Source organism: Micrococcus sp. KT16, from assembly GCF_003315015.1.
In the GTDB taxonomy this organism is placed as follows: Bacteria; Actinomycetota; Actinomycetes; order Actinomycetales; family Micrococcaceae; genus Micrococcus; species Micrococcus luteus.
In genome coordinates this window covers 1-105,093 of the sequence record NZ_QNRG01000009.1, presented here as the reverse complement: position 1 = coordinate 105,093, position 105,093 = coordinate 1, and the positions used below count along the sequence as shown (strand labels likewise).

Annotated in this window: 94 protein-coding genes, 1 tRNA gene and 4 pseudogenes; 53 read left to right on the top strand and 46 right to left on the bottom strand. The window is 73.1% G+C overall.

Translation table 11 applies throughout. From position 1 onward, the window contains the following. Positions 1-179, bottom strand: a pseudogene (locus DE149_RS08640) (IS256 family transposase); the annotation flags it as partial. Between the two features lie 71 nt (positions 180-250). On the opposite strand from DE149_RS08640, the pseudogene DE149_RS08635 reads away from it, so the two are divergent. After that, positions 251-595: pseudogene (locus tag DE149_RS08635) on the top strand (very short patch repair endonuclease); the annotation flags it as partial. Between the two features lie 90 nt (positions 596-685). Here DE149_RS08635 and DE149_RS08630 read toward each other — a convergent pair. The 4 genes from DE149_RS08630 to purB all read right to left on the bottom strand — a co-directional run bounded on the left by DE149_RS08630 (position 686) and on the right by purB (position 5,759). Next, complete coding sequence (locus tag DE149_RS08630; RefSeq protein WP_113914362.1) at positions 686-2,242, bottom strand: DUF1846 domain-containing protein; 1,557 nt, start codon at positions 2,240-2,242, stop codon at positions 686-688. 66 nt (positions 2,243-2,308) lie between these two features. Further along, a complete protein-coding gene (locus DE149_RS08625) occupies positions 2,309-3,322 on the bottom strand; it encodes a trimeric intracellular cation channel family protein (protein WP_113914361.1) in 1,014 nt (337 codons plus the stop codon). Positions 3,323-3,394: 72 nt separating this feature from the next. Then, positions 3,395-4,294 carry a trimeric intracellular cation channel family protein gene (locus DE149_RS08620; protein ID WP_113914360.1) on the bottom strand — a complete coding sequence of 300 codons (900 nt, stop codon included), beginning with the start codon at positions 4,292-4,294 and terminating at the stop codon, positions 3,395-3,397. Between the two features lie 31 nt (positions 4,295-4,325). Further along, positions 4,326-5,759 (bottom strand): adenylosuccinate lyase, encoded by a 1,434-nt coding sequence (gene purB, locus DE149_RS08615; RefSeq protein WP_070708497.1) that lies wholly within the window; start codon positions 5,757-5,759, stop codon positions 4,326-4,328. 196 nt (positions 5,760-5,955) lie between these two features. Between purB and DE149_RS08610 the strand changes: the two genes are divergently transcribed. Continuing rightward, entirely contained in the window at positions 5,956-7,536 is a 1,581-nt protein-coding gene (locus DE149_RS08610; RefSeq protein WP_073116975.1) for an AMP-binding protein, read from the top strand. A 1-nt stretch (position 7,537) separates the two neighbouring features. On the opposite strand, the gene DE149_RS08605 is transcribed toward DE149_RS08610, so the two are convergent. After that, on the bottom strand, positions 7,538-11,128 hold the full coding sequence (locus DE149_RS08605; protein WP_113914359.1) for a TM0106 family RecB-like putative nuclease: 3,591 nt from the start codon (positions 11,126-11,128) through the stop codon (positions 7,538-7,540). Between the two features lie 216 nt (positions 11,129-11,344). On the opposite strand from DE149_RS08605, the gene DE149_RS08600 reads away from it, so the two are divergent. From DE149_RS08600 to DE149_RS08590, 3 genes are all read left to right on the top strand, one after another. Then, entirely contained in the window at positions 11,345-11,761 is a 417-nt protein-coding gene (locus DE149_RS08600) for a PaaI family thioesterase (RefSeq protein WP_020624995.1), read from the top strand. 71 nt (positions 11,762-11,832) lie between these two features. After that, a complete protein-coding gene (locus tag DE149_RS08595) occupies positions 11,833-13,182 on the top strand; it encodes a phenylacetate--CoA ligase family protein (protein ID WP_113914358.1) in 1,350 nt (449 codons plus the stop codon). A gap of 92 nt (positions 13,183-13,274) precedes the next feature. Further along, a complete protein-coding gene (locus DE149_RS08590) occupies positions 13,275-13,886 on the top strand; it encodes a TetR/AcrR family transcriptional regulator (protein ID WP_049146484.1) in 612 nt (203 codons plus the stop codon). Positions 13,887-13,899: 13 nt separating this feature from the next. On the opposite strand, the gene DE149_RS08585 is transcribed toward DE149_RS08590, so the two are convergent. From DE149_RS08585 to paaZ, 3 genes are all read right to left on the bottom strand, one after another. Beyond that, the gene (locus tag DE149_RS08585) at positions 13,900-14,832 is read right to left on the bottom strand and encodes a hypothetical protein (protein WP_113914357.1); all 933 of its coding nucleotides are present in this window, start codon (positions 14,830-14,832) and stop codon (positions 13,900-13,902) included. A 114-nt stretch (positions 14,833-14,946) separates the two neighbouring features. Continuing rightward, the gene (locus tag DE149_RS08580) at positions 14,947-15,879 is read right to left on the bottom strand and encodes a 3-hydroxyacyl-CoA dehydrogenase (RefSeq protein ID WP_113914356.1); all 933 of its coding nucleotides are present in this window, start codon (positions 15,877-15,879) and stop codon (positions 14,947-14,949) included. Between the two features lie 138 nt (positions 15,880-16,017). Further along, positions 16,018-18,138, bottom strand: a complete 2,121-nt coding sequence (paaZ, locus tag DE149_RS08575; protein ID WP_036313917.1) for a phenylacetic acid degradation bifunctional protein PaaZ — start codon at positions 18,136-18,138, stop codon at positions 16,018-16,020. 277 nt (positions 18,139-18,415) lie between these two features. Between paaZ and DE149_RS08570 the strand changes: the two genes are divergently transcribed. Then, positions 18,416-19,408: a DUF559 domain-containing protein gene (locus tag DE149_RS08570; protein ID WP_113914355.1), complete on the top strand. Its 993-nt coding sequence runs from the start codon at positions 18,416-18,418 to the stop codon at positions 19,406-19,408. A gap of 183 nt (positions 19,409-19,591) precedes the next feature. Continuing rightward, positions 19,592-20,029, top strand: a complete 438-nt coding sequence (gene panD, locus DE149_RS08565; protein WP_010080090.1) for an aspartate 1-decarboxylase — start codon at positions 19,592-19,594, stop codon at positions 20,027-20,029. 22 nt (positions 20,030-20,051) lie between these two features. Here panD and DE149_RS08560 read toward each other — a convergent pair whose 3' ends face one another. The 12 genes from DE149_RS08560 to paaA all read right to left on the bottom strand — a co-directional run bounded on the left by DE149_RS08560 (position 20,052) and on the right by paaA (position 30,388). Then, positions 20,052-20,546: an SRPBCC family protein gene (locus DE149_RS08560; RefSeq protein ID WP_113914354.1), complete on the bottom strand. Its 495-nt coding sequence runs from the start codon at positions 20,544-20,546 to the stop codon at positions 20,052-20,054. Then, positions 20,546-20,929, bottom strand: coding sequence for an MmcQ/YjbR family DNA-binding protein (locus tag DE149_RS08555; RefSeq protein WP_113914353.1), 384 nt, complete (start codon positions 20,927-20,929; stop codon positions 20,546-20,548). The genes DE149_RS08560 and DE149_RS08555 overlap by 1 nt, the downstream gene beginning before the upstream one ends. A gap of 33 nt (positions 20,930-20,962) precedes the next feature. Further along, positions 20,963-21,850, bottom strand: a complete 888-nt coding sequence (locus DE149_RS08550; RefSeq protein ID WP_113914352.1) for a 3-hydroxyacyl-CoA dehydrogenase family protein — start codon at positions 21,848-21,850, stop codon at positions 20,963-20,965. An 8-nt stretch (positions 21,851-21,858) separates the two neighbouring features. Further along, positions 21,859-22,644: an enoyl-CoA hydratase/isomerase family protein gene (locus DE149_RS08545; protein WP_036383430.1), complete on the bottom strand. Its 786-nt coding sequence runs from the start codon at positions 22,642-22,644 to the stop codon at positions 21,859-21,861. Between the two features lie 4 nt (positions 22,645-22,648). Continuing rightward, complete coding sequence (locus DE149_RS08540) at positions 22,649-23,866, bottom strand: thiolase family protein (RefSeq protein WP_113914351.1); 1,218 nt, start codon at positions 23,864-23,866, stop codon at positions 22,649-22,651. A 296-nt stretch (positions 23,867-24,162) separates the two neighbouring features. After that, on the bottom strand, positions 24,163-25,521 hold the full coding sequence (locus tag DE149_RS08535) for an MFS transporter (protein ID WP_113914350.1): 1,359 nt from the start codon (positions 25,519-25,521) through the stop codon (positions 24,163-24,165). Between the two features lie 231 nt (positions 25,522-25,752). Then, on the bottom strand, positions 25,753-26,538 hold the full coding sequence (locus DE149_RS08530) for an enoyl-CoA hydratase/isomerase family protein (protein WP_049146507.1): 786 nt from the start codon (positions 26,536-26,538) through the stop codon (positions 25,753-25,755). Between the two features lie 31 nt (positions 26,539-26,569). Next, positions 26,570-27,739, bottom strand: a complete 1,170-nt coding sequence (paaE, locus tag DE149_RS08525) for a 1,2-phenylacetyl-CoA epoxidase subunit PaaE (RefSeq protein WP_063188646.1) — start codon at positions 27,737-27,739, stop codon at positions 26,570-26,572. Then, positions 27,739-28,248: a 1,2-phenylacetyl-CoA epoxidase subunit PaaD gene (gene paaD / locus DE149_RS08520; RefSeq protein WP_063188645.1), complete on the bottom strand. Its 510-nt coding sequence runs from the start codon at positions 28,246-28,248 to the stop codon at positions 27,739-27,741. The genes paaE and paaD overlap by 1 nt, the downstream gene beginning before the upstream one ends. Continuing rightward, complete coding sequence (gene paaC / locus DE149_RS08515; RefSeq protein ID WP_063188644.1) at positions 28,245-29,078, bottom strand: 1,2-phenylacetyl-CoA epoxidase subunit PaaC; 834 nt, start codon at positions 29,076-29,078, stop codon at positions 28,245-28,247. The genes paaD and paaC overlap by 4 nt, the downstream gene beginning before the upstream one ends. Next, the gene (gene paaB / locus DE149_RS08510; protein WP_002857863.1) at positions 29,075-29,377 is read right to left on the bottom strand and encodes a 1,2-phenylacetyl-CoA epoxidase subunit PaaB; all 303 of its coding nucleotides are present in this window, start codon (positions 29,375-29,377) and stop codon (positions 29,075-29,077) included. Before paaB ends, paaC begins: the two co-directional genes overlap by 4 nt. A 3-nt stretch (positions 29,378-29,380) precedes the next feature. After that, the gene (gene paaA, locus DE149_RS08505) at positions 29,381-30,388 is read right to left on the bottom strand and encodes a 1,2-phenylacetyl-CoA epoxidase subunit PaaA (protein WP_063188643.1); all 1,008 of its coding nucleotides are present in this window, start codon (positions 30,386-30,388) and stop codon (positions 29,381-29,383) included. 259 nt (positions 30,389-30,647) lie between these two features. On the opposite strand from paaA, the gene DE149_RS08500 reads away from it, so the two are divergent. Both DE149_RS08500 and DE149_RS08495 read left to right on the top strand, forming a co-directional pair. Continuing rightward, complete coding sequence (locus tag DE149_RS08500; protein ID WP_063188640.1) at positions 30,648-31,085, top strand: hypothetical protein; 438 nt, start codon at positions 30,648-30,650, stop codon at positions 31,083-31,085. Then, positions 31,082-32,614 carry a hypothetical protein gene (locus DE149_RS08495; protein ID WP_063188638.1) on the top strand — a complete coding sequence of 511 codons (1,533 nt, stop codon included), beginning with the start codon at positions 31,082-31,084 and terminating at the stop codon, positions 32,612-32,614. The genes DE149_RS08500 and DE149_RS08495 overlap by 4 nt, the downstream gene beginning before the upstream one ends. A gap of 34 nt (positions 32,615-32,648) precedes the next feature. Here the strand turns inward: DE149_RS08495 and DE149_RS08490 are convergent, their stop codons facing one another. After that, on the bottom strand, positions 32,649-34,562 hold the full coding sequence (locus DE149_RS08490) for an FAD-binding monooxygenase (protein ID WP_049146520.1): 1,914 nt from the start codon (positions 34,560-34,562) through the stop codon (positions 32,649-32,651). 198 nt (positions 34,563-34,760) lie between these two features. Here DE149_RS08490 and DE149_RS08485 point away from each other — a divergent pair, with 198 nt between their 5' ends. From DE149_RS08485 to pcaC, 18 genes and pseudogenes are all read left to right on the top strand, one after another. After that, the gene (locus tag DE149_RS08485; RefSeq protein ID WP_063188636.1) at positions 34,761-35,489 is read left to right on the top strand and encodes an IclR family transcriptional regulator; all 729 of its coding nucleotides are present in this window, start codon (positions 34,761-34,763) and stop codon (positions 35,487-35,489) included. A gap of 56 nt (positions 35,490-35,545) precedes the next feature. Then, positions 35,546-36,676 (top strand): histidinol-phosphate transaminase, encoded by a 1,131-nt coding sequence (locus DE149_RS08480; protein WP_170747826.1) that lies wholly within the window; start codon positions 35,546-35,548, stop codon positions 36,674-36,676. A 22-nt stretch (positions 36,677-36,698) separates the two neighbouring features. Continuing rightward, on the top strand, positions 36,699-37,535 hold the full coding sequence (locus DE149_RS08475) for an IclR family transcriptional regulator (protein ID WP_113914349.1): 837 nt from the start codon (positions 36,699-36,701) through the stop codon (positions 37,533-37,535). Further along, on the top strand, positions 37,516-38,313 hold the full coding sequence (locus tag DE149_RS08470) for an IclR family transcriptional regulator (protein ID WP_113914348.1): 798 nt from the start codon (positions 37,516-37,518) through the stop codon (positions 38,311-38,313). The genes DE149_RS08475 and DE149_RS08470 overlap by 20 nt, the downstream gene beginning before the upstream one ends. Before the next feature lie 145 nt (positions 38,314-38,458). Continuing rightward, on the top strand, positions 38,459-39,700 hold the full coding sequence (locus DE149_RS08465) for a cytochrome P450 (protein WP_113914347.1): 1,242 nt from the start codon (positions 38,459-38,461) through the stop codon (positions 39,698-39,700). A 47-nt stretch (positions 39,701-39,747) separates the two neighbouring features. Continuing rightward, entirely contained in the window at positions 39,748-40,848 is a 1,101-nt protein-coding gene (locus DE149_RS08460; protein ID WP_113914346.1) for a PEP/pyruvate-binding domain-containing protein, read from the top strand. 42 nt (positions 40,849-40,890) lie between these two features. Next, entirely contained in the window at positions 40,891-42,732 is a 1,842-nt protein-coding gene (locus DE149_RS08455) for a PEP-utilizing enzyme (RefSeq protein WP_113914345.1), read from the top strand. Then, complete coding sequence (locus tag DE149_RS08450) at positions 42,729-43,484, top strand: SDR family NAD(P)-dependent oxidoreductase (protein WP_113914344.1); 756 nt, start codon at positions 42,729-42,731, stop codon at positions 43,482-43,484. Before DE149_RS08455 ends, DE149_RS08450 begins: the two co-directional genes overlap by 4 nt. Before the next feature lie 62 nt (positions 43,485-43,546). After that, positions 43,547-43,867: a 2Fe-2S iron-sulfur cluster-binding protein gene (locus DE149_RS08445; protein WP_113914343.1), complete on the top strand. Its 321-nt coding sequence runs from the start codon at positions 43,547-43,549 to the stop codon at positions 43,865-43,867. Between the two features lie 7 nt (positions 43,868-43,874). Further along, a complete protein-coding gene (locus DE149_RS08440; protein ID WP_113914342.1) occupies positions 43,875-45,191 on the top strand; it encodes an NAD(P)/FAD-dependent oxidoreductase in 1,317 nt (438 codons plus the stop codon). Next, entirely contained in the window at positions 45,188-45,976 is a 789-nt protein-coding gene (locus DE149_RS08435) for an HD domain-containing protein (RefSeq protein WP_113914341.1), read from the top strand. The genes DE149_RS08440 and DE149_RS08435 overlap by 4 nt, the downstream gene beginning before the upstream one ends. Further along, positions 45,973-47,505, top strand: a complete 1,533-nt coding sequence (locus DE149_RS08430) for an aldehyde dehydrogenase (RefSeq protein ID WP_113914340.1) — start codon at positions 45,973-45,975, stop codon at positions 47,503-47,505. The genes DE149_RS08435 and DE149_RS08430 overlap by 4 nt, the downstream gene beginning before the upstream one ends. A 154-nt stretch (positions 47,506-47,659) precedes the next feature. After that, positions 47,660-48,865 carry a 4-hydroxybenzoate 3-monooxygenase gene (locus tag DE149_RS08425; RefSeq protein ID WP_255421446.1) on the top strand — a complete coding sequence of 402 codons (1,206 nt, stop codon included), beginning with the start codon at positions 47,660-47,662 and terminating at the stop codon, positions 48,863-48,865. Positions 48,866-48,910: 45 nt separating this feature from the next. Further along, positions 48,911-49,720: a protocatechuate 3,4-dioxygenase subunit beta gene (gene pcaH / locus DE149_RS08420; RefSeq protein ID WP_199489699.1), complete on the top strand. Its 810-nt coding sequence runs from the start codon at positions 48,911-48,913 to the stop codon at positions 49,718-49,720. Beyond that, positions 49,720-50,367 carry a protocatechuate 3,4-dioxygenase subunit alpha gene (gene pcaG / locus DE149_RS08415; protein WP_113914339.1) on the top strand — a complete coding sequence of 216 codons (648 nt, stop codon included), beginning with the start codon at positions 49,720-49,722 and terminating at the stop codon, positions 50,365-50,367. Before pcaH ends, pcaG begins: the two co-directional genes overlap by 1 nt. After that, positions 50,367-51,797: a lyase family protein gene (locus tag DE149_RS08410; protein WP_113914338.1), complete on the top strand. Its 1,431-nt coding sequence runs from the start codon at positions 50,367-50,369 to the stop codon at positions 51,795-51,797. Before pcaG ends, DE149_RS08410 begins: the two co-directional genes overlap by 1 nt. Positions 51,798-51,902: 105 nt before the next feature. Continuing rightward, positions 51,903-52,664: pseudogene (locus tag DE149_RS11860) on the top strand (alpha/beta fold hydrolase); the annotation flags it as partial. Between the two features lie 69 nt (positions 52,665-52,733). Next, entirely contained in the window at positions 52,734-53,144 is a 411-nt protein-coding gene (pcaC, locus tag DE149_RS11855; protein ID WP_233490731.1) for a 4-carboxymuconolactone decarboxylase, read from the top strand. 10 nt (positions 53,145-53,154) lie between these two features. Here the strand turns inward: pcaC and DE149_RS08400 are convergent, their stop codons facing one another. Together DE149_RS08400 and DE149_RS08395 are read right to left on the bottom strand one after the other, a co-directional pair. Next, positions 53,155-53,676 carry an HPP family protein gene (locus DE149_RS08400; RefSeq protein ID WP_113914336.1) on the bottom strand — a complete coding sequence of 174 codons (522 nt, stop codon included), beginning with the start codon at positions 53,674-53,676 and terminating at the stop codon, positions 53,155-53,157. Between the two features lie 117 nt (positions 53,677-53,793). Beyond that, positions 53,794-54,624: an IclR family transcriptional regulator C-terminal domain-containing protein gene (locus DE149_RS08395; RefSeq protein ID WP_113914335.1), complete on the bottom strand. Its 831-nt coding sequence runs from the start codon at positions 54,622-54,624 to the stop codon at positions 53,794-53,796. A gap of 89 nt (positions 54,625-54,713) precedes the next feature. On the opposite strand from DE149_RS08395, the gene DE149_RS08390 reads away from it, so the two are divergent. The 6 genes from DE149_RS08390 (at position 54,714) to DE149_RS08365 (ending at position 60,839) form a co-directional block, all read left to right on the top strand. Next, complete coding sequence (locus DE149_RS08390) at positions 54,714-55,991, top strand: thiolase family protein (RefSeq protein ID WP_113914334.1); 1,278 nt, start codon at positions 54,714-54,716, stop codon at positions 55,989-55,991. A gap of 47 nt (positions 55,992-56,038) precedes the next feature. Continuing rightward, on the top strand, positions 56,039-56,803 hold the full coding sequence (locus DE149_RS08385; RefSeq protein WP_020624469.1) for a 3-oxoacid CoA-transferase subunit A: 765 nt from the start codon (positions 56,039-56,041) through the stop codon (positions 56,801-56,803). A gap of 8 nt (positions 56,804-56,811) precedes the next feature. Continuing rightward, positions 56,812-57,477 (top strand): 3-oxoacid CoA-transferase subunit B, encoded by a 666-nt coding sequence (locus DE149_RS08380; RefSeq protein WP_020624468.1) that lies wholly within the window; start codon positions 56,812-56,814, stop codon positions 57,475-57,477. A gap of 436 nt (positions 57,478-57,913) precedes the next feature. Next, positions 57,914-58,876, top strand: coding sequence for a hypothetical protein (locus DE149_RS08375; RefSeq protein ID WP_036313578.1), 963 nt, complete (start codon positions 57,914-57,916; stop codon positions 58,874-58,876). A gap of 65 nt (positions 58,877-58,941) precedes the next feature. Beyond that, the gene (locus DE149_RS08370) at positions 58,942-60,162 is read left to right on the top strand and encodes a hypothetical protein (protein WP_147084471.1); all 1,221 of its coding nucleotides are present in this window, start codon (positions 58,942-58,944) and stop codon (positions 60,160-60,162) included. Beyond that, complete coding sequence (locus tag DE149_RS08365; RefSeq protein WP_036383612.1) at positions 60,159-60,839, top strand: ABC transporter ATP-binding protein; 681 nt, start codon at positions 60,159-60,161, stop codon at positions 60,837-60,839. Before DE149_RS08370 ends, DE149_RS08365 begins: the two co-directional genes overlap by 4 nt. Positions 60,840-60,990: 151 nt before the next feature. On the opposite strand, the gene DE149_RS08360 is transcribed toward DE149_RS08365, so the two are convergent. After that, the gene (locus DE149_RS08360) at positions 60,991-63,054 is read right to left on the bottom strand and encodes a LysM peptidoglycan-binding domain-containing protein (RefSeq protein ID WP_113914332.1); all 2,064 of its coding nucleotides are present in this window, start codon (positions 63,052-63,054) and stop codon (positions 60,991-60,993) included. A gap of 321 nt (positions 63,055-63,375) precedes the next feature. Between DE149_RS08360 and DE149_RS08355 the strand changes: the two genes are divergently transcribed. Further along, positions 63,376-63,705 carry a bifunctional 3-phenylpropionate/cinnamic acid dioxygenase ferredoxin subunit gene (locus tag DE149_RS08355; RefSeq protein ID WP_002857882.1) on the top strand — a complete coding sequence of 110 codons (330 nt, stop codon included), beginning with the start codon at positions 63,376-63,378 and terminating at the stop codon, positions 63,703-63,705. Then, the gene (locus DE149_RS08350; RefSeq protein ID WP_113914331.1) at positions 63,702-64,991 is read left to right on the top strand and encodes an NAD(P)/FAD-dependent oxidoreductase; all 1,290 of its coding nucleotides are present in this window, start codon (positions 63,702-63,704) and stop codon (positions 64,989-64,991) included. The genes DE149_RS08355 and DE149_RS08350 overlap by 4 nt, the downstream gene beginning before the upstream one ends. Before the next feature lie 61 nt (positions 64,992-65,052). On the opposite strand, the gene DE149_RS08345 is transcribed toward DE149_RS08350, so the two are convergent. The 10 genes from DE149_RS08345 to DE149_RS08300 all read right to left on the bottom strand — a co-directional run bounded on the left by DE149_RS08345 (position 65,053) and on the right by DE149_RS08300 (position 77,530). After that, positions 65,053-66,549, bottom strand: a complete 1,497-nt coding sequence (locus tag DE149_RS08345) for a YdiU family protein (protein WP_036313565.1) — start codon at positions 66,547-66,549, stop codon at positions 65,053-65,055. A gap of 172 nt (positions 66,550-66,721) precedes the next feature. Continuing rightward, positions 66,722-67,672 (bottom strand): hypothetical protein, encoded by a 951-nt coding sequence (locus tag DE149_RS08340; protein ID WP_036313563.1) that lies wholly within the window; start codon positions 67,670-67,672, stop codon positions 66,722-66,724. A 209-nt stretch (positions 67,673-67,881) separates the two neighbouring features. Continuing rightward, the gene (locus tag DE149_RS08335) at positions 67,882-68,742 is read right to left on the bottom strand and encodes an HpcH/HpaI aldolase/citrate lyase family protein (RefSeq protein WP_069941119.1); all 861 of its coding nucleotides are present in this window, start codon (positions 68,740-68,742) and stop codon (positions 67,882-67,884) included. Positions 68,743-68,873: 131 nt separating this feature from the next. Continuing rightward, positions 68,874-69,659 carry a 2-keto-4-pentenoate hydratase gene (locus tag DE149_RS08330; RefSeq protein WP_044658782.1) on the bottom strand — a complete coding sequence of 262 codons (786 nt, stop codon included), beginning with the start codon at positions 69,657-69,659 and terminating at the stop codon, positions 68,874-68,876. 394 nt (positions 69,660-70,053) lie between these two features. Then, on the bottom strand, positions 70,054-71,220 hold the full coding sequence (gene hpaD / locus DE149_RS08325; RefSeq protein WP_113914330.1) for a 3,4-dihydroxyphenylacetate 2,3-dioxygenase: 1,167 nt from the start codon (positions 71,218-71,220) through the stop codon (positions 70,054-70,056). 263 nt (positions 71,221-71,483) lie between these two features. Further along, complete coding sequence (hpaE, locus tag DE149_RS08320) at positions 71,484-73,028, bottom strand: 5-carboxymethyl-2-hydroxymuconate semialdehyde dehydrogenase (protein WP_113914329.1); 1,545 nt, start codon at positions 73,026-73,028, stop codon at positions 71,484-71,486. 83 nt (positions 73,029-73,111) lie between these two features. Continuing rightward, a complete protein-coding gene (locus DE149_RS08315; protein ID WP_061866848.1) occupies positions 73,112-73,813 on the bottom strand; it encodes a GntR family transcriptional regulator in 702 nt (233 codons plus the stop codon). Between the two features lie 2 nt (positions 73,814-73,815). Continuing rightward, positions 73,816-75,414 carry a fumarylacetoacetate hydrolase family protein gene (locus DE149_RS08310; protein ID WP_041102617.1) on the bottom strand — a complete coding sequence of 533 codons (1,599 nt, stop codon included), beginning with the start codon at positions 75,412-75,414 and terminating at the stop codon, positions 73,816-73,818. Positions 75,415-75,508: 94 nt separating this feature from the next. After that, on the bottom strand, positions 75,509-76,723 hold the full coding sequence (locus DE149_RS08305; RefSeq protein WP_113914328.1) for a PLP-dependent aminotransferase family protein: 1,215 nt from the start codon (positions 76,721-76,723) through the stop codon (positions 75,509-75,511). 72 nt (positions 76,724-76,795) lie between these two features. Then, positions 76,796-77,530, bottom strand: a complete 735-nt coding sequence (locus tag DE149_RS08300) for a GerMN domain-containing protein (protein WP_113914327.1) — start codon at positions 77,528-77,530, stop codon at positions 76,796-76,798. A gap of 158 nt (positions 77,531-77,688) precedes the next feature. Between DE149_RS08300 and DE149_RS08295 the strand changes: the two genes are divergently transcribed. The 4 genes from DE149_RS08295 (at position 77,689) to pdxT (ending at position 80,760) form a co-directional block, all read left to right on the top strand. Continuing rightward, complete coding sequence (locus DE149_RS08295) at positions 77,689-78,534, top strand: CoA ester lyase (RefSeq protein ID WP_113914326.1); 846 nt, start codon at positions 77,689-77,691, stop codon at positions 78,532-78,534. 51 nt (positions 78,535-78,585) lie between these two features. Then, positions 78,586-79,071, top strand: a complete 486-nt coding sequence (locus tag DE149_RS08290) for a DedA family protein (RefSeq protein ID WP_041102620.1) — start codon at positions 78,586-78,588, stop codon at positions 79,069-79,071. Between the two features lie 115 nt (positions 79,072-79,186). Continuing rightward, entirely contained in the window at positions 79,187-80,131 is a 945-nt protein-coding gene (gene pdxS / locus DE149_RS08285; protein WP_036313496.1) for a pyridoxal 5'-phosphate synthase lyase subunit PdxS, read from the top strand. Further along, positions 80,128-80,760 (top strand): pyridoxal 5'-phosphate synthase glutaminase subunit PdxT, encoded by a 633-nt coding sequence (gene pdxT, locus DE149_RS08280; RefSeq protein ID WP_170721351.1) that lies wholly within the window; start codon positions 80,128-80,130, stop codon positions 80,758-80,760. Before pdxS ends, pdxT begins: the two co-directional genes overlap by 4 nt. 36 nt (positions 80,761-80,796) lie before the next feature. On the opposite strand, the gene ald is transcribed toward pdxT, so the two are convergent. Then, on the bottom strand, positions 80,797-81,939 hold the full coding sequence (ald, locus tag DE149_RS08275; protein ID WP_113914325.1) for an alanine dehydrogenase: 1,143 nt from the start codon (positions 81,937-81,939) through the stop codon (positions 80,797-80,799). Between the two features lie 105 nt (positions 81,940-82,044). Between ald and DE149_RS08270 the strand changes: the two genes are divergently transcribed. Then, entirely contained in the window at positions 82,045-82,542 is a 498-nt protein-coding gene (locus DE149_RS08270; RefSeq protein ID WP_036339666.1) for a DUF456 domain-containing protein, read from the top strand. Positions 82,543-82,597: 55 nt separating this feature from the next. On the opposite strand, the gene DE149_RS08265 is transcribed toward DE149_RS08270, so the two are convergent. Together DE149_RS08265 and DE149_RS08260 are read right to left on the bottom strand one after the other, a co-directional pair. Next, positions 82,598-83,326, bottom strand: a complete 729-nt coding sequence (locus tag DE149_RS08265) for a FadR/GntR family transcriptional regulator (RefSeq protein ID WP_036313468.1) — start codon at positions 83,324-83,326, stop codon at positions 82,598-82,600. A 79-nt stretch (positions 83,327-83,405) separates the two neighbouring features. Beyond that, positions 83,406-85,067, bottom strand: a complete 1,662-nt coding sequence (locus tag DE149_RS08260; RefSeq protein ID WP_063188601.1) for an L-lactate permease — start codon at positions 85,065-85,067, stop codon at positions 83,406-83,408. A 201-nt stretch (positions 85,068-85,268) separates the two neighbouring features. On the opposite strand from DE149_RS08260, the gene DE149_RS08255 reads away from it, so the two are divergent. Genes DE149_RS08255 through DE149_RS08245 form a run of 3 tightly spaced genes read left to right on the top strand, consistent with a single transcriptional unit; the run spans position 85,269 to position 88,461 of the window. After that, entirely contained in the window at positions 85,269-86,132 is an 864-nt protein-coding gene (locus tag DE149_RS08255; RefSeq protein WP_036313467.1) for a (Fe-S)-binding protein, read from the top strand. Continuing rightward, complete coding sequence (locus tag DE149_RS08250; RefSeq protein ID WP_113914324.1) at positions 86,129-87,769, top strand: lactate utilization protein B; 1,641 nt, start codon at positions 86,129-86,131, stop codon at positions 87,767-87,769. Before DE149_RS08255 ends, DE149_RS08250 begins: the two co-directional genes overlap by 4 nt. Beyond that, positions 87,766-88,461 (top strand): LUD domain-containing protein, encoded by a 696-nt coding sequence (locus tag DE149_RS08245; protein ID WP_044658796.1) that lies wholly within the window; start codon positions 87,766-87,768, stop codon positions 88,459-88,461. The genes DE149_RS08250 and DE149_RS08245 overlap by 4 nt, the downstream gene beginning before the upstream one ends. Before the next feature lie 32 nt (positions 88,462-88,493). Here the strand turns inward: DE149_RS08245 and DE149_RS08240 are convergent, their stop codons facing one another. From DE149_RS08240 to DE149_RS08235, 3 genes are read right to left on the bottom strand one after another with little or no spacing between them, the layout of a single operon-like run. Beyond that, the gene (locus tag DE149_RS08240) at positions 88,494-88,703 is read right to left on the bottom strand and encodes a hypothetical protein (RefSeq protein WP_100058739.1); all 210 of its coding nucleotides are present in this window, start codon (positions 88,701-88,703) and stop codon (positions 88,494-88,496) included. Positions 88,704-88,724: 21 nt separating this feature from the next. Further along, positions 88,725-88,853, bottom strand: coding sequence for a putative transporter small subunit (locus DE149_RS11850; RefSeq protein WP_036339645.1), 129 nt, complete (start codon positions 88,851-88,853; stop codon positions 88,725-88,727). 34 nt (positions 88,854-88,887) lie between these two features. Beyond that, entirely contained in the window at positions 88,888-90,585 is a 1,698-nt protein-coding gene (locus DE149_RS08235) for a sodium:solute symporter family protein (RefSeq protein ID WP_113914323.1), read from the bottom strand. Positions 90,586-90,936: 351 nt separating this feature from the next. Between DE149_RS08235 and DE149_RS08230 the strand changes: the two genes are divergently transcribed. From DE149_RS08230 to DE149_RS08215, 4 genes are all read left to right on the top strand, one after another. Next, a complete protein-coding gene (locus tag DE149_RS08230; RefSeq protein WP_036313457.1) occupies positions 90,937-91,347 on the top strand; it encodes a VanZ family protein in 411 nt (136 codons plus the stop codon). Between the two features lie 34 nt (positions 91,348-91,381). Next, positions 91,382-91,454, top strand: a tRNA-Ala gene (locus DE149_RS08225). Between the two features lie 246 nt (positions 91,455-91,700). Further along, positions 91,701-92,828 (top strand): glycosyltransferase, encoded by a 1,128-nt coding sequence (locus DE149_RS08220; RefSeq protein ID WP_113914322.1) that lies wholly within the window; start codon positions 91,701-91,703, stop codon positions 92,826-92,828. Continuing rightward, positions 92,828-93,919, top strand: a complete 1,092-nt coding sequence (locus DE149_RS08215; RefSeq protein WP_113914321.1) for a glycosyl transferase — start codon at positions 92,828-92,830, stop codon at positions 93,917-93,919. The genes DE149_RS08220 and DE149_RS08215 overlap by 1 nt, the downstream gene beginning before the upstream one ends. Before the next feature lie 35 nt (positions 93,920-93,954). On the opposite strand, the gene DE149_RS08210 is transcribed toward DE149_RS08215, so the two are convergent. Next, a complete protein-coding gene (locus DE149_RS08210) occupies positions 93,955-95,949 on the bottom strand; it encodes a glycosyltransferase (protein ID WP_113914320.1) in 1,995 nt (664 codons plus the stop codon). 165 nt (positions 95,950-96,114) lie between these two features. Between DE149_RS08210 and DE149_RS08205 the strand changes: the two genes are divergently transcribed. The 4 genes from DE149_RS08205 (at position 96,115) to DE149_RS08190 (ending at position 101,028) form a co-directional block, all read left to right on the top strand. Then, positions 96,115-97,227, top strand: coding sequence for a hypothetical protein (locus tag DE149_RS08205; protein ID WP_113914319.1), 1,113 nt, complete (start codon positions 96,115-96,117; stop codon positions 97,225-97,227). Beyond that, positions 97,224-98,603: a glycosyltransferase gene (locus tag DE149_RS08200; protein ID WP_231866248.1), complete on the top strand. Its 1,380-nt coding sequence runs from the start codon at positions 97,224-97,226 to the stop codon at positions 98,601-98,603. Before DE149_RS08205 ends, DE149_RS08200 begins: the two co-directional genes overlap by 4 nt. A gap of 178 nt (positions 98,604-98,781) precedes the next feature. Beyond that, positions 98,782-99,735, top strand: coding sequence for a WcbI family polysaccharide biosynthesis putative acetyltransferase (locus DE149_RS08195; protein ID WP_113914318.1), 954 nt, complete (start codon positions 98,782-98,784; stop codon positions 99,733-99,735). A 111-nt stretch (positions 99,736-99,846) separates the two neighbouring features. Continuing rightward, positions 99,847-101,028 (top strand): NAD(P)/FAD-dependent oxidoreductase, encoded by a 1,182-nt coding sequence (locus DE149_RS08190; RefSeq protein ID WP_113914317.1) that lies wholly within the window; start codon positions 99,847-99,849, stop codon positions 101,026-101,028. Positions 101,029-101,198: 170 nt separating this feature from the next. Here the strand turns inward: DE149_RS08190 and DE149_RS08185 are convergent, their stop codons facing one another. Next, entirely contained in the window at positions 101,199-101,960 is a 762-nt protein-coding gene (locus tag DE149_RS08185; protein ID WP_113914316.1) for an OBAP family protein, read from the bottom strand. A gap of 336 nt (positions 101,961-102,296) precedes the next feature. Between DE149_RS08185 and DE149_RS08180 the strand changes: the two genes are divergently transcribed. After that, positions 102,297-102,572, top strand: coding sequence for a DUF1540 domain-containing protein (locus tag DE149_RS08180; protein ID WP_113914315.1), 276 nt, complete (start codon positions 102,297-102,299; stop codon positions 102,570-102,572). A 9-nt stretch (positions 102,573-102,581) separates the two neighbouring features. Here the strand turns inward: DE149_RS08180 and DE149_RS08175 are convergent, their stop codons facing one another. Then, positions 102,582-103,409, bottom strand: a complete 828-nt coding sequence (locus DE149_RS08175) for a hypothetical protein (RefSeq protein WP_113914314.1) — start codon at positions 103,407-103,409, stop codon at positions 102,582-102,584. Positions 103,410-103,569: 160 nt separating this feature from the next. Between DE149_RS08175 and DE149_RS08170 the strand changes: the two genes are divergently transcribed. Then, positions 103,570-104,427, top strand: a complete 858-nt coding sequence (locus DE149_RS08170; protein ID WP_041102639.1) for a transporter substrate-binding domain-containing protein — start codon at positions 103,570-103,572, stop codon at positions 104,425-104,427. A gap of 90 nt (positions 104,428-104,517) precedes the next feature. Here DE149_RS08170 and DE149_RS08165 read toward each other — a convergent pair whose 3' ends face one another. Further along, complete coding sequence (locus tag DE149_RS08165) at positions 104,518-104,745, bottom strand: helix-turn-helix domain-containing protein (protein ID WP_223247472.1); 228 nt, start codon at positions 104,743-104,745, stop codon at positions 104,518-104,520. 224 nt (positions 104,746-104,969) lie between these two features. Continuing rightward, a pseudogene (locus tag DE149_RS08160) lies at positions 104,970-105,093 on the bottom strand (IS3 family transposase); the annotation flags it as partial.

Here is a 105,093-nt window from a genome sequence, read left to right as displayed (position 1 = left end):
GCCTGCAGGCCCCGCTCGAGCGCGGCCTTGACCAGCGCGGGCACGAACCCGCCGTCACCGGTGAGCTCGACGCCGCCCGCGTCGATCTGCGCGAACAGGGCATCAAGCTGCCCTGAGGCTTTCAGCTGCTCGACCAGGTCCTGGCCCGAGGGCTCGCCTGGGTTCTTCTCGTCGATCATGGTCATGATTCTTACCGTTCCTCTCGGTACGGCTTACACAGACCATCTGACACGCCCCCGTTCGCCGTCTCCTCCATGCCGCCGGCCTCCGCTACCGGGTGAACGCGAAGCCGGAGAAGGACCTCCGCCGCACGGTGGACATCCTGTTCCGTCCCGCGCGCGTCGCCGTCCTCATCGACGGCTGCTACTGGCACGGGTGTCCCCAGCACTACATCGCGCCGAAGGCCAACGGCGGCTACTGGTCGGACAAGGTCGCCACGAACCGGGCCCGGGACCTGGAGACCACGCGCATCCTGACGGAGCGCGGCTGGCTCGTCCTCCGCTTCTGGGAGCACGAGGACCCGGCCGTCGTCGCGGAGCGAGTTGTCGCCGTCGTCAACGAACGGAGGCCCCGGCGAACCACCGGGGCCTCCTGAGCGGGCCGTGGCCCGCTCCCACTTCTCGAACGAAAACGCCCAGGGGTCGCCCGTTTCGTCAACGAAAGCGACCGCCCGAACCGCCCCGCCTCACCGCTTCCGGTACAGCCCCTTCTTCTGGAACTTCGGCTCGCTCGTCACGAGCATCCCCAGGGACCGGAAGATGCCCTCGTCCACGGAGCCGAGGATCGTCGTCGTGTGCACGTCGCAGCCCTCGAGGCTCGCCAGCTGCTCGACGGCCGCCTTCGCGTTCTCGTCGGTCGCCGCGGACACGGACAGCGCGATCAGCACCTCGTCCGTGTGCAGCCGCGGGTTCTTGGAGCCCAGGTGCACGGTCTTGAGCGTCTGGATCGGCTCGATCGAGGCAGGGGAGAGCAGGTGCACGTCGTCCTCGATGCCGGCCAGCACCTTGAGGGCGTTGAGCAGCATGGCCGCCGAGCAGCCCAGCAGCTCCGAGGTCTTGCCGGTCACCAGGGTGCCGTCCGCCAGCTGCACGGCCGCGCCGGGCTCGCCGGTGCGCTCGGCCACCAGCTGCGCGGCACCCACCACGGGGCGGTCCTCTGAGCTCAGGCCCAGCTTGGACATCACCAGGGCCACGCGCTCGGACTCGGTGTCGTCCGCGCCCTCCAGGGCCTCGTTGACCTGAGCCTTGTAGTAGCGCCGGATGATCTCCTGCTTCGCGGCCTCCTGGCACACCTCGTCGTCCACGATCGCCGCGCCGGCCATGTTCACGCCCATGTCCGTGGGGGACTTGTACGGGGTGGTGCCCGTGACCTTCTCCAGCAGCGCGGACAGCAGCGGGAACACCTCGACGTCGCGGTTGTAGCTCGTCACCCGCTCGCCGTACTCGGCCAGGTGGAACGGGTCGATCAGGTTGATGTCGTCCAGGTCCACGGTGGCGGCCTCGTAGGCGGCGTTCACCGGGTGCTCGAGCGGCAGGTTCCAGATGGGGAACGTCTCGAACTTCGCGTAGCCGGCCGGGATGCCCCGCTGCCGATCGTTGTACACCTGGCTCAGGCACGTCGCCAGCTTGCCGGAGCCCGGGCCGGGGGCCGTCACGACGACGAGGTCCCGCGTGGTCTCGGACCACTCGTTGGCGCCGAAGCCCTGCTCCGAGACGATCGTGGACATGGCGTGGGGGTAGCCGGGGATCACGCGGTGGCGGGCCACCTTCAGGCCGAGCCGCTCGAGCTTCTCGAGGAACGCCAGCGCGCGGTGGTTGGCGTCCTCCAGCTGCGTGACCACCACGTGCTCCACCAGGAACCCGCGCTCCCGGAACACGTCCACGAGGCGCAGGACGTCGTCCTCGTACGTGATGCCCAGGTCCGCGCGGACCTTGTTCCGCTCGAGGTCCTTGGCGTTGAAGCACACCAGGATCTCGGTCTCGTCCTTGATGCGGTCGAGCATCGCGATCTTGTTGTCCGGGGTGAAGCCGGGCAGGACGCGGGAGGCGTGCAGGTCGTCGAAGAGCTTGCCGCCCATCTCCAGGTACAGCTTCCCGCCGATCTGGCGGCGGCGTTCCTGGATGTGCTGGGACTGGAGTTCGATGTACTTCGCGCGGTCGAACCCGACGCGGTGGAGGGGGCCGGAGGCCGCGGCCTCCGTGGTGGTGCTGGCGGGGCGGGCGGTCTCATGCGTGCCGGTCATGGACTCTCAGCATAGACCTGTCCGCGGGGCGCGTGGCCCCGGCCCGGCGTCGGGCCCCCGCATCCCTCAGTCCCTCGGGTCCTCCGGGTCGTCCGCGATCCAGTCGTGCTCGGGGTCGTCGAAGCTGCGCGTGCGCCCGGTGCGCAGGTCGGTGACGTCCATGACGCCGGTGCCGCGGTCCAGGCGCACCTGCTGGTGTGAGGCGGGGTCGACGACGGTGATCGTCTGGGTCTGCGGGTCGTAGTCGTCCACCCGCACCTGGTCCTCGTACTCCTGCCGCGGTCCGTAGGACCCGTCCGCGTCGTCGTCGGGGAAGGCGGGGGCGCCGGGGGGGCGCAGCCGGCGCTCGAGGGTGCGCTCCACCCGGCGCGCGGCCGCCTCCTGCGCCTGCGTGGCCAGGCGCCGCAGACGTTCGAGGGACTCCTTGTCCTGGGAGATCTCCGCGCCGAAGAACCGCCACTGGTAGCGGTAGGCGATCATCCGCACCGCGAAGATCAGGAACGCGATGAGGAAGCCCGTGAACGCGTTGAGCGCGCCGTTCATCGCCACCACGGTCGCCAGCACCGCGCCCAGGAACGTGGGGAGCACGTAGACGCCGCGGGGGTCGAAGATGGAGGGCACCTCGTTGGCGACGATGTCCCGCAGCACGCCGCCGCCCAGCGCCGTGACCATCGCGATCACCACCGTGGACACCGGGTGCACGCCCATCGAGTGCGCCAGCAGGACGCCGGACACCGTGAACAGGGCGAGCCCGGCGGCGTCGAACAGGGTGATGGTCAGGTTCAGCCGATTCGGGTGGATCAGCTTGACGTACACGAGCAGGGAGACGAGCACCGGCGGGGCCAGGTAGACCGGGTTCTCCAGGGACGCGGGCAGACCGCGGTCCAGCAGGATGTCCCGGGTGAAGCCGCCGCCCAGCCCGGCCAGCAGGGACAGCGCCAGCGAGCCCACCAGGTCGAACTGCTTGCGGGCCGCCAGCAGCGCCCCCGAGGTGGCGAAGAAGAAGATCCCGATCAGGTCCAGGGTCGTGAGCAGCCACGGGACGTCGGTGAGGGTGGCGAAGAACTGCTGCACGTCCACGGCGGCTCCTTCCGTCGGGTCCGGGGGGTCACCGGCCATTGTCCCGGGCGGCCCGCGCGGTGGCTCGTTTGTTCACCCGGGTGTCCACGGGGATGTGCCGTCCTCGCCTGCCCTGGGCGTCTCCTCGTTCGCCGGGGGACCGTCCTCGCCGGGGTCGGCGGGCGGCCCGTCCCTGCCCTTGCGGTCGCGGATGTCCGGCACGGGCGGCTCGTCATGGGGATCCAGGCGCTGGCGCTGGGTCTCTCCCGAGATTTCGGCCCCCGGGGCGAGCCACTCCCTGCGCAGCGACACCACGCGCAGCACGAGCACGAGCACCATCACCGCCGCCGAGGTCAGCGGGCCGAGGAGCTCCGCCTGGCCGAGGGCCGCCGTCGTGCCCGCGCCGAGGATGGCCGGCAGCGCGTACCAGCCGCGCCCGCCGAACACGGCGGGCGGTTCCCCGGCGACGACGTCGCGCAGGATGCCGCCGCCGACGGCGGTCACCAGGCCCAGCACCGCGGCGGCGACCGGGCTCAGGCCGGCCAGCAGGGCGATGCGCGTGCCCACCACGCAGTACACGGCCAGGCCGACGGCGTCGAAGGCCATGACGGCGTGGTGGCCGCGCTCGCCGTCGAAGATCCGGAGGAACACCGCCAGCGACGCGACCGCCGGCAGGATCAGGTACCAGGGGTTGTCGAAGGCCGCGGGCACGTCCCGTCCGACCACGAGGTCACGGACGACGCCGCCGCCCGTGCCCACCATGAGGGCCAGCAGCAGGGAGCCGACGATGTCGTAGCCCTTGCGCACGGCGAGCACCGCGCCCGAGATCGCGAAGAAGAACACGCCCACGAGATCCACGGCGGTGATCGCCGCGGTGATCGCGTCGGCGAGCTCGCCGTGCGCGTCGATCGGCTCGGGCACGTCCCGTTCGAGTTCGGCGGGGTCCTTGGGGGCGGCGGACAGCAGCCACACGGGGAGAAGTGGAAGCAGCACCCGCCCATCGTCCCCCGTCAGGCGGCCCGGGTCAGTCCTGCGCGGGGCCGAACTCCTTGGCCAGCTCCGCCGCCACGCCGGTGTACCCGGCCGGGGTCAGCTCCAGCAGGCGCGCCTGGGCCGCCTCCGACAGGCCGAGGCCCTGCACGAACTCGCGCATGCGCGCCCCGTCCACGCGGTGGCCGCGGGTCAGCTCCTTGAGGCGCTCGTAGGGGTTGTCCATGCCCTCGACGCCGGCGATCGCCTCGGCACGCATCACGGTCTGGACGGCCTCGCCGAGCACCTCCCAGTTCGTGTCGAGGTCCTCCGCCAGTACGGGCGCGGCGACCTGGAGCTGGCCCATGCCCTTGGTGACGTTGGTCAGGGCGAGCACCGAGTGGCCGAGGGCCACGCCGATGTTGCGCTGCGACGTCGAGTCCGTGAGGTCGCGCTGCCAACGGGACTCCACGAGGGTGGCGCCCAGCGAGTCGAGCAGGGCGCAGGAGAGCTCGAGGTTGGCCTCGGCGTTCTCGAAGCGGATCGGGTTCACCTTGTGCGGCATGGTGGAGGAGCCGGTCGCACCGGCCACGGGGATCTGCGCGAAGTAGCCGATGGAGATGTAGCTCCACACGTCCACGCAGAAGCCGTGGAGGATCCGGTTGAAGCGCGCGACGTCGGCGTACAGCTCCGCCTGCCAGTCGTGGGACTCGATCTGGGTGGTCAGCGGGTTCCAGGTGAGGCCGAGGTGCTCCACGAAGGACCGGGACAGGGCCGGCCAGTCCGCGTCCGGGGCGGCGGCGAGGTGGGCGGCGTAGGTGCCGGTGGCGCCGTTGATCTTGCCCAGGTACTCCTGGCCGGCGATGCGCCGGGTCTGGCGGGTCAGACGGTGCACGAACACGGCCATCTCCTTGCCCAGCGTGGTGGGCGTGGCCGGCTGGCCGTGCGTGCGGGAGAGCATGGGGGTCTCGGCGGCCTCGGCGGCCATCGCGGAGACGGTGGCCACGGCGGCGCGGGCGGCCGGCAGCCAGACCTGCTCGACGGCGTCGCGCACGCCCACCGCGTAGGCGAGGTTGTTGATGTCCTCGGAGGTGCACGCGAAGTGCACGAGCGGCTTCAGCCGGCCCAGACCCAGCCCCTCGAGGCGGTCGGCGATGAAGTACTCGACGGCCTTCACGTCGTGCACCGTGACCTTCTCGGTGGCCGCCAGCTCGGCCACGGACTCCGCGTCGAAGTCCGTGACGATCGCCCGCAGGCCCGCCTGCTGCTCGGCCGTGAGCGGCTCGAGACCCGGCAGCACACGGTGCTCGGCCAGGTGGATGAACCACTCGACCTCCACGTGGATGCGGTTGCGGTTCAGCGCCGCCTCGGACAGGTGCTCCACAAGCGGCTCCACCGCCGCACGGTAGCGGCCGTCCAGGGGGCCGAGGGCGATGCCGGCCTCGGCGAGGGAACGGCGGTGGGCGGTGGACGCGGGCTGTGAGGTCATGGCCCCCATTCTGGCAGGCGCCGCGGACGCCCGACGAAGGCGACGACCGGGTCCGTCCTCGACCGCGACGGGGTGGCGAGTGCAACATCGAGTGCAACATGCGGACGCGCCCGGTGGCCCGGGGCGCGGTGGACCTACCGTGGCTGACGTCGCCGTCGCCCGGCGTCGGCATGCCGAGAGGGATGAGGAGACCGAGATGACGGAACGGACCGGGCAGGCCCACGAGGCCGGGACGATCGACCGGCTGATGGCCGGGTGGGTCGCCGACGTCGAGACCCCGGACGCCTGCGCCGCCCACCTGCTCTGCGACCGCTGGCCGGCCGACGCGGTGGCGTTCCGGTTCGTGGCGGAGGACATGTCCGCCGTCGACCTCACCTTCGGCGAGCTGGCCGACCGCTCGCGCCGCCTCGCCACCGGCCTCGCCGCCCGCGGCGTCACGCGCGGCGACCGGGTCCCCGTGATGATGTCCAAACGGGAGGAGCTCGTCATCACGCTGCTGGCCCTGTGGCGGCTCGGCGCTGTGCACGTGCCGCTGTTCACCGCGTTCGCCGCGGGCGCCGCCCGGATGCGCATCGAGGGCGCGGCGGCGCGGCTTGTCGTCGCCGAACCCCGTCAGGCCGAGAAGCTCACGGACATCCCCGGCATCGAGATCATCCGCACCGGCCCGGAGTGGGACGCGCTCGCGGACTCCGCGCCGCTGGGCGAGGACGTCGCCGTCGGCGGGGACGGGCCGATCGCCCTGCTGTTCACCTCCGGCACCACCGGCCGCCCCAAGGGGGTGCCCGTGCCGCTGCGCGCGGCCGCCGCGTTCGCCGTCTACCTCACGTGCGCGGTGGACCTGCGCCCCGAGGACCTGTTCTGGAACGCGGCCGACCACGGCTGGGCGTACGGGCTGTACTACGGGATCGTCGGCACGCTGGTGCTCGGGGCGACCTCGGTGCAGTACCGCGGCGCCTTCTCCCCGGCGACCATGGTCGAGGTGATCCGCTCGCAGGGCATCACGAACCTCGCCGGCGCCCCCACGATGTTCCGCGCGCTGGCCAAGGCCGGGGAGGTCACCGAGGACGCCCCGCTGCGGCTGCGGCGCGTGTCCACGGCGGGGGAGCCGCTGCCGCCGTCCGTGCTCGAGTGGGGCCGGACGGCCCTCGGCACGGAGATCCGCGACCACTACGGCCAGACCGAGCTGGGCATGGTCATCTGCACCCTCGCGCACCCCGAGCTGGCCGCGCCGCCCCGCCCGGGTTCGATGGGTGTGCCCCTGCCGGGGATCGCCGCCGAGATCCGGGACGGGCAGATCGCGATCGACGCGGCCTCGCCCCTGTTCTGGTTCCCCGGCTACCTCGGGGAGCCGGAGAAGACCGCGGAGCGTTTCACCCCGGACGGGCGCTGGTACCTGACCGGGGACACCGCCCGGCAGGACGACGACGGCTGGTTCTTCTTCTCCTCCCGGGACGACGACGTGATCCTCGCCGCCGGGTACCGGATCGGCCCGTTCGACGTGGAGTCCGTGCTCATCGACCACCCGCGGGTGCAGGAGGTCGCCGTCGTCGGCCTGCCGGACCCGGAGGGGGTGCGCGGCGAGGAGGTCGTGGCGTTCGTGGTGCCCGCCGGGGCCGTCGCGGACCCGGACGCCCTGGCGGCCGAGCTGCAGGCCAAGGTCCGCGACGAGTACTCCAAGCACGCCTACCCGCGCCGGGTGCACTTCGTGGACCGGCTGCCCAAGACCCCCTCCGGCAAGCTGCAGCGGTTCCTGCTGCGCCAGGGCGCCGCCGGCTGACTCAACGGTGCACGAGCCGCAGGAACGCGCCGATCATCGGCAGGTCCTCGGGGCTGGTGGGCAGCGCGTCCGCGAGGGCGGGGGAGTGGACGAGGTAGGCGGCCCACTGTCCGCGCGAGATCGACACGTTGAGCCGGTTCCGGTTCAGGAGGAAGTCCAGCCCGCGCGGCACCTCCTGCGGTGAGGACGCCGCCATCGTCAGGATCGCGACGGCGGCCTCCCGGCCCTGGAACTTGTCCACGGTGCCGACGGTGGTGCCCTCGAGACCGGCGGCGTCGAGCGTCTCCCGGACCGTGGCGACCTGCGCGTTGTACGGGGCCACCACGATCACGTCGGACGGCTCGAGCGGTCGGCCGGGATCGTCCGGGCCGGTGGACCAGGTGCGGCCGAGCAGTGACCGGATGATCTCGACGACGGCCGCGGCCTCCTCCGGCGAGGAGACCGCGTTGCCCGTGTGGGAGACCGGCCACGGGTGCAGTCCGGGCTCCACGCCGTCGAGCCGGCGGGCGTCCGTGACCTCCTCCCGCGCGCCGAGCCGGCCGGCGTAGGAGAGCTCGGAGACCGCGCGGGTGAGCGCCGAGTGCATGCGCCACGAGGTGTCCAGGAAGAAGCCGCGCTCGGCGCGGAGCACGGGGGCGCCCTCCGCGATCCAGGTCAGGGCCGCGTCGCCGATGGGCTGGGGGTGCTCGCCCCTGCTGACCTGGGGGAGCTGCTGCGGGTCACCCAGCAGCAGCACCGTCTCGGCCAGGGCGCTCGCGCCCAGGAGGTGCGCGAGGGAGAGCTGCCCTGCCTCGTCCACCACCAGGAGGTCGACCGGCTGGGCCGCGGCGTTCGCGAAGGTCCACGCGGTGCCGCCCAGGACCCGGCCCGGTGCCAGGAAGGCATGGACCTCCGATGAGCCCAGGGACGTCCAGCGGTGCGGTCCGTCCGGGTCCTTGGGCTCCTTGCCCACGCGGTCGGGGTCCACACCGACCCCGATCAGCTGGTCGAGGAAGTTCTCCACCACCGCGTGGGACTGGGCGGTGACGCCGACCGTCCAGCCCCGGTCCAGGAGTTCCTTCACCGCGCGGCTGCCCACGTACGTCTTGCCGGTGCCGGGAGGGCCCTGCACGGCCACGTAGGAGCCGCGTGCGGACTCGACCGCCTCGACCAGGCCCCCGACGCCGTCCCGCCGGCCGTCTCGTACGTCCGCCCCGATCGCGGCGAGGGTCCGGCCCGTGGTGCGCGGGGCACGGCGCGCCAGGATGTCGAACACCGCTCCGTCCGGCAGTCGGCCGCGGCGGGCGGCCTCGGCGGCCTGCTCCCGGATGCGTTCGAGGAGGCCACCGGGCCGGACGTAGTTGAGGTGGAAGACCGCCATGGGCACCTCCGCGTGCGGTTCCGGCTCGTACTTGGTGCTGAGGCGCTGCAGCAGGCTGACTCGGAACCGGCCCGGTGCGATCTCCTCCACCTCGGTCACGTCCACGGGCGATCGGCTCTGCCAGCGGACGGCGTTGGGGGCCAGCTCCGCCCAGCGCGGCGGCTGCTCGTACAGGGCGTTGAGCTTGAACCTCTCCTGGCTGTTCCGACGCGGCCGGACCTCGGTGCCCGGCTCGAGGCGCCCGGTCACGGTCAGCGTCCGGGCGGGGTTGCTCCGCGGGGTGGGACGTTCCCACGCACTCACCGACTCGACGGTGTCGAACACCAGGTTCGCGCGCGGCTCCTGCCACTCGTCCGGGGCGGACACGGCCCGATCGAACATGGCCCACCACAGCGGCTTGTTCTCCCTGGCGAAGTAGCCCAGGCCCGCGGCCAGCAGGGCGATACCGCGCCGCCCGCCGTCGAGCTCCGCCTCCGGGGCCCGCGTCCCGCCCGCCTCGTCCCTCTCGGCGCCCGCCAGCGCCTGAAGCGAGGCGGCGAGGGCCGCGTCCTGCTCCTGGAGCGACGGCGCGGCCTCGACCAGCGGTTCGTTCCCGGTCGCGGCGTCGTCGACGGGACGGTCCGCGACGGCGGCCTCCTCGGGCTCGACCTGCGCCCGCAGCCAGTCCCGCAGCCGCGCCGTGGAGACGCAGTCGTACCGGTTGTAGTCCTCGATGTCGGCGCGGATCGCCTTCGCGACCTCGGTGTCCCCGGCCTCCATCGCGGCGACGTACCGGTGGTATTCGGTGACGCTGTCCGCCGCCGTCGTGACGCCGTCCTCCGCCCGGTGCTCCGCCCCCATGTAGAGGGGCTCCAGCTTCTTGATGGAGTAGCTCGGCACACCGGCCCGCAGGGCGGCGCGGACCGTGGAGTAGAGGTCCACGAACAGCCCCGCGCGCAGCCAGTCGTCCAGCTCGCGCTCGCCCACGCCGTGCCGCACGGTCAGGCGTTTCAGCGCGGTGACCTCGTACGCGGCGTAGTGGTAGATCCGCATCCCCGGGTGGGTCGCGCGTCGGGCCTCCACGAACGCCACGAACTGCTCGAGCGCCGCCCGCTCGGCGGCACGGGTGTCCGCCCACAGACCCGTGAACCGGAAGTCGGCCGAGGCGGTGCGCGCGGTGTCCCCGCCCGGCGCCTCGACCCAGCCCCACAGGTACTCGAGACCCTCCATGCTCCCGTCCGCGGAGACCCACAGCGGGTCCCCCTCGAAGTCGAAGAAGACGTCTCCGGCGTCCGGCGCCGGCAGCCCCGTCACGGCGCGCGGGTCCACGATCCGATGCGGCGGCAGCCCGTCCGCCCCGGCCGGCTCCAGCTGGATCGCCGCCTGTTCCCGCAGCGCCTCCCACGTGCGGCGGGCCATGCCCTCCGGCGGTGCGACGGACACCGCGAGCTGCTCGATGGTCGTGATGCCGGCCTCGCGCAGCCGGGTGCGCTGCAACCGCGTGGCCCCCGCCGTGAGCAGCACGTCCCGGTGCTCGGCGACGGCCTCCTCGCACGCCTCGCATGCGCCGCAGACGCTCAGGCGGTCGTCGCCCCAGCGAGTGGGCTCCCCGGCGGCCACGTGATCCTGCAGCAGCGCCTCCAGCCGGGCGCGCTGGTGCCGGTACACCGGGATCACCTCGTCCAGGTCCGCGACGTGCCGGGAACCGTCCCCGAGCCACAGGCTGCCCTGCCGCGCCCGCGGCACGCCCATGCCGTCCAGCAGGTCCGCGTACGCGGCGATCTGCAGCAGCGCCGTCACCCGCGCATGCCGGGCCAGCTTCGTGTCCACCACCTCGTACGCGCCCTCGGGGTGCTCCTCGTCCGTGCGGAGCACGAGGAAGTCGGCCAGGCCGCCGAACGCGCCGTCGTGCAGCATCCCCTGGAACACGACGGCGGGACGCGCGGCCAACGCCGCCGCGGTGCGCTCGCGGGCGGCCCGCACGCCCTCGGGCGTGTAGCGCTCCGGGCGGGCGAGCCGGACCACCTGGTCCGCGCCGTGCTCCGCCTCGAGGCGCGCGAGCACGCGGGACTCGTGCTCGTCCCCGAGGCGGGAGACCCGCTCGAGGAACGCGTCCGCCACGCCGATCCGCGGGGCACGCCCGAGCTTGGGATCCACCGTCCCGCGCAGCCACCCATAGGTACACGTGGCGGCGGCGGTGATGTCCGAGGGGCTGAGCATGAAGGAGGCGCGGTCCGGCGCGAAGGTCACCATGCGGTCACCCTAGACAGGCGCCGCGGACACGATAGGCGGGGGCCGCGCACAGGTCCCCCGGTGTGCCCCGCTCCCACGGCATGACGGCGGGGGCGGCGAGCGTCACACACCGGACCGGACTTGACGTGAGTCACATCCAGGGAGTTACCTAATGATCGTTCAGTAATTCTCTGCGCCGCCGCGCCGGCGCGCCCGTGCCGGCAGGGAGGCCCGCCCATGACCGAGACCGCCCACCACCCCATGCTCGCGGAGGACCGCGTGGCACGGTGGCTCGGCGTCACCCTCGAGGCCGCCGAGAAGGACCACGCGCGCATCCGGATGACGCTCACCGAGGACCAGCACAATGGCTTCGGCCTGGCCCACGGCGGCGCCGTCTTCGCGTTCGCGGACACGTGCTTCGCGCTGACCTGCAACGACCCCGCCTCGGACGGCTCCACCCTCACCGTGGCCTCCGGCGTGGACGTCAACTTCCTCGCGGCCACCCGCGCCGGGCAGACCCTCGTCGCGGAGGGCCGCCTGGTCGCCGCCGCCGGCCGCTCGGCCGTCTACGACATCACCGTCACCACCGACGACGGCACCCCGGTGGCCGCCTTCCGCGGCCGCTCCCGCACCATCCCCGCCCCCGGACGCTGACCGACGGGCGCACCCGCCGGTGCGCCGCCGTCGTCGACCGCCGCCCGACCCCGCATCCCCAGGAGAACGCCATGCTCGAGGCCTCGATCCCCAACCCGTACACGCCGGCACCCCTGCCCGCCCCCGCCGACCGCGGGGCCCCGGACCCCGAGGAGACGATGAGCCGGGACCAGATCGAGGCGCTTCAGTTCGAACGCCTCCGCTGGACCCTGCACCACGCCTACGAGAACGTGCCCGCGTACCGCGAGCACTTCGACACGCACGGCGTCCACCCCTCGGACTTCAGGGAGCTCGGGGACCTCGCCAAGTTCCCGTACACGGACAAGGAGTTCCTGCGGAAGAACTACCCGTTCGGCGCGTTCGCCGCCACGGGCCCCGAGCTGCGTCGCATCCACGCCTCCTCCGGCACCACCGGCCAGCCCACCGTGGTCGGCTACACCGATGACGACCTGGCCACGTGGGCCACCCTCGTCGCCCGCTGCTTCCGCGCCGGCGGCATCCGCCCCGGTGACCGCGTGCACAACGCGTACGGCTACGGCCTGTTCACCGGCGGCCTCGGCGCCCACTACGGCGCCGAGCGCATCGGCGCGGCCGTGATCCCGATGTCCGGCGGGCAGACGGAGAAGCAGGTGCAGCTGATCACCGACTTCCAACCGCGCGCCATCCTCTCCACGCCCACCTACCTGCTGACCATCGCGGACGGCTTCAAGAAGCTCGGGCTGGACCCCCGCGAGTCCTCCCTCGAGGTCGCGATCCTCGGCGCGGAGCCGTGGACCGAGGAGATGCGCCGCGAGATCGAGCAGACCTTCGACCTCGACGCCCTGGACATCTACGGCCTCTCCGAGGTCATGGGCCCGGGCGTGGCCGGCGAGTCCGCGGCCACCAAGGACGGCTCCCACATCTGGGAGGACCACTTCCGCCCCGAGATCATCGACCCGCTCACGGACGAGGTCCTCGAGACCGGCCGCCACGGCGAGCTCGTCTTCACCTCGCTCACCAAGCAGGCGCTGCCGATCATCCGGTACCGCACCCACGACCTCACCCGCCTGCTGCCGGGCACCACACACCCGGGCCACCGCCGCATGGGACGCATCACCGGCCGCTCGGACGACATGATCATCCTGCGCGGCGTGAACCTGTTCCCGTCGCAGATCGAGGAGCTGGCCCTCAAGGAGCCGGCCCTGTCGCCGCACTTCACCCTCGAGATCACCCGTCCGGACCGCATGGACCAGATGGCCGTGAACATCGAGCGCCGCGATCATGCGACCCTCGAGGAGGCCCAGGCCTGCGCCGCGCACCTGCGCATGGAGATCAAGACGAAGATCGGCTCCTCGTGCATGATCAACGTGGTGGAGCCGGAGTCCCTGGCCCGCTCCTCCGGCAAGCTCAAGCGGATCTACGACCTGCGCGACCAGGCCTGATCCCGTCCCCGCGGCCGATCCCGACGCCGGGGTGCCCGGTAGAGTGGACCGGTGCGCCGTCGTCGGCGTCCGCCCGCCCCCGAAGGAGCCCCGTGCCCCAGAGCAGCCCCACCCCGCGCCGCGGCCGGCCCGGCTATGACCGGCAGACGCTGCTGGCCGAGTGCGTCGAGCTCTTCAACCGGCACGGCTACGAGGCGACGTCCATGGGCATGCTCGCCACCCACCTGGGCATCTCCAAGTCCGCGATCTACCACCACGTGGAGTCCAAGGAGGCGATCCTCGACCACGCGGTGACGGAGGCGCTCGACGCCCTCGAGGCGTGCCTGGACGATGTGGTGGCCAGCGGGTCCGACGCCGGCGCGCAGGTCGAGGCGGCCATCCGCGGCACGCTCGGGGTGCTGGCGGAGAAGCAGCCCGAGGTGACCCTGCTGCTGCGCCTGCGCGGGAACTCGGCGGTCGAGGTGGCCGCCGTCGAGCGTCGTCGTGAGATCACCCGGCGCTTCGGGGACCTGCTCGAGGCCGCCCAGGCCGCGGGTGCGGTGCGCTCCGACGTGACCCCGCGCAACCTCGCCCGCCTCGCGCTCGGCATGATCAACTCGATCGTCGACTGGTACCGGCCGGATCGCGGCGTCCCCGGCCAGCAGGGACCGGGCCAGATGATCGACGCCGTCACGGGCGTGGTGCTCGGGGGTCTGCGGGGCTGAGGGGCCTCTGTCCTCAGCCCTCGCCGTCGAGCGCGGCGAGCACGTCGGTCACGATCGAGGCCGCACGGTCCTCGGCGTCCGCGGGCACCCCGCCGTCCGCGTCGGCCTGGGCCACGGCCACGGTGCGGGCGCCGTCCTGCACGGCCGTCAGGTGGGAGTAGACGGACCCCCCGGGGGCCGGGAGCGCCGTGTACGCGGTGCCGCCCTCGTGCTCGGTCCGCGTCACGCTCTCCACGTCGAGCCCGGCCAGGTCCACCCCGGTGCAGGCCTGCGCCGCCGCTCGGGCGTCCTCCAGGGCGGCGCGGGCGGCCTCCTCCGTGGGGTACACTGTGACGCGCACGCCGAGCGGAGTGACCTCGGCGTCGGGGGACGCCGTGAAGGAGGGCGCCGGCGTCGTGGTGGGCCCGCCGCCGGTGGTGGCGGCCGTCTCCGGCTGGGCCGTGAGCCCCAGGTCCGCCGCCCCGGCCTCGGCGTCCCGCTCCAGGGCGGAGCGTGTGGCGTCCAGGCAGGCCTGCTGTTCCGCGCTGCGGGTGGGCGCCGGGCTCGCGCCGGCGTCGACCGTCTGCTCCAGGCCGTCGGCCCGCTGGCGCAGCTCCGTCTGCCGCTCCAGCGGCGAGGCGGCGCTCAGCCCCACCTCGGACCCCGGCCCCGCGGCCCGCTGCACGGCGGCCTGCACCGCCAGGGTCCGCTGCCCACCCAGCGCGGCGGGCATCTCGAGGGACAGGCTGCCCGAGGCGGAGGTGCCGGCCGTGCTCTCCGCCGCGCCCGTGCTCTCCGTGGAGCTGCTGGCCGCGGGCGACGTGGGGGCGGACGAGGCCGCCGTCGTCGTGGACGATGCCGACGAGGGGGCGGGGGAGGAGGGCTCTGCGCCGCCGCCCGCGCACCCGGCGAGGGCGAGCGCGCCCACGGCGAGGACGCCGAACAGGGGGAGTCGGGAGGTCGTCATGGCCCGACTCTACGTGCGCTGTGACGGATGCCACAAGGAAGTGGCGGGGCATGCGTGGGGGCCGCCCGATGCGTGGTGCGCATCGGACGGCCCCTGATCCGTCAGCGGGGGAGGTCAGCCGAGCGGGGTGTCCTTGTCGCCCAGGTTCCAGTCCTCCACCGGGCCGAGGTTCTCCCCGTCCGTCCCGTAGCGGTAGAAGCCCTGGCCGTCGGCCACACCGCTGTGGCCCTCGGCGATGCTCTTCTCGAGCAGCTCAGCGAAGCCGCGCTGCCAGTCGGCGCCCGTGTTGCGGGAGACGTTGGCGGCCACGTGGAAGCCCACGATGTCATAGGTCTGGAACGGGCCGCGCTCGTTGCCGGTGGCCACGCGCCAGGTGCGGTCGATGTCCGCCGGGTTGCCCACTCCGTGCATGTACAGCTTGGAGCCGGCCTGCAGCCACGGGATGAGCAGGGAGTTGAGGAAGTAGCCCGGGATCTCCTTGCGCACGTGCACGGGGACCATGCCGGTCTCCTCGGCGAACTGCAGGGCTCCCGCGACGGCCTCCGGCGAGGTGGCGGCGGTGCCCATGACCTCGGCGGTGTTCTGCGCCCAGATGCGGTTGGCGTAGTGCAGGGCCAGGAAGCGCTCCGGATGGCCGCTGGCGTCGGCGAAGTCCGAGGGCAGCAGGGAGGAGGTGTTCGTGGCGAACAGGGTCGTGGCGGGGGCGAGCTCGCCCACCTGGGCCCACACCTTGCGCTTGAGCTCCAGGTTCTCCGGGACGGCCTCGATCACGATGTCCGCATCCGCCAGGGCCTCGCCGAGGTCCGAGGTCGGCGTGATGCGGGCGATGGCCTCGTCGAAGCGCTGCGGGTCGTAGCCCTCCCCGAGGTCTGCTTCGTAGCCCTGGCGGATCCACGCCCAGCGGCGCTCGATCCCCTCGAGGGCGGCGGGGACGGCGTCGTAGGCCATCACCTTCTTGCCGTGGTACGCCGCCTGCATGATGATCTGCGAACCCAGCACGCCGGTGCCCAGCACGGCGACCTGCTCGAAACGGGTGAACTCGGACATGTGTGTCGACCTTCTTCTCTCGCGGTCCGAATGGGACGTACAGGTGAACGCCCCGGGCACGCTCCTTGTTCCCGGGGACGACGACGGGCCGCCCGGCGCGCAGCGGGCGCACGGGACGGCCCGTCGAAGCAGGGGGGCTCAGCCCTGGGAGGTCTCGGACGGGGCCATCGGCCAGGTCTTGGCCACGAGCGTCAGCACGTCGTACTGGGCGCAGAGCTCGTCCTTCTGGTTGTGGATCCGGCAGTCCCAGGCCACCTCGCCGTACTCGTCGCTCACGCGCGGGGTGATGCGCTTGGCCGTCAGGGTCACGCGGATGGCGTCGTCGTAGGTCACCGGCGTGATGAAGCGCAGGTTCTCCAGGCCGTAGTTGGCCAGCACCGGGCCCGGATCCGGGGCCACGAACAGCCCCGCGGCCCACGAGACCAGCAGGTAGCCGTGGGCGACGCGGCGCGGGAAGAACGGGTTGGCCATGGCGGCCTCCTCGTCCGTGTGGGCGTAGAACCTGTCCCCGGTCTCCTCCGCGAAGGCGGTGATGTCCTCCAGGGTGATGGTGCGCAGGCCGGAGGCGAACTGGTCGCCCACCGTCAGCTCGGCCAGGGACTTGTAGAACGGGTGCACGGCCGTGCCGGCCTCCACGTCCTCGCGGGTCACCGTGTGGGCCGCGGCGCCCTGATGCCACACGCCGGTGATGGCCGTGAGCATGTCCGGGGAGCCCTGGATCGCCGTGCGCTGCATGTAGTGCTTCACGGCGCGGACCCCGCCGAGCTCCTCGCCGCCGCCGGCGCGGCCGGGGCCGCCGTGGATCAGCACCGGCACGGGGGCGCCATGGCCCGTGGTGGTCGCGGCGGTCTGGCGGTTCAGGACGTGCACGCGGCCGTGGTGGGCGCCGATCCCGGCGGCGAACGCGCGGGCGGTCTCACCGTCGTTCGTGGCGACCGTGGCCACGAGCGACCCCGAGCCCAGGGCGGCCAGGGCCACGGCGTCGGCCACGTCCGTGTAGCCGATCACCGAGGTGACCGGACCGAACGCCTCGACGCTGTGCACCTCGGGGGTGCGTGCGTCCTCGAAGGTGAGCACCGTGGGGGCGAAGAACGCGCCGGACTCGGCGTCGGCGTCACCGGTCGAGCCCTCGGGGCCGCCGAGGCGGACCTGACCGCCGGCGTCGACCAGGCGCTGCACCGCGCCGCGGACCTCGCCCTGCTGGTCCTTCGAGGCCAGGGCGCCCATGGTGGTGCCCTCGACGCGCGGGTCGCCCAGGACGACCTTCGCGGCCAGGCGCTCGGTGAGGGCGGCGGTCACGGCCTCGACCCGATCCTGCGGGACGATCACCCGGCGGATGGCGGTGCACTTCTGTCCGGCCTTGACCGTCATCTCCTGGAAGACGACCTTCACGAACGCCTCGAACTCGGGGGACTCCGGGTCCGCGTCCGGGCCGAGGATGGCGGCGTTGAGGGAGTCGGTCTCCGCGGTGAAGCGGACGCCGCCCTCCTGCACGTTCGGGTGCTTCTTCAGCGTGGCCGCGGTGGCGGCGGAGCCGGTGAACGCGACGTGGTCGCGGTAGTCCAGGTGGTCCAGCAGGTCGCGGGCGGAGCCGGAGATCAGCTGGATCGAGCCCTCGGGCAGCACGCCGGACTCGAGCATCAGCTCGACGCACTTCTGCGTGACGTAGCCGGTGGGGGTGGCCGGCTTGACCACGGTGGGCACGCCGGCGACGAAGGCCGGGGCGAACTTCTCGAGCATGCCCCACACGGGGAAGTTGAACGCGTTGATCTGCACGGCCACGCCCGGGATGCGCTGGTAGATGTGCTCGCCGATGAAGGAGCCGTCGCGGGAGAGGGGCTCCACGTCGCCGTCGATGATCACGGTGGAGTTCGGTAGCTCGCGGCGGCCCTTGCCGGAGAACGTGAAGAGGGTGCCGATGCCGCCGTCGACGTCGAAGGCGTGGTCGCGCTGCGTGGCGCCGGTGGCGAAGGAGACGTCGTAGAGCTCCTGGACGCGGGAGTTCAGAAAGAGCGCGAGCTCCTTGAGCTTGAGGGCGCGCTCGTGGATGGTCAGCTCGCCCAGGGCCTGCTGGCCGACGGTGCGGGCGTGCTCGATGGCGGCGGCCGTGTCGAGGCCGTCGGTGGAGACGCCGGTCAGGCGCGCGCCGGTGTTCGCGTCCGTCACGTCGGTGACCTTGGACGGGTGCGACGGCGTCCACCAGCTGCCGGCGACGTAGCTGGGGAGGATCTCCGGGAGGGAGGGGGCGGTGACGGTCACGGGGTCTCCTGGTGTCGGGGGCGCGGACGAGTCCCGACCGATCGGTCGGTTATTGCTCCTCACCCTAGCCGAGACGTGGATCACGCGGGAGGGGGAGCCGGGCCGGTGACGCCGTCGTCGTGGAGAGGGCTTCGCCGCGCAAGCCGTGGCGCCCGGGCCCGCAGACACGCCGCTACCGCCAGGACGTAGCGGCGTGTCTGCGGGCCTCGGCGGGGCGTCGTCCACAGATCCCGGCGGACGACGACGGCGGCCCGCCCGGATCGGGCACGCTCGGCCCATGCCCCGCTCGCCCGCGCCCCTGCCTCCGATGCGCTGCGGACTGGACGGCCTCCTCCGCGCTCCGACCGTGTTCTCGACCCCGGCCGCGCGCGAGACGGGGGTGAGCGCGGCCCGGCTGCGGCGCGGGGACGTGGTCTCCCTCGGCTGGGGGCTCTGGGGCCTGCGCGGCATCGAACCGGACCCCATGGACCATCTGCGGGCACTGCAGGATCTGCACCCCGAGGGCGTGTTCAGCCACGTCACGGCCGCCAGGGTGCTCGGCCTGTGGCTGACCGGGCCGCTCGCCGCCGACCGGTCCGTGCACGTCGCGACCCCGCGCGGCCACGGCACCGCGTCGAGCCGGGCCGGGGTCCGCTCACACCGCCTCCGCGCCGACGCACCGGTGCGGATCGTGGACGGGGTGCGCGTGACCGCACCGGGGTGGATCTTCGTGGACCTCGCCGCGCAGGCCGGGCCGCTCGACCATCTCGTCGCGCTGGGGGACAGCATGGTGCGGACCGCCCCGACGGAGGCCCGCCGCCGTCGGCTGCCTCCCGGGGTGACGGACGTGGCCGAGCTGCGCGCCGCCGTCGAGGAACGCGGACGGGTGCGCGGGATCCGCGCGGCCCGGGAGGCGCTGGAGCTCGTCCGCCCCGGAGCCGACTCGCCGCAGGAGAGCCGACTGCGGGCGCGGCTCGTCCTGGACGGCGTCCCCGAGCCCGCAGTGAACCCGTGCATCCGCCTCGCCACGGGACAGCGGCTCCGCGTGGATCTGGTGTGGGCGGAGGCCAAGGTGGCGGTCGAGTACGACGGCGATCAGCACCGCACGGATCGCCGGCAGTGGCGTGAGGACCGCGAGCGGGACGCGGCCCTGCGCGCGGAGGGGTGGGAGGTGATCCGGGTGACCGCCGACGTGTTCCGGCCAGGGCACTGGGAGCTGTTCGTGCGGCAGCTGCGGGGCCTGGTGGCTGCGCGGACCCCGCCGGGCCGAGTGCCGCCGTCGTGGATCTGACCCGCCCAGGCCTGCAGACACGCCGCTACCGCCAGGGCGTAGCGGCGTGTCTGCGGGCCTCGACGAGAGGGGCGGGAGCCTCGGGCCGGCGTCGGCCCCTGCCCCTCGTCTCCGGACCGGCGTAGAATCGAGCACCGGTCCTCTCGGACCCGACCCACCCCCTCATCCGGAGAGTTCTGCCGCATGCTGCGCACCATGTTCCACGCCAAGATCCACCGGGCCACCGTGACCCAGGCGGACCTGCACTACGTGGGCTCCGTGACCGTGGACCAGGACCTGCTGGACGCCGCGGACATCCTCCCCGGCGAGCTCGTGTCCATCGTGGACGTCACCAACGGCGCGCGACTGGAGACCTACACCATCGCGGGCGAGCGGGGCTCCGGCGTGCTCGGCATCAACGGCGCCGCCGCCCACCTGGTGCATCCGGGGGACATCGTCATCCTCATCGCCTACGGGCAGATGGACGACGACGAGGCCCGCCACTTCCAGCCCAAGGTCGTCCACGTGGACGCGGACAACAGGATCGTGGAGCTCGGCATCGACCCCGCCGACGGCCTCCTCGACGGCCTCTCCCGCCCGCCGCTGTCCCGCGAGTGGAACGAGGCGCAGGCCGAGCTCTGAGCCGGCCTGGGGCGCCGGGCCGTCATGGACGAGCCCTTCGAGCGGGATCAGCGGTCGGCACGGCCTTCGCCCCGAGCGCTCGACGCGCGGAGCGCATCGCGGCCGCGTGGCTGAGGCCCATCGCGGTGCGGGCGCCCGGCACGTGGGACACAGCGCGCATCCACGGCGAGGTCAGCACCACCTCCTGCTCCCACGCCACGACGCAGCGCGGCGCGTGTCCGGCCGGGGCGCCGTCGTCGTGGACGGTGACCCGTACGGTGCCCGTCAGGTCCCCGCTCAGACGGGCGACCAGAAGGCCGCGGGTGCGGTCGTCGATGAGGCGCTCCATCGTCAGGCGCACCGGCACGAACCCGCGCAGCCGGACGGCGGCGCGGTCGGGACCCAGGCGACGGGCGCGCGGGACGGCCGGCCACCAGCGTGGGTAGCCGGACGGGTCGGCGAGCAGGGCCAGCGCGGACCGGGCGTCCGCGGGGACCGCCCAGCGGTGGGTGAAGCGGAAGGGGCGGTCGACCGACATCAGGCCTGGCCGAATGTCTCGGGGTCCACGGGGCGCCGGGTGCGGGGGAGCTTCGCGACGACCAGCAGGTACGACTCCGTGACGAGGTCCCGGACGAGCTGCTCGTCGAGGTCCGGGTGCGCGGCCAGGCTGAGCCAGTGCCGCTTGTCCATGTGATAGCCGGGCGTGATCGCCGCGGGCAGGGCCGCGCGCAGCTGGGCGCCGTCCTCCGGGCGGGCCTTGACGTTCACGAGGCGGCGCCCGTCGTGGTCGATGAACACCACGAACAGCTTCCCCTGCACCTTCACGACCTCGGTGTCCGGGCCGAAGGGGTGCGACGCGGCGCTGCCCGGCAGCTCGAGGGCGCGGTCGCGGGCGACGCGCAGCAGCGTGGGCTCGTCCATGCCCGTCACGTTAGCCGCGCCGGCCCCGGGGGCTCAGCGGTAGTCGAAGAAGCCCTTGCCGGACTTCCGGCCGAGCTCGCCGCGGGCCACCATGTCTCGCATGAGCTGCGGCGGGGCGAAGCGCTCACCCAGCTGGGACTCGAGGTACTCCGCGATGCCCAGGCGCACGTCCAGGCCCACGATGTCGGTCAGGGCCAGCGGGCCGACCGGGAACTTGTAGCCGAGCACCATGGCGGCGTCGATGTCCTCGGGGGAGGCCACGCCCTCCTCGACCATGCGGATGGCCTCGAGCGCGATCGCCACGCCCAGGCGCGACGAGGCGAAGCCCGGGGCGTTCTTGACGACGACGGGGGTCTTGCCGAGCCCGCGGACCCACTCGGTGGACAGGGCCTGGAGCTCCGCACCGGTCTGCTCGCCGATCACGACCTCCACGAGCTTCGAGGCGGGCACCGGGTTGAAGTAGTGCAGGCCGCAGAAGCGCTCGGGACGCTGCAGGTGCGAGGCGATCTCGTCGATGGACAGGGAGGAGGTGTTGCTGGCCAGCCAGGCGTCCTCGCGCAGGTGGGCCTCGACGTCGGTGAGCGCCTCGATCTTCACCTGCATGTCCTCGAACACGGCCTCGACCACGAGGTCGCAGCGGGCGAAGTCGGCGCGGTCCACGGAGACGGTCAGGCGCTGCGCCCACTCGTCCAGGTCGCCGTCGATCTTGCCGCGCTCGAGGGAGGCGGCCAGGTCGGCCTCGATGCGCCCCTTGGCGGCCTCGGCCGACTGCGGGTCGCGCTCGACGACGACCACCTCGGACGAGCCGGAGACGAGGAACGCGTGGGCGATGCCGCCACCCATCCGGCCGCCGCCGAGGACGCCGACGACGGCGGGCACGGAGGACGGCGCGGTATCAGGGGTGTGCTGCTGATCGGTCATGTCAGTCCTCACTTCTTCTTGCGGTCCAGGAACGCCTGCATGCGCTCGAACTTGGCCTCGGACTCGAACAGGATGGCCTGCGCGATCTCGTCCACGTGGGGGTGGGCCTCGCGAGGGAGGTGGAAGACGCGCTTGGACAGCCGCACCGCCAGCGGGTCCTGCTGCGCGATGCGGTCGGCGAGGGCGTCGGCGGCGTCGAGGAGGGCGTCCGGCTCGTGCAGCTCGGTGACGAGCTTGAGCTCGAGGGCCTCCTGCGCGTCCAGGATCCGTCCGGCGAGCAGCAGCTCGAGGGCCACCGGCTCACCCACCAGCTCCTTGAGCCGCCACTGGGCGCCCGCAGCGGCGGTGATCCCCAGGCTCGTCTCGGGCTGGCCCATCTTCAGCGCCGGGGTGGCGATGCGGAAGTCGGCCGCGTAGGCCAGTTCCGCGCCGCCGCCCAGGGCGAAGCCGTCGATCGCCGCGATCACGGGCATGGGCAGCCGGTGGATGCGGTCGAAGACCTGCGAGTTCACGCCGCGCAGGGCGTCGTCGCGGCGGCGCTCGCGCAGCTGTCCGATGTCCGCGCCGGAGGCGAAGATGCCGGAGAACGTCCCCGGCTCGCGCGTCGACTCCACCTGCGTGCCCGAGATGATCAGGATCTTCGGCTCGCGTTCGAGGTGGGCGCAGAGCTCGTGGAACTCGTCGACCATGGTCTGGTCGATCGCGTTGCGCACGCCCGGGCGGTCCATGCGCGCGTGGACGCGGTCCTCACGCTCCTCGACGCGCAGTGCCGTGAAGTGGCTGAAGTCGTCCATGCGCTCAGACCTTCTCGACGAGCATCGCGGAGCCCTGGCCCACGCCCACGCACATCGTGGCCAGGCCCCTGTCCGCGCCCTCGCGCTCCATCCGACCGAGCAGCGTGACCACGAGGCGCGAGCCCGAGGAGCCGAGCGGATGGCCCAGGGCGATCGCGCCGCCGTCGGCGTTGACGGTCTCCGGGTCCAGGCCGAGGCGCCGCATCGAGGCCAGGGACTGGGTGGCGAAGGCCTCGTTGAGCTCGACGGCGCCCAGATCCGCCACGGACCAGCCGGAGCGCTCGAGGGCCTTCTCGGTGGCCGGGACGGGGCCCAGACCCATGATCTCGGGGGCCAGGCCCGCCGAGGTGGACTCCACGACGCGGGCCCGCGGGGTCAGGCCGTACTTCTGCGCGGCCCGCTCGGAGACGACGAGGATCGCCGAGGCGCCGTCGTTGAGGGAGGAGGAGTTGCCGGCGGTGACCACGCCGTCCTTCTTGATGATCGGGCGCAGGCTGGCGAGCACCTCGGGGGTGGAGCCGGGGCGGGGGCCCTCGTCCGTGTCCACGACCGTCTCGGCGCCCTTGCGGCCCGTGACGACGACGGGCACGATCTCGTCCGCGAAGCGGCCGGCCCCGATGGCGGCCAGCGCACGCTCATGCGAGCGGGCGGCGAAGGCGTCGGCGTCCTCGCGGGTGATGCCGTCCACCTCGCCGACCTCCTCGGCGGTCTCCGGCATGGAGAAGGTGAACTTCTCCCCGAACTCGCCGTCCGCGAAGCGCGGGTTCACGAAGCGCCAGCCGATCGCGGTGTCGAAGGCCGCGCCGGGCTTGGCGAACGCCGTCGTCGGCTTCTCCATCACCCAGGGGGCGCGGGACATCGACTCCACGCCGCCGGCCACGACGACGTCGGCCATCCCGGAGCGCACCATCGCGGTGGCGATGCCGATCGCGGACATGCCGGACGCGCAGAGGCGGTTCACGGTGATGCCCGGGACGGTGTCCGGGAAGCCGGCCAGCAGCCAGGCCATGCGGGCGACGTTGCGGTTCTCCTCGCCGGCGCCGTTGGCGTTGCCGAGGATGACCTCATCCACGACCGACGGGTCGATGCCGGCGTCCTCGATCACGGCCTTGACGGTCAGGGCGGCGAGGTCGTCGGGGCGGACGGAGGAGAGGGCGCCGGCGTACTTGCCGACGGGCGTGCGGCGACCGCCGACGAGCAGGGCCTGGGACTGTGCGGACATGGAGACTCCTTGAGTGACCGACAACGGGGCGGGCGCGGGCGCGGCGAATTACCGACCGTGCGTTCAGGTTCAGTATCCCGGGCCGGTGTGACGGGGGTCAACTGCGGGGCGGGTGTGACGGGACAGGGACGAGCCCGCGCGGAGGCCCGCAGACGCGCCGTTACGTCCCCGAGGTAGCGGCGTGTCTGCGGGCCTCGGCGCCGGTCCGGTCGCCCACGACGACGGCGCGCCCTTCCGGAGGAGGACGCGCCGTCGTCGTGGGGTGGAGACGGGCGAAACCCGTCAGGCGGCCCGGATCAGGCCGGCACCACCGGATTCGAGCGCGTGGCGACGACCTGCTCGTCGTGCAGCTCGCGGTCCTGGATGCCCTTGGGGACGAACAGGACGGCGATGAGCGAGACCGCGGAGATCACGATGATGTACCAGGCCACGTTCTCCCAGCCGGTCTTCACGAGCTGGTCGGCGAGCAGCGGGGCGAAGGCGCCGCCGATGATGGTGCCGAGCGCGTAGCCGATGGAGACGCCGGAGAAGCGGACGCGGGCCGGGAACATCTCGGCGTACATCGCCGACTGCGGACCGTAGGACGGACCCAGGCCGAGCGTCAGGACGAACAGGCCCAGCGAGAACAGCGGCAGAGACGCGGTGTTCAGCAGCCCGAACAGCGGGAAGGCCCAGACGATCAGGAACCCGTAGCCGAGGACGAAGGTCAGCTTGCGGCCGATCTTGTCCGAGACCCAGCCGCCGAGCAGGGTGAAGATGAACCAGCCGACGCCGCCGACGAGGCTCGCGATGAGCACCTCGGAGGAGGTCATGCCCAGACCCTTCGGACCGCCGTACTTCGAGAACCACGCGATGAGCAGGTAGCCGACGCCGTTGTTCGCGGCGAAGATCACGGCGGCGAGGATGACCTCCTTGGTGTGGTGCCGGAAGAGCTCGCCCAGCGGGGCGGACTCGTCCGCCTTGAGCTGCTGCATCTCCTTGAAGACCGGGGACTCCTCGACGGCCTTGCGGATCAGGTAGCCGACGAGGATCAGCACCACGGAGATCAGGAACGGGATGCGCCAGCCCCAGGTGAGGAACTGCTCCTCGGACATGGTGGAGCGCACGATGAACAGCACGCCGGTGGCCAGGATCATGCCCAGTGGCACGCCGATCTGCGGGGCGGAGCCGAACAGGCCGCGCTTGCCGTGGGGGGCGTGCTCCACGGACAGCAGCGCCGCGCCGCCCCACTCGCCGCCCGCGGACAGGCCCTGCAGCAGGCGCAGCGCGACGAGCAGGATCGGGGCCCACACACCGATCTGGGCGTAGGTGGGCAGCAGGCCGATGAGGGTGGTGGCCAGGCCCATGCCGATCAGCGTGAGGGACAGGACGAACTTGCGGCCGAAGCGGTCACCGAGATGGCCGGCGACGATCGCGCCAAGCGGGCGGATGAGGAAGGAGATGCCGAGGGTGGCCCACGCGGCGATCTGGGAGCCGCTCTCACCCATCGGCTGGAAGAAGAGGGCGGCGAAGACGAGCGCGGTGGCCTGGGCGAAGATGAAGAAGTCGTACCACTCGATGGTGGTGCCGACGACGGTGCCGGCGATGACCTTGCGCTCCTCGCGGCGATCGCGCGCGGGGGCGGGCGCCGCGGGGGATGCGACGGTGTGGCTCATGGATGCTCCTGGGATGCGGGGCGGCGGCCGCCCGTGAGGCGGCGGCAGGACGGTGTGGTTCCCGACCGATCGGTCGGGAAGTGACACCCGTCACCGTATACGATCCCCTGTGACTCACGCCACGATCCGGGCTGATGACGGGAATGTGACGCGGCCGGGCCGGGACGACGACGGCGCCGCGCCCCTCGCGCGAAGGGTGCGGCGCCGTCGCCGGTGGCGGGGTGCGGCGGCTCAGCCGCGGCCGGTGAACTCCGGCTTCCGCTTCTCCTGGAAGGCCTGGAAGCCCTCGGCGTAGTCGGCGGTGCCGCAGAGCTCGCCCTGGGCGATGTTCTCCGCGTCGAGGGACTCCCACAGGCCCACGCGGTGGTCACGGACCTGGGCCACGAGCTCCTTCGACGCGCGGAACGCGAGGGTCGCGCCGGAGGCCACCTGGGCGACCTTCGCGCGGGTGAACTCGAGCAGCTCGTCCGCGGGCAGGGCCCGGGAGAACAGCCCGGCCTGGACGGCCTCGGCGCCCGAGAGGAGCTCGGCCGTGTAGATCAGGTCCAGGGTGCGGTGCGCGCCCAGGCGCTCGGTGAACAGCCAGTGGCCGCCCGAGTCCAGGGTGGCCCCGAGGTTCGCGAACGGCGAGCCGATCTTCGCGTCCTCGGCCACGTACACCACGTCCGTGGCGATCGCGAGGCCCAGGCCCACGCCCAGGCAGGCGCCCTGCACCGCGGCGAAGGTGGGGACCGGGATCTCGGACATGGCCCGCAGCACCGGGGTGACCCTGTCCCGCAGGTAGGCGGTGGCGTCGTCCTCGGCCGGGACCACGGCGGAGATGTCGCGGCCCGCGCAGAAGCCGCGGCCCTCGCCGCGCAGCAGCACGGCCCGGACCTCACCGGACTCGACGCCGGCGGCGGCCCGCTCGTAGGCGGCCTGGAGTTCGGCCAGCGCGGCCTCGTCCAGGGCGTTCATCCTCTGGGGGGCGTCCAGCACGATCTCGGCGACGCCGTTCTCGACGGTGATCTCGATCATCGGGGGCTCCTTCGGTCTCGTGGGCGGGCGCTCAGGCGTCGAAGTCGAGCGTGATCGAGTCGGAGGTCGGGCGGGTCTGGCACGTGAGCACGTAGCCGTTCTCCACCTCGTCCTTCTCGAGCGCGTAGTTCTCGTCCATCTCGTACGCGCCGTCGACGACCTTGGCGCGGCAGGTGCCGCACACGCCGCCGGCGCACGCGAAGGGCACGTCCGAGCGGACGCGCAGCGCGGCGTTGAGGACCGTCTCGTGGGCGGACTTGGGGGACTCGACCTTGGCGGTGAGGCCGTCGAGGTTGAACTCGATGGTCACGTTGTCGCCCTGCGGGTCCACCTCCACCACGCGACCGGAGTGGCCCTGCGGGTTCTCCGGGCGGCCGGTGGTGAACAGCTCGAAGCGCACGTCGTCCTCGGACACGCCGCGGGCGGCGAGCGTCTCACGCGTGAGCTGCACGAGCTCGAACGGGCCGCAGAGGAACCACTCGTCGGTGCCCTCCACGTCGATCACGCGGTCCAGGAGGGTGGTGAGCTTGTCCTCGTCGATGCGGCCGGAGAGCAGCGGGGACACGCGCTGCTCGCGGGAGAGCACGTGGTGCACCGTGAACCGGGCCGGGTACTTGTCCTTGAGGTCGCCGATCTCCTCGGCGAACATCACGTCCATGGCGGAGCGGTTCGCGTAGACCAGGTCGAAGCGCGAGGTCTCGGAGGCCGCGAGCACGGCCTTGGCGATCGCCATGATCGGGGTGATGCCCGAGCCGGCCGCGAACGCCACCAGGTGCGTGTCCCTCTTCTCCGCGACCTTCTCCGCCGCCACCTTCTGCGCGTCGTTGAGGGAGGTGACGTGCGTGCGGGACGTGAACGCGCCCTGCGGGTTCATCACGTCGATCCTCTCGCCGACCTCGAGGCTCTCGTTGGCCCACGTGGAGAACTTGCCGCCGATGTCCTTCTTCACGGCCACACGGATCTCGCCGCGCCTCGGGACGGCGCAGATCGAGTAGGACCGGCGCACCTCGGCGCCGTCGAGCTCCTTGCGCAGGGCCACGTACTGGCCCGGCACGTAGTCGTAGTCGTCGGCGAGCTCCTCGGGCACCGCGAAGGTGACCTCCACGGAGTCCTCGGTCAGGCGACGCAGCTCGGACACCTCGAGGGTGTTGAACGTGGCGCGGCGCTTGCCGGTGGTGGGGGCGTCGGTGGTCTCGGTCATCAGTGCACCTTGAAGTAGTCGAAGGGCTCGAGGCACTCCCGGCAGGTGTAGAGGGCCTTGCAGGAGGTGGAGCCGAAGCGGGTGATCTCGCGGGTGTTCAGGGAGTGGCAGCGCGGGCACTTCACGGCCATGCCGATCATGACCGGGCCGTCCGTGGTGCGCGCGACGGGCGGGGCGATGCCGTACTCGTTGAGCTTGGCCTTGCCCTCGTCCGTCATCCAGTCCGTGGTCCACGCCGGCTGGAGCACCAGGCGCACCTCGGCATCGGGGAACCCGGCGCGCCCGAGCGCGCGGGTGACGTCCGTGGTGATGGTGTCCATGGCGGGGCAGCCGGAATAGGTGGGCGTGATGACGACGACGGCCCTCTCGCCCTCGGCCCGTGCCTCCCGGAGGATCCCCAGGTCCGCGATGGACAGCACGGGGATCTCCGGGTCGTGCACGGTGGAGGCCGCATCCCAGACCCGCGCGTCGGCGGGATCGGCGGGGCGCAGCTCGCTGGCGGTGGTCACCAGGTCGCTCCCGGGTGACGGCGCGCCAGGGACTGCATCTCCGCGAGGATGTACCCGCGGTACTCACTCATGGCGCCGGAGCGGTCGCCGCCGCGGGCGGTGCCCGTCGTCGGCACGGTCAGGCCGGCCTCCTCGATGGCCGCGCGGATGCGGGTCATCGTCGGCTCCTCGAGCGAGGACGGCAGCACGGCGACGCCCTGCTCGGCGAGGGCGCGGACGACGTCGTCGTCGTGGAAGAGCTCGGCCACGTAGGGCCACAGCTCGTCCAGGCCGCGCTGCATGCGGCGCTTCGACTCCTCGGTGCCCAGGCCCAGGCGCTGCAGCCACAGGGCGGCGTGGTCCTGGTGGTACAGGACCTCCTTGAGGGCCTTGTCCGCGATGGCGGCGAGCGTGGGGTCCGTGGACTCGCGCAGGCGGGTGTACAGCTCGTACGAGTAGAACGAGTAGTACAGCTGGCGGGCGATCGTCTTGGCGAAGTCGCCGTTCTCGGCCTCCACGAGGCGGACGGAGCGGAACTCCTCCTCGTCGCGGAAGTACGCGAGCTCGTCCTCGGTCCTGCCCCACGCCGTGCCGGCGTAGGAGAGGAGGAAGCGGGCGTGGCCCACGAGGTCCAGGGCGATGTTGCCCAGGGCGATGTCCTCCTCGAGCTCCGGGGCGCGCGAGATCCACCAGGACAGGCGCTGGCCGAGCATCAGGGCGTCGTCACCGAGGGCGAGGGCGTAGCGGGCGACGTCGTCGCTCGCCTTCTGCTCGCCGGCCGCGATCTCCTCGGCGGTGATGGCCACGCCGGCGGAGTGCCTCGTGGCGGAGTCGTTGGTCGCGAAGCTCACAGGTGCGGCACCCCCTCGGACTGCTGGTAGTAGGTGGCGTGACGGTAGGACTTGCCCTGCGGGGACTCGAAGAAGCCGCCCTTGGAGTCCGGGTCGGAGGCCGCGATGGCCTCGGCCGGGACGACCCACACGGAGGTGCCCTCGTTGCGGCGGGTGTACAGGTCACGCGCGTTGCGCAGCGCCAGGGTGGCGTCCGGGGCGTGCAGGGAGCCGGCGTGCACGTGGGAGAGGCCGCGGTTGGCGCGGACGAAGACCTCCCACAGGGGCCAGGCGTGGGAGGCGGCGGTGGTCTCGCTCATGGGTCAGGCTCCGATCAGGTGGGTCTCGGCCGGCGCGTTCTGCTCGGCCTGGCGGCGGGCGTAGGCGGCGGCGGCCTCGCGGACCCAGGCGCCGTCCTCGTGGGCCTGGATGCGGCGGGCCATGCGCTGGGTGTTCATGGGGCCGTCGCCCTTGATCACGGACATGAACTCGTCCCAGTCCAGCTCGCCGAAGTCGTAGTGGCCGCGCTCCTCGTTCCACTTCAGGTCCGGGTCCGGCAGGGTGAGGCCGAGGGCCTCGGCCTGCGGGACGATCATGTCCACGAAGCGCTGGCGCAGGTCGTCGTTGGAGAAGCGCTTGACCTTCCAGGCCATGGACTGGCGGGAGTTGGGGGAGTCCTCGTCCGGCGGGCCGAACATCTGCAGGGCCGGGCCGTAGAAGCGGTCCACGGCGTCCTGGGCCATCTGCTTCTGCTCCGGGGTGCCGTGCGAGAGCTCGTAGAGGATCTCCCAGCCCTGGCGCTGGTGGAACGACTCCTCCTTGCAGATGCGCACCATCGCGCGGCCGTACGGGCCGTAGGAGGCGCGGCACAGCGGCACCTGGTTGCAGATCGCGGCGCCGTCGACGAGCCAGCCGATCGCGCCCATGTCCGCCCAGGTGCGGGCCGGGTAGTTGAAGATCGAGGAGTACTTCGCGCGGCCGGAGAGCAGCTGCTCGTTCAGCTCGTCCCGCGGGGTGCCGAGGGTCTCGGCGGCGGAGTACAGGTACAGGCCGTGGCCGGCCTCGTCCTGGACCTTGGCCATCAGGATCGCCTTGCGCTTCAGGGAGGGGGCGCGGGTGATCCAGTTGGCCTCCGGCTGCATGCCGATGATCTCGGAGTGCGCGTGCTGGGAGACCTGGCGGGTCAGGGACCTGCGGTACGCCTCGGGCATCCAGTCGCGGGGCTCGATGCGTGAGTCCTCCGCGATCAGGCGATCGAAGTTCTCCTGGCCGGCCGCATCCTCGGGGGACGGGACGGAGGCCAGGTGCTGGGGGGAGCTGGTCTGCGTCATGGGGATCACCTCACGCTGAGTGCGGGCTGGTTCCGTGGTCAGGGCGCACCGGGGCGCATTGAATTACTGACCGCTCGTTCAGAATAGGCCAGGGTGTGACCTCGGTCAACACGCCGAAGCCGGCGCGACCCGGGTGCGACGCGGCCGCCGGGACGGTGCGAGAGGGTTGGCTCCTGCACAGGCGTCCCGACGGCGTCCCCCATCCCCGGATCGCCCCTCGCCGCAGTCGCGGGGCCCGGGCCCTCCCTACGGTGGCCGCATGTCACCCCTCATCGGACCTCAGCAGATCGCCACGGCCCTGCGGGCCGTCGGACTCGACGACGACGCCGCCCGCCTGGTCGCGTGGGCCGACCCCGCCCGGCGCGAGCGGGAGGCCGCCGAGCAGGCCCTCGCCGACCTCGCCGTGGCCCAGACGCAGCTGCGCACGGCGCTGGGCGGGCTGGTCAGCGCCGCCACGGACGTGCGCTCGGCGCTGCACACGGCATGGCGCGGCGAGGCCGCCGGCGCCTATGGGGAGGCCGTGCGGCGGGCGGCGACCCTGGCGGCGGAGCTCGAACGGGAGGCCGGGGAGTGGCTCGCCCTGCGGGCCACCGCCGAGCGGGACGCCGAGGACGCACGCCGAGACGCCGAGGCCCGGCAGCGGGCGGCCGAGGAGACGGCGCTGGCCGTCCTGCGCTCGTTGGCGGTGGCGGCGTGACCGGCGGGCGGGGTGCCGGCCCGGGGGCGGTGGCCTTCAGCACGCACGGCGGACCGGGCTCGATCTACGCGGAGGCCGAGGAGATGCGCGTCGTGGCCGGGCGGCACGAGCACGCCGCCGACGAGGCGGCCGGAGCCTCGTGGCAGGTCGACGCGGCCGCCTTCGGGCTGGGCCGGTCGGCCACGTGGCTCGCCTCCGCCGCCCTGCTGCAGGACCGACTGGCGGAGGCGGTCGGTCGGGTGCGGAACCTGTCGGAGCAGTGCGCCGAGCTGCACCGTGACCTGCTCTCCGCGGCGGCCCGCTACGAGGAGGCCGAGCGCGCGGCGGCCGGCATCATGGCCGCCGAGGACGCCTCCCTGGGGGAACTGCCGGCGCTGCTCTGGCGGGACGGCCATGACGGCCTCACCACCCGCGAGGCGGAGCGGCTCGTGCAGGACGTCGTCCAGGCGGTGCCCGAGGCCATCGTGGCCGCCATGCTCGCGGCCGCCGGGTTCCCCTTGCTCGCGGCCCTGGCACGGATCGACGTGAAGATGCTGACGAGGGCGCAGAAGCGCGTGCTGAAGCGGCCCGTCTCCTCCGCCGCGAAGAAGGGGACGGATGCCGCGTCGGACCTCACCGAGGCGCTGCGGGTCTCCCCGGACGAGGCATGGACCGTGACGGCGGACGCCCTGACCCTCGCCGGCGCGGCGCCCCGGGGCGCGGTGACCCCGCACGGGGCGCCGCAGGACCGGCCGACGGCGCCCGCCCTGCTGGACGGCTCGGCCACGGGGCTGGCCTCTCTCATCCCGCGCGCGGAGGGGGACGGAGACCTCACGGTCACGGAGGTGGTGCGAGAGAACGGGAGTCGGGCCTGGGTGGTGGGCCTGCCGGGCACCCGCGGCGGCCTGATCCCGGATCCCGAGTCGACCGACCCGTGGGACGCCGGCGGACTGTTGGACGCCCTCGGCTCCGAGTCCGAGGTCACGGCCCCGGCGGTGCGGGCGGCGCTCGAGGCGGCCGGCGTCCCGCACGGCGCACCGCTCGTCCTGGCCGGCTACTCCCAGGGCGGGGTGCACGCCGTCAACCTGGCCGGTCGTGAGGACTTCACGTCCGTGTATCCGGTGGCCGGCGTCATGACGATCGCGGCGCCGTCGGGCAACGCGGTGGAGACCGGGCGGACCGCGGTGCTGGAGTTCTCCTCGGACGGGGACCTGGCCGTCGCCGCGGACGGGGCGCCCACCCCCGTCTCGTCGCGCCGGGCCGAGGTGGTCTTCCACCCGGCCGGCCACGGGTGGGATGCGCCCGGGGGCGGCTTTCGGACCGCCTCTCCGCTGGCGGCCGAGGACGACCTGGGCGCCGCCCACGACTTCGACGCCCAGGTGGACCTGATCCGGCAGTTCGAGGCCGCCGAGCCCGCGTCCCGGGCGGAGGTCGCCGGGCTCTCCGCCGCGTTCGCCGGGCTGACCGCCGGCACCGTGGCCTCGAGCCGGGCGGTGCGCCTGCGCCGCACGCCGCCCGAGCGGGGCCACCTGCCCCCGGGATTCCGGTGAGCGCACCGGCGTCGGGGCGCCCGCCGCCGCCCGTTCAGTTCGCGTCGAGCAGCACGCCCGCGAAGAACGCGTTCAGGCGGTCGACCTCGTCCAGACCGAAGACGCCGGAGACGTACTGGTCCGGGCGGACCACGACGACGGCGCCGTCACGGCTGATGCCGCGGGCCTCGAAGATGTCCTCGCCGTGCTTGGGCTGACACGTGGCGAAGATGTTGTTCAGGTCGTGCAGGCCGAGGGAGCCGGTGGTCGGCCGGAAGATCGACGGCACGTCCGGGTGGGCGAACTCGGTCTGCTTCTGCTGGTACACGACCTTGATGTCGAAGCGGGCGTCCTCCGGCCCGTCCGACGGGGTGTGGCGGTTGCGGAAGGACCGCGGGTCCTCCTCGATCGCCTTCGCCCACGCCGCGACCTTCGAATCCTCGGCGCGCGGGGAGGCGGCGTCGGCGAACACGTAGACGCGCCAGCGGCCGTCCGCGCGGTGCAGGTGGCCCAGGTGCTTGACGTTGGTGTCGCACGAGCGCTCCACCAGCGCCGACTTGAAGCGCTTGCCGATGGGGTAGCCCTGCGCCAGCGCCTGGCCGGTGGCGTCCGTGGTGAGGAGGGAGGGCCGGTACTGCGTCATGAAGCCGGCCGGGAACTCGGCGGTCTTCGTGTAGAACTCGGCCACCTCGTTCGGGTCGCCCAGCTCGGAGGTGGGCTTGGCCATGAGCGTCGACCACTCCTTGTCGAAGTCGATCAGGTTCTTGGCGATCTCCTTGCGCTCCTCCGAGTAGGTCGGCACGAGCTCGACCGGGGCCATCCCGGAGAGCACCTGGCCCAGCTTCCAGCCGAGGTTCCAGCCGTCCTGCATGGACACGTTCATGCCCTGGCCGGCCTTCGCGGAGTGGGTGTGACAGGCGTCGCCGAGCAGGAACACGTTGGGGTGGGCCACGCGCTCGCGGTTGTCGAAGCCCGAGGTGAGACGGTGGCCCACCTCGTACACCGAATGCCAGGCGACCTCCTTCACGTCCAGCGTGTAGGGGCGCAGGATCTGCTGGGCCCGGCGGATGATCTCCTCGAGCGGGGTCTGGCGCACCTGGTGGTTGTCGTCCGCCGGGACCTCGCCGAGGTCCACATACATGCGGAACAGGTGGCCGCCCTCGCGGGGGATCAGGAGGATCGAGCCGCTGGACGAGTGGATCGCGCACTTGGTGCGGATGTCCGGGAAGTCCGTGTCGGCCAGCGCGTCCATGACGCCCCACGCGTGGTTCGCGGCGTCGCCGGTCAGGGTGTGGCCGATCGCCTTGCGGACGCGGGAGCCCGCGCCGTCCGCGCCCACCACGTACTTGGCGCGCACCTGGCGGGTTGGTCCCGAGGCGGGGTCCTCGAGGGCGTTGCCCTGGGCGTCCACGGTGCGGCGCAGGGTCACGAGCACGGGGTGCTCGCCGTCGTTCGTGTCCTCGAGGGTCTCGAACGCCCAGCCGTAGTCCGGCCGCGCGCGGGTGGGGGAGTTCTTCATGTACTCGGCGAACCAGTCCAGGATGCGGGCCTGGTTCACGATCAGGTGCGGGAACTCGGAGACGCCCTCCGGGTCGTCCTCGGCCAGCGAGGTGCGCACGATCGTGTCCGCGTCATCCTCGGCCGGGTTCCAGAACGCCATGGAGGTCAGGTCGAAGGCCTCGTCGATGATCTCGCTCGCGAAGCCGAAGGCCTGGAAGGTCTCCACGGAGCGTGCCTGGATGCCGTCCGCCTGGCCGATCTCGAGGCGGTGGGGGCGGCGCTCGATGATGCGGGTGTGGACGTCCGGGAACATCGCGAGCTGGGCGGCGGCGATCATGCCGGCCGGGCCCGAGCCGACGATCAGCACGTCCATCTCGTCCGGCAGCTCGGCGGGGCGGTCCAGGCCGATGCCGGCCGCCACCTGGACGCGCGGGTTCGTGGAGACGTAGCCGTGGTGGTGGAAGAGCATGAGGGTCCTTTCGCTGCGGGGGATGTCGCTGCGCGGCGCGCGTGCCACCCGACGGCGTGTTCTCTCAGAGAACACGGTGTTCCCCCTGGGAACACATGTGTGCCAGACTGTACGCGGACGTGACCGGGTTCACAACCGGCGCGCGGGTCGAACACGCCCCGGGCGCGTCACGTCCGGCACGCGAGGCGAGGAGCACGGATGGCGGAGCACGACGGCGGCCCGGTCCGGGAGGGCGCGCCCTCCCAGACGCTCTCCCGCGCGCTCACCCTGCTCGAGACCGTCGTGGAGGCGCCCGAGCCGCCCACCATCGCCGACCTCGCCGACGGCCTGGGCGTCCATCGCTCGGTCGCCTACCGTGTGCTGCGCACCTTCGAGACCCACGGCCTGCTGCGCCGCGACGGCCTCGGCCGCGTCCACGCCGCCCCCGGCCTGGCCGTCCTCGCCCGCCGGGTGGAGCAGGATCTACGCGCGGCGGCCATGCCGCACCTGACCGCCGTCTCCACCGACCTGGGCATGACCGCGTTCCTGGTGGTGTGGGACGGGGCCCACTGCCTCACCCTGGCCACGGCCGAGCCGCCGAGCGGCAACCTCGTCACGCAGCGGCCGGGGACCCGGCACCCCCTCGGGGTCGGTGCGCCGGGGATGGCGATCGCCGTCGCCCTGACCGGACAGGAGTGGGCGCGGCTGCCCGGCGAGGCCCCGCCCGAGCGACCCGAGCTCGACGACGTGCGGGAGCGCGGCTGGGCCGTCAGCTCCGACGAGGTCATCACCGGCGTCTCCTCGGTGGCCGTGCCGCTGCGGGTCCCGGGCCAGCTGCCCGCCGCCCTCGCCGTGGTCTACGCGACGCGGCCGGAGGACCCGGCGCGCCTCGGGGACCGGCTCGGTGAGGCGGCCCGGGCCGTCGCCGTCGCCTTCGGCGCAGCCTGAGCCCGGGTCCCGTGGTGCCGCTCACGGCGTCCGCAGCCCGCATTACCCTGGTGGCCATGACTGATGACGCACAGCAGACGCCCGCCGTGGTCGCGCCCCACAAGAAGGTCGGCATGCTGCCGCCGTACGCCGCCGGCAAGCCGCCGGTCGCCGTCCCGGGCCTGCACCCCTACAAGCTCTCCTCGAACGAGAACCCCTACGCGCCCGTGCCCGGCGTGATCGACCGGGTGCGTCAGGTCGTGACCGGCCCGGAGGGCGCGCCCAGCACCCTCTGCCGCTACCCGGACACCCTCTCCACCGGCCTGCGCCAGGCCCTGGCCGCGCACCTGGACGTCCCGGCGGACGACGTCGTGACCGGTGCCGGCTCCCTCGGCGCCCTGGCCCAGGTCATCACCGCCTTCGCCGGCCACGGCGAGGCCGGGGAGGGCGACGAGGTGATCTTCGCGTGGCGCTCCTTCGAGGCCTACCCGATCGTGGTCCGCACCGCCGGTGCCGTGGACGTGCAGGTGCCGCTCACCGCGGACCACCGCCACGACCTGCCGGCCATGCTGGAGGCGATCACGGAGCGGACCCGCGTGATCCTGCTCTGCACCCCCAACAACCCGACCGGCCCCGTGCTCACGACCGCCGAGGTCGAGGACTTCCTGGCGCGCGTGCCCGCGCACATCCTCGTGGTCGTCGACGAGGCGTACGTGGAGTTCGTCCGCGACGAGGACGCGGTCAAGGGTCTGGAGATGTACCGCAAGCACGCGAACGTCGTCGTGCTGCGCACCTTCTCGAAGGCGCACGGCCTGGCCAACCTGCGCGTGGGCTACTCGGTCTCGCAGCCGGAGATCACCAAGGCCCTGCGCACCGTGGCCACCCCGTTCGCGGTGTCCACGGTGGCCGAGGAGGCCGCGATCGCCTCGCTCGAGCACCTGGACGAGGTCCTCGAGCGCGTGCAGGTCGTCGTCGACGAGCGCGAGCGCGTCGCCGCCGCCCTGGCCGAGGCTGGCTGGGACCTGCCCTCCTCGCAGGCCAACTTCGTGTGGCTGCCGCTCGGCGAGCGCACGCAGGCCTTCGCCGAGGCCGCCCAGGCCCGGGCCCTGTCCGTCCGGGCGTTCGCGGACGAGGGTGTGCGCGTGAGCATCGGCGAGAAGGAGGCCAACGACCGCTTCCTCGAGGTCGCGCGCGACTTCCTGACGTGAGCGGGCCGGCGCGAGCGGCACGTTGGACCGGCTGATCCGGGTCCGCTTCGCGTTCGACGCGGAGCGTCCGGTGTTGACCGTGGCGGCCCTGGCCCGGCGCACCGAGCTGCCCCTGGCCACCGCCTATCGGTGGGTGGACCGGCTGGTGCGCGCCGAGCTGCTGCAGAAGGACGAGGACGGCGTGGTCCGGCCCGGCCTGCGGCTGTGGGAGATGGCCTCCCGGAGCGCGCCGAGCATGTCCCTGGCCCGGACGGCCATGCCGTTCCTCTTGGACGTCCAGGCCGTGCTGCACCAGCACACCCAGCTCGCGGTGCTCGACGCCGAAGGCGTCCTCGTCCTCGAGCGCCTCTCCGCGCGGGAGGCCGTGGCGAATCAGGCGACGGTGGCCGGACGCCTGCCGCCGTTCAGCACCTCGCTCGGGCTCGTGCTCCTCGCCTTCGCCCCGCCGGGGGAGGCGGAGCGCTTCGTCGAGCGGCATCGCGCGCAGCTCGGCGCCCCTGTGCGGGTGCTCCGGCCCGACGGCGGCGGCGCGCGTCCGGCGTCCGCACACCCGGCCGTCGTCGCCCCGACGGAGGCCGAGCTGCGCGCCCTGCTGGCCGACGTCCGCCGCGAGGGCCACGCCGCCGTGGACGGGGCGATCGACGCGGAGGCGCGCGGAATCGCCGTCCCCGTCCGCGGCCCGCTGGGCCACGCGGTGGCGGCCCTTGGCGTCGTGGTGCCGCGCTCGGCCACGAGCACCCTGGGCGTGCCCGCGCTGCTCATGACGGCGGCGCGGGGGATCGGGCGGGCGCTGGGGCCGACCGGCCTCGGCGGGGACGCGCGGACGGACGGGGGCGGCGATGGCCGGCAACGCGCGTGAGCCTGGCCGCACGGCGGCCCACCGCATCCTCTCCATCCTCACCGCTTTCGAGGAGGGTCCCACCAACCTCACGCTGAGCCAGATCGCGGAGCGGGCCGGCCTCCCGCTCAGCACGACGCACCGCCTAGTGACGGAGCTCGACGAGTGGGGCTTCGTGGTGCGGACCGCACAGGGCCGGTACCAGCTCGGTCTGCGCGTGTGGGAGCTGGGCCAGACGGTAGGGCATCGACTGCGCGAGGGCGCTCGCCCCTTCGTCCAGGAGCTGCACGCCCTGACCGGGGAGACGGCCCAGCTCGCCATCCGGGACGGGCGCGAGGTCCTCTACATCGAGCGGGTCTACGGACCCCACCGCGTGCCCCGGGCGTCCCAGGTGGGTGGGCGCCTGCCGCTGAACACGACGGCGGTGGGCAAGGTGATCCTGGCATTCGAGGTTCCTGAGATCCGGGACGCGGTGCTGGCGGCGCCGCTGGCCGGCGCCACCCCGCGCACGGTCACGGATCCGGGGAGGCTCCGGGAGCAGCTCGAGGTGATCCGCCGGGACGGCTACTCCATCACGCAGGAGGAGATCCGCATGGGCGCCTGCTCCATCGCCGTGCCCGTCTTCCACCGGGGACGCGTCGGGGCCGCTGTGGGGCTCGTCGTCTCCTCGGAGCGGGCAGGGACGCTGCTGCGCCACCTGCCCGTGCTGCGGACGGTGAGCCGGCGGATCGAGGCGGCGACGCAGACGATCCCGCTAGAGACGCTCTGGCACGCGAACCGCGCGCCCTACGAACGCTGAGGTCGTCGGCCAGGCTGGGACATCTTTCCACTGAGCGGAATGATGACGGTGACGGCGCCCTTGGGGCCGCGCAGGATGACGACTATCCAACTGCTGTGAGGAGCATCACGGCAGGAGTTCATCGTCAACCGTACGAGGTGCCACCATGACGCAGGCAACCGCCGGCTGCCCCGTCCACCACGGCTACGAGCCGTTTGAGATGAAGGACCCGTTCCCGTCCTACTCCGAGCTCCGCCGCGAGGAGCCCGTGATGTACGACGAGCGCGTCGGCCTCTGGGTCGTCTCCCGCTACGACGACGTCAAGGCCGTCTTCGAGGACTGGGAGACCTTCTCCTCCGAGAACGCCCAGAAGCCCGTCCGCCAGCGCGGACCGCAGGCCGAGCAGATCATGATCGAGGGCGGCTTCACCGCTTACTCCGGCCTTTCGGCCCGAGTCCCCCCGGAGCACACCCGCATCCGGGCGATCGCGCAGAAGATGTTCACCCCCCGTCGATACAAGGCGCTGGAGCCGCAGATCCGCGAGAACATCGCGGCCCGCCTCGAGGCGATGGCCGCGCGTCCCGAGAAGCGGGGCGAGATGGTGGCCGACCTGGCCTACGACATCCCGACCATCACCATCCTGACCCTCATCGGGGCCGACGTCTCCATGGTCGACACCTACAAGCGGTGGTCCGACTCCCGCGCCGCGATGACGTGGTCGGACCTCTCCGACGAGGAGCAGATCCCCCATGCGCACAACCTGGTGGAGTACTGGCAGGAGTGCCAGCGACTGGTGGCCGAGGCCCACGCGAACGGCGGCGACTCCCTGACCGCCGACCTGGTGCGCGCGCAGGAGGAGGGGGCCGAGATCTCCGACCACGAGATCGCCTCCCTGAACTACTCGTTGCTCTTCGCCGGCCACGAGACGACGACGACGCTCATCGCCAACTGCTTCCGCGTGCTGCTCTCTCACCAGCCCGCATGGGAGTCGCTGGTCGAGGATCCGAAGCGGATCCCGGCCGCCGTCGAAGAGGTCCTGCGCTACTCCGGCTCCATCGTGGGCTGGCGACGCAAGGCGTTGAAGGACGCGGTGGTGGGCGGCCAGCACATCAAGGCCGGCGACGAGCTCTTGCTGCTAATGGGCTCCGCGAACCGCGACGAGGAGCGGTTCGACCGCCCCGAGGAGCTCGACATAGAGCGCCCGAACGCCCGGGAGCACCTCTCCTTCGGCTTCGGCATCCACTTCTGCCTCGGCAACATGCTCGCCAAGCTCCAGGCCCGCCTGTGCCTGGAGGAGGCCACCCGCATCCTGCCCGGCCTGCGCCTGGCCGAGGGGGCCGACATCGACTTCCGGCGGAACATCTCCTTCCGCGTCCCCGTCGAGGTTCCCGTCGCCTGGGGCGACTGATCTTCGACGTCCCACCTTCCCCAGCCCTCCCGACAAGGAATCCGCACATGAGCACCACCCCGGCATACATCCAGGCCTTCGCCGACGGCGGCCCCGCCGCCCTCGAGACCCTCGGCGGCAAGGGCGCCTCGCTCGTCACCATGACGGACGCGGGCATGCCCGTCCCGCCCGGGTTCGTCGTGACGACCGCCTCCTTCGAGGCGTTCCGCGCCTCCCAGGACGAGCGCGGCGAGATCGCCGAGCGCCTCAAGGCGGTGGACCCCGAGGACGTGCGCGCCGTCGACGAGCTGTCCGCCGACATCCGCCGCCTCATGGAGGAGCACCCGGTGCCCCGGGACGTCCGCGACGCACTGGACGAGGCCTATGAACGGCTGATGGCGGAGTGCGGTGGCGAAGTCCCCGTGGCGGTGCGCTCCTCCGCCACGGCCGAGGACCTGCCGGACGCGTCCTTCGCCGGCCAGCAGGACACCTACCTGTGGATCCGCGGACGCGACGAGGTCGCCCACCACATCCGCCGCTGCTGGGCCTCCCTCTACACCTCGCGCGCCATCATCTACCGCCGCCGCAACGACATCCCGACCGTCGGCCTCTCCATGGCCGTCGTCGTGCAGAAGATGGCCAACGCCCGCGTGGCCGGCGTCGCCATCACGATGAACCCCGCGACCGGTGATCGCTCCAAGCTCGCGATCGACGCCTCTTGGGGTGTGGGCGAGATGGTCGTCTCCGGCGAGGTCACCCCGGACCATCTGCTCCTCGACAAGATCACGCTGGGCGTTGTCACCGAGCACATCGGCGACAAGCACGCCGAGCTCGTGCCGGACCCCGAGCGCGGCCGCCTCGTCGAACGCGAGGTCTCCCCGGAGCGCCGGGGCGTGCGCTGCCTCACCGACCAGGAGCTCGTCGCCGTCGCCGCCATGGCCAAGCGCGCGGAGAAGCACTACGGAACCCCTCAGGACATCGAGTGGGCCCTGGACGCCGACCTCCCGGTGGGGGAGGACCTCCTGCTGCTGCAGTCCCGCCCCGAGACCGTGCACTCCTCGAAGCCCAAGGAGGACCGTCCCCGCGCGGACGTCGCCCCCATGACCGGCGCCTTCGACCTGAGCGCGATCACGTCCGCCTTCTCCGTCGTACCCCCCGCGGGCCGCTGACCCTCCTCCGCCCGAGCATCCTCCGAGAGAGACGAGCCTTCCATGAGCGAGACCACGATCAAGACGTCCTTCCCCAAGCCCTCCGAACTCACGACCCCTCCGGGAGCCGAGGGCTGGGAGAAGATCTACCCCTACTACCTCACCTTCCGTCCTGAGCTCCAGGCGGAGGAGGACGAGAAGTTCTGGTTCTGCGACTCGCAGCACTGGCCCACCGTCTTCAAGCCCTTCGAGACCATCGGCGGCGAGTTCGCCGTCAAGTGCCTCGGCCAGTACAACGCGCGGCACCTGATGATCCCGAACGCCAACGGGATCGAGTTTCGCATCCACTTGGGCTACCTCTACATGTCCCCGATCCCGGTGCCGCAGGACCAGATGGCCGCCCGCCTCCCCGAGTTCCAGGCGCGCATCGGACACTATTTCGAGAACTGGGAGCCCCTGCTCGACCAGTGGAAGACCAAGGTGCGCGGCACCATCGCGGACCTCGAGCAGCTGGACTTCTCCCCGTTGCCCGAGATGGTCCCCATGGCGGACATCGAGGCCGGCGTCGGCAAGGACGGCTCCGAGCGCCTGCTGGAGGGCTTCGACCGTCTCATCAACCTCACCTACCAGAACTGGCAGTACCACTTCGAGTTCCTGAACCTCGGGTACATCGCGTACCTGGACTTCTTCAACTTCTGCAAGCAGGTCTTCCCGGACATCCCCGACCAGTCCATCGCGACCATGGTGCAGGGCGTGGACATGGAGCTGTTCCGCCCGGACGACGAGCTCAAGGCGCTCTCCGTCCTCGCGGTCGAGCTGGGCCTGCAGGAGCACTTCGGGAACCCCGACGACGTCGAGGCCACCCTGGAGGGCATCCGTCAGGCCGACGGCGGCGAGCGCTGGCTCGCGCAGTGGGAGACGGCGCAGGACCCGTGGTTCAACTTCACCGTGGGCAACGGCTTCTACGGCCATGACCGCTACTGGAACGAGCACCTCGACCTGCCGCTCGGCTACATCGCCGACTACATCCGCCGCCTCGACGACGGCCAGGAGATCATGCGGCCCAAGGACGAGCTCATCGTCGAGAAGGAGCGCATCGTCGCGGAGTACCGCGAGCTGCTCCACGACGACGCCGCCGCCCAGTTCGACGCGAAGCGCCAGCTCGCCGCGACGGCCTACCCGTACGTCGAGAACCACAACTTCTACATCGAGCACTGGACCATGGGCGTCTTCTGGCGCAAGGTCCGCGAGCTCGACCGCACCTTCGCCTCCTACGGCTTCTGGGAGGAGGGCAACCTCCTCTACTTGAACCGCTCCGAGGTGCGCGACGCGCTCTTCGACCTGGTGACCGGCTTCGGCGTCGGCGCCCCCGGCGGCCCCATCGGCGGCACCTACTGGAAGCCCGTGATCGAGGAGCGCAAGAAGATCGTCTCGGCGCTCAAGACCGCCCGCCCCCAGCCGGCGCTCAACACCCCGCCGATGGAGATCACCGAGCCCTTCACCCGCATGCTGTGGGGCATCACCACCGAGCAGGTGGAGTCCTGGCTCAGCGCCGGTGACGAGGGCTCCGAGGGCCACCTCAAGGGCATGGCCGCCTCTCCGGGCCAGGTCGAGGGCCGCGCCCGCGTGATCCTCGACGCCGACGACCTCTCCCAGATTCAGCCTGGCGAGATCCTGGTGGCCACGGTCACCGCCCCCTCCTGGGGTCCGATCTTCGGCCGCATCGGCGCGGCCGTTACGGACATCGGCGGCATGATGTCGCACGCCGCGATCGTATGCCGCGAGTACGCGCTGCCCGCTGTCACCGGCACGGGCTCGGCCTCCGCGGTCATCAAGACCGGCCAGCTCCTCCGCGTCGACGGCACCAAAGGCACCGTCGAGATCGTGGACGAGGAGGTCGCATGACCACCCCGGACACCCAGCGCACCGTCCTCGTGACGGGCGCGGCGGGCGGCCTCGGCCGCGCCTTCGCCCGCGCCTTCGCGGAGCAGGGTGACCGCGTGGTCCTCGCCGACCGCGACCCGGCCGGCGTCACCGCCGCCGCGGCGGAGCTGACGGACGGGGGAGCCCAGGCGCTCGCCCTCGAGGCGGACGTCACGGACCCCGCGTCACTGGAGGAGATGGCGCGGCGCGCCGCCGACTTCGGCGGGGGGCACGTGGACGTCCTCGTGAACAACGCGGCCGTTTACGCCGGGCTGAGCCGGAAGCCGTTCGAGGAGATCGACCCCGACGAGTGGGACCTGGTCATGCAGGTCAACCTCAAGGGCCCCTGGCTCGTGACCCGGGCGCTCAGCCCGCACCTGGGCCAGGACGCCCGCGTGGTGAACCTCTCCTCGGCCACGATCTTCTCCGGCTCGGCGCACTGGGCCCACTACGTGGCCTCCAAGGGCGGCGTCGTCGCCCTCACCCGCGTCCTGGCCAAGGAGCTCGGCTTCCGCGGCATCACCGTGAACGCGGTGGCGCCCGGCTTCACGCTCACCGAGGCCAGCCTCGGGCTCATGGAGGACGCCGCCTCCTACGGCGTCGACCGCGGGTCCATCAAGCGGGCCAGCCAGCCCGAGGACATCGTGGGGGCCGTCGTGTTCCTCGCGTCCCCCGCCGCCGGCTACATCACGGGCCAGACCCTCGTGGTCGACGGCGGCCGCCAGTTCATCTGAGGCCTCCCGGCCTCCGCCCCGCACCCTCCCCACCGATCACCGAACCGAAAGAGGCGATCACCATGGCCACTGTCCACTACACCGATTCCGAAGGCACCGTCCGCGACGTCCCCGCCAACGCGGGCGACTCGGTCATGGAGACCGCGGTCCGCAACGGCGTGCCCGGCATCGTCGCCGAGTGCGGCGGGTCGCTCTCCTGCGCCACGTGCCACGTCTTCGTCCGCGAAGACCAGCTGGACTCGCTCGAGCCCATGTCCGAGATGGAGGACGAGATGCTCTACGGCACCGCCGTCGACCGTGAGGACAACTCGCGCCTCTCGTGCCAGCTCAAGCTGTCTGAGGACGACGACCTCCACGTGACCACCCCCGAGACGCAGGTGTGATGCCGTCATGACCACCGAGACCCCCGCCCGGGACACCGCGGCGGAGACCGCGCCGGAGGCCGGGACGCTGATCATCGGCGCGAGTCAGTCCGGCGTGCAGCTCGCGATCTCCCTCCGGGGCACCGGGGACGAGGAGCCCATCACCCTCCTGGGCGACGAGGCCCACCGCCCCTATCAGCGCCCCGCCCTGTCCAAGGAGTTCCTCCAGGGGACGATGGACAAGGAGAAGCTAATCTTCCGCACCCAGGAGTATTGGGACGAGCACGGCATCACCCTCGTGCAGGGCGCGCGGATCGTCTCCGTGGAGCGAGCTCCGCGGGGCGATGCGCCCGGCGCGGGCGTCGCCCTCGCCGAGGACGGGCGCCGGTTCCCCTACCGCCGTCTCGCCCTTGCCACCGGTGCCCGGGCCCGGCGCCTCGAGGTCCCCGGCGCCGACCTCGACGGCGTGCTCTACCTGCGCAACGCGGACGACGCCCTCGAGCTCAAGGACCGCGTCACCACGGCCCGCCGCGCCGTCGTCATCGGCGGCGGCTTCATCGGCCTCGAGGCCGCCTCCTCGCTCGCCGGCATGGGGATCGAGGTGACGGTCCTGGAACGCGGGCCGCGCCTCATCGGCCGCGCCGTGGGCGAGGAGACCTCGCAGTTCTTCCTCGAGTCGCACCGGGGCCGCGGGCTGCGCATCGAGCTCGACGCAGTTACGGAGCGCTTCGTCGGCGATGACGGCCGCCTCGCCGGGGTCGAGCTGGCAGACGGCACGGTGATCGAGGCAGACCTCGCCATCGTGGGCATCGGCGTCATCCCGAACACCCAGCTCGCGGAGCAGATGGGCCTCGAGGTCGACAACGGCATCGTCGTGGACCAGCGGGCGCTCGCCTCGGACGGCACGACCGTCGCCGTCGGCGACGTCGCCAACCTGCCGATCCCGCTGCCGCGCGCCCCGGAGGGCGAGCGTATCCGCCTGGAGTCGGTCAACAACGCCATCGAGCACGCCAAGGTCGCGGCCTATGCCATGACCGGGCGCGAGAGCGAGTACGTCGGCATCCCCTGGTTCTGGTCGAACCAGGCGGATCTGAAGCTGCAGATCGCCGGCCTGACGCAGGGCTACGACCAGACCGTGGTCCGTCGGGACGACGAGAAGGGGCGCTTCAGCGTCCTCTACTACCGTGAGGGACAGCTCATCGCCGCCGACTGCGTCAACGCGCCGTTGGACTTCATGGCGGTGCGCTCGGCCCTCTCGAAGGGTCAGACCATCCCGGCCGACAAGGTCGCCGACCCGTCCACCCCACTCAAGGGGCTGGCCGTGGACCTGGAGGAGCAGTCATGAGCACACAGACCACCACCCCCGACGACGGCCACACCCCCTGGGCCCCGGCCGACCCCTCGGCGGCCGCAGAGGACCCGCGCGCCGTCCGGTTCGCGCAGCGCTACGCGGCGCGCCCGATCCCGACAGAGCGCGAAGCCGACACCCGCCCCGTGGACCTGAGCCCCTCGACGGACTACGACCGCCTGTGGGAGTTGATCGTCCCCGAGACCCGCACGCGGGCCAACGACATCCACCTGCCCGTGTGCGCCGCCTACGCCACCCGGCTCTGCGACGCGTACCCGGAGGCCGACCGCGAGCTCGTCCTGACGGCGATCATCCTGCACGACACGGGATGGGCCCACGTGGACGAGTCCCGCATCGTCTCCGAGGGCTTCTCGGGGGACTGGCGCAAGGCGGCCATCCGCTTCGAGCACGAGCGCGAGGGCGTCCTCGTGGCCCAGCGCGTCCTGCCCGCCCTCGGCCACGACCAGGAGTTCGTGGACCGGGTCTGCGAGATCATCGACGGCCACGACACCCGCCCCGTGGCCTACAGCCTTGAGGACGCCCTCGTCCGCGACTCGGACCGCCTGTGGCGCTTCGACCGGGCCGGGATCCTGGCGTCGTCGCTCTGGTTCGGCATGGCGGTGGACGTCTACACCGACCGGCTCGTGCGGGAGATCCTGCCGGAGCTGATCACCCAGGCCGCCCACGACATGGCGACGGCGGACCTCGCCCGGGCCCGGGCGCTGCTGCGCACCGATGTCATCCGCGGCGGCCGCGACAAGGCCCAGGAGGCATCGGCATGACGGACACGACGACCGAACGCACCGCTCCCGGCGCGGCCGACCCGCGCGTCGGGCTCACCCTGCCGTACGAGCACGTCGAGGACCACTTCATCGACGGTCGGTGGACGCCGGCCCGCGGTGAGGGGCGAACCGACGTGGTCGACCCGGCCACGGGCGGGGTCTTCGGATCCGTGCCCGCCGCCACCGACGAGGAGCTGGACGCCGCCGTGGTCGCGGCCCGCCGCGCACTTCCCGGCTGGTCCGGCCTCACCGCGGCCCAGCGCGCGGAGAAGCTGCTCGCGGTCGCGGACGAGATCGAGGCGCGCGCCGAGGATCTCGCCCGGACCATCTCGCGGGAGAACGGCTCGCCGCTCTCCGAGACGCGCGGGGCCGCGGCGAACGCCGCCGGCATCTTCCGGCACTACGCCTCCCTCGCCTCGTGGCTGGACACCCCGGACGTGCGGCCCTTCCCGGCCGGCGGCGCCGAGTCCGTCGTGGAGCGCGATCCGATCGGCGTCTGCGCGCTCATCGCGCCGTGGAACTTCCCCATCAACCTCGTGGTCATCAAGCTCGCACCCGCCCTGCTGGCTGGGTGCACCGTGGTCATCAAGCCGGCGAGTGTCACCCCGCTCTCGCTGCGATTCGTGGTCGACGCCGTCGCCGCCGCGGGGATCACCGACGGCGTGGTCAACTTCCTGACCGGCCCCGGCCGCTTCGGCGACGCTCTCGTGCGCCATCCCGGGGTCGACAAGGTGGCGTTCACCGGCTCCACGCCCGTGGGCCGCGAGATCGCCGCCGCGTGCGGCGAGCTGCTGCGCCCCGTCACCCTCGAGCTGGGCGGCAAGTCCTCCGCCGTCGTCCTGCCGGACGCGGACCTGGAGGCCATGTCCCGCGTGCTCGTGCGCTCCTGCATGCGCAACACGGGGCAGACCTGCTACATCTCCACGCGCATCCTCGCCCCCGCCTCGCGGTACGAGGAAGTCGTGTCCATGGTGGGCGAGACGATTGCGGCCCAGGCGCAGGGCGACCCCCTCAATGAGGCGAGCGTGTTCGGTCCCGTGGCCTCCCGCGCCCAGTACGACACGGTGATGGAGTTCATCGAGTCGGCGCGCGAAGAGGGCGCCCGGATCGTGACGGGCGGCCAGGCGCTCCCCGGGGACCGTCTACCGGAGCACCTGCGGGAGGGCGCGTTCATCGAGCCCACCGTCCTGGCGGACGTCACCCCCGAGATGCGGGTGTCCCGCGAGGAGATCTTCGGGCCGGTCATCACGATCTTGAGCTACGACGACGCCGACGGGTCCGTCGATGAGGCGATCGAGCTGGCGAACAACACCCCGTTCGGCCTCGGCGGCATCGTGTTCGGCCGGGACGAGGACCGCGCGCTCGCGGTCGCCCGACGCATCGACTCAGGCTCCGTGGGCATCAACTTCTTCGGCTCCAACCACGCGGCCCCGTTCGGCGGGCGCCACGACTCCGGCATGGGCGTCGAGTACGGGATCGAGGGCCTCAGTGCCTACCTGTCCTACAAGTCGATCCACCGGCACGCATGACCACCCGGCCAGGCCGTCCGGGGGTCCTCTCACTGAGTGAGAACGCCCGGACGGCCCGGCCGTCCCGCAGACACACTGGAATCCGGCAGCGGCGAGAGGCCCAGGGAGCTCGCCTCCCCGCGCGACCCGCCCGCCTCCCTCTAAGGAGAAACCTGTGACGCCTCCCCTCACCCGCACCCGCGTCGGCATCGTCGGCGGCGGGCCCGCCGGCCTGATGCTCTCCCACCTGCTCGCGCGGCAGGGGATCGACAACGTCGTCCTCGAGTCCCGTGACCCCGAGACCATCGCGCACACCCACCGCGCGGGCATCCTCGAGCAGCCCAGCGTGGAGATGCTGACGGACACGGGCGTCGACGGCCGGGTGAGGACGGTGGGCGACGAGCACCGCGGCATCATCCTGCGCTTCGACGGCGAGTCGCACGCCCTGGACTTCCCGGAGCTCGTGGGCGCCACGGTCACCCTGTACGCGCAGAACGAGGTCTTCGTCGACCTGGCCGCGGCGCGACGGCGCGACGGCGGCGACGTCCGCTTCGAGACCGAGGTGCTCGAGGTGCTCGACGTCGACTCGGACACCCCCGGCGTCCGGTTCCGCTCCGTGGCCGGTGGCGAGGAGGGGCCGGTCGAGGAGCTGCGCTGCGACATCCTCGTGGGCGCGGACGGCTCCCGTTCCACCGTGCGCAAGGCCCTCCAGCGCGACACCGAGGGCGAGGACCACTTCCACGCGTACCCCTTCGCCTGGTTCGGCATCCTCGCCGAGGCGCCCAAGTCCTCGCCTGAGCTGATCTACGCCCGCTCCGAGCATGGCTTCGGCCTGATCTCGCAGCGCTCGGAGACCGTGCAGCGCATGTACTTCCAGTGCGACCCCTCGACCCGCGTGGAGGACTGGTCCGACGACCGGATCTGGGACCGGCTGCAGAGCATCGTGGCCGGCCCGGACGGCTTCACCCTCAAGACCGGCCCCATCATCGACAAGACGGTGCTCGGCTTCCGCTCCTACGTGCGCACACCGCTGAGTCACCGCAACGTCTTCCTCGCCGGCGACGCCGGACACACCGTCCCGCCCACCGGCGCGAAGGGCCTGAACCTCGCCTTCGCGGACGTGCGCGTCCTGGCCGAGGCGCTCGAGTCGTGGGCCGCCACGGGCTCGCGTGACCTGCTCGACGCCTACTCGGAGACGGCGCTGACCCGCGTGTGGAAGGCCCAGAACTTCTCCTACTGGATGACCACCATGCTCCACGCCCGCCCGGACGCCTCGGAGTTCGAGGACATGCGCGTGCGCGGTGAGCTCCGCAACGTGGTCCAGTCCCGTTACGGACGGCAGTTCCTCGCCGAGCAGTACACCGGCTGGCCCTCCGCCTGAGTCCGACCGATCCCCGACCCCGCAGAGAAAGGAGCCGACGTGAGCATCACCGCCCAGGCCAAGGACGACGACACGTTCGACAGCGCCCACGTGCTCGATCCAGCCGCCACCCGCGACTCGCAGGGGCAGATCAGTGAAGAGATCGCGGCCGTCCATGCCCAGGCCCAGGGCGAGACCCAGCCGCGGCTCGACTTCCCGCCCTATCGCTCGTCTGTGTTCCGCCACCCCACCAAGTCGCTCGTGCACGCCGACCCCGAGACCGTGGAGCTGTGGTCCCCGGCCTTCGGCCACCGCGACGTGCACCCGCTCGAGGCGGACCTGACCGTCGGCCAGAACGGCGAGCCGATCGGCGAGCGCATCAAGATCCGCGGCCGCGTGCTGGACGGCGCCGGCCGGCCGGTCCGTCACCAGCTCGTGGAGATCTGGCAGGCCAACGCGGCCGGCCGCTACGTGCACAAGCGCGACCAGCACCCGGCCCCCCTGGACCCCAACTTCACGGGCGTGGGCCGCACCCTCACCGACGCCGAGGGCCGCTACGAATTCACCACCATCAAGCCGGCGCCCTACCCGTGGAAGAACCACCACAACGCGTGGCGACCCGCCCACGTGCACTTCTCCCTCTTCGGCACCGACTTCACACAGCGGATGATCACCCAGATGTACTTCCCGGGCGACCCGCTGTTCCCGCTGGACCCGATCTACCAGGGCATCACGGACCAGAAGGCACGCGACCGCCTCGTGGCCACCTACGACCACTCCGTGACCAGCCACGAGTGGAACACCGGCTACTGGTGGGACATCGTGTTGACGGGCAGCCAGCGCACGTGGATGGAAGACGAGGAGGGCGATCACTGATGCGGATCGACGAGAACACCGAGCGCGCCCCGGACGGCACGCTCATCCCGACGCCGGGCCAGACCATCGGCCCGTTCTTCGGGTACGCGGACGGCTATGAGCAGGTGCACCTGCCCTTCCGCGACGGCCAGAACCTCGTCCCGCCCGGCCGCGCGGACGCGCTGCGTCTGACCGGCACGGTCTACGACGGCAACGGCGACCCCATCCCGGACGCGATGCTGGAGATCTGGCAGCCGGATGCCGAGGGCGTCATCGCCCAGGAGGAGGGCTCCTTCCTGCGCGACGGCTTCACGTTCACCGGCTGGGGCCGGGCCACCGTGGACAACGCCGGCACGTACACGTTCTCCACCGTCGAACCCGGGGCGACCGGCGAGGGCACGGCGCGCTTCATCCACCTCGTGCTGTTCGCCCGGGGCCTGCTCAACAAGCTCCACACGCGCGTCTACCTGCCCGAGGATGCCGAGGCCCTCGAGCACGACCCCCTGCTGTCCTCCCTGCCCGAGGAGCGGCGCCGCACCCTCGTGGCCGAGCGCCTCGACGACGGCTCCCTGAAGTTCGACGTCTGGATCCAGGGCCGCGGCGAGCACGCGGACAAGGAGACGGTCTTCCTGCAGTTCCCCGGCATCGAGTATCCGAGGCACGGCTGATGGCGGCCGTCGACCCCCTGGGTCCCGCCGCCGACGTCGGCCTGCTCAGCCCCGTCTGGGCGGCCGGCACGGTGGCGGAGACGACGTCGGACCGCGCCGTCCTCGGCCACCTGCTGGAGGTCGAGGCGGCGTGGGTGGACGTCCTCGCCCGGCGCGGGCTCGCCTCCGCCGCCGAGGCCGAGCAGGTCCGATCCGCCTGCGACCCGGCGGAGTACGACCCGGCGGAGATCGCCCGCGCCGCACAGGGCGGCGGCAACCCGCTGATCCCCACGCTGCGGGCGCTGCGCACACGACTGCCGGCCGGCGCCGCCGCCACCGTGCATCGCGGGGTCACCAGCCAGGACGTGGTGGACACGGCCCTGATGCTGATGGTGGCCCGCGCCGCGGGCGACCTGACGGCGGACCTGCGGGCCGCCGTCGGATCCCTGTCCCGGCTTGCCCTGACGCACCGGACGACGCCCATGGTCGCCCGCTCGCTCACGCAGCACTCCCTGCCCTCGACCTTCGGGCTGCGCGCCGCCACCTGGCTCGACGGGCTCGCGCAGGCCACCCGGCGCCTCGAGCGCGCCACGACGGACCTGCCGATCCAGTGGGGTGGGGCCGCCGGCACGCTGGCCTCGCTCGCCGGCCACGTCGAGCGGGCCCGCCGCGCCGGTGGGCTCGCCGACGAGGTCACCGCGTTCGACCTCGTCGAGGACCTGGCCGCGGAGCTGGGCCTGAGCGCTCCGCCCGCCCCGTGGAACACCAACCGGATGGCCGTCACGGGCGTGGCCGCCGCGCTCGCGGACGTCGTCGCCGCGTGTGGCCGGATCGCCAACGACGTGCTGATCGCGGCGCGCATCGAGATCGGCGAGCTGAGCGAGCCCACGGCCCCCGGGCGGGGCGGCTCCTCGGCGATGCCGCACAAACAGAACCCGGTGCTGTCCGTGCTGGTCCGCTCGGCGGCCCTGTCCGCGCCCGGCGTGCTCGCGCAGGTCCACACGGCCGCCGGCGCCGCCGATGACGACCGCCCGTCCGGCGCGTGGCACGCGGAGTGGCCCGCGCTGCGGCAGCTGCTCCGGCTGGCCGGCGGGGCCACCGCGCTCACCCGTGAGCTCACCGCGGGTCTGCGCGTGGACGAGGACCGGATGCGGCAGAACCTCGGCCGCACGGGACCGGCGCTGGTCTCCGAGCGGCTCATGGCCGAGCTCGCCCCCGTGATCGACGCGGCCGCGGGGCGGCCCGGCGCGGGCCGGGACGCGATCCACGCCGTCGTCGACGACGCCCTGGCCGGCCGCGGTGAGTTCGGTGCGCTGCTGCGCGCCGCCGTGCCCGCGTCCGTCGGCGACGACCGCCTCGCGGAGCTGTGCGATCCGGCCGGCTACACCGGCGAGGCGGCCGCGCTGGTGGACCGCATTGTGGCCGCCCATACCGACCTCGCGGCTGACTGAGCCGCGAGACGTCACCCCCCTGCGTCGGGCGGACCGCCCTGCCAGGATCGATCAGCAGAGCCCCGCCCGCCGCGGGGAGCCCGACCCCGACCGGAAGGATGTCGCATGGGCCAGCCCACCGTCACCACCACCCTCCTGCATGCCGCGCCGTCGCCCGCCCGTGTCCTCGTGGTGGGCGCCGGCCTCGGCACCGGCGCGCACGCGCTGTGGTCCCTCGCCGCAGAGCGCATGGGCGAGGACACACTCGTGATCGGCTACGACCTGCCCGGCCACGGCGCCTCCGCCCCCCAGGCCGAGCCGTGCACGATCGCCGAGCTGGCGGACGCCGTCGTCGCCGCCGTGGCCCGCCTGCGGGATGAGGGCTCGATCCCGGCGGAGGTGCCGGTGTTCTTCGCCGGTGTCTCGCTCAACGGCTGTGTGGCGCTGCAGCTGGCCCTCGACCATGCCGACGAGATCGCCGGGGTGGCCGTCATCTGCTCGGCCGCCAGGATCGGCGAGCCGCAGGCCTGGCGGGAGCGTGCCGAGCTGGTCGAGCGGGCCGGCACGCCGACCATGGTGGCCGGTTCGGCCGAGCGCTGGTTCGCCCCGGGGTTCATCGAGCGCCATCCGGAGCGCGCCACGGCCCTGCTGCACACGCTGCAGGAGGCCGACCGGCACTCCTACGCCCGGCTGTGCGAGGCGCTCGGCGACTTCGACGTGCGCGACCGCCTCGCCACGATCACCGTCCCCGTGCTCACCGTGCACGGCGCCCACGACACGGTCACGCCGCCGGCGGCCGGCGAGGAGATCGCCGCGGCGGTCCTCGGCACCACGGTGGTCACGTTCGACGACGCGGCGCACCAGGCCCCCCTCGAGCAGCCGGAGGCCACGGCCGCGGCCCTGCGCGCGTTCCTGGCGGGTGCGGTGAGCGGCGGTCAGGCCCCGATCGGGCACCAGATGCACCGCACGGCGCAGGAGGTCCTCGACGCCGGCATGGCCGTGCGCCGGGAGGTGCTCGGGGACGCCCACGTGGACCGCGCGGAGGCGAAGAAGGACGAGACCACGGAGGACTTCCAGAACCTCATCTCCCGGTACGCCTGGGGCACCATCTGGACGCGGCCCGGCCTGGACCGGCGGATGCGCTCGGCGGTGACCATCACGGCGATGGTCTCGGGCGGGTACTGGGACGAGTGCGCCATGCACCTGCGTGCCGCCCTGCGCAACGGGCTGAGCCGGGAGGAGATCCGGGAGATCCTACTGCAGACCGCGATCTACGCCTCGGTCCCGGCCGCGAACATCGCCTTCGCGCTGGCCCAGCAGGTGTTCGCGGAGGTGGACGAGGACCTGGCGGCCGGCCGGCCGCTCTGAGCCTGACGGCTCACTCCGGCGGCCCGATCACCCGCCACATCAGGCGGCGGTACAGCAGCGCGCACGCGGTGAGGACCAGCGCCCCGGCGAGCACCGGGGTGACCAGGTAGTGCCAGTCCGCATTGCTCAGCATGACCGCCAGCGCGGTGGCGCCCGCGGGGGCGTGGACCACGCGGAGCCCGGCCATGACGGCCATGGCCAGGCCCATGCCGACCGCGAGCGAGTACCAGGCCAGGGGCAGCACGGAGATCACGGCGATCCCGCACGCGGCCGAGACCACATGCCCCACGAGCACGTTGGCGGGGTGGGAGTGCGGGCCGTGCGGCACGAGGAACACGAGCACGCAGGACGAGCCGAAGGCGCCCACCAGCAGCGGCACGGAGGCCAGGTCCTCGCCGAGGCTGAGGGTGGCGATGGTCAGTGCCCCCGCGATCGAGACCGCGAGGACCACGTGCCAGGGCAGACGGGGGGCGAGCGGGCGGCGCCACGGGTCCAGGAACCGCGGGCGACGCAGACCGGGCAGGCGGGTCATGCGCTCGTCTCATCTCCTCGTGACTCGGTCGCGGCCCGGGTCGGGCTCCTCCAGGGTAGGCCGCGGGCGGGGCCCGGGGCCGTCCGGGGGCGGAGGGGGAGGGACTGTGACGGCCGCTCAGCGGCGCAGCGCCATGAGGGCGTCCTCGGCGTCCCGCGCGGCTTCGCGCAGCACCGGCAGGGCGGCGTCGACGGCGGCCCGCGTCTGCTGGGCCGCGCTCGGTCCGGCCGCACCGGGGGAGCGGTGGGGCAGCGCCGTGTTGATCGCGGCCACCACGGCGCCGTCCGGCCCGCGCACCGGCACGGCCACGGAGCTCAGATGGGGGTCCAGCTCGGCCGTGACCACGGCGTGGTCCTGTTCCCGCACCCGCGCCAGCTCGGCGAGCAGCGCGGACACGTCCGTCACGGTCTCCGGCGTCCGCGGGGTCCGCGGCGTGCCCTGGAGCAGACGACGCGCGGCGGTCGGCGGCAGGTCGGCGAGCAGGACCCGGCCCATGGAGGTGAGGAACGCCGGCAGCCGCGTGCCGACGTCGAGGTTCACCCGGATGATCCGCTCGGTGTGCACGCGGGCGATGTAGAGCAGGAAGGCCCCGTCCAGCACCGCGGCGGAGCAGGACTGCTCGAGGGCCTGGGAGGCCCGGGCCAGCACCGGCCGCAGCAGCTCCGCCAGCGACGTGCCCGTCCAGTAGCCGTGGCCGAGCTCGAGCACCCGCGGAGTCAGCCGGAACTCGCGGTCCTCCTGCACCGCGAAGCCCTCGTGGACGAGCGTGTGCAGGACACGGCGCGCCGTGGCGCGCGTGATGCCGGCGGCTTCTGCGGCGGAGGAGACGGTCAGCGCCGGACGGCCCGGGGTGAAGGACCGCAGCACGGCCAGACCGGTGGCCAGGGCGCGCACGGGGGCCTCCGGGCGGGCCGGGACGGGGCCGTCGGCGGGGGGATCGGGGAGCATGCCGCGAGCCTACCGTTCGCTGTGCGCACAAGTGTGCGCTGCACGAACTCTTCTGGTCCGGCGTCCGCGGGCCGTCCTACGGTGGCCGCATGAGCCTCACCGACGCCTATGTGTACGACGCCGTCCGCACCCCCTTCGGCAAGATCGGCGGCGCGCTCGCCGGCTCCCGGCCGGACGACCTCGCCGCCCACGTGCTCCGGACCCTCGTGGACCGTGCCCCCGGCCTGACGGGGCTGCGCCGGGAGAGCGCGCAGGACGTGGCGGACGAGCTGCGCGGCGCCCCGATCGAGGCCGGCACGGGCCGCGCCCGCCCGGACCGGATCGACGAGGTGGTGTTCGGCAACGCGAACGGGGCCGGAGAGGAGAACCGCAACGTGGGCCGCATGGCCGCGCTGCTGGCCGGCCTGCCCGTCACCGTCCCCGCCACCACCGTCAACCGGCTCTGCGGATCCTCCCTGGACGCGGCGATCATGGCCTCGCGTCAGATCGAGGTGGGGGAGGCGGACGTCGTGCTCGTGGGCGGCGTCGAGTCCATGTCCCGTGCCCCGTGGGTGCTGCCCAAGACCACTCGCCCGTTCCCCCTGCACGACCTGGCGGCGGCGAACACCACGCTCGGCTGGCGCCTGATCAACGATGCGATGCCGCCGGAGTGGACCGTCTCGCTCGGCGAGGCCACGGAACTGCTGCGCGAGCGCTTCGGCATCTCCCGCGAGCGCCAGGACGAGTTCGCCGCGCGCTCGCACCGCCTTACCGCGCGGGCGTGGGACGAGGGGCGGTATGACTCCCTCGTGGCCGCCGTGCCCGGCACGGACCTGGAGCGGGACGAGACCGTCCGCCCGGACTCCACCCCCGAGACCCTCGCCGGCCTGCGCACCGTGTTCCGCCGGGAGAACGGCACCGTCACGGCGGGCAACGCCTCGCCCATGAACGACGGCGCCTCGGCCGCCCTCCTGGGCTCGTCGACGGGCGCCGATGTGCTCGGCCTGGAGCCCCTGGCCCGCATCGCCGGCCGCGCCACCGCCGCCAACGAGCCCGACTTCTTCGGCTACGCGCCGGTGGAGGCGGTGAACCGGGCCCTGTCCCGCGCCGGGATCGGCTGGAAGGACGTGGCCGCCGTCGAGCTCAACGAGGCCTTCGCCGCCCAGTCCCTGGCCTGCACGGACGCCTGGGGCGTGGACCCGGAGATCGTGAACGCCTGGGGCGGCGCGATCGCGATCGGCCACCCCCTCGGGGCCTCCGGCACCCGCGTGCTCGGCACGCTGGCCCGCCGCCTCGAGGCCTCCGGTGAGCGGTGGGGCGTGGCCGCGCTGTGCATCGGCGTGGGCCAGGGCATCGCCGTCGTCCTCGAGAACGTGGCCGCGCGCTGACGCGTCCGGCCGAGCACCCACCCGACCCCCTCATCCAAGGAGTCCCCATGCTGGAGTTCGTGGACACGGCCGCGCAGGCCGTCTCCCGCATCACCGACGGCGCCACGGTGCTGATCGGCGGGTTCGGCAACGCCGGCCAGCCGATGGAGCTGATCGACGCGCTGCTCGAGTCCGGGGCCACCGGCCTCACGGTGGTCAACAACAACGCGGGCCAGGCGGACGCGGGCCTGGCGCTGCTGATCAAGGAGCGGCGGGTCGCCAAGATCATCTGCTCGTTCCCGCGCCAGTCCGACTCGTGGCATTTCGACGAGGCCTACCGTGCCGGGGAGATCGAGCTGGAGCTCGTCCCGCAGGGCAACCTGGCCGAGCGCCTGCGCGCCGGCGGCGCCGGCATCGGCGGCTTCTTCACGCCCACCGGCTACGGCACGCAGCTGGCCGAGGGCAAGGAGGTCCGCGAGATCGACGGCACGCACTACGTGCTGGAGGCCCCGATCCGCGGCGATGTCGCGCTCATCAAGGCGTACGCGGCGGACCGCCACGGCAACCTCGTGTACCGCAAGACCGCCCGCAACTTCGGACCCGTCATGGCCGCGGCCGCCGCCACCACGATCGTCCAGGTGGACGAGGTCCGCGAGGAGCCGATCGACCCGGAGCACGTGGTGACCCCCGGCATCTACACGGACACCGTGGTGCGGATCGACACCGAGTCCGGGGAGAAGGAGCGCGCCGAGCGGGCTGCCCTGGCGGAGGGCCGGCCGAAGCCGTGCGCGGCCACGACGACCGCGGCCGAGCCGGCCGCCGAGGGGAAGTGAGGAGAGCGATGAGCATCACCCAGACCGACACCCCGCTGACCCAGGACGAACTGGCCCGTACGATCGCGGCGGACATCGCCCCCGGCTCCTTCGTGAACCTGGGCATCGGCCAGCCCACCACGGTGTCCAACTACCTGGAGGCGGAGAAGAACGTCACCCTGCACACCGAGAACGGCATGCTGGGCTTCGGCCCGCAGGCCGAGGGCGAGCAGATCGATGAAGACCTCATCAACGCCGGCAAGATCCCCGTCACCGAGCTGCCCGGGGCCGCGTACTTCCACCACGCCGACTCGTTCGCCATGATGCGCGGCGGCCACCTGGACGTGTGCGTCCTCGGCGCCTACCAGGTCTCCGCGACCGGCGACCTCGCCAACTGGTCCACGGGCAAGCCCGGGGCGATCCCCGCCGTCGGGGGTGCGATGGACCTGGCGATCGGCGCCAAGGACACCTACGTGATGATGGATCTCTTCACCAAGAAGGGCGATCCGAAGCTGCTGGCCGAGTGCACGTTCCCCCTCACCGGCGTCGGCTGCGTCTCCCGCATCTACGCGGATCGGGGCGTCTTCCTGCTGGACGCCTCCGGGGTCGTGCGGGTCCGCGAGCTGCACGGCATCACGTGGGAGGAGCTGGAGGCGGCGCACCCCGGCGTGCGGTTCGAGAAGCTCGAGGACTGAGCCGCGGCGCCGCAGCCACCGGCCCCACGGGCTCTCGGAGGCCTGCGCCGTCGTCGACTTGTCCTGGGGAGCAACGTCGGTTGACTTATCCCGGGTGCGGCGGCCTACGACCGGTGATAACTCAACCGACGACGTCGGCCCGCAGGCCGCCCCGCGCCGTGAAAGGCCAGCGGCACGCCACGGGCGAGGCCCCCGAGCGCGGCCGGAATGTGCCGAGGAATCTCCTTGACACCCCACCGGGGGGGATGATGATTACCCTACTCACAGGGGTATGAGAGACATCACAGATGGTCAGGGGGATCTTCTGGGTGTCACACAGCAAGGAGGCCATCATGGCCCTGCTCAGGAAGACTGCCGCGTGGGGAGCCGCTGCGGTCGGTGCTGTGGCGCGGGTGCAGTACGGGGCCCTGTCCGAGCCCATCGGTGGGAACTGACCGTGACGGGCAGGGGACTCCGGACGCTCGGGCTGCTCGTCACCCGTGCCGTGCTGCTCGTGGCACTGTGCGGGCTGGCGCTGAGCCTCGTGGGCTCCCTGTCCGTCCACCATCGGCAGTACTTCGGAGCCGCGGAGTGCGGGCCGGCCGTCTGGGATGTCGGCATCGGAGGCGGCGGCGAGGTCTGGTCCGTGGCAGAGGCCGCCACGACCGGGCGGAACCTCACCCTGATGGCGAGCGGGGCGGACCCCGGCGTGCGCCACCTGGCCGGCCCCGCGGCCCCGTGTCTTGCGGGCATCGACGTGCCGACCTTGGAATCTCTGCGGGCAGCGCGAGGGTTTCTGCTGCGCGAGGGCAGCATTCTGGCCGACCGGGCCGCTCGGAGCGGGGAACTGGCCGGTCGGCCGGTGGCCCTCGCCTCCGCGGCGGACTGGCGAGGACTGCCCTCGGACGGGGTGATCCAGCCGACCCCGGCGTTCGACAACGCCGCCGCCTACGTCGGATTCCTCGTGGGCGACCCCGCCGACCTGGACGGATTCCTGCAGAACCTGCGAACCGCCGGCCTGGAAGTCGACGCGGCGCCGGCACCCTCGGCGATGACCGCGTCGCTCGGGACGCCCGTGCTCGGCGTGACCTCGTCGCTGACCGGCCTCACTCTGATGAGCGTCACGGCGTTCTGGGTGCTGACTCTGCGCGCGGGGGATCGTCCCTCTTTGCGGGTGCTGCGCCTGCTCGGGGTCTCCCCGCTCCGGGCCGCCGTGTCTCGGGCTCGCGTGAGCCTGGTGCCGTTCCTCGGCGCTGCGGGGATCTCGGCCGCGCTGTGGCAGGGGATGGTGCTGACTGGCGCGGTCACGGAACCGTCCCCGCTCGTCGCGAGTGGCGTCATCCTGGTCGTGCTGCTGGGCGATGCCGTGCTCGTGTCGGCGACCCATGTGGTCGCCCTCTGGATGCGAGCGCCCCGGTGAACCTCCGGAGTCTCGGTGTGGCCTGGAGCGAGGGGTTGCGCGACACCTTGAGGTTCTGGCCGTTGGTGCTGGTCGCCTTCGTCCACGCGGTCGCCTCGTGCTCGCTCTTGGGACTGTCCTTCCAGCAGGCGAGCGAGGCACAGGAGGTCGATCGGCACCTGCAACGGTGGGAGCAGCTCGGCGCGGCCTCGTTGCGGGGCTTCTACCTCGCGGCGCCAGGGCATCTGGAGGGAGGCGGCGCCGCCCCTGGCGAATCGCAGCAGGAGCCGCCCGAGCCCGACCTCTCTGCCGACTCCAAGGCCGCCTCCGCCGACGACGGTCGGCGCGCCGCCGCGCTGTTGGCCCTCCTGGAGGACCCGCACCGGACGGCGTACACGATGGACCCCTACGGGGACCGGTTCGGCGACGACCTCCCCGGCGCCCTGCTGGTGACCGAGGACTTCTTCGCCGGGTCCGGTCTCGCCGCGGCGATGTCTCCGACGGGTCAGTCCCCGCATCGCGACGCCGACGGCACTGCCGCTCCCTACGCGGTGCTGGGCAGCGACTCCTCGGCGAAGGACCCGTACGCGCTCACGGTCGGGGGCGTCCTGCCGCCGCCGACGCGTGTGCAGTTCCAGGACGCCATGATCCCGGTGACCGGACGACTGGCGCCGGGCGCCACCGCTCTGGATCCGATGATGGGATCGGTTCCGCTGGACGGAGCCGTCCTGGTGGTCGTCCCGCCCTCGGCGCTGGCGAGCCTGTACCCGCCAGACGCGCTGGAGGCCATCCTGCTGCGCACCATCGTCCTGGGCCAGGACGCCGTCCCGGCGCTGGATGCGGCCGGACGAGCCCTCGAAACGGACGCTCTGGTGGTCAACGCTGAGCCCTTGACCCCGCAGTCCTCTGCGCTGCTGCAGTCTCTGAGCGCCAGCTCCCGCACGCTGCTCGTCCTGTTCGGCGCGGCGGTGCTCGGCGCCGTCGTCTCCCTGTTCGGCGTTCTCGGCGTGCTCGCCCGGGCTCTCGCCCCCACCTGGCGGATCGCCGCGATGGTGGGCGCCGCCCGCTGGCAGGCCGCGGTGCGGATCATCGTTCCCGTGCTCTTCGCGTGGGTCCTGCCGGCCGCCGTCGGTCTCACCGCGGGCGCGTCCGCCCTGCCGGGGCCGCCGCCCACCGGTCTGACGTCCACCGCGCTCATCGCCGTCATGGCGATCGGCGCCGTCGCCACCCTGTCCTCCTGGCGCGCACTCGCGGCGACCTTCGGTCGCCGCCCCCGCCGCCACCGGCCGACCAAGGAGACCGCATGAGCCTCCTCGAAGTCCACGACGTGGACAAGACGTTCCTCTCCGGCGGGGAGGCGGTGCCCGTCCTCCGGGGGGCCTCTCTGCTGGTTCCGGCCGGTGAGATGCACGCCGTCACCGGGCCTTCCGGGTCCGGGAAATCCACCCTGCTGCGGATCCTCGCGTGCCTGGACTCCCCGGACTCGGGTCGCGTCCTGCTCGGGGGCGAACCTCTCCCGGAGCCGTGGAGCCGGGGCGGGGACCGGTATCGGAACCAGCGGTGCGGCATCGTCCTGCAGGACTTCGCCCTCATGGAGCACGCCACCGCACTGGAGAACGTGATGCTGCCCCTGCGCTACGGCCCGGACCGGGTCCCGCGTGGGGAGCAGCGACGCCGCGCGGGGGAGGCCCTCGAGCGGGTGGGGTTGGGAATGCGCACGGGTCACCGGGCCCGCACGCTGTCCGGCGGGGAGAAGCAGCGGGTGGCCGTCGCCCGGGCTCTCATCAACGAGCCGCCGCTGGTCCTGGCGGACGAGCCGACGGGTGCGCTGGACCAGGCGAGGACGCGGGACGTCGTCGACCTGCTGCGCGGAGCCGTGGGGCCTGAGCGAGCCGTGGTGGTCGTGACCCATGACCCGAGGGTGGCGGCCGCCTGCGACCGGCGCTGGCACCTCGTGGACGGGGAGCTGGCCCCACAGGACTGAGGCGGCGCGCGCCCTCGTCGACTTCTCGTGGGGAGGAACGTCGGTTGACTTATCCCGGGTGCGGCGGCCTGCGACCGGTGATAACTCAACCGACGACGGCGGCCCGCACCTTCGCGCGCAGGTGCGGGCCGACGTCGTCCCGGCGGGGTGCTCAGGCGGTGCGCAGCACCATGCCCGGGTGGAGCAGGGTCGAGACCGTCATGCCGTTGAGGCGCTGCAGGCGCTCCATGGAGACGCCCGTGCGCTGGGCGATGAGCCACCAGCCGTCGTTCGCCTGGACCACGTAGGTGGCGGGCGAGGGCGCCGGGGCGGAGGCGGTCTGGCCGGTCCGCAGCACCATCCCCGGGTGCAGCACGGTGGTCGCGGTCATGCCGTTGAGGCGCTGGAGGGTCTCCATCGTCACGCCGGTGCGGTGGGCGATGATCCACCAGCCGTCGCCCTCGCGGACCGTGTACGTGCCCGGGGCCGGCGCGGGGGCGGGCGTGGGAGCCGGCGCCGTGGCGGCCGTGATGAGCACCATGCCGGGGTGCAGGACGGTGGACGCCGTCATGCCGTTGAGCCGCTGGAGCTCCGCGGCGCTGACGCCGGTCCGTCGGGCGATGACCCACCAGCCGTCGTTCGGCTGCACCGTGTAGGTGCCGGTGGTGATGGGGGTGGGCTCCGGGGCGGTCGGGTCGGCGACGGTGCGCAGCACCATGCCCGGGTGGAGCACGGTCGACTCGGTCATGCCGTTGAGCTCCTGGAGGGTGGCCGCGGGCACGCCGGTGCGGCGGGCGATGGTCCACCAGCCGTCGTTCGGCTGCACCGTGTACGTGCCGGCGGTCGACGGCTCGGTCGTCGGGGCCGGCGTCGGAGCCGGGGTGGCCGGTGCCGGCGGCTGGCCGGCCGCCGTCGCGATGGCCTCGGCGCGGTCCCGCAGGTCGTCGAAGCGGGCCATCAGGTGCTGCCCCGGGCACGCGGTCGCGGACGTGGCCCGGTGCGGGAAGATCGTGTCCACGGTGACGGGCGTGCCCGCGGCGTACTTCGTGCTGCCGCCCGAGGTCAGGGTGACTCGGCCCCGCGCGTCGATGCCGTCGCGGTACAGGTAGTAGGCGGTGGCGCGGGCCATCGCGTCCACCACCTCCTCGGACGGGGCGACCACGTCGTAGTTGCCCATCGTGGAGATGCCCATCGTGCCCCGGTTGAACCCGCCCGCGTGCGTGCCCAGCGGGTTCGAGTCCAGGGCGCCGCGGCGGCCCTCGTAGATGTTGCCGAAGCGGTCCGTGATCAGGTGGTACGGGAAGTCGCCCCAGCCGAGGGTCTTCGTGTAGTACGCGTAGATGCCGCGCATCTGCTCCACGGCCTGGGCGCGCGTGTAGTCGTTCGTGCCGGCCGTGTGGTGGATGGTCAGCGCGCGCACCTGGTCGAACTGCGGGGAGGACTCGGCCCAGGACTCGTCCGCGCCCCACTGCGCGCGGGTGATCACGTCCGGGAGGATCTTCGCGCGCGCATCCGAGGCCGTGGCCACGGTGTGGGCCTCGGCGGGCTCCGCGCCCCCGACGACGGCGCTCGACTTCACGCCCCGGGGCAGGCCGGCGGTCTCGGCGGCCTGCTCGGCGGTCACGGCCGGGTGCGCGCTCGCGACGGTCTCGTCCGTGGCGGCCGTGCCCGGGTCGATGAGGGACAGCTCGAGGCCGGCCGGGGCCGCGCCGTCGGCGGTGGTCACGCGCAGCTGGGCGCCGTCCGCGCCGAACGCGACGAACGGGTCCGTGCCGGTGCGCGCGGGGGCGGCGTCCTCGGGCAGGACGGGCCGATCCAGGACCTGCCACGGGCCCCAGGCCCCGTCCTGACGCACGCGGATCTCCACGCGCTCGACGGCGTCGTCCGCCGCGGTGTCCCATACGGCGGCGGCCACCGTGAACGGGCGGTCCACCACGGGCTCGCCGAGCACGACGCCGGCCGGGGCCTCCTCGGCCGGGACGAGGTTCTCGCCCTCCTGCGGGACGGTCGCGACGCCGGCGCCCTCGACGGGAGCGGCCGACGCGGGGGTCGCGGCCGTCCCGGCGGTCGTGGCGCGGGCGGCGTCGTCGCGAGGGCGTGCGTCGGGGGCGCCCTCCGTGGTCGCGGACGGCTGCTGCGGGAGCAGGCCGCCGACGAGGACGGAGAGCGCGGCGACCGCGACGGCGGGCGCGAGCGGGCGGGGGGATGCGGCGGAGCGCGGCGGGAGAATCTTCATGCGGATGCCTTCGGAAGGTGGAGTGCCCGAGGAGCGACAAGCGCGGGCCGTGTCGCATCCCCGGGGCGGTGACGTGGTGAGGGCGGGATGAGGGCCGGAGAGCCGTCGTGATCGTAGCGTGATCGACCATTCCCGGGGACCTTTTTCTCGGGCCTGTCGGGTGATTTCACGCCCCCGTGATGTCCGGTTCACCCATTCACAGGTGGGCGCGGTGTGGCACCGGGGCGGAGCACAGCGGAGGGGTGTCGGGTCCGCGCCGGGGGATACGGTGACGGGAGACCACCACGGGCCGCCCGGCCCGGGAACCAGAGGAGGCAGACCATGGCGGAGCCGATCCACATCGGCGCGGCGGCGGACGTCCCGGAGGGCGAGGCGATCGTCGTCCCGGCGGCGACGGCGGGGACGAGGGACGACGTCGCGGTGTTCCACACGGACGCGGGCGAGTTCCACGCGATCGACGACACGTGCACCCACGAGGACGCCTCGCTGGCCGAGGGCTGGCTCGAGGACGACCGCGTGGAGTGCCCGCTGCACGCCGCGCAGTTCTGCCTGCGCACCGGCGAGGCGCTCTGCCTGCCCGCCACCAAGGGCGTCGGCGTGCACCGCGTCGAGGAGCGCGAGGGCCAGCTCTACCTCGTCCCCGGCGCATGAACCACGACGTCGACGCCCCGGCAGGCATGCCCGGCTCGGTCGCGGTGGTGGGCGGCGGCGTCGCGGGCTTCGCCGTGGTCCGCGAGCTGCGGCGCCGCGGCTTCGCGGGCGGGATCGCCCTCGTGGACCCGCAGGGCGTGCCCTATGACCGGCCGCCCCTGAGCAAGGAGTTCCTGACCGGCGACGCGGACGCGCACCGCCTGCTGCTCGCCCCGCCGGCGTGGTTCGCCGAGCACGGGGTGGAGCTGGTGGAGGACGAGGCGGTCCGGGTGGTGCCGGGCGGCGTCCACCCCGACGGCGGCCCCGCGCCCCACCGGGTGGAGACGGCCTCCGGGCGGGTCCTGGACACGGACGCGGTCGTGCTCGCCACGGGCGGGCGACCCCGGGCCCTCGACGTCGCCGGCGCCGACCACCCGGACCTGATCACCCTGCGCACCCGCGCCGACGCCGAGACCCTGCGCGACCGCCTGACGTTCGGGACCGAGGTGGCGGTCGTGGGCGGCGGTTTCACGGGGGCGGAGGTCGCGGCCGCGGCGCGCCGCTCGCTCGCCGCGGTGACGCTCGTGACCGGGACGGACGCCCCGGCTCGCGCGGCGGTCGGGCCAGCGCTGGCCGCCCGCCTGCACCGGATGCACGCCGAGCACGGGGTCGCGGTCGAGGTCGGGCGGGCGGCCTGGATCGAGCACCGGGACGCCGACGGCGGCGCCGCACTGCCGGCCGCCCACCGGCTCCACCTCCACGACGGGCGGACCGTGGACGCCGACGTCGTGGTGTTGGCTGGCGGCACCGTGCCGGACACCGCCCTCGCCGCGGACGCCGGTCTGGAGGTGGCCGACGGCGTGCTCACGGACGCGATGGGCCGCACGACCGTGCCCGGGATCCTGGCCGTGGGCGACGCCGCGCGCGCCCGGGAGTCCGCGTGGGCGCCGTCGCGGCACTGGGAGCCGGCGCTGCGTTCCGGTGCGGCCGCCGCGGCGGCGATCCTGGGGGAGCAGGCGGACGCCCCGGGCGCCCCGTGGTTCTGGTCCGACCGGTACGACGCCCACGTGGAGGCCGTGGGGGACATGACGGTGCCGGCCGGCGGGCGGATCGTGGACCGCGAGGTGCGCGGCGTCGTGGTGGCGAGCTTCGCCCTGGCCGCGGACGGGACCCTGCGCGGGGCCGCGTCGATCGACGACCCCATGACCGTCAAGGCCGCCCGGCGCATCATCGACCGGGGGATCGTGGTGGACGCCGCCGCGCTCGCGGACCCGGCCGTGCCGGTCAAGTCGCTGGCGCGGGGGTGAGAGCGCCCGTTTCGTCAACGAAAGTGCCCTGGAGGGCGTCCGTTTCGTCAACGACAAGCGGTCAGGTGCCGCAGTAGGTGACGAACGGGGCCCCGTCCGCCGGACCCGGCTCCGCGTACCGCTCGAACCCGGGGCGCGGAGTGAAGGGATCCGTGACGGCCTCGAGCAGCCGGTGGACGGCGGTGAGGTCCCCGTCCTCCGCGGCCGTCAGGGCCTCGTCGAGCAGGTGGTTCCGCGGGATGTAGACGGGGTTCACCGCGCGCATGCGGGCCGGATCGGGACCCATCGCCCGCCACTCCGCGAGCCAGGCGGCGAGCCCCGCGGGGTCCGGGGCGCCGGGGACGAGCCGTGCCGCCTCGGTGCGCGCCGCGTCGTCGTCCACGGGCGCCGCCGTGTGCTCGGCCAGCCGCACCCAGAACGAGGTCCAGTCGGCCCGCGCCGCGGCCAGCCACGGGAACAGGCGGTCGGTGAGCGCGGCGACGTCGTCCTCCGCCACGGACGCCGGGAGGCCGAGCTTGTCCCGCAGTCCGCCCCGCCACGCCGCGAGATGGGCGCCGTGGAACCTGCCCAGCGCCTCCTGGGCGAGTGGGACGGCGCGGTCGGGGTCGTCGTCGAGCACGGGCACGAGGGCCTCGCCGAGTCGGGCGAGGTTCCACGCGGCGATGGGCCCCTGGTTGCCGTACGCGTACCGGCCCTGGGTGTCGATCGAGGAGAAGCTCGCGGCCGGGTCGAAGGCGTCGATGAACGCGCAGGGGCCGTAGTCGATGGTCTCGCCGGACAGGGTCATGTTGTCCGTGTTCATCACACCGTGCACGAAGCCGACGAGCATCCAGCGGGAGACGAGCTCGGCCTGCGCGGCGATCACCGCCTCGTAGAGCGCGAGCGCGGGGTGCTCGGCGTCGGTGGCGTGCGGGTGGTGGCGGGCGATGGACTCGTCGACGATCCGGCGCAGCACCTCCGTGGGGTGCGCCTGCTCGGGGAGGGCGGCGGCGTACTGGGCCGTGCCGACGCGCAGGTGCGACGCGGCCGTCCGGGCCAGCACCGCGCCCGGCAGCACGGTCTCGCGGCGGACCGGGTGGCCCGTGGCGACGACGGCGAGCGCCCGCGTGGTCGGCACGCCGAGGGCGTGCATCGCCTCGGAGACCACGTACTCGCGGAGCATGGGGCCGAGTACGGCCTGCCCGTCGGCGTTGCCGCGCGCGAAGGGCGTGCGACCGGAGCCCTTGAGATGCAGGTCGTGGAGCCGACCGTCCGGAGCCGTGAGCTCGCCGAGGAGGAGGGCGCGCCCGTCACCCAGGCGGGGGGAGTAGTGGCCGAACTGGTGGCCCGCGTACGCCTGCGCGACCGGCCGCGCGTCCGGGCCGGACTGCTCGCCGGTGAGGAAGCGGACGCCGTCGTCGCTGGCGAGCCACTCGGCGTCGAGGCCGAGCTCCGCCGCGAGGCCGGCGTTGAGCAGGACGAGCCGCGGGCCGTCCGTGGCCTGGGCCTGCCAGGGCAGGGCGAGCTCGGGGAAGGTGTCGGCGAAATGCGAGCTCAGGGCGGGAACGGACGTGGTCATAGGGCCACGCTACGTGGGGGAGGACGGGTGTTCACGGGCCGACTCCCACCGCACCCGTCCTTTCGAGGCGGGAAATCGACCCCACGGGCGTGGACCAGAGCGCTTTGACCTGGATTTCCCGCCTCGAAACGGGGGGCCGTGGCGGACTGCGGTGACCGTGGATCTCACCGGGTCACCCACCGAACGCGGCCGCCCGGCGCCGCACCCGCGCGACGACGTCCGCGTAGTCGTTCCGAGCGTCGGCCCACATGACCTTGATCGAGAGCCAGTCGTGGTCGGCGCACCAGCGGTCGCGCAGCACGTCGCGGGCCTGCTGCTCGGCGGTGCGGTGGTGCTCGCCTTCGTATTGCAACGCGAGGCGCCACGGCCGATACCCGAGGTCGACCGTCGGAGCGCGGCGGTCTGACGGGTCCAGCCGGCACTGCACCTCGGGCTCCGGCAGCCCGGCATCGACGAGCGCCAGCCGCAGACGCGTCTCGCGCGGCGAATCCGCCCCCACGCGCATCCTCGCCAGCGCTGCCCGGGCCAGTCCGCGCCCCCGGAAACGTCCCCGTTCGGCCAGCGATCGGACGAGCTCCTCCGGGGTGTAGGCGGGATCCCCGCGTCCGCCGCCGGGCAGCCACGGCGGGCAGAGCAGGGCGTCACCGGCGACGACGACGTCCCGCTCCGTGAGCGCCGCCCGTGCCGCGCACAGGTCCCACAGGGTGCGGGCCGGCGTCGTCACAAGCACGCCGCCCCGCGTCATCCGCTGTCCCTCCGGCACCTCGATGCGGTGGGGCACCAGACTCGCCTGGACCGGCCGGCCGCCCGAGGTGCCGACGCTGACGTGCACCGCACCGGGGGCCAACAGCCGTGCGGGCACGGTCAGGCCGTGCAGGCGCGCGGCGGTCTCATGGCTGACGACGACGTCGGGATGGCGCCGCTGATACGCGCGGATCTCATCCATCGTCCACTCACGGACGGAGACCGCCGCAGGGCCGGCCGGCCCGTAGATGCCGTGGCGCAGCCGCCGCAGGTCTGAGGACTGCAGTCGGGACCACGTCACACCCGCCCGGCGCGCGTCATCGACCGTGAAGGCGGTGGGGTCGATCGACGGCGGCAGCGGGGCGGGACGACGGGGCATGCGGCGAGCGTGCTCCGTCGGTCGGCATCCCGAGACAGACGAGCGGGGGCCTGGGGACGCGCGAGGGGGCCCGGTGCGGTTGTGCAGGAGGCGGCGACGTCCCCCGAAGCGCCGGCCCCGAGCCATTCGAGGCGGGAAATCCACGTCATGGGCCAGGATCGGGCGTCCATGGGGTGGATTTCGCGCCCCGAAGTGAGGGGATGACCGGATCAGTACGACGCGCGGGGCGCGCTCTGCCCGTCGGCCGCGGCGTTGCTCGGGGCCGGGCACCAGCGGTCGGCGAGGGCCTCGGCGGCGCGGGCCAGCAGGGCGACGTCGGCGCCCACGTTGACGTAGTCCGCACCGGCGGCGGCGTAGGCGTCGGCCTGCGCGGGCACGAACGCGTTGACGCCCACGATCTTCCCGGCGGCCTTGACCTTCGTGATGACCTCCTCGACCGCGGCCACCACGTCCGGGTGCGACTGCTGGCCGAGCAGGCCCAGGGACGCGGAGAGGTCCGAGGGGCCGATGAAGACGCCGTCGATCCCGTCCACCGCCGCGATCTCGTCCGCGTTCCGCACGCCGGCGGCCGTCTCGATCTGCACGATCACGGAGACGTGGTCCGCCGCGCCGGGCAGGTAGCCGGGGATCCGGTTCCAGCGGCCCGAGCGTGCCAGGGCGGAGCCCACGCCGCGCACCCCGCCCTCGGCGGAGCCGTCCGGGTAGCGGGCGGCGGCCACGGCGCGGCGGGCCATCGCGGCGTCGTCGACCATGGGCACCAGCAGCGACTGGGCGCCCAGGTCCAGGAACTGCTTGATGGCCACGGTGTCCAGCGCCGGCACGCGCACCAGGGTGGGCACACGGTAGCCGGCGATCGTGCGCAGCTGGGCGAGGACGTCCTGCAGGGTCAGCGGTGCGTGCTCGGCGTCGATGAGCAGGTAGTCGAGGCCCGCGCCGGCGCAGATCTCCGCCGTCGTCGGGTCCCCGGAGGAGAGGAACATGCCGGCGGCGGGGCGGCCCCCACGGGCGGCGACGGCCTCGGGCGTGAAGAGGTCGCGGAACAGCGGCTGCGGGTTGTGGCGGACGGGCATGGGACGTTCCTCCGGGGTTCTCCGCGCCCTCCACCCGACGCGGGTTGAGTTGTCGCGGGTGGAGCGGCGTCGTACTGGTGATAGGTCAACCCGCGTTGCGGGCGGGCGGGGCGACGACGACGGCGGGCGGCTCAGGCGAAGCGGCAGGTGATGGTGCCGAGCGGGCCGTAGTCGGCGTAGACGGTGTCGCCCTCGTACACCCACATCGGGCGGGTGAAGGAGCCGGCGAGCACGATCTCACCGGCTTCGAGCGCGTCTCCGTGCTCGGCGATGCGGTTGGCCAGCCAGTGCACGCCGTTGGCCGGGTGGTTCAGCACGCCCGCGGCCACGCCGGTCTCGATGATCTCCTCGTTGCGGGAGAGGATGCCGGAGACCCACCGCAGGTCGACGTCGTGCACGCCCACGGGGCGGCCGCCGATCACCAGGGAGCCCAGGGCGGCGTTGTCCGAGATGGTGTCCGTGATGGTGCGGCCGGCCATCTCGATGCGCGAGTCCAGCACCTCCAGCGCGGGCACCACGTACTCGGTGGCGCGCAGCACGTCCATCAGGTTCAGGCCGGGCCCGCGCAGCTCGTCCCGCAGCACGAACGCCAGCTCCATCTCGACGCGCGGATGGGTGTACTTCTTCCACTCGTACACGTGGCCGGACTCGAACACCTGGTCGTCGAAGATCACGCCGTAGTCCGGCTCGTCGATCCCGGTCGCGTCCTGCATGGCCTTGGAGGTCAGGCCGATCTTGTGGCCCACCTTGCGGCGGCCCGCCTCGACCTGGCGCTCGGCCCAGATGCGCTGGACGGCGTACGAGTCCTCGATCTCCATCTCCGGGTAGCGCGCGGTCAGCCGCGGCACGGGCACGCGGTCGATGCCCGCACGGTGCAGCTCGTCGGCGATCTTGACGTGGGTCTCGTGGTCCAGCACAGCGGTCTCCTTCACGACGACGGGCAGGGGCCTGGCCTTCATCGTATACGATTACGCGGCTCGGCCCCCGGCCCCGTCGCCATCCTGTCACCGCCCCGGATCAGTCCGGGGCGCGCGTCTCGATGCCCAGCCCGGGCTTGCGGCGGTGCACCGTGAGCCAGGCCAGCCCCCCGACGCCCGTCTGCGAGGCGGGACACCCCTGCTCCCCACGCTTTGAGGCGGGAAATCGAGCTCAAACTGGCCCTCCCGGCTCGAATGAGGTGGATTTTCCGCCTCGAACGGCGTGGGGCGGGGAGACGCGGAGGATGGTAGGGAGGGCGGACGCCGACGGCGGGCACCTGCGTTGGGTGCCCGCCGTCGTCGTGGTGTCCCGAAGCGGTGCCGGCCGTGCCGGTCAGAGCTGGTTGCCGAGCTTGTACTCGCCCTGCTTCCACTCCGGCATGGACTCCTCGCCCTGCCCCTCGCGGGTGTAGGAGAAGCCGTCGGCGCCGATGGTCACGGCCATCTCCGAGTCGTCGGTGCGGGAGACCAGCGGCTGCAGGTTGCCGTCGAGGTCCAGCACGCGGGAGGCATCGGTGTACCAGGACGGCACGATCGGGGTGCCCCACCAGTCGCGGCGCTGGTTGTCGTGCACGTCCCAGGTGACCACGGGGTTGTCCGGGTCACCGGTGTAGTAGTCCTGGGTGTAGACCTCCACGCGGTGGCCGTCCGGGTCGCGCAGGTAGAGGTAGAACGCGTTGGAGACGCCGTGGCGACCCGGGCCGCGCTCGATGTGGTCGGACATGCGCAGGGCGCCGAGCTTGTCGCAGATCGCCAGGATGTTGTGCTTCTCGTGCGTGGCGAAGCACACGTGGTGCATCCGGGGGCCGTCGCCGCCGGTCATGGCGGTGTCGTGCACGGTGGGCTTGCGGCGCATCCACGCGGCGTAGACGGTGCCGTTCTCGTCCTGGATGTCCTCGGTGACGCGGAAGCCCAGGTCCTGCATGTAGCGGGCGGCGCGCGGCACATCCGGGGTCACCTGGTTGAAGTGGTCCAGGCGGACCAGGGCGCCCGGGGTGTAGAGGTCGTAGCGCCAGGCCAGGCGCTCCACGTGCTCGACGTCGTGGAAGAACTCGTAGGGGAAGCCCAGCGGGTCCTCGACGCGCACGGAGTCGCCGACGCCCTTGACGAAGCCGTCCTTCCGGCGCTCCACGCGGCAGCCCAGCTCCTCGTAGAAGGCGACCGCCTTGTCCAGGTCCTCGGGGGTGCGCACGCGGTAGGAGAACGCGGCCACGGCGGCGGTCTCGCCCTGGCGCAGCACCAGGTTGTGGTGGATGAACTCCTCCATGGAGCGCAGGTAGACGGTCTCCTCGTCCTCCTCGGTGACCACCAGGCCGAGCACGTCCACGTAGAACTCGCGGGAGGCGGCGAGGTCCGTGACCACGAGCTCCATCGAGGCGCAGCGCAGGATGTCCGGCGCCTCGGACGTCGGGGTGGGGAGGGGGTTCTCCGGGTCGATGGGGACTTCCTTGGTGACGAAGAAGCCGGAGGAGGTCTTCTGGCGGCTCTCGAGGTTGGTCATCGGTGCTCCTTGGTGAGGGGGCGGTGCGCTGTGGCCTGGGACACGGTCACGGGCTCGATCGTATACGATCCGGGCGACCGACGGGAAGGCCGCCGAGGAACGCGGGTTGAGTTGTCGCGGGTCCGGGGCGCCCGCACCCGCGACAACTCAACCCGCGTCAGGTGGGCCGGGGGAGAGACCCGGCCCGGCCCCACCACGACGACGGCGCCCGCACCGTCGCAGGGACGGTGCGGGCGCCGTCGTGGTCGCCGGTCAGCGCGGGGTCAGCCGTCGATCTTCGCCGCGGCCTGCTCCTGCTTGCCGAACACCGGGTTGTGGACCTCGCCGAGGTTGATGTGCACGGCCTGCTGATCGGTGTAGAAGTCGATCGAGCGGTAGCCGCCCTCGTGGCCCAGGCCGGAGGCCTTCACCCCGCCGAACGGGGTGCGCAGGTCCCGCACGTTGTTGGAGTTGAGCCACACCATGCCGGCCTCCACGTTCTGCGCGAAGTTGTGGGCGCGCTTGAGGTCGTTGGTCCAGATGTAGGCGGCCAGGCCGTACTTGGTGTTGTTGGCCAGCTCGAGGGCCTCCTCCTCCGTGTCGAACGGGGTGATGGCCACCACCGGGCCGAAGATCTCCTCCTGGAAGATCCGGGCCTCCGGGGCCACGTCCGCGAACACGGTGGGCTGCACGAAGTTGCCCTCGGGGAAGCCCTCCGGGCGGCCGCCGCCGGCCACCAGGCGGGCCTCGGTCTTGCCGATCTCCACGTAGGACATGACCTTCTCGAAGTGCTCCGGGTGCACGATCGCGCCGACCTCGGTGGTCTCGTCGTCCGGCAGGCCGACCTTCACGCGGGAGGCCTGGGCGGCGTAGCGCTCCACGAACTCGTCGTAGACGGAGCGCTGGACCAGGATGCGGGAGCCGGCGGTGCAGCGCTCGCCGTTCAGGGAGAACACGCCGAAGATGGTCGCGTCGATCGCCGCGTCCAGGTCCGCGTCCTCGAACACCACGGCCGGGGACTTGCCGCCGAGCTCCATGGACAGGCCCTTCAGGTGCGGGGCGGCGTTGGCGAAGATGATCTGGCCGGTGCGGGACTCGCCGGTGAAGGAGATCAGCGGCACGTCCGGGTGCTTCACGAGCGGGTCGCCCGCGTAGCCCTCCTCGCCGAAGCCGTGCACCATGTTGAACACGCCCTTCGGCAGGCCGGCCTCCTCGAAGATCCCGCCCCACAGGGAGGCCGAGAGCGGGGTGAACTCGGCGGGCTTGAGCACCACCGAGTTGCCGGTGGCGATGGCCGGGGCCAGCTTCCAGGACTCCAGCATGAACGGGGTGTTCCACGGGGTGATCAGGCCGGCGACGCCGATCGGCTTGCGGTTCACGTAGTTGATCTGGCGGCCCGGCACCTTGAAGGTGTCGTCGTGCTGGGCCACGATCAGGTCCGCGAAGAAGCGGAAGTTCTCGGCGGCGCGGGCGGCCTGGCCCCTCGCCTGCTTGATCGGCAGGCCGGTGTCGAAGCACTCCATCTCGGCCAGCTGGTCGCCGCGGGTCTCCATGATGTCGGCGATCCGGTGCAGCACGCGGGAGCGCTGGCGCGGCAGGGCCTGGGACCAATCGCCGGACTCGAAGGCCCGCTTCGCGGTGGCGACGGCGCGGTCGATGTCCGCGGCCTTGCCGGAGGCGGCCGTCAGGTACGGCTCGTTGGTCACCGGGTCGAGCACCTCGAAGGTGTCGCCGTCGATCGAGTCGACGAACTCGCCGTCGATGTAGTGGCGCAGGACGTCGGGCAGGCCCGCGGGCTTGCGGGCCTCGATGCTGGTCTTCTCCGTCATGGTGTCTCTTTCGCTGAGTGCTTCGGGTGGGTCTGATGATCGGGGCCTGGAGCAGCCGGCGTCGGCGCCGGTCCGGCCGGCGGTCACGCGGACGGCTCGGCGCTGTGCTCCAGGTAGGCGTGCAGGGTGTTCAGGCGGTGGGCGCGGGCGGCGGCCTCGATCTCCTCGAAGCGCGCCCCGTCCTCGATCAGGCGCAGCAGGTGCTCGTGCTCGTCCACGGAGGCCACCGCCCGACCGGGCACGTACGCGAACGTGGAGGAGCGCAGCGCGGCCAGGCGGTTCCAGCCGCGGTGCACCAGGTCGTGCACGTGCTCGTTCTGGTGATGCTCGAACAGGATCGAGTGGAAGCGGCGGTTGAGCTCGGTGAACGCCACCGGGTCCCAGGCCCTCTCCGACTCCGTCATCGCGCGCATGGTCGCGTTCACCTCGCGGGCCGCCGCGAGGTCCTCGGCGGTCACGTGCGGGGCGCACTGGGCGGTGGAGAACCCCTCCACCAGCGCCAGCGTCTCCATGGTGTGGCGGTACTCGACCGGGTCGATGCCCACCACGGTGGCGCCCACGTTGCGCTCGTAGGCCACCAGCTTCTCGGACTGCAGGCGGCGGATCGCCTCCCGCACGGGCACCACGGACATGCCCAGCTCCGCGGCGATCTGGGACAGCACCAGCCGGTCGCCCGGCTCGTGGCGCTGGTCCCGGATCCCCTCGAGGATCGCCTGGTAGGCGCGGTCCGCCTTGGAGACGGGGGCGCCTGCGAGGCCGACCGTTCCGATGTCCGTGCGGCGCATGCTCAGGCGTCGCCCTCCGGGGCCGGGGCGTCCGGCAGGGTCTTGCGGTACTCGGCGAACTTGGCCTTCCACTCGGCGTTCGGGGGGAACATCCCGTCCACCGGGTAGCCGGCCTTGACCTGCTCGTACGCCCAGGCGTCCTGGAGCTCCTGCTCGTAGGCGTCGTCCACAACCTCCTGGAGCAGGGACGGCGGGATGACCACCACACCGTCGTCGTCGCCGACGATGATGTCGCCGGGCTGCACGGTGGTGCCGCCGCAGGCGATGGTGCCGCCGACCTCCCACGGGATGTGACGGCGGCCCAGCACCGCCGGGTGCGTGGCGCCGGCGTACACCTGGAGGCCGACCTCGGCGACGGCGGCGGAGTCGCGGATGCCGCCGTCCGTGATCACGGCGTTCGCGCCGTTCACCTGGGCGCGCAGGGCCAGGACGTCCCCGAGGGTGCCGGTGCCGTGCTCGCCACGGGCCTCCATGACCACCACGTCGTCCGGCTGCACCGAGTCGATCGCCCGCTTCTGGGCGTTGAAGCCGCCGCCGAACTCCTTGGCCAGGTCCTCGCGCTTGGGGATGTAGCGCAGGGTCTTGGCGTAGCCGAGGACGCGCCGACCCCGGTGGATCGGGCGCGGGCCGTCGATGGTCGCGTTCTGGACGCCGCGCTTCTGCAGCTGGGCGGTGAGGGTGGCCACCGCGATGGCGTCGATCTTGGCGCGCAGCTCGGGGGTCAGCAGGGAGCGGTCCGGCTGCGGGGCGCTCGCGACCCAGTGGCCGTTCTCGTCCACCGCGGACGACGACGGCGCCGCGGCCTGCGGGGCCAGACCGGCGGCCTCGCGGGAGCCCCAGGCCTCCTCGCGCTGCACGTCGTCCACCTGCGGCTGCGCGCCGAACGGGGCCAGGGAGTGCTCCGAGTCGACGACCGTCGTCACCAGGCGGCCGGTGGTCGGTGCGCCGGGGGCGCTGGGGGCGTCCACCTCCACCTCGACGACGTCGCCCGGCTGGGCCACGGAGGATCCGGCGGGGGTGCCGGTGAGGATGACGTCGCCCTCCTCGAGCGTCATGAGCTGCGAGAGGTCGGCCACGAGCTGGCCGAACGGGAAGACGAGGCCCTCGGTGGTGTCGTCCTGGACGATCTCGCCGTTGACCCAGGTGCGCACGCGCAGGGCGGCCGGGTCCAGGCCCGCGGCGGAGATCACCGCGGGGCCGAGCGGGGTGTAGCCGTCGCCGGACTTGTTCTTGACGTTGGAGCCCTTGTCCGCGTGGCGGAGGTCGTAGAGACCCCAGTCGTTGGCGGCGGTGATGCCGGAGACGTGCGACCAGCCCTCCTCCGGGCTGACGCGCCGGGCGGTGCGGCCGATGATCAGCGCGATCTCGCCCTCGTAGGCGAGCAGCTCGGTGCCGGCGGGGCGCTCGATGGTGTCGCCGCTGCCGGCGAGGGAGGTGCCGGCCTTGAGGAAGTAGCCGGGGGCCTGCGGGGACCGGCCCCGCTGGGCGATGCGGGAGGGGTAGTTCAGGTGGACGGCGAGCACCTTGCCCGGCCGGTTCTCCCGGACGGTGAAGTCGTGCTCGGTGACGGTGGGCGTGGGGTCCGGTGTGCTCTGCGTCATGGTCGAGATCGTATACGATCTCGCGGGCCCGGGGAAGAGGTCGCACGCCCGGCAGACGCGCCGGGCCGACGTCGTCGTGGGCGCCCGCCGCGGCTCAGCGGGCCCGGGCGATCGACTCGTTCACCACCGGGGCCAGGCGCCGCACGCCCTCCACGAGCTTCTCGGCCGCCACGAACGAGTACGCCAGGCGCAGGGTGGAGTGCGTGCCCTCGACGGGGGTGAAGGCCGCCCCCGGCACGAACACCGCGCCCGCCTCGATGCCGCGGTGCATCACCTCGAGGGTGTCCACCCCGGCGGGCAGGGTGGCCCACAGGAAGAAGCCGCCCTGCGGGGTGATGAACTCGACCGCCGGGTCCCAGTGCTCACGCACCGCGTCCACGAGCGCCGCGGCCCGCTCGCGGTACAGCCCGGTCACGTGGCGGACGTGGCCCTGCCAGTCCAGCTGCGTGACGAAGGCGGTGGAGAGCATCTGCGAGTACGTGGACGCGTGGATGTAGGCGGACTCCGCGCACAGGTAGAACTCGCGCTTGAGCGCGGCCGGCACGAGCGCCCAGCCGATGCGCACGCCCGGGGAGAAGATCTTGGACATCGTGCCGAGGTGGACCACGTTGTCCCGGTGGTCGGCGGCGATCGGGGCGACGGGCTCGCCGTCGAACGCGATCTGCCCGTACGGGTTGTCCTCCACGATGAGCACGCCGTGCTTCTCGCAGATCGCGCCCACCTCGGCGCGGCGGCCCGGGGGCAGCAGGGCGCCCGAGGGGTTCGCGAACGAGGGGATCGTGTAGAGGAAGGCCACGCGGCGGCCCTCGGCGGCCAGGCGGGTCAGGGTCTCGTCGAGGGCCGCGGGCACCAGGCCGTGGTCGTCGGTGCCCGTGGCCACGGCCTCGAGCTGCCAGGTGGTGAAGGTGGTCAACGCGCCCACGAACGTGGGGTCCTCCACCACGACGACGTCGCCCGGGTTCGCGAACGCCCGGCAGGCGGTGTCGATCGCGGCCTGCGAGCCGGGGGTGATGACCACGAGGTCGGGATCCGCGTCCGGGATGCCGTCGGCGGCCATCACGGCGGTCGCGGCGGCACGCATCTCCTCGGTGCCCTGGCCGGGGCCGTACTGCAGGGACTCCGTGCCGAACCGGGTCATCAGGTCGGAGGCGATCCGGCCCAGCTCGTCGAGGGGCAGGTCGGCGAGCCACGGGTTCCCGCCCGCGAGCGAGACGAGGTTCGGGTCCATCGCGATGTCGAAGACGTCGCGGACCGCGGACTGCTTCACGCCGACGGCGCGCTGGGACAGGTGATCTCGGAGGTTCCGCACGCTCGGCACCCTATAGCACGGCGCGGCCGGGCCCGAAGGTCCGATGACGGGCGACGACGGCGGGTCGCGCGGTCAGGGGGCGCTCGGCTCCTGGCCGGGGGACCACGTGCCCTGGGTCGGCTCGGCGGGACCCCACGACGACTCCTCGGCCGGCGCCCACGTCTGCCCGCCGGATCCGTCGCTCGGCTCCCCACTCGGCGTGGGGTCCCCCTGCGGGACGTCCACGGACTCGCCGAGGCGGAGCGGTTCGAGCCCCAACACGTCGTCGAGGTCCCGGCCGTCCACCTCGAGTCGGACCTGGCCCGCGGACGTGAAGGCGGCGGCGGTCGCCTGCAGCTGGGCGCGGATCCGCTCGGCCGTGCACTCGTCCTCCGGCGTCACGGTGCCGGTGAAGGTGAAGATCTCCACGTCGCCCTCGCGGCGGTGCCCGGTCGGGGTGAGGGTCTCGCGCGCGTCGAACACGGCGTTCCACAGCGACGGGTCGCCGTGCCAGCCGCGCTCGTCCGCGAACAGGAAGTCCAGGGCGGCGTCCGCCTCGTCCTCGGTGTCCGTCGGCACGGTCTGCACGGGCACCAGCAGGTCGCCGCAGCCGAAGGGCCGGCCGCTCGTCCCCGGGACCGCCTCCGGTTCCGCGACGGCGAGGTAGACCGTCAGCGGCTGATACCCCTCCGTCGCGGGCAGGGGCACGCCGTCGTCGGACGCCGAATCCTCGGCCAGTCCGGGGTCGACCGCGCAGCCGGCCAGCAGGCACGCGGCGGCCACGGCACCCGTGATCCGCAGGGCGCGGGAAGGGGAGGGCGGGCGCATCGGGTACTCCTGGCGGTCGGGGGTCGGCGGCGTCGGACGGGCCGACGGCCTCTCCATGCTACGGCCGTCCGTCTCGCCCGCCGCGAGCGGATGTGAGGCCTCCCGCGGGTGGGAAGGGGCCCGCGGGCGGACGGCCGCGGCGGGCTAGGCTGGAGGCCATGCCCGTGAGGAACCGTCGCGCCGCCGCCCTGCCCGCCAAGCTCAGCCGCTCCTGGCTGCTGGTCAACGCGGCCACCCCCGACGCGTTCGCCCCCGCCCTGGCCTCCGAGGCCGACTCCGTCATCTTCGACCTCGAGGCCGCCGTGCCGGAGGAGCAGAAGGACGCGGCCCGCCAGCACGTCGTGGACGCCCTCTCCGGCGGCATGACGGCGTGGGTGCGCATCTCCGCGACCTCCACGGACCACTGGCAGCGGGACCTCGAGGCGCTCGCGGGTCTCGACGGCGTGCGCGGCGTCGTGCTGGCCGAGACCGAGGAGCCGGAGCAGGTCACGTTCACCGCGATGCGTCTGCGCGCCGGCACCCCGGTGATCGCCCTGCTGGAGTCCGCCCTGGGCATCGAGAACGCCACGGCCGTGGCCAAGGCGCCGGGCACGTTCCGTCTCGCCTTCGGCGTGAACGACTTCCGCAAGGACGTCGGCGTCGGCGAGGACCCGCTGGCCATGGCCTACGCCCGCTCCCGCATGGTGATCGCCTCCCGCGTGGGCGGTCTGCCCGGGGCGATCGACGGACCGCCCGGCAACGCGGACGGTGAGGACGCGGTCGTCGACTCCAGCGCCGTCACCGCCTCGATGGGCATGACCGGCCGCCTCGTCCTGAACCGGGATCAGGTGGACTGGGTCAACCGGGCGATGTCCCCGTCCGAGGACGAGCTCGCGTGGGCCCGCGACCTGCTCGAGAAGCATGCTCAGGGCGCCGCCGTCGGCGACGGTTCGTACCTGCCCCGCGTGCTGCGCGCCCAGAAGATCGCGGACCTCGCGGACTCGTACGGGCTCTGGAACGCGTGAGCACGGCCGGGGCGCGCGCATGAGTCCCCGCACCGACGGGTGGCTCCGCCCATGATGGCGTGGATCGACGGGCTGCCGCTGCTGTGGTCCATCGGGTTCTTCTGGATGCTGGCGATCCTGCGCACCCTGATCGTGTTCTCGCTCGGGCGGGGGCTGGCCTCCGGCGTCGAGCGGACCCGCTGGTTCGCCCGCGTGATGGAGGGGCCCGTCTATGTCCGCGCCCAGCGCTTCATCCAGCGCCACGGGGTGTGGGCCATCCCGTTCTGCTACCTCACGGTGGGCATCCAGACGGCGGTGATCGGCTCCGCCGGCGTCGCCCGCATGCCCTGGCGCCGGTTCCTGCCGGCGGCCGCGCTCGGCACGTTCCTGTGGGGCGTGGTGTACGGGACCGTCGGGATGGCCGTGGTGTGGGCCGTCATCGGCGCGGCGCTCGGAGAGGGCCGGGGTGTCCTCGCCCTCGTGCTGATCCTCGCGGCCGTGGCTGCGTTCGTCGTGTGGCGCCGACGCCGCACGCTGCGCCGGCACGGGGCCGGGTGACGTCGTCGTCCGTGACGCGGGCCGGGCTGCGCCGCCGGGGGACTAGAGTTGACCGCGTCTTCGCCCTGGCCAGCCGCCCCGCGGCCGGGGCCGCCACCCCTTCGGAAGGACCACCATGAGCGACGAGCGCGCCCGCAGCTTCTCCGCCTCCACCGCCTCCGCCGCCGACGACGGCGCCCGCGGCACCGGCACGACCCGCGTCAAGCGCGGCCTGGCGGACATGATGAAGGGCGGCGTGATCATGGACGTCGTCAACGCGGAGCAGGCGCGCATCGCCGAGGACGCCGGCGCCGTGGCCGTCATGGCGCTCGAGCGGGTCCCGGCCGACATCCGCGCCCAGGGCGGCGTGGCCCGCATGTCCGACCCCGACCTGATCGACGGCATCGTCGAGGCCGTGTCCATCCCCGTGATGGCCAAGGCGCGCATCGGCCACTTCGTGGAGGCCCAGGTGCTGCAGGCGCTCAAGGTGGACTTCATCGACGAGTCCGAGGTGCTCTCCCCGGCGGACTACGTGAACCACATCGACAAGTGGGACTTCGACGTGCCCTTCGTGTGCGGCGCCACCAACCTCGGCGAGGCCCTGCGCCGCATCACCGAGGGCGCGGCCATGATCCGGTCCAAGGGCGAGGCCGGCACCGGCGACGTCTCCGAGGCCGTGAAGCACATCCGCACCATCCGCAAGGAGATCGCCCAGCTCCAGGGCCTGGCCCAGGACGAGCTGTACGTGGCCGCGAAGGAGCTGCAGGCGCCGTACGAGCTGGTGCGCGAGGTCGCCGAGACCGGCGCCCTGCCCGTCGTGATGTTCACCGCCGGCGGCGTGGCCACCCCGGCCGACGCAGCCCTGATGATGCAGATGGGCGCCGACGGCGTGTTCGTGGGCTCCGGCATCTTCAAGTCCGGCAACCCGGCCGAGCGCGCCCGCGCCATCGTCAAGGCCACCGCCCAGTTCGACGACCCGATGGCGGTCGCCGAGGCCTCCCGCGGCCTGGGTGAGGCCATGGTGGGCATCAACGTGGGCGACCTGCCCGCCCCGCACCGCCTGGCCGAGCGCGGCTGGTGAGTCCACAGAAGACCGTCGGCGTGTTCGCCCTCCAGGGCGACGTGCGGGAGCACGCCCACGTGCTCGAGTCCCTCGGCGCGCGCACGCGCCCCGTGCGCCGCCCCGCGGACCTCGAGGGTCTGGACGGCATCGTGCTGCCCGGCGGCGAGTCCTCCGTGATGGACCGCCTCGCCCGGATCATGGGGCTCAAGGACCCGCTCATCGCCGCCCTCCGCGACGGGCTGCCCGCCTACGGCACGTGCGCGGGGCTGATCATGCTGGCCCGCGAGATCCGCAACCCGGCGCCGGATCAGGGCGGGCTCGGCGTGCTGGACGTGGCCGTGCGGCGCAACGCCTTCGGCGCGCAGGTGGACTCGTTCGAGGAGGACCTGGACATCCCCGCGGTCGCGGCGGAGCCGGTGCACGCCGTGTTCATCCGCGCCCCCGCCGTCGTCCAGGCGGGGGAGGGCGTCGAGGTCCTGGCGAGCGTGCCGGCGTCGCGCCTGTCCGTGCCCGCGGCGGAACCGGGGCTCGACGGCGACGCGCGGCTGCCCGTGGCCGTGCGGCAGGGCCACCTGCTCGCCACGGCCTTCCACCCTGAGGTGACCGGCGACTGGTCGTTCCACCGGGCGTTCCTCGCGGGGCTCTGAGCGGCCGGCCGGCCCCGCGCGCGACGGGCGCGGGGCTCAGGCCTCCGCGAGCACCTCGGAGGTGACGCGGACGTCCTTCTGGGGGTCCAGGCCGAGCTCGTCGGCCACGGCCGTGGCGACGGAGGGCAGGGTGAGGACGCCGTCGTGCGCGTTGAGGCCCCCGGCGAAGCCCTCGTCCGCGGCCAGCGCGGCGCGCCATCCGAGGTCGGCGATGCGCTTGATGTAGGGCAGCGTCGCGTTGGTCAGGGCCGAGGTGGAGGTCTGCGGCACGGCGCCGGGCATGTTGGAGACGCAGTAGTAGATCTTGTCCCCCACGAGGTACGTCGGATCCTGGTGGGTGGTGGCCCGCGAGTTCTCGAAGCAGCCGCCCTGGTCGATCGCGATGTCCACCAGCACGGAGCCGGGCCGCATGGACTCCACCATCTCGGCGGTCACCAGCTTCGGGGCCGCGGCGCCGGGGATCAGCACGGAGCCGATCACGAGGTCCGCGTCCGCCACGGTCTCGCCGATGTTCAGGTGGGACGAGGCCAGCGTGCGGATCCGACCCTGGTGGACGGCGTCCAGCTGCGCGAGCCGCTCGAGGGAGATGTCCAGGACGGTCACGTCCGCGCCCATGCCCGCGGCGATCACGGCCGCCGCCTCGCCGGCCACCCCTCCGCCGATCACGGCCACCCGGGCGCGGCGGGTGCCGGGCACGCCGCCCATCAGCACGCCCGAGCCGCCCTGCGGCTGGAGGAGGTGGTAGGCGCCCGCGGCGGGGGCCAGGCGGCCGGCCACCTGGCTCATGGGGGCCAGCAGCGGCAGGGAGCGACCGCGGGTGACCGTCTCGTAGGCGATCGCCGTCGTGCCGGCGTCCAGGATCGCCCGCGTGCACGCGGGGGAGGCGGCCAGGTGCAGATAGGTGAAGAGGACCTGGCCGCGGCGCAGGCGGCCGTATTCCTCCGGCTGCGGCTCCTTGACCTTGAGGACCAGCTCGGCGCGCTCCCAGAGCTCGTCGACGTCGTCGACCAGCTCGGCGCCGGCGTCGCGGTAGTCCTGGTCCGAGGCGCCGGAGCCGACGCCGGCCCCCGACTGCACGAGGACCTGGTGGCCCGCGCGCACCAGCTCCTGGACCCCGCCCTGCGTCAGGGCGACACGGAACTCGTTGTTCTTCACTTCGGTGGGCACAGCGACCAACATGCGGCGAATCTAGCCGATCCGGCCTGTTCCGGCGAGGGCGCGGGGGCCGCTGCGCGGTCGCCGGTGCCGCCGTCACCGCGGTGCCCGTCCCGTCATACTGGTGCGGTGACTCCCGCGCTGATCTCCCTCGTGGCCGTGCTCCTGCTCCTGGTGGGGCTGGTGGGCACCGTGTACCCCGTCCTGCCCGGCTCGCTGCTCAACCTCGTGACGGCTCTCGGGTGGGCCGCGCTGCTGGGTTCCCCCGCGTCCTGGACGTTCGGCGTCATCGCGGCCGGTCTCGCCGTGGCGGGGCTGAGCGCGTCCGCGGTGCTGACCGGCCGACGGCTGCGACGTGAACGCGTCACCCGCGGCCCGATCCTGTGGGGGGTGGCCGGCGCCGCCGTCGGGTTCTTCGTGATCCCGGTGGTAGGGCTGTTCCTCGGCTTCGCCGTCGGCCTGTTCGCCTCCCAGTGGGCCCGCACCCGGGACGCCCGGGCCGCGCTCAGCAGCTCGATCGGCGCGCTCACGGCCATGGGCATGGGCATGCTCGTGGAGTTCTGCTGTGCGCTGGGCTCGCTGACCGCCGTGGGCGTGGGCGCCCTGGTGCACGGCGTCACCGCCTGAACCGCCGGAGCCGTCCGTCCGGCGGGACCCCGCGCGCGCCGGACCCTTCGCCGGCTCAGCCGCCGGCGGGCACCCTGCCGGTCTGGGCGAGGGCGGCGAAGCCGAGGACGTGCTCCCGCAGCTCCTGCGCGGCCGCCCGGCCGTCCCCGGCGGCGGAGGCGGCGAGGATCCGCCGATGGTCGGCCTGCAGGCCGGCGCGCACGGCGGGCCAGTCGGACAGCCCGGCCACGGTCTCGGTCACGTAGCCGATGGTCGCCTGGCGCAGGGAGTCCAGCATCATCGCCGTCACGACGTTCCCGCCCAGGGTGGCCAGCCGCACATGGAACTCGGTGTCGAGCAGGTGGAAGTCCTCTTCCGGCAGCGCGGGGTCGTCCATCCGGTCCAGCAGGGTTTCCACCTCGGCCAGGACGGCGACGCTCTCGGGGTCGCCGGAGGTGGCGGCGGCCGCCTGCGCCGCATCGGTCTCGAGGAGCACGCGCGCGGCGACGACGTCGGCCATCGGCAGGGACCGGGTGGCGATGTGCAGGCGCAGCGCCCAGCCCAGCGCCGCGGACGGCTCGGAGACGACGACGGCGCCCGAGTTCGGCCCGGAGCCGGCGCTGGCGCGGATCAGGCCCATGGCCTCGAGCATCCGGGTGGCCTCCCGCACGGACGCCCGGGAGATGCCGAAGCGTTCGGCCAGGGTGCGTTCGCCGGGCAGCTTGTCCCCCACGACCACGGCGCCGGAGCGCAGCTCGGCCTCGAGCCAGTCGAGCACGATGGTGTAGGCGGGGGCAGCGGTCATGGACGGACCTTCCGAGGGGGCGGGGCGGCGACCGTCCATCCTACCGATGGACGCCGCCCCGCTCGGGTGGTGCAGGCGGTCAGCCCGCCGCCGGCAGCATCCACGCCAGCACGTTGGACTGCAGGTACACGAGCGTGCACACCGCCAGCAGGAGCACGAGCGACCACACCACCACGCGGCGCAGGATCTCGGACTCCCGGCCCTCCATGCCGACCGCCGTCGCGGCGATCGCCAGGGACTGCGGGGAGATCATCTTGCCCACGACGCCGCCGGAGGTGTTGGCGGCCACCAGCAGGGCCGGATCGGCGCCGATGTTCGTGGCGGCGGTCTGCTGCAGGGTGGAGAACAGGGCGTTCGCGGAGGTGTCCGAGCCGGTCACGGCGGTGCCGAGCCAGCCGAGCACCGGGGACAGGAACACGAAGGCCGCGCCCAGGCCGGCCACCCACGTGCCCATGGCGACCGTCTGGCCCGAGAAGTTCATGACGTAGGCCAGGGAGAGCACGATCACGATCGTCAGGGCGGACCAGCGCATGCGGGCGAAGCAGCGGCCGATCTCGGCGAGCGCGTTCCCCACCGAGAGCGGGAACCGGCCGTCGTGGTCGAACCGGGAGTAGACCACGGCCATGATCAGGCCGGCGATCAGCAGCAGCGTGCCGGGGGAGGCCAGCCACTCGAACTTGTACACGGTGCTCGCCAGGGGCGCGCCGGAGGCGTCGACGAGGTGCCCGTCGAGCCCGGGCCACGGGATCTTGGCGGTGGCGGAGTTCAGGGCCGCGGTGATCGAGGGGACCAGCTTGGCCAGGGCGAACACGGCCACGACCACGATGTAGGGCAGCACGGCCATGAAGATCCGGCCGGGGGTGAGGTCCTGCGCCGCCGCGCGGGCGGGGGCGTCGAGGCGCTGGCGGGCCTCCTCGGCGCCCCGCGGCCGCCAGAAGCGCAGCAGCAGGACGGCGGCGGCGAGGGAGACCAGGGAGGCCACGACGTCGGTGAGCTCGTAGGAGAAGTAGGTCGAGGCCAGCCAGATGGCGACGGCGAAGCTCGCGCCGATCACGATCAGTGCCGGCCACGTCTGCCGCACGCCGCGCAGCCCGTCGATGATGAACACGAGCAGGAACGGCACGAACACGGCCACGAACGGGGCCTGGTGGCCGACGATCGCGCCGATGTGCGAGGCGGGGATGCCGGTGAGCGTGCCGGCGGTGGTGATGGGGGTGCCCACGGCGCCGAAGGCCACGGGCGCGGTGTTCGCCAGCAGCACGGCGGTGGCCGCCCGCAGCGGGGGCACACCCAGGCCGAGCACCATGGTGGCCGTGATGGCCACGGGGGCGCCGAAGCCGGCGAGGGCCTCGAGCAGGCCGCCGAAGCAGAACGCGATGAGCACGGCCTGGATGCGGATGTCTCCGCCGCCGAGCGAGTCGAAGATCGCGCGCATGTCGTCGAATCGCCCGGAGAGCACGGTGACCTGGTAGAACCACAGCGCCATCACGACGATCCAGACGATCGGGAACAGGCCGAAGGTCGCTCCCTGGGCGGCGGCCAGCGCCGCCAGGTGGGCCGGCATGTGGAAGCCCAGCACGGCCACGAGCAGGGCCACCACGAGCGCGGCGAGGCCCGACTGCCAGGCCTTGAGGCGCAGACCGAGGAGGGTGGCGAAGAACGTCAGCAGGGGCAGGACGCCGAGCGCGGCGGAGAGCGCGACGCTGCCGGCGGCATCGGGGGTGGGGGTGAAGGTGTGCACGGGGGTCTCCCGGTGGGCGAGGGGACGGGGCGGGATCCGGTCGGGCCGGTGATGGTCGGACCACTGTGGTCAGACCAAGGAGCGTACTGTGAGGGCGGTCACCTCGCAAGCGGCTGGCATGATATGGTCTGACCACTACGGCACCCGTGTGCTGGCGCACCGCACGGCGCCCCAGGCGCCCCGTCCGGAACGGAGACCGGCATGAGAATCGCCCTGTTCGCCACGTGCATCGTGGACGCGATGTACCCCAAGGTGGCCCTCGCCACCGTCCGCATCCTCGAGCGGCTCGGCCATGAGGTGGTCTTCCCGCCCGGCCAGGTCTGCTGCTCGCAGATGCACGTCAACAGCGGGTACGTGAAGGACGCCCTGCCCGTGGTGCGCAACCACGTCCGCACCTTCATGAAGGCCGACTACGACCTCGCCGTCGCCCCCTCCGCCTCCTGCGTGGCCTCGCTCGGCCACCAGCAGCCGGACGTCGCCCGCTCCGGCGGGGACGAGGGTCTGGCCCGCGACGCCGAGGTCGTCGCCTCCCGCACCCTCGAGCTGTCGCAGCTGCTCACGGACGTCCTCGGGGTGACGGACGCCGGGGCCCAGCTCGGCTCCTGGTTCCCGCACACCGTGACCTACCACCCCTCCTGCCACGGCATGCGCCTGCTGCGCCTGGGCTCGCGCCAGGAGGACCTGCTGCGCACCGTCGCGGACATCGACCTGCGCCCGCTGCCGGACGCCGAGGAGTGCTGCGGCTTCGGCGGCACCTTCTCCCTGAAGAACCCGGACGTCTCCGCCGCCATCGCGGAGGAGAAGATCGAGAAGGTCACCGCGTCCGGCGCCTCCCTCTGCACGGGCGGCGACGCCTCCTGCCTGCTCCACCTGGACGGGGCCATGCACCGTCGCGAGGCGCGCGGCCAGGACGGCCGCCCGCTGCGCACCGTGCACCTCGCCGAGATCCTCGCGGCCACCCGGGAGAACCCGCTCGAGGTCGACGGCCCCGTCGAACTGTCCATCCCCGCGTCCGCCGGCGCCCGCCGCGGACCGTCCGCCCGTGTTGAGGAGGCCCGCCGATGAGCACCGCACCCACCCGCGTGCGCCTGGGAATGCCCACCGTCCGCCCCGTCCACGGCGAGGGCGAGATCCTGCTGAACACCCCGTTCCCCGAGTCTGCCCGCGAGCAGCTGGGGAACGGCCAGATGCGCGCCAACATCCGCCGGGCCACGCACACCATCCGTGCCAAGCGTGCCGGCGTCGTCGAGGAGCTGCCGGACTGGCAGGAGCTGCGCGCCGCCGGCTCCGCGCTGAAGCAGTCCGTCATGGCGGACCTGCCCGCGCTCCTGGAGCGGCTCGAGTCCGAGGTCACCGCGCGCGGCGGCGTCGTGCACTGGGCCCGGGACGCGGCCGAGGCCAACCGCATCATCACGGAGCTCGTCACCGCCAAGGGCGTGGACGAGGTGATCAAGGTCAAGTCCATGGCCACCCAGGAGATCGGCCTGGACGCCGCGCTCGAGCATGCCGGCGTGGCCGCCGTCGAGACGGACCTGGCCGAGCTCATCGTCCAGCTCGGCCACGACCGGCCCAGCCACATCCTCGTCCCGGCGATCCATCGCAATCGCCGGGAGATCCGGGACATCTTCCTCCGGGAGATGCCGGACACGGACGAGAGCCTCACCTCCGAGCCGGCCGATCTGGCCGAGGCCGCACGCCGGCACCTGCGCGAGAAGTTCCTGAGCACGAAGGTGGCGATCTCCGGGGCGAACTTCGGCGTCGCCGAGACGGGCACGCTCTCCGTCGTCGAGTCGGAGGGCAACGGCCGCATGTGCCTGACCCTGCCGGAGACGCTGATCACCGTGATGGGCATCGAGAAGCTCGTGCCCACCTTCGAGGACCTCGAGGTGTTCCTGCAGCTGCTGCCGCGCTCGTCCACGGGCGAGCGGATGAACCCGTACACCTCCATGTGGACGGGCGTCACCGAGGGCGACGGTCCCCAGGAGTTCCACCTGGTCCTGCTGGACAACGGCCGCTCCGCGGTGCTGTCCGACCCGAAGGGCCGTTCCGCGCTGCACTGCATCCGCTGCTCGGCGTGCATGAACGTGTGCCCCGTGTACGAGCAGACCGGCGGCCACGCCTACGGCTCGGTCTACCCGGGCCCGATCGGCGCCATCCTCTCGCCGCAGCTCACCGGTGTGGACGCGGGGGAGAACGGCACCCTGCCCTACGCCTCCACGCTGTGCGGGGCGTGCTACGACGTCTGCCCCGTGGCCATCGACATCCCCTCGATCCTCATCCACCTCCGGGACGAGGACGTGCAGGCCACCCACGCCGCCCGGAAGGCGCTGCGCACGGAGGAGGACGCCGCCGGCGGCCCCCTGGCCCGCGCCAAGGCGGCGGTGGAGTCCGTCACGCCCTCGCAGATGGACGTGGCGATGAAGGGCGCCTCCGTGGTGATGTCCTCGGGTCGGCGCATGTCGCTGGCCGAGCGGGGTCTGGGGCTGGGCCGGGTCGCGGCCGGGCCGGACCGGGTGCTCGGCTGGCTGCCGGGCATCGCCGGCGGCTGGACCGACGAGCGCGACGTGCCGGCGCCCCCGCGGGAGTCCTTCCGCAACTGGTGGGCCCGCCACAAGGATGAGACCGAGCACCGAGTCGCCCTGGACGGCGTCACCGGGCTGGACCGGCCGGAGGACGAGCACGTCGAGGAGGACGGACGATGAGCGAGGCGAAGGCCGAGATCCTGCGGCGCATCCGCGAGGCGACGGCGGACGGGCCGGTCGCGGACCCGGTGCAGCGCACCTACCGGCGGACCTCCTCCCGGGACCGGGCCGAGGTGGTGGAGATGCTGCGTGACCGGCTGATCGACTACCGCGCCTCCGTGCGGGACGAGACCGAGGAGACGGTGGCCGCGGCCATCGCCGAGCTGCTCGGCCCGGACGCCCGGTACGTGGTGCCGGCCGGTCTGGAGCCGGACTGGCTCCCCGCGGACTCGCGCGGGGCCGGCCGGGAGCGCATCACGGAGCCCGCGGTGGGCCACACGGGGGAGCGGGCCGCGGTCCGCGGCGCCCACGACGGCGAGCGCGAGCCCCTCAGCGTGGACGCGCTGAACGAGGTGGACGCGGTGGTGACGTCCTCGACGGTCTCCTGCGCGGAGACCGGGACGATCTTCCTCAGCGGCCGCCCGGACGAGGGCCGCCGGGCGATCACCCTGGTCCCGGACCACCACGTGTGCATCGTGCCGCTGGACTCCGTGGTGGAGCTCTTCCCGGAGGCGCTGGCCCGCGTGGAGGCGACGGCGCCGATCACCATGATCTCCGGTCCCTCGGCCACGAGCGACATCGAGCTCGAGCGCGTCGAAGGCGTGCACGGGCCGCGCCGCCTGGACGTGATCCTGCTCGACCGCGCTCGCTGACGCGGGCGCGGTATAGCAGGGGATCGAGCGGGTCAGGCCCCCTCGACGAGGGCGCCGCCGGCGCGGCCCGTCTCGAGGTGGGCCTGACGCTCCCGCACGCCGCCGTACAGGGCGACGAACAGCAGCGCGAGACCGGCGGTCACGAGCAAGTGTTCGAGCCCGGCGATGCCCGGGATGGCGGCCGAGGTCTCGGCGGGCGTCAGGCGGAAGACCGTGTCGAGGGCGAGGACCACCAGGGTCACGGACCGCCCCCGGCGGAGGCCTCAGATGATCGAGCGGCCCTCGCGGCGGGCCGCGGCCCAGTCGGCGACGAAGCCGCGGGCGATCGCGACGAGGACGGCCAGCACGAGGACGGGCCACATCAGGACGTACAGGGTCAGACCGACGGTCATGCGGATGCTCCTTGCGAGTCGGGGGACGGGGGGATCAGGACACGGAGGCCGAGGCACGCTCGACCTGCGGCAGGTCCTCGGTCGCGGGGTCGAAGTCGCCGGTCACGCGCGCGATCCGGTCGAAGTCGAAGTCCTGGCCGGAGCGGATGGACAGCCCCCAGCAGACGAGGAAGGACACGGCGTAGGCCACGAGCGAGCCCGTGAGGGTGGCGTAGTCCCGCAGGAAGCCGTAGCCGAGGAACAGCATCACGACCGAGGCGATCGCGCCGACCACGACCGCCGGACGCAGGCCGAAGAAGCCGAAGCACATGATGCCCAGCACGACGCCCACGCCGAGGATCGCGAGGGTCTCCACCACGAACGCCCAGGCGCCCTCGATCGGGATCCACTCGAAGCGCACGGGCAGGAACACGGCCAGCGCGGCGAGCACGGACGCCGTGAACGCGACGTTGGTGATCCTGCCCCAGTAGAAGGACGCGATCACGGGGAACACGAGGCAGCCCCACAGGGCGCCCACGAAGACCAGCAGATCGAGGATGTCGAACTTGGCGGTGGCGAAGTACAGGGCCGCCGCCGTCGCCACGATCATGGTGATGCGGCCGATCAGCAGCATGGTCTTCGGGTCGGCGTTCTTGCGGCCGACCGACTGGCCGTAGACGTCCGTCATCACGATCGAGGAGAGGGCGGACAGGTCCGAGTCGGCGGTGGAGGACAGCGAGCCGATGATCATCAGGAACGCCAGGGCCACGAGCGCCAGCGGCAGGTGGTCGGCGACCATCTGGGGCAGGAGGTTGTTGACGTCGCCGTCGAGCGGCTCGACGCCCAGGTAGAGCGCCATGACGCCGAGCATGCCGACGCCGATCACGGTGCCGCCGTACCCGAGGGTGGCCGTGATGAAGGTGGGCTTGATGAGGTCCTCACGCACGGCGAAGAGGCGCTGGGCGATGGTCTGGTTGCCGATCGCGTAGGCCAGCACGGCGGCGATGTACGGCGCCCCCTGGTTCATGAACGCCTCGGAGGAGAAGAAGCTCTGCTGCTGGGCCGTGACGTGGCCCGCTTCGACGCCGGTCTGGAACATGTCCGGGCCGCCCGCGGCGAAGAACACGGCGGGGATGATGATGACGGTCGCGCCGAGCATGGCCATCACCTGCGCGAAGTCGGTGAGCACGGAGGCGCGGAAGCCGGACCACAGGGTGTACAGCAGCACGCCCGCGGCCACGATCAGGATGCCCGCGCCGAAGGACAGCGGGGACAGCAGGGAGATCAGGGCGCCGCCGGCGATGAAGTTGGAGGTCAGGGAGATGACGGAGCCGAGCACGTTGGAGCCGGCCAGCATGAGCTGCGAGGAGCGGCCGTGCCGGGCGTACATCACCTCGGCGAGGGTGTGGGCGCGCGGTGCGACCGTGCGGATGCGGCGGCCGAACGGGTAGATGAACAGGATCATCAGGGCGCCCCAGAGGCCGTAGTGGAGGGGGCCGGAGACGCCGTACGTGTAGCCGGCGGTCACGGAGGCATACATGGAGGCGGCCCAGATCCAGGTGGCGGTCATGGAGGCGGCGGACACGCCGAAGCCGATCTGATTGCCGGCCGTCATGTAGGCGTCGGCGTTCTCCTTCTTCTTGGAGATGGCCACGGACATGATCATGGTCCCGCCGTAGAACAGCGCGACGAGCAGGATCACCCCGATCACGCCGAGCTGGGTCAGGGACGCTGCGTCCTGGGAGGGCGGCATCGAACTTCCTTTCGCACGAGTGACTACGGACGTCCCGGTCCCCCGACGCGGTCCGCTCAGGGCACGGCTCCGCAGGGCGGAAGGTGGCGTACCGATCACGTCGCGGCCAGGGGCCGGGGAGGTGGAGGGCATCCCGCCGGGTCCCGAGTCCACGAACGGCGAGCTCTCTGCTCAAGCCATCGCGGTCCCTCGGCCCTGGGCGGCGCTGTCAACACCGGCATCCTGGCGGAACGAGCCCACCCGGATGGCGCGATCATCACATGGTCGGCGCAGAAATGGCAAAAACATAAAGCCTTTTCAGCAGGGCGGGGACCATGAGTGCCCGGCGCAGAAGCCGGACAGAATGGGCGGATGACCGTTCCTTCCGGCTCCCCGGCCGCTCCCTCCACCCCCGCTTCCCGACGACGGCGCCGCGCCCTGACGGCGGCGCTGACCGTCGCCGTCGTGGTGCAGCTGGTGGTGCTGTACCTGCCGGGCGAGCAGGTGCCGGAGGCCGGGTTCACCGTGCCCGGACTGGACAAGGCGATCCACGCGGCCGTGTTCGCGCTGCCCGCGTTCCTCGCCGTCGCGCGGGGGCAGAGTGGGTGGTGGGCCCTGCCGTTCGCGGTGCACGCGCCGGTGAGCGAGCTCGTGCAGCACGCGTGGGTGCCGCTGCGGACGGGGGACCCGGTGGATGTCGTCGCGGATCTGGCGGGTGTGGTGCTCGGCGTGGTCGCCGCGCGGCGTCGCCGAATTGGAGGATCGGGGGCGTCGGGCGTATGATGGTCCGGTGCACTCCCGCGGGAGGGCACGACCTGGGGCTATAGCTCAGTTGGTAGAGCGTTTCGTTCGCAATGAAAAGGTCAGGGGTTCAATTCCCCTTAGCTCCACGGACCGTCCCGGTCCGCGATCCTCGAGGTCGCGGGCCGGGACTTTCTCGTGACGGGGGCGTGAGCGCCTGCCCTGCCCTCACCCCCGGGAGGGGGGCCGGCGCTTCCGGGGGGACCCCCCGGGTGTCTACAGTGCCGGGGTACGTCAGCGCGGACGTGATGCGGTCGTCTCACCGCAGGTCAGTCGCGCTTCTGCCGCCCCGCACGGGGCCGTTCGGCCCGGCCCGGGCCGGGAAGGGGACGCCGATGCGCATCAGCGTGCTCACCCACATGCTCCACCCCATCCGTTCGCCCTACGAGGGCGGGCTGGAGATGCACACGGCCATGACCGTGGAGCACCTCGTGCGCCGGGGCCACGACGTCACCGTCTACGCGCGGGAGGGCACCCGGGTGCCGGGCGACGTCGTCGCCGTGCTGCCCGCCGAGGGCGCCGGCCCGGGCCGCGCGGGCGCCCGCGTGCGCGAGGAGGCCGCCCGCCGGGCCTGCGCGTTGATCCTCGATGACGACTCCGACGCCGTCCTGAACAACTCCCTCTCCCCGGCGCCGCTCGAGCTGCTGCGCGCCCGCCCCGTGGTCACCGTCCTGCACACGCCGGCCACGCTGGCGGAGGTGCTGGCTGTCGTCGACGCCCCGGGCTGGACGGCTCCCGACCACCACCGGTGGGCCTCGGTGTCCGCGTCGAACGCGCTGGCCTGGCAGCATCGGCTGCCGCGGGTGGATGTGGTGCCCAACGGGATCGAGCTGCACCAGTGGGTCTCCGACGCCGTCCCCGTGCGCGGCCGCGCCGTGTGGTCGGGCCGGATCACGGCGGAGAAGGGCCTGCACGTGGCGATCGACGCCGCCCGGATCGCGGGCATGGAGCTGCACTTCGCCGGGCCGATCTCGGACGAGGAGTACCACGCCCGCGAGGTCGTGCCGCGGCTCGGCCCGGACACCGTCTACCACGGCCACCTCGACCACCACGCGCTGCCGCACATGCTCGCCACGGGCGAGGTCTTCCTGGCCACCCCCCTGTGGGCCGAGCCGTTCGGGCTCGCCGTGGTCGAGGCCATGGCGCTCGGCGTGCCGGTGGCCGCGCTGCTCAGCGGCGCGATGGGGGAGATCGTCGCCCCGCAGGCCGGCGCGCTGGCCGTGCACCACACGGCGCAGGAGCTCGCGGTCTCGATCCGCCACGCCCGCCGCAAGGACCGGGGACGCGTGCGTGCGTGGGCCTGCCGGTTCAGCGCGGAGACCATGGTGGAGGGCTACGTGGACCTGCTCGAGCAGGCCGCCGAGGACGCCCGCGACCTCGCCGCCGCCGAGGACGCGTACGGGTTCGACCCCCGGGAGGTCCCGCGCCCGTCCGCCGAGGCGGCGGACCTGGAGTCCCTCTGATGGCCCCGGCCCGCAGGCGGGTCCTCTACTACGCCCACCAGCACGGGGCGGGGCACATGCGGCACGCCGCGGGCCTGGCGTCGACCGGGGCGTTCGACGTGACGGTCGTGACCGCCCACCCCCGGGCGGCCGCACTGCTGCCCGCGGACGTCCCCGTCATCCCGCTGCCTTCGGACCTCGTGCCCGGCCACGAGCAGCCGGCGCGCTCGCCCCTGCACTGGTCCCCGGTGGGGCCCGAGATCCGGGCTCGCTTCGACGCCCTCCACGCGGCGGCGCAGCGGGTGGAGCCGGACGTGTGCGTGGTGGACGTGTCCGTGGAGGCGGCCCTGTTCCTGCGCCTGGCGGGCTGGCCTGTGCTGCACCGCCGCATGCACGGCGAGCGCACCGACCCCGCGCACGCCCTCGTGTACGCCGAGGCCGACGGCCTCTTCGCCCACTACGCCGCCGAGCTCGAGGTCCCCGCCTGGCGCGCCGCCCACGCGGACCGGGTCGCCTACCTCGGGGTCGCGGACGTCACCGGCCGGCTCGGCGCCCGCGCCACGACGACGTCGTCCGCCGGCGCCGCCCCGCGCGTCGCCGTGATCGCCGGGACGGGCGGCGGCGGGGTGCGGGCCGCGGACCTGGCCCGGGCGGCATCCGCCGTGCCGGAGGCGACGTGGGAGGTGTACGGCCCGATCGCCGGGGTGGGCGAGCCGGAGGCGCCGGGCGGGCTCGCGGCGGAGGCGATGCCCACCACCGTGACGCTGCACGGCTGGGTCCAGGCGCCGGCCCGCCGGGCCGCGGACGCCGACGTCGTGGTGGTCTCGGCCGGGCACAACGCCGTGGTGGATGCCGCCCGCTCCGGCCGCCCCGTGGTGCTCGCCCCCGAACCGCGGCCGTTCGACGAGCAGCGCGTGTTCGTCCGCGAGATCCACCGGGCCGCGGGCGTGCCGTGGTGCGCGTGGGAGGACCCGGACGCGGACTGGGCCGGCGCGGTGCGCGGCGCCCTCGCGGACCCGGCCGCCGCCGACCGGCTCGCGGGCCTGCTGCTCGTGGCGCCGGACGAGTACCGGCGGCGCTGGGAGGCGGCGATCGAGGGCGCCCTGGGCTGAGTCCGGCCCGCGCTCGCCCCCGACCGTCGGGGCACTCAGTACGCGGCGTCGTCGCGGCGGGCGGCCGTCAGCTCCGCCTCCGTCGGGTGACGCAGCAGCTCGAGCCGCTCGCCCTCGGGGTCCCACGCGATCAGCCCCGCATCCGCGAACGCGCGCAGCCACCCCTCCATGGCCCATCGGCCGTGCACCTGCCGGAAACGGCGGGCGTTGACCAGGATGTCCTCGAGGTGGTGCAGCGGCGGGGTCATCACCCCGTGGTGCTGGTGGAACGCCTCGGCGGGGCTGAACCGCAGCGTCAGGCCGGCGTCGCGGGCGCGGAAGGCCAGGTCCGTGTCCTCGGCGCCGTAGCCGGTGAAGCCCGCGTCGAAACCGCCGATGCGGGCCAGGTCCGCGCGCCGCAGTGCCAGGATCAGCGTCCACACGAGGTGCCACTCGTCCGAGGGGCCGGCGGTCAGGTGCGCGCGCGCCCGGTGGGGCACGGAGAGGCGGCGCAGCAGGGCGTCGGCGCGATGCGAGGTCAGGTCGGCCTCCCCGACGTCGCGGGTCCAGCCCGGCCGCAGGTAGCGGGGCCGGCCCATCACCACGGACCCGGGGTGGGCCGCGACCTCGGTGGCCAGCACGCCGACGGTCTCGGCGGCCGGGATGCAGTCCACGTCGAGGAAGACGAGGATCTCGCCGGTGGCGAGCTCGGCCGCGCGGTTGCGGGCCTGCGCCAGGGGCAGGCCGGCGTCGGCGGCCACGTGCCCCACGGTGACGGGCAGGTCCGTGGCCGGGACGCGCCCGTCCGGCTGGCCCATGAACACCACGACCACCTGGTCCGGGCGGCGGTGAGAGCGCTCCAGCCCGGCGATCACGCGGGCCAGGTGCTCGTCCCGGTGCCCCGTGATGACCAGCACGGACACGCTCGGCAACGCTCCGCGCGCCCGGGCGAGGGCCTCGCGGTAGACCGCCACGTGGGCGGCCGCCACGCGACGGCGCTGCCGGGCCCGGGCGGCGGGATCGGCGGGGGCCGTGCGCGCGCGGGCGCGCACGAGCGTCTCGAGCGCGTCGGCGAGGGAGTCGGGATCCTCCGGGTCGAACGCGGCGAGCGAGTCGGGGGTCAACCAGGCGCCGGACTGGTCCGCGATGTGCCCGATGTCCGCGACGGCCACCGGCACCCCCAGGTCCCGGCACATCTCCACCCAGCCCGAGTGGGTGCCGATGCGGTACGGCAGCACGGACACGTCCACGTCGCGCAGCAGCGCGTGCAGGGCGGGGTCGTCGAGCCGGTCGTGCTGCCACAGCTCGAAGCCGTGGTGGGCGCAGCCCGCGCGCAGCGCGGCCAGGGCGTCCTCGTCCTGCACGGTGTCCTGGACCTCCACGGTCACCCGCGCGTCGAGGCCGCGGTCGGCCAGCGTCGCGACGGCGGCGGCGAGCACCGGCAGCAGCGCCACCGGGGCCACCTGGGCGCGCAGGTCCTTGGCGTGCACCAGCAGGCGGGCGGGGGCGGCCGCGCCGTCGCCGTCGTCGGACGCGTCGGGGGGCAGCGCGCCGGGGGCGTCGTCGTCGCCCTGCGCCACGAGGTCCTCGAGCGGGACGATGTGCGGGTGGGGGACCACGAGGGCGCGCACGCCGTAGTCGCGGGCGAGGGTCGCCGCGGCGCCGGGGGTGAGCGTGAGCACGGCGTCCGCGCGGCCCAGCAGCACGGCCAGGCGGTCTCGGTGGGGGCCCTGGTCCGTCAGGTGCGGGTTCTCGAGGTCGTGCACGGTCACGACGACGGCGCCCCCGTGCGCGTGCTGCGCGTCCAGGGCGGCGGCCAGCTGGGCGGGGCTGAAGTGCTCGAAGCCGAAGTGCACGTGCAGCACGTCCGGGCGGTGCTCGGCCAGCCACTCCGCGTGCAGGGCCCGGGGCGGCCACCACTGGTGCGCGGGCGCGCCCGGCACCGGCGGGTCCGGCAGGAACTCCACGTCCGGCGCGGCGCCCGGGTCGAGGGGGCGGATCGCGCGGGTGTACGGGTGCTGCGCGGGCACGTGCTGGACGGTGATGCTCACGGGGGAGGGCCTCCTGACCTGGGGGATGCGACGCCGCGCGGGCGGCGTGTCCCCGTCCCGGGTCGGGGGTCGCGGAATCTAGTCTGTCAGGGCAGGATCGGAGAATCGGAGCAGCGGCATCCTGTCCGTTCCGGCGCGCCGCCGCGTCGAGGAGCGCCGCCGCAGGTGAAGGGGATCGTGGACGTGGACTCGCAGCCGCAGGGACGTGTGCTGTACGTGACCGTGGGCGCGCCGGAGCACGGCGTGGTGCGCCATGGCCGGCAGACCGCCGCCGCCCTCCGTCGGGTGGGCGCCGAGGTGGAGCTGCTCACGGCGGAGGACGTCGCGGCGTTCCGGGGCCTCGTGCCCGTGCTGGAGGAGGCGCGAGCGCTGGGCGCCGCCGTGCACCTGGACGTCACGGACGCGCTGTTCGGCCCCACCGCGACCGCCGCCGCGGACCTGCTCGTCGACGTCCTGCCCGAGGGCACCACGCTCACCCTGCACGACATCCCGCAGCCCGCCGAGGGCGACGGCCGCTACCGCCGCCGCGGCGAGGCATACGCGCGGCTCGCCCAGGCGGTGGACTGCGTCGTGGTCTCCTCGCAGCACGAGCGGGCGCTGCTGGCGGACCTGGTGGACGTGGCCGCGGACGTGGTCCCGCTGCCCGTGGAGGACCGCCGGGCCGCGGCCGCCCGCGCCGAGCCGGTGGTGCCGGAGAGCATGGCCGGCCTCGACCGGGACCTCGTGCTCTTCGGCTTCGTCTACCCGGGCAAGGGGCACGCCCTCGCCCTGGAGGCCCTCACCGAGCTGCACCGCCAGTGGGGCCCGGACTCCGGGGCGCCGCGCCGGCTGACGGCGCTCGGACCCGTCAGCGCCGGGCATGACGACCTCGTGGCGGAGCTGACCCGCGACGCCGAGGCGCGCGGCCTGGAGTTCCGCGTCACCGGGTTCGTGCCGGACGAGTTCGCGGACGCGGCCCTGCTCTCGGCGGGCATCCCGTTCGCGGCGCACCGCAACGTGTCCGCGTCCGGGTCCCTGGCGGCGTGGACCTCGGTGGGGCGGCGGGCCATCGCCTCCGCCGGCCGCTACACGGAGGAGATGGCGCGCCTGCGACCGGGCACCCTGCGGCTCGTGCACCCGAACGGGTCGCCGGCCTTCGCGATGGCCGAGGCGATCGCCGAGGCGGTCGAGGCCCCCGAGCGCACGTGGCTGGGCCCCGGCGTGGACCTCTCGCCCGGGGCCGAGGACTGCGCGCGGATGCTCTTCGACGTGCTCCGCCGCGTGCACAGGTGGACGTGAGCGCCGCCGTCTCCGTGGTGGTGCCCTACTACCGGGCCCAGGCGGACCTCGACCGGCTCACGGCCGCGCTCGCGGCCCAGCGCGGCCTGACCGGCGGGCTGCAGCTCGTGGTGGCCGACGACGGCTCGCCCGTCCCGCCCCGGGTGGACCCGGGCCTGCCGTTCGACGTGGTGACCGTGCGCCAGCCGGACCGCGGGTTCCGCGCCTCGGCGGCCCGGGCGCTCGGGGCGGAGGCGGCCGACGGCGACGTGCTCGCCTTCCTCGACGGGGACATGCTCCCCGAGCCCGGGTACCTCGCCGCGGCCCTGGCGGCGGTGGCCGAGGCGCCCCGGGACGCCGCGGTGGTGGGCCGGCGGCGGCACCTGGCCGAGGCCTGGCTGGAACGGGCCTGGGCGCACGGATGGCGGCCCGGGCACGAGGTGCCCGCGGACGCCCGCCTGGCCGAGCCGGCCTGGCTGCGCGAGGGGTACCGCGCCACGGACGACCTGCGCCGCGCCGACTCCACCGGCTACCGGTACGTCATCTCGGCCGTGCTCACGGTGGCGCGCGAGGTCTACGAGGACGCGGGCGGCTTCGACCCCGCCTTCGTGGGCTACGGCGGGGAGGACTGGGAGCTGGCGCATCGGCTGTGGCGCGTGGGGGCGGTGCTGCGCCACGCACCGGATGCCGTGGCGTGGCAGGCCGGCGCCGACTTCGGTGGACGCGGCGACGCCGCCGAGGCTGCCCGGGTGAAGGCCCGCGAGGCGCTCGTGCTCGCCTCCCGCATCCCCGCGACGACGGCCCGCGGCCACGGCCTGTCCCTGGCCGGCCCGCTGCGGGTCGAGGCGCGCGTGCGGGTGCCGGAGGGCGCGGACGGCGCGGCGGCGGCCGTGGTGGCGGTGGACGCCGTGCTGCGCGCGGCACCGGGGGCGCGGGTCGGCGTCGTGGGCGGCCTCGACGAGGCGGCGACGCGGGCGCTCGGCGACCCCCGCGTGCGGCTGCTGGGCGAGCCCGACGGCGGCGCGGCGGCGGCCGAGGACCTGCCGCCGACGCCGGCGCGCGGCGACCTCGACGCCGTGCGGTCGGTGCCCGACTGGTCCGTGGACGTGCGCATGCCGCTGCGGCCCGCCGCGGCCGGAGCCCGGCCTGACGCGGACGCCGTCGCCGCGTGGCTGCTGCGCCTGGAACGGGCCGGCGTCGAGCGCGTGGAGGTGCTGGGCGAGCCGGGCGAGCGGGCCGAGCGCGACGTGCTCGCCGTGCTGACGTGCGCCCGGGCGCGGTGGCGGCGTCGGCGGGGCGGGACGGCGCGGGTGTGGCGGGTGCCCGCCTCCCGGCTGGGCTGGGCGCCCGTGGCCGCCGTGCCGGTCCTCGAGGCGTGGTGGGGCGGCTGGGGCTGAGCGGGCCGGTGTCCGCGGGGCTGGCACAATCGCGGGCAGGACGGAGCACGGGAGGGCCGATGAGCGAGCTGGACGAACTGGACTTCGCGGCGCTCTCCGCGTTCCTGGCCTGGTGGTTCGGGAAGACGGGCGTCGACTGGATCCGGCGCGAGGACGGCTGAGGAGAGAGGACGCAGGCGTGCACGAGGACGAGGGACGACGCCGGCACTACGGCCACTTCTATGGGCTCGAAGACCTGCCCGAGGGCGACCTGCTGCTGGTGTGGGGCAACTGCCAGGGCGAGTCCTACCGGCGGCTGCTCGGCGGGGAGCCCGGCACACCGCTGCACGGGGCGGACCTGGTGAGCGTGCGCGTGCCGCCCGCCTTCGAGGTCCAGCCGGACGAGGTCGAGCACCTGGAGCGGCTGCTGCCGCGCGTGAAGGCGCTCGTCACCCAGCCGATCCCCCACGACTACCGGGGCATGCCCATCGGCACGGACCAGCTCGTGGCCCGGCTGCCCGAGGACGCCGCCGTGGTGCGGATCCCCGTGGTGTACGACGTCTCGCGCTTCCCCTGGCAGGTCACCCTCCGCAACTGGAAGTTCGCGCCCGGGGCGGCCGAGCGGCCGGGGGAGGACCCGCCCGTGGTGCCGTACCACGACCTGCGCGTGCTGGCCGAGGCGGCGACGGGCCGTCGTCGGGAGGTGGCGCCGGCGGCGATCCGCGAGGCCGCGGCCGCGTCCGTGCAGGCGCTGCGGGCGAGGGAGGAGGCGAAGGGGACGCTGTCCATGGCGGATCTGGTGGCGGCGGAGCGGGGCGTCGGCTTCTACACCGTGAACCACCCGACCAACACGCTGCTGACCCGCGTGGCCGAGCGCGTGGCCGGGCACCTGCCGGGCGACGTCGCCGTCCAGCCCGTGCCCGCCTCCCGCGTGCTCCTCGGCGGGGTGCGCGCGCCCCTCGAGGCGGTCGTGGTGGAGGCCCTCGACCTCGACGCCGAGCCGACCGAGGACTGGACCGTGGCCGGACAGACCGTCCCGGCCGAGCAGCTGCGGCAGACCCACCTGGACTGGTACACGCAGAACCCGCAGGCCGTGGAGGTCGGGATGCGCAAGTACGCCGACCAGCTGCGGCTGCTGGGCCTTACGGGCTAGCGCCGGCTCCGGCCCCCAGTGGAGGATGGGCAGCACGTCCCGTCTGCCGCGGAGCACGTCTGCGGGGGCGGACGTACCGTTCCTTGACCCCGTCACCCCACGGAGGACCACGTGACAGAGCAGTACGACATCCTGATCGTCGGTGGCGGCAACGCCGGCGTGTCCCTGGCCGCCGCACTGCGGCGGAAGCGGCAGGGGCGGGTCGCCATCGTCGACGGCCAACAGCTGCACCGCTACCGGCCCATGCTGAACTACGCGGCGGGCGGGCAGGCGGACATGGCCCGGTTCGAACGGCCGATGCGGGCCGTCATCCCGGACGGGGTCGAATGGATCCCGGACCACGTCGTGGCCGTGGACGCCGAGGAACGGACCGCGGTGACGAGCACCGGGCTGACCGTCGGCTTCCGCCACCTGGTGCTCTGCCCGGGGCTGACCCCGTGGTGGGGTGCGATCGACGGGCTGCGTGAGGCCTACGCCGCCGGATGGGCGGCGAGTGCGCACGTGCCCGAGCACGTGGACGCCGCCCGGGCGCTGCTGTCGCGTGTGGCCGCGGGGGACCGTGTGGTGGCGAATGTGCCGGCTGAGCCCTCCTCGTGCGGCGGCACCGTGCTCAAGGCGCTGTTCCTGGCCTGCGCGGCGTGGGAGCGCACGGGGATCCTGCCGGACGTGGACGTCCGCCTGGTGACCCCGTACGGCCGGATCCTGGACCGGCAGACCATCGACCCCGCTCTGGCCGAGGCCGTGGCGAGGTACGGCATCCGTGTGCACGCCGACGCAGAGGTGAACGCCGTGGACCACGAGGCCCGCGAGGTGGTGCTCAACACCGGTGAGCGGATCACCGACGTCGCGGCCGCGTACATCACGCCCGTGGTGCGGGCCCCGGAGTTCATCGCCGAGGCGGGCCTGGCGGACGACGGCGAGGCCGGCCTGGCGGCCGTGGATCCCGCGACCCTGCGGCATCCCGTGCACCCGCACGTGTGGGCGCTGGGCGACGCCGCCGCCCTGGGCACACGGCCCTCCGGCGGAGCCCTGCGCCGGCAGGTCAAGATCCTGACCCAGAACATCCAGGCCGCGGACGCGGGGAAGCCGCTCCAGAAGTACGACGGCTACACCGTGATCCCCGTGATGGTCAGCCGGGACGAGCTGGTCCTGGACGAGCACGTCCGCGACGGCTCCGAGGACCGGTCGATCCCCGGCGTGGACATGACGAAGCCGCGGAAGAGCACGGCGGCCTTCGACCGCTTCGGCCAGCCCCGGATCTACTGGCACCGACTGCTCAAGGGGAAGGTCTGAGCCCAGCGTTCTCGCTGCCGCGACACGTGCGGCGGACGTACTGTCCCTCGCGGGGCGCCCCCGCCCGATCCGGATGACGGCGCCGGCCCGCCGAGCGTTTTCGTTCGGGAAACGGCGGCGTGTCGCACCGCTGTCGTTCGGGAAACGGCGCCCTGCCGACGATGCCGCCCTCAGTCGTCGCGGCCCCGCACCGGGCGCTCCTCGAGCGTGGTCTGCACGACCCGCCCGCGCTCCCAGCTGTTCGCCCCCGTCACCACGTCCGGGACCGGGATGTCCGCGCGGTTGCGCCGCTTGGCCGCGGTGTCCACGCCCACGCGCTCGTCCCGGGCGCGCAGGAGGGCCTCGTCCACCTGGCCGTCGCCGGTGAGGCCCATCATCAGCTGGGGGATGCCGTACGGGAAGTCGTCCCGGTCGTACTGCCAGGTGTGGAACGTCTTCCCGTAGGTGTGGATGAGGTCTTCGAAGTAACTGTGCTCGGCCAGCTCGGGCACCCCGGGGGCCGTGAGGGCGCCGGAGCTCACCTCGTAGTGGTGGCTGTGCCACAGGCGCCGCTCCTCGTCGGGGAGGCTGCGGAACCGCTCCTCGCTGATGATGTACTCGATGCCGATCAGCCGTGCGTCCGGCGCGTTGCGGTCGAAGATCACGCACTGGTGCAGGTCGTGGCGCAGGTGGATGCAGAAGTGGCTGGCTTCGACCTGTCGGCCGAGGTCGTCGGCGTAGAAGTGCAGTCCGTTGAGATAGGTGCTCATCGCGCCCATGGGGTACTTCGGCTGGACCAGGCCAGATGCCGCGTCCAGGAGGCGGTGCTTGAGCGGGTGGCCCTTCCCCACGGCGCCCATGAGGGCGATCTTGCGGGCTGCGGTGACAGCGGCCGCGGTGCCCAGTCCGGCGGCGAACCCGAGGGCGGTGGAGGACAGGCGATGGGTGCTCATGGCCCCACGCTAGGGGCGCGGGGCGGACTCGGCCAGGGTGGTGGGGCTGCCGGGGCTGCCGGGGCTGCTCAGGAGGCGGGGACGGCGGATCGTCTGCGCATCTGACCCTTCTGAGTGGGCGCGTGGTCGCCAGAAGGGCCAGAGATGCAGAAGATTCCGGGCGGCCGGCGGGCACGACGTCGGTCCATACGACACGCGACAATGCGCAAAATGCATTTGCGCTAATTGCCTATCGACTAAGGCTCACCCCTCTTGTGCTATTCGTGGGCCGGAGTAATCTCGATTCCAGCAGCACCGTCCCAGCCCGGGGCGGGCCCGAACCGGGAGGATCACGCCATGACCACCGCCGTCCGCACCTGCGCCGCCAGTGCCTGCGCCTTCAATGCCGGGACGTCCTGCAACGCCCTGGCCATCACCGTCGCCGGCTCCGACCGAACGCCCGGCTGCGGCACCTTCGTCCAGCTGGACGTCCGCCGCCCGGTGACCGAGGGCGCCTCGACCGTCGGTGCGTGCCACCGCCTCGAGTGCACCTACAACGTCGACCTCGCCTGCACCGCCGAGGGCATCGAGGTCACGGACGTGGCCACCTGCGCCACCTACACGATCGACTGACGCCGCCCCTCAGGGGTGGGCGACCCGCGCCGGGATCGCGTCCAGCAGTCGCCGCCAGGCGTGCCGGGGGCTGTGGTCGAGCCGGCCTGCACCGGGCAGGGCCACGTGCACCGCGGTGGTCTCGCCGTCGCGGACGCGCAGCAGGGTCACCCCGGCTTCGTCCACGTCGAGGGCGTGGGCGGGGGACTCGGACAGGGGTTCGGTGTCGACCTGCAACGGGGTGCTCTCGCCCGGCAGCAGGCCCAGGGCGACGGCGTCGGCCAGGTCCGCGAGCACCTCGGGGGCGGTGCCCAGCACGTCATCCGCCAGGTCTGCGAGCTCGGCCTGGTCGACGAGCCCGCGCGACGTGAGCGGCAGGGTGTGGCAGCAGAACACGGCGACGCCGTCGACGTCGTGCAGCAGGATCCGCTGGGTCTCGACGACGCCCACGCGCACCCGCGGGCCGACGTCGGCCACGAGGTCCGCGACGCGACCGCGCAGCTTCAGCTCCGCGACCTCGGCCGAGTCCCGGCACCAGCGCAGGGTGCCGAGCAGATGCACGGATGCCAGGCGGGTGGGGAGCGTGAGGTCCAGGGCGTCGCGCAGGACGTCCACGCGCACGTCGAGCGGCGCGAGCGTGTGGAACGCGCCGAGCGACCCCAGGAGGTTGGGGACGTGGGCGACCACGAGGCGGCCGTCCGCGCTCACGCCGTGGACGGCCGTCATGAGCGTCTCGCCGGCGCGGAAGGCCGTGACCTCGACGGAGCCCTCGCCGCGGAGCAGTCGCTGGGCCAGCAGCAGACGACGGGGCGTCACGGGCGGCAGCGGATGGGCGGGGTGCGTGGAGGCGTGGGCCATGGGGGTCCTTCCGGCGGGGGTCCGAGAACCAGTAAGGCACACCTCAGTGAGATACGCAAGGCGAGTGTTGTGTATTTGTCGTACGCGGGGCGGTGGGGGCGTGTGGTGCTGGGCTACGGTGACGGGACTCACATGCCGTCGTCGAGGGAGCCAGCCGATCATGACCTTCCGCCCCACCCGCTGCCGACTCGCGACGGCGGCCTTCGGCGTCGTCCTGACGCTCACCCTCACCTCCTGCGGCACGGCGCAGGATGCGGGCAGCTCATCGGAACCCGCCACCGCCACCGTCGTCGACTCCGCACTCACCCGCATCAAGGAGGTCGGCACGTTGCGCGTCTGCTCCACCGGTGACTATCCGCCCTTCACCGAGCAGACCGAGAGCGGCGACTGGAAGGGCATCGATGTGGACATGGCCCGCGACCTGGCCGAGACCATGGGCGTGGAGCCGGAGTTCGTGAAGACCAGCTGGAAGACGCTCATGGACGACTACACGTCGGGGGCGTGCGACGTCGCCGTCGGGGGCATCTCCCTGAACCCGGAACGTGCCGAGCAGGTGTACTTCACCGTGCCCACGCAGGAGGACGGCAAGACGCCGATCACCCGCTGCGAGGACGTCGAGAAGTACGACACCGTGGCGGAGATCAATCAGCCGGGTGTGCGGTCGATCTTCCCGGAGGGCGGCACCAACGAGAAGTTCGCGCGGGAGCACTACCCGCAGGGCGAGCTACTGACGCACGACAACCTCACGGTGTTCGACGCTCTCGCGGCCGGTGAGGCGGACGTGATGACCACGGACCGCTCCGAGGTGCTCTACATCGACCACGAGTACCCCGAGCTGTGCGCCGCGAACCCGGACGAGCCCTTCGACTACTTCCAGAAGGGGTACATGCTCCCGCAGGGCGACGAGGTGTTCAAGCACTACGTGGACCAGTGGCTGGCCATCGCGCTCAAGGACGGGACGTACGAAGGATTCGCGGAGCCGTGGGTCGGGGACGTGGAGCTGAGCCTGGAGGACTGAGCCGCAATGGCGATCCCGTCCCCGCTGGGACGCCGCCCTTGTAGACGTCCGCGGTGGTGACGCGCTTCAGGTCTTCGAGTGCAGGAGTCGTCAGCCGGTGACCTCGAGCTCGAGGCCGAGCACCTCCATGACGGAGAGCACTGACTTCAGGGTGCTCTTGCCGGTGCCGCGCTCGATCTGGCGGACGGTCGCATCCGAGACTCCCGCCAGGTCTGCGAGCTGCTGCTGGGTCAGCAGGAGCTCTTTACGCATGGCGCGGACGCGATCGCTGATCTTCATCAGCGCCGCGGCAGAGGAGACTGCGCGTGTGGTGGCCACGGCTCCAGCGTGGCAGATGAGCAGCTGAAATCCGAAGGATTCTTCGGAATCGGTGACGTTCGACTGCTGCGGTGACGAGTCGACATGGGAAACCGAAGAGAACTTCAGATTCGAGCCTCCGGGGTCGGTCGAAGAGGTGCCGGCCTCCTCATCTGAAGAATTCTTCGGAACCCGGCCCTCAGGCATCAGGCGTGCGACTTTTCAGTGCCAGTGAGCCGCCCCCTTCATTCGGTCCGGACGTTCTGTGAGTCGCCGGTTTCCATTTGATGGGTGCACTGCCGAGCGTACTCGGCTGGGGTTAGGTAGCCGAGCGAGGAGTGCCGGCGGTGGTGGTTGTACTCGTCCTTC

What these genes read in the sequence shown, in the direction of transcription:
- DE149_RS08630 (WP_113914362.1), bottom strand. Translation starts at nt 2,242, where the DNA reads ATGACCGGCACGCATGAGACCGCCCGCCCCGCCAGCACCACCACGGAG.
- purB (WP_070708497.1), bottom strand. Translation starts at nt 5,759, where the DNA reads ATGACCTCACAGCCCGCGTCCACCGCCCACCGCCGTTCCCTCGCCGAG.
- DE149_RS08610 (WP_073116975.1), top strand. Translation starts at nt 5,956, where the DNA reads ATGACGGAACGGACCGGGCAGGCCCACGAGGCCGGGACGATCGACCGG.
- DE149_RS08605 (WP_113914359.1), bottom strand. Translation starts at nt 11,128, where the DNA reads ATGGTGACCTTCGCGCCGGACCGCGCCTCCTTCATGCTCAGCCCCTCG.
- DE149_RS08600 (WP_020624995.1), top strand. Translation starts at nt 11,345, where the DNA reads ATGACCGAGACCGCCCACCACCCCATGCTCGCGGAGGACCGCGTGGCA.
- DE149_RS08595 (WP_113914358.1), top strand. Translation starts at nt 11,833, where the DNA reads ATGCTCGAGGCCTCGATCCCCAACCCGTACACGCCGGCACCCCTGCCC.
- DE149_RS08585 (WP_113914357.1), bottom strand. Translation starts at nt 14,832, where the DNA reads ATGACGACCTCCCGACTCCCCCTGTTCGGCGTCCTCGCCGTGGGCGCG.
- DE149_RS08580 (WP_113914356.1), bottom strand. Translation starts at nt 15,879, where the DNA reads ATGTCCGAGTTCACCCGTTTCGAGCAGGTCGCCGTGCTGGGCACCGGC.
- DE149_RS08570 (WP_113914355.1), top strand. Translation starts at nt 18,416, where the DNA reads ATGCCCCGCTCGCCCGCGCCCCTGCCTCCGATGCGCTGCGGACTGGAC.
- panD (WP_010080090.1), top strand. Translation starts at nt 19,592, where the DNA reads ATGCTGCGCACCATGTTCCACGCCAAGATCCACCGGGCCACCGTGACC.
- DE149_RS08560 (WP_113914354.1), bottom strand. Translation starts at nt 20,546, where the DNA reads ATGTCGGTCGACCGCCCCTTCCGCTTCACCCACCGCTGGGCGGTCCCC.
- DE149_RS08555 (WP_113914353.1), bottom strand. Translation starts at nt 20,929, where the DNA reads ATGGACGAGCCCACGCTGCTGCGCGTCGCCCGCGACCGCGCCCTCGAG.
- DE149_RS08550 (WP_113914352.1), bottom strand. Translation starts at nt 21,850, where the DNA reads ATGACCGATCAGCAGCACACCCCTGATACCGCGCCGTCCTCCGTGCCC.
- DE149_RS08545 (WP_036383430.1), bottom strand. Translation starts at nt 22,644, where the DNA reads ATGGACGACTTCAGCCACTTCACGGCACTGCGCGTCGAGGAGCGTGAG.
- DE149_RS08540 (WP_113914351.1), bottom strand. Translation starts at nt 23,866, where the DNA reads ATGTCCGCACAGTCCCAGGCCCTGCTCGTCGGCGGTCGCCGCACGCCC.
- DE149_RS08535 (WP_113914350.1), bottom strand. Translation starts at nt 25,521, where the DNA reads ATGAGCCACACCGTCGCATCCCCCGCGGCGCCCGCCCCCGCGCGCGAT.
- DE149_RS08530 (WP_049146507.1), bottom strand. Translation starts at nt 26,538, where the DNA reads ATGATCGAGATCACCGTCGAGAACGGCGTCGCCGAGATCGTGCTGGAC.
- paaE (WP_063188646.1), bottom strand. Translation starts at nt 27,739, where the DNA reads ATGACCGAGACCACCGACGCCCCCACCACCGGCAAGCGCCGCGCCACG.
- paaB (WP_002857863.1), bottom strand. Translation starts at nt 29,377, where the DNA reads ATGAGCGAGACCACCGCCGCCTCCCACGCCTGGCCCCTGTGGGAGGTC.
- paaA (WP_063188643.1), bottom strand. Translation starts at nt 30,388, where the DNA reads ATGACGCAGACCAGCTCCCCCCAGCACCTGGCCTCCGTCCCGTCCCCC.
- DE149_RS08500 (WP_063188640.1), top strand. Translation starts at nt 30,648, where the DNA reads ATGTCACCCCTCATCGGACCTCAGCAGATCGCCACGGCCCTGCGGGCC.
- DE149_RS08490 (WP_049146520.1), bottom strand. Translation starts at nt 34,562, where the DNA reads ATGCTCTTCCACCACCACGGCTACGTCTCCACGAACCCGCGCGTCCAG.
- DE149_RS08485 (WP_063188636.1), top strand. Translation starts at nt 34,761, where the DNA reads ATGGCGGAGCACGACGGCGGCCCGGTCCGGGAGGGCGCGCCCTCCCAG.
- DE149_RS08480 (WP_170747826.1), top strand. Translation starts at nt 35,546, where the DNA reads ATGACTGATGACGCACAGCAGACGCCCGCCGTGGTCGCGCCCCACAAG.
- DE149_RS08470 (WP_113914348.1), top strand. Translation starts at nt 37,516, where the DNA reads ATGGCCGGCAACGCGCGTGAGCCTGGCCGCACGGCGGCCCACCGCATC.
- DE149_RS08465 (WP_113914347.1), top strand. Translation starts at nt 38,459, where the DNA reads ATGACGCAGGCAACCGCCGGCTGCCCCGTCCACCACGGCTACGAGCCG.
- DE149_RS08460 (WP_113914346.1), top strand. Translation starts at nt 39,748, where the DNA reads ATGAGCACCACCCCGGCATACATCCAGGCCTTCGCCGACGGCGGCCCC.
- DE149_RS08455 (WP_113914345.1), top strand. Translation starts at nt 40,891, where the DNA reads ATGAGCGAGACCACGATCAAGACGTCCTTCCCCAAGCCCTCCGAACTC.
- DE149_RS08450 (WP_113914344.1), top strand. Translation starts at nt 42,729, where the DNA reads ATGACCACCCCGGACACCCAGCGCACCGTCCTCGTGACGGGCGCGGCG.
- DE149_RS08445 (WP_113914343.1), top strand. Translation starts at nt 43,547, where the DNA reads ATGGCCACTGTCCACTACACCGATTCCGAAGGCACCGTCCGCGACGTC.
- DE149_RS08440 (WP_113914342.1), top strand. Translation starts at nt 43,875, where the DNA reads ATGACCACCGAGACCCCCGCCCGGGACACCGCGGCGGAGACCGCGCCG.
- DE149_RS08435 (WP_113914341.1), top strand. Translation starts at nt 45,188, where the DNA reads ATGAGCACACAGACCACCACCCCCGACGACGGCCACACCCCCTGGGCC.
- DE149_RS08430 (WP_113914340.1), top strand. Translation starts at nt 45,973, where the DNA reads ATGACGGACACGACGACCGAACGCACCGCTCCCGGCGCGGCCGACCCG.
- pcaG (WP_113914339.1), top strand. Translation starts at nt 49,720, where the DNA reads ATGCGGATCGACGAGAACACCGAGCGCGCCCCGGACGGCACGCTCATC.
- DE149_RS08410 (WP_113914338.1), top strand. Translation starts at nt 50,367, where the DNA reads ATGGCGGCCGTCGACCCCCTGGGTCCCGCCGCCGACGTCGGCCTGCTC.
- pcaC (WP_233490731.1), top strand. Translation starts at nt 52,734, where the DNA reads ATGCACCGCACGGCGCAGGAGGTCCTCGACGCCGGCATGGCCGTGCGC.
- DE149_RS08400 (WP_113914336.1), bottom strand. Translation starts at nt 53,676, where the DNA reads ATGACCCGCCTGCCCGGTCTGCGTCGCCCGCGGTTCCTGGACCCGTGG.
- DE149_RS08395 (WP_113914335.1), bottom strand. Translation starts at nt 54,624, where the DNA reads ATGCTCCCCGATCCCCCCGCCGACGGCCCCGTCCCGGCCCGCCCGGAG.
- DE149_RS08390 (WP_113914334.1), top strand. Translation starts at nt 54,714, where the DNA reads ATGAGCCTCACCGACGCCTATGTGTACGACGCCGTCCGCACCCCCTTC.
- DE149_RS08385 (WP_020624469.1), top strand. Translation starts at nt 56,039, where the DNA reads ATGCTGGAGTTCGTGGACACGGCCGCGCAGGCCGTCTCCCGCATCACC.
- DE149_RS08380 (WP_020624468.1), top strand. Translation starts at nt 56,812, where the DNA reads ATGAGCATCACCCAGACCGACACCCCGCTGACCCAGGACGAACTGGCC.
- DE149_RS08365 (WP_036383612.1), top strand. Translation starts at nt 60,159, where the DNA reads ATGAGCCTCCTCGAAGTCCACGACGTGGACAAGACGTTCCTCTCCGGC.
- DE149_RS08360 (WP_113914332.1), bottom strand. Translation starts at nt 63,054, where the DNA reads ATGAAGATTCTCCCGCCGCGCTCCGCCGCATCCCCCCGCCCGCTCGCG.
- DE149_RS08355 (WP_002857882.1), top strand. Translation starts at nt 63,376, where the DNA reads ATGGCGGAGCCGATCCACATCGGCGCGGCGGCGGACGTCCCGGAGGGC.
- DE149_RS08350 (WP_113914331.1), top strand. Translation starts at nt 63,702, where the DNA reads ATGAACCACGACGTCGACGCCCCGGCAGGCATGCCCGGCTCGGTCGCG.
- DE149_RS08345 (WP_036313565.1), bottom strand. Translation starts at nt 66,549, where the DNA reads ATGACCACGTCCGTTCCCGCCCTGAGCTCGCATTTCGCCGACACCTTC.
- DE149_RS08340 (WP_036313563.1), bottom strand. Translation starts at nt 67,672, where the DNA reads ATGCCCCGTCGTCCCGCCCCGCTGCCGCCGTCGATCGACCCCACCGCC.
- DE149_RS08335 (WP_069941119.1), bottom strand. Translation starts at nt 68,742, where the DNA reads ATGCCCGTCCGCCACAACCCGCAGCCGCTGTTCCGCGACCTCTTCACG.
- hpaD (WP_113914330.1), bottom strand. Translation starts at nt 71,220, where the DNA reads ATGACCAACCTCGAGAGCCGCCAGAAGACCTCCTCCGGCTTCTTCGTC.
- hpaE (WP_113914329.1), bottom strand. Translation starts at nt 73,028, where the DNA reads ATGACGGAGAAGACCAGCATCGAGGCCCGCAAGCCCGCGGGCCTGCCC.
- DE149_RS08315 (WP_061866848.1), bottom strand. Translation starts at nt 73,813, where the DNA reads ATGCGCCGCACGGACATCGGAACGGTCGGCCTCGCAGGCGCCCCCGTC.
- DE149_RS08310 (WP_041102617.1), bottom strand. Translation starts at nt 75,414, where the DNA reads ATGACGCAGAGCACACCGGACCCCACGCCCACCGTCACCGAGCACGAC.
- DE149_RS08300 (WP_113914327.1), bottom strand. Translation starts at nt 77,530, where the DNA reads ATGCGCCCGCCCTCCCCTTCCCGCGCCCTGCGGATCACGGGTGCCGTG.
- DE149_RS08295 (WP_113914326.1), top strand. Translation starts at nt 77,689, where the DNA reads ATGCCCGTGAGGAACCGTCGCGCCGCCGCCCTGCCCGCCAAGCTCAGC.
- DE149_RS08290 (WP_041102620.1), top strand. Translation starts at nt 78,586, where the DNA reads ATGATGGCGTGGATCGACGGGCTGCCGCTGCTGTGGTCCATCGGGTTC.
- pdxS (WP_036313496.1), top strand. Translation starts at nt 79,187, where the DNA reads ATGAGCGACGAGCGCGCCCGCAGCTTCTCCGCCTCCACCGCCTCCGCC.
- ald (WP_113914325.1), bottom strand. Translation starts at nt 81,939, where the DNA reads ATGTTGGTCGCTGTGCCCACCGAAGTGAAGAACAACGAGTTCCGTGTC.
- DE149_RS08265 (WP_036313468.1), bottom strand. Translation starts at nt 83,326, where the DNA reads ATGACCGCTGCCCCCGCCTACACCATCGTGCTCGACTGGCTCGAGGCC.
- DE149_RS08255 (WP_036313467.1), top strand. Translation starts at nt 85,269, where the DNA reads ATGAGAATCGCCCTGTTCGCCACGTGCATCGTGGACGCGATGTACCCC.
- DE149_RS08250 (WP_113914324.1), top strand. Translation starts at nt 86,129, where the DNA reads ATGAGCACCGCACCCACCCGCGTGCGCCTGGGAATGCCCACCGTCCGC.
- DE149_RS08245 (WP_044658796.1), top strand. Translation starts at nt 87,766, where the DNA reads ATGAGCGAGGCGAAGGCCGAGATCCTGCGGCGCATCCGCGAGGCGACG.
- DE149_RS11850 (WP_036339645.1), bottom strand. Translation starts at nt 88,853, where the DNA reads ATGACCGTCGGTCTGACCCTGTACGTCCTGATGTGGCCCGTCCTCGTG.
- DE149_RS08235 (WP_113914323.1), bottom strand. Translation starts at nt 90,585, where the DNA reads ATGCCGCCCTCCCAGGACGCAGCGTCCCTGACCCAGCTCGGCGTGATC.
- DE149_RS08230 (WP_036313457.1), top strand. Translation starts at nt 90,937, where the DNA reads ATGACCGTTCCTTCCGGCTCCCCGGCCGCTCCCTCCACCCCCGCTTCC.
- DE149_RS08220 (WP_113914322.1), top strand. Translation starts at nt 91,701, where the DNA reads ATGCGCATCAGCGTGCTCACCCACATGCTCCACCCCATCCGTTCGCCC.
- DE149_RS08215 (WP_113914321.1), top strand. Translation starts at nt 92,828, where the DNA reads ATGGCCCCGGCCCGCAGGCGGGTCCTCTACTACGCCCACCAGCACGGG.
- DE149_RS08185 (WP_113914316.1), bottom strand. Translation starts at nt 101,960, where the DNA reads ATGAGCACCCATCGCCTGTCCTCCACCGCCCTCGGGTTCGCCGCCGGA.
- DE149_RS08180 (WP_113914315.1), top strand. Translation starts at nt 102,297, where the DNA reads ATGACCACCGCCGTCCGCACCTGCGCCGCCAGTGCCTGCGCCTTCAAT.
- DE149_RS08175 (WP_113914314.1), bottom strand. Translation starts at nt 103,409, where the DNA reads ATGGCCCACGCCTCCACGCACCCCGCCCATCCGCTGCCGCCCGTGACG.
- DE149_RS08170 (WP_041102639.1), top strand. Translation starts at nt 103,570, where the DNA reads ATGACCTTCCGCCCCACCCGCTGCCGACTCGCGACGGCGGCCTTCGGC.